This is a genomic window from Methyloferula stellata AR4, assembly GCF_000385335.1.
GTDB lineage: Bacteria > Pseudomonadota > Alphaproteobacteria > Rhizobiales > Beijerinckiaceae > Methyloferula > Methyloferula stellata.
Genome location: NZ_ARWA01000001.1, coordinates 1 through 112208, shown reverse-complemented (window position 1 = coordinate 112208; position 112208 = coordinate 1). Strand labels below are relative to the sequence as shown.

The window sequence follows — 112208 nt, the reverse complement described above, 5'->3', positions numbered from 1 at the left end:
ATGTCGACTTACAACTGACGTCGATCGCCTGAATCGGGGTCTGTCCGCAAAGCTTTGAGCCTTTGCGCGCGGCAGCCGCATCTTTGCGCGACAGGCCCTGATCCAAGCGGTGAATATATCTTTGGCTGTTTCGCCAGCGCCAACCGTCAGGCGCCTCGACGATTTTGACTCGGCGCGTCATCTATCAAGACAATTCGACGCAACAATTTCTCGCTTTGGAAAGGTATTATCTCCGGCCAACACCGGAGGTTCGATGTCTGACAATAATGGCAATGCCGACGTGCTCAAGGGTCTGCTTGCGCAGGTGATGGCGCTGGACGAGATCGTTTGCCTGCTCCTTGCAGAACATGTGCAGCGCACCGTCGATCCCATGGATAGCTTGCGTATGCTTTCGGACCGCCTGACCCGGAAGCTCGCCGATGCCGCCGGCGCGTCCATCGACGATCGTCTACTTGTCGACATTCAGCGCGAGTTCGACCGGATCATCGCGACAGCGCGGGATATTTTGGGTTAGGCGGCCTGATGAAAAAGCCGGTTACAGGACCCACAGTTCGGATTACGCCCGCGCGAGGTTCGGATCGGCGTCATTCGGAAGGCGTATATGGAGCTTAGCAGGGCGATCAGCCGCTCCGCATCACTAATGCGCTATAAGCTAACCCGCCAGGGATTTGAGGATTATATACGAGGCCTCAAATGGTCCCACGGCAGAAAAGAACCCATGAACGACGAATCAAACCGCCTTTCGGCCCGCGCCGTCCGCTATGCGCGGGTCGGCGCTAATGTCGGCGGGATCGCCGCGCGCATCGCGGCGGCGCGGCTTCTCGGTACCGGCGGCAATGACGCGTCGAGCGCCGCCGCGCTGACGAAGGCGCTCGGCTCGCTCAAAGGCCCGATGATGAAAGTCGCGCAAATGCTCGCGACGATTCCAGACGCCTTGCCACCGGAATATGCCGAAGAGCTGGCAAAGCTCCAAAGTGATGCGCCGCCGATGGGCGCGGCTTTCGTCAAGCGCCGGATGCAGGCCGAACTCGGCCCAAATTGGCAGGCGCGTTTCAAATCCTTCGACTTGAAGCCTTCCGCGGCGGCTTCGCTCGGCCAAGTGCATCGCGCGGTCAGCCTCGAGGGCAGGCAGCTCGCCTGCAAGCTGCAATATCCCGACATGACGTCTGCCGTCGAAGCCGATCTGCAGCAGCTCGATGTGATCTTCGCTTTGCACCGCAGGTTTCGCCCGGCGATCGACACGCGCGAAATGACGAAAGAGATCGCGGAGCGCATCCGTGAAGAATTGGATTATGGCCGCGAGGCCAAACACGCGCGGCTTTATAGCGACATTCTGGCGCCGCTCGCCGATGTCCGTGTGCCTGCGGTCGATGGCGCGCTCTCGACTCATCGCCTTCTCACCATGGATTGGCTCGAGGGCGAACGCATGCTGACCTTCAAGGAAGCAGATCAAGACTCGCGCAATCGCATCGGCGCCGCGCTTTATGCCGCCTGGTGGAAGCCGTTCAATCAATATGGCGTCATTCACGGCGACCCGCATCTCGGCAATTATTCCGTCTTCCGCGACGCGGCGACAGGCGAGGCGCAAGGCATCAATCTTCTCGATTATGGCTGCGTCCGGATCTTTCCGCCGTCTTTCGTCGGCGGCGTTGTCGATCTCTATGAGGGCCTGCTGCACAATGAGCCAGCCCGCGTCGTACATGCTTACGAGACCTGGGGCTTTCGCGGCCTCACCAAGGATCTGATCGAGACCTTGAACATCTGGGCGCGGTTCATTTATGGGCCGCTGCTGGAGGACCGGGCGCGGACCATCGCCGACGGCATCGCGCCCGGAAAATACGGCCGCAAGGAAGCCTTTCACATGCATGAGGCTTTGAAGAAATATGGCCCGCTGACGGTTCCGCGCGAATTCGTCTTCATGGACCGCGCGGCGATTGGGCTCGGCAGTGTGTTTCTGCATCTCGATGTGAAATTGAATTTTTACCGTCTGTTCAATGAGGCCATCGCCGGCTTCGATCAGGCGGTCTTGGGCCGGCGCCAGGCCGCGGCACTCGACAAGGCGGGCCTCGCCGGGGCGGTTTCTTGAGACCCATGCTGGAATTTTAAGCTGTCTGACAGGCCATCTCGCGGAATTTTTGCGGATTTTGCTTAGAAACCCTCTTGCATCCCAACAAAATCGTTGCGATGCCTATGGCATAAAATGACCAGGCACTGTTTGGAGGGCACTCATGGATGAAGTTCATGCCGCGGCGGGAGACCATCCCGATATGGATTACGCCGAACACGACCGCACCTATCACCTCTTTCTGAAGCTTCTCAAATACGGCGGCGCCGGTGTGATCCTGATCGTGATCCTGCTGGCTGTTCTCTGGGGCTGATCCTGCCCGACAGATAATTTCCGACGCTTTCGTCTACGTCTCTGACACGCCGCCATTGCGGCGTGCTGAAACGACTGAAGTTATTGTGGCATCTCAGCTCTTCGGAGACATCATGCGTATCGCTGTTCCAGCCGAGTCAGATTCCTCCGAAGCGCGGGTTGCCGCGACCCCCGAAACCGTCAAAAAATTCATAGGCCTCGGCGCCGAGGTCGCGGTTCAGGCTGGCGCCGGCCTGAAATCCGGCTTCCTCGATGCCGATTATGCGGCGGCGGGGGCGAGCGTGGTTCCCGATGCCGGCGCGGCCGTGGCGAATGCCGACATTATATTGCGCGTCCGCCGCCCAAGCCTGGCGGAATTGGCCGGCGTCAAAGCCGGCGCGGCGGTCATCGCCGTCATGGACCCCTATGGCCATATCGATGCCCTGAATTCGTTGGCCTCCGGCGGCGTCTCGACTTTCGCCATGGAACTCATGCCGCGCATCACGCGCGCGCAGGTCATGGACGTCCTGTCGAGCCAGGCCAATCTCGCGGGCTATCGCGCCGTTGTTGATGCCGCCGCCGAATATGGCCGGGCGATGCCGATGATGATGACCGCGGCAGGCACGGTTCCGGCCGCGAAGGTCTTCGTCATGGGCGTCGGCGTCGCGGGTCTGCAGGCGATTGCCACGGCGCGCCGCATGGGCGCGATCGTGACGGCGACCGATGTGCGCCCGGCGACCAAAGAGCAGGTCGAATCGCTCGGCGCCAAATTCATTGCCGTCGAAGACGAGGAATTCAAACAGGCCGAAACGGCCGGCGGCTATGCCAAGGAGATGTCGGCCGACTATAAAGCCAAACAGGCGGCGCTGACGGCCTCGCATATTGCGAAGCAGGATATCGTCATCACGACGGCCTTGATCCCCGGCCGTCCGGCACCTGTACTGATCACGGCCGAGATGGTGCATTCGATGAAGCCCGGCTCGGTCATCATCGATCTGGCGGTCGAGCGCGGCGGCAATTGCGAATTGGCAAAGCCTGGTGAAACCGTCGTCACTGCCAATGGCGTGAAGATCGTCGGAAATCTCAATGTCGCGGGGCGGCTGCCTGCCACCGCGTCCGCGCTCTATGCGAAAAACCTTCTCGCCTTCGTGGAAACCTTGATCAACAAGGAGACCAAGGCGCTTGCGATCCAATGGGACGACGAACTCGTCAAGGCGACCTTGCTCACCAAAGATGGTGCGCTGGTGCATCCGAATTTCCAATTGGCGGCCTGATCCTGCTGCATTCGCAAGGATCGACAAAAATAAAATCTTATTGGCTGGAAACCTGGAGGGACTGTCCAAATGGCGACGGGCACCGAACAGCAATTACTTGATAAGGCCCAGGCCGCGGCCGACGTCGCACGTCAGGCGGCGGATGCGGCACAATCCTATGCCGATCAAATCGCGCATATGGCCGGCACCGGCGCTCATATAGCGACGGGCGGGGCCATCGATCCTTTCGTCTTCCGGCTGGCGATTTTCGCTCTCGCCGTTTTCGTCGGCTATTATGTCGTCTGGTCGGTGACGCCGGCTCTGCACACGCCTTTGATGTCGGTGACCAACGCGATCTCATCGGTGATCGTCGTCGGCGCATTGCTCTCCGTCGGCGTCAGCGCCACGCAGATCGGCGACGACGGCCCGATCTGGGCCCGCATCTTCGGCTTCATCGCGCTCATATTGGCATCGGTCAACATATTCGGCGGCTTCCTCGTCACCGAGCGCATGCTCTCCATGTATAAGAAGAAGGGCTGAGCCGATGAACGCCAATCTCGCGGCCCTTCTTTATCTCGTCTCGGGCATTCTCTTCATCCTCGCGCTGCGTGGATTGTCTTCGCCGGCAAGTTCGCGCAAGGGCAATCTCTTCGGCATGATCGGCATGGCGATCGCCATCGTGACGACGCTCGCCTATCAGATCCCATCCGGCATAGGCGCCTGGGTGCTTGTGGTTGTCGGCATCGCGATCGGCGGCGGCATCGGCGCCTGGCGCGCCCGCACCGTCCAGATGACGGCCATGCCGCAGCTCGTCGCCTTCTTTCACGCGCTCGTCGGCCTTGCCGCCGTGCTCGTCGCGGCCGGCGCGCTCGAAGCGCCGCAGGCTTTCGGCATTGGTGTGCCCGGTGCGATCCATGGTGCGAGCCTGATCGAAATGTCGATCGGCGCGGCCATTGGCGCCGTGACCTTCACAGGTTCGGTCATCGCCTTCTTGAAGCTCGACGGACGCATGTCCGGCAAGCCGATCCTTCTGCCGCAGCGCCACGCCATCAATATCGGGCTCGGCATCCTGCTGGTCCTGCTGATCGCGCTCTTCTGCACGTCGGCGAGCCATTTGCTCTTCGGCTTGATCGTCCTCGTCTCGTTCGGGCTTGGGCTTCTGCTCATCATCCCGATCGGCGGCGCCGACATGCCGGTCGTCGTGTCGATGCTGAATTCCTATTCGGGCTGGGCGGCGGCCGGCATCGGCTTCACCCTCGGCAATCTCGCACTGATCATCACCGGCGCGCTCGTCGGCTCGTCCGGCGCGATCCTGTCCTATATCATGTGCAAGGCGATGAACCGCTCGTTCATCTCCGTCATTCTCGGCGGCTTTGGCGGCGAGACGGCTGTTGCTGCGGGCCATGTCGAGACGCGGCCGGTCAAGCAGGGCTCGGCCGAGGACGCCGCCTATATCATGGAGAATGCCGAGAAGATCATCATCGTGCCGGGATACGGCATGGCGGTGGCTCAGGCCCAGCATTCGCTGCGCGAGATGGCGGACGCGCTTAAAAAGAAGGGCGTCGACGTCAAATATGCGATCCATCCGGTTGCCGGCCGCATGCCCGGCCATATGAATGTGCTGCTCGCCGAAGCCAATGTGCCTTACGACGAAGTGTTCGAGTTGGAAGACATCAATTCCGAATTCGGCCAGGCGGACGTCGCCTTCGTCATCGGTGCGAACGATGTGACCAATCCGGCGGCGAAGACCGACAAGACATCGGCGATCTATGGCATGCCGATCCTCGACGTCGAAAAGGCGAAGACCGTCCTCTTCGTCAAACGCGGCATGGGCTCGGGCTATGCCGGCGTCGAGAACGAGCTTTTCTTCCGTGACAATACGATGATGCTGTTTGGCGATGCCAAGAAGGTCGTCGATAATATTTTGAAGGCGCTCTAAGGTTAGAATCCCAATTAGAGCCGAACGCGCAAACCCTCTCCCAGAGGGAGAGGGTGGTTTGCGAAGCAAACCGGGTGAGGGGTTACGATCCTTGTAAGTTCTGAAGGATCATAACCCCTCATCCGTCATGCTTTGCATGACACCTTCTCCCACAGGGAGAAGGAGACGCGCCGACCTCCGAAGATCCGCTGCTCTAAGCCCGGAAACTCGCGGCATTTATTCGTCTTCGTCGAATTTGTTCGCAACGAGCTTTTCAAGTGCGTCGAGCACGTCTTGCGCCTGGGGTCCCTTGGCGCCGACATAGATCGATGTTCCTATCCCGGCGCCGAGCGTCAAGATCCCCATGATGGAGAGGCCGCCGACCGTCTCGCCGCAGCGGCTGACGGTGACTTCGGCCTCGAACATCTCGACGCATTGCACGAATTTCACCGTCGCGCGCGCGTGCAGGCCTTTCTTATTGATGATCTTGATCTCGCGCAGAAAGCCGCCTTCGGGCGCGGGCGGCGCCGGGCAATCCTCTTCGTCCGGCGCAGAATGCCCGTCGGAGCTCATTTGCCGGCGAGCACCCGGCTCGCGACATAAATATATTTGCGCCCGGCATCCTGGGCTTGAATGACAGCTTGTTCGAGAAGCGCCGTATCGCGCACCGAAACGAGCTTGATCAGCATTGGCAGATTGATGCCGGCGACGACTTCGACATTCGCGCCATTCATCACCGAGATGGCGAGGTTCGACGGCGTGCCGCCGAACATATCCGTCAGAATAACGACGCCCGATCCGGTGTCGACAGAGCCGATCGCCTCGAGGATTTCCTGGCGCCTTTGTTCCATGTCATCTTCGGGCCCGACCGAAATGGTCGCGATCTGCGGCTGCGGACCGACCACGTGTTCGAGCGCCGCGCGAAACTCGTCGGCGAGATGACCGTGGGTCACCAAGACCAATCCAATCATCTGCGGCGTCCGTTCATTCGGGAACTCCGTACGTGATCTCGGCTCATATGATGGGGTGGGTCATAATAGGGAGGTCAGTTGTGAACCAGACGTTGACCAGCCCGCGAGGCTGGGCTGCTAGAAACACGCATTTTTGGCGCCGGGCTCGTTTCGACGCGCCATTTTGTGCGTTGCGGCGAACTTGGCAAGCGAAATAAGGCCCGGTTCCAAAGGGTTTTTCGGGTGTGTGGCGGAATCGAAGAAGAATCATCTCGACGTTAACTTTTCCGCGTAAATGGCCGAACCGGCGTAGGACGTCTCATTACTCGCTAAAATGATATCAAAACAATACCTTATATATTCTTTAAAGCTTTTTGCATTGCAACGGTTCCGCATATGACGGTGCTGCGTCAACTTGGACGCGGCGAGGCCATCTCTCCTGCCTCGGTTTGGGAAAGGACGGCCATGACCAGGGCGGCGCGTTCGGCGGCGTCGAGATTCGGCGGCAGCGTCAAGACCGGCAGCTCCACGTCTTCGATGCGGGTGGTGGCCGCAGATGTTGAAGCGGCTCCGGGGGCCCCGAGATCGATCACATAGCGCGCGACGGCCGATGGCTCGAAGGCGACGTCGAGAATGCCTTTGCCGCGCTGTTCGATCTTTCCTTGAATCGCGGGATGGCCGCGCAACACAAGTGTTTTGCCCTGACTCTCGACGCTGACTCTATCATCTCCGACGAGCCGGCCGAATAGAGAGAGCCGCGCCGCCTCCGCGAGCAAGGCAAGCGCGAGGCTGCTTTTGCCGGCGCGGGAAGGCCCTCGGATCAGAATGCCGGCACGGCCGATCACTACGGCCGTCGCGTGAATATAGATGGGCTTTGCTTCTGCTAGGAGAGCTGCGCTCATTTCGGCGCGGCCGGCAGCCAGACACTGAAACGCGCGCCGAGCACGACGGGCGCGCGGCTGCCGTCGGACATAGCCGGCGCGAGGCGGTTGGTTGCCGTGATGCGGCCGCCATGCGCTTCGATGATCTGCCGCGAAATCGACAGGCCGAGCCCGGAATTCTGACCGAACCCCTGATTGGGACGGTCGGTATAAAAGCGCTCGAAGATCCGCTCGAAGGCATCGTCCGGAATGCCCGGCCCGTCATCGTCGATGATGACTTCGAAACCATCCCGCATCGGACCCGCCCGCGGCGCGCCACGCGCCTGCCGCAAGGCAACGCGGACATTGCCGTGCTGGACCGAAAAAGACCGGGCATTGTCGAGCAGATTGTTGAAGACTTGCCCGAGACGGGAATCAAAACCCATCACCTTGAAATTGCGGTTGCGGCCGTCCTCGTCACGGGCGCGTGGCGCAATATCGAGACTGATGTGGACGCCGTCTTCGCTTTTCACTTCGTTCGCCACCGCGACGACGGCGCCGAGCAGACGCGCCAGATCGACGACATCCATATCGGCGCGGGCCAATTCCGCATCGAGCCGCGAGGCGTCCGAAATGTCGCTGATCAGACGGTCGAGCCGGCGGATGTCGTGCTGGATGATCGCGAGCAGCCGCTGATGCGCTTCCGGCGTGCGGGCGATGGGAAGCGTCTCGACGGCGCTGCGCAGCGAGGTCAGGGGATTCTTCAATTCATGCGCGACATCTGCGGCGAAACTTTCGATGGCCTCGATGCGATTATAAAGCGCCGTGGTCATATCGCGCAGCGCGCCCGAGAGATGTCCGATCTCGTCGTAACGGTCGGTGAAATCGGGAATCTGCTGCCGCGATTTAATGCCCCGCCGCACGCGCTCGGCTGCTTCCGCCAGACGCCGCATCGGTTCGGCGATCGTGCCCGCGAGGAAGAGCGACAGGATCAGCATGACGGCGGCGGAGGCGAGAAAGATCCGCAAAATCGCCCAGCGTTCGGAGGCGATGATCGAGTCTATATCGCCGCCTTGCGTCGAAAGCAGAAGCGCGCCATGCACGGCCCGCAGCCTTTGGATCGGCACTGCGACGGAGACGATGGTCTCGCCTTTGGCATTGACCCTGACGATCGATTGCGCCGCGCCGGTCAAAGCATGAGCCACTTCCGGATAGAACTTGCCATTGCCCGAGTCGCGATCCTCATAGAGCGGCATGTCGCTTTGGCCGAAACGGCCCTTCACCGCGTTCCATGTGCGTTCGATCAGAGGCAGCGACTCTTCATGTGGCTCCGCCGGCAGGTCATAGCGTAAAATATTGGAGCGGCTCGTCAGCGAGCGCGAGTCGAGCAGCATATAGCCGTCGCGATCATAGATCCGCGCTCTTGTGCGGGTCGGCGAAACAAGCCGGCGCAGCACCGGGCCGATGCGTTCCGGGTTGATCGAGAATTCGAGCGACGGCTGGCTTTCATCCGCGACGCCATAGCTTTCCCCGGGCGCGAGCTGCAACAGCTTTTCGGGATCGATGGTGATCGCATCGGTCTCGACGGTGGCGGAAGCCGCGATCGCCGCGGCGATGATCTCGCCCTGCGTCTGCAAGCTTTGCACGCGCGCGTCGATCAGGCCTTCACGAAACTGATTGAGGTAGAGAAAGCCGAAGGCGAGCGCGACGAGGCCGCCCAGATTGAGAACGACGATGCGCCGCGTCAGCGAGGACGAAAAGCGAGACCCGATCGCGCGCCAGATCTTGCGCAGCCGCAAAGCCGCCGTGATCTGCATGCGCTTGAGGCGCCGCAGACCGTCGAAGTTGACAACCTTGTCTTCGCGTACGTCGAGGCTCATCTCGGTTTAGCCACTTCCTCCGCCTTGAGCTTCATGAGGCAACAAGAGCGGAAAGCCCGATGTGAGTCCAGCGGGACCGACTATTCCTTGAAACGATAGCCGACGCCGTAAAGCGTCTCGATCATTTCAAAATCGTCGTCGACCGATTTGAACTTCTTGCGCAGCCGCTTGATGTGGCTGTCGATCGTGCGGTCGTCGACATAAACCTGATCGTCATAGGCCGCATCCATCAAGGCGTTGCGGCTTTTGACGACGCCCGGCCGCGTCGCCAAGGCCTGGAGGATGAGGAACTCGGTGACCGTGAGCGTCACGGCCTCGTTCTTCCAGGTGCAGGTATGGCGCTCGGGGTCCATCTTGAGGAGACCGCGCTCGAGGAGCTTCGCCTCGGATTCCTTTTGCGCCGCGGCTTCCTTGGGATTGGCCCGGCGCAGGATGGCGCGGACGCGCTCGACCAGCAGACGCTGCGAAAAGGGTTTGCGGATGAAATCGTCGGCGCCCATCTTGAGGCCGAACAATTCGTCGATTTCCTCGTCTTTCGACGTCAGGAAAATCACCGGCAGATCGGATTTCTGGCGCAGGCGGCGCAGAAGCTCCATGCCGTCCATGCGCGGCATCTTAATATCGAAGATGGCGAGATCGGGAGGATTGGTCTTCAATCCGTCGAGTGCTGTCGATCCGTCGGTATAGGTCTGAACGCGATAGCCTTCCCCCTCAAGGGCAATCGACACCGACGCGAGTATATTGCGGTCGTCGTCGACGAGAGCGATCATTGGCATGAAGAATCCTAACCTTGATGGAGCTCCGAGGATCTGGCCCCGTGACTCGGATGATCCGCTGCCGGTTGGTTATAGTCCCGGCTTGCTGTCTCAAGCTTACGGCGCCGGAACGCTCGGTGCCCGAGTAAATGCCCAAGATCAGCCACGCGACCTTAGGGGCTTTGAAGGCCGAAATGTGACGCTTGAGGCCGGAAACTGCCCGGAAATCAAGAATCAGGCTCTAGAGCGCTGACTATAGACGAGTTTTCCGGGAGCGCCACCCTATTAGCATTGATCCGGTGCCGCTACCGGACGCAATGAGCTTTATTTCGCGTCTTTCGGGGGTTCGACGTGATCATAGTCGAAGCGAACCGACGAATGGGTCTTGCCCTTATCCTTGAGGTCAAGGTCGATTTCCTCGCGCAAAGGCAGGCCGTTAACCTTTGAAATCCAGATCTGGACTGCCGATTTGCCCGCGGGCGTCTCGCTATGGGCGTCATAGACGGAAGCTTCGCCTTCGCTGCTATCGTCACGCAGGAAATGGCAGATTTCATTGGAATTCTGCCGGCTTTCTTCCTCGTGTTTCATCAGATCTTGCGGCGTGTACGGCACTTTCCGCCATTGGTCGTTGAGCTTGACGTAGGATGTATCGCTCGTCGAAATGCTCTCGCTTGTCCGCATTTTCCCGCCGTTCTGCAAGGCGTAAGTGGCAGAGCTCTGGCTCATATATTGATGATTGGGCGTCTGTAGCAATTTCGTGATCGCCGTGAACATGGGCTCGCAGGCCGGATCCGGCGCAGCTTCCGCGGCGAAGGGCAGAACGAGCACCAAGCCGAAACCGGCGGCGAAAATCGGCCAGGATCTGAGACGTAAGCAGCGGTTGGGCAGAGAACTCTTGTTCATGGACAGATTTCCTCCTTTCGTGGTTTCGCTTTCTCGTTAAATGCAGCTTCTGTAAATGCTTTGTCCAATCAGGCAAGTTTATTCGCGTTCATCCGACAGAGGCTTTTATGACCAAAGCTGTGCAGGAAAGCACCCCGGCTCCCTATGATGCGCTTGCCGAGGCCAAGGCCTTGCTGCGCCGTATCCGCGCCGCCGCTTTGGCGACGCTCGCGCCGCCCGATGGCGAGCCTTTCGCGACGCTCGTCAATGTGGCGACAGAACCCGACGGCAGCCCCATTCTCCTCATGTCGCAATTGGCTGCGCATACGCGCCATCTTGCCAATGATCCGAGATTGTCTCTGCTTTTGGCCCAAAGCGGGGCAGGCGATCCGCTTGCGCATCCGCGCCTCACCCTGACCGGCAAGGCTGAGAAAGTCACCGAGCCCAAGCGGCGCGCGGCTTTGAAGGCGCGCTTTCTCGCGCGGCACCCGAAATCCGCGCTTTATGCGGATTTTGGCGATTTCGCTTTTTTTCATGTCGAGATCGCGCAAGCGCATTTGAACGGGGGGTTCGGCAAGACCGGCCGTTTCGACGCGGCGACATTGCTGACGGATGTTCAGGGCGCGGACGCCCTTCTTTCCGGGGAGGCCGATGCGCTCGCGCATATGAACGCCGATCATAAAGATGCGCTGGCGCTTTATGCGACTGTCTTGGCGGGCGCGCAGCACGGGGCATGGCAGGTGACGGGGATTGATCCCGATGGGCTCGATCTGGCCGACGGCGATCTCACCGCGCGATTGGTGTTTCCGCAGCGCGTGATAGATGGTGAGGGGTTGCGGAAAATGCTCGTCGAGCTTGCGAAGGCGGCGCGGAGTTAACTGCGCTACTGCTATTTCAGCCCCCGCGCGGCGAGCGCCGTCTTAACGGATGCGGCCAAAGCCTCGGCAGGTTGCGTGCCGTCGAGGATCAAATCGGCTGTCGATGCCATCTTCTCGTTCATGCTCAGATATAACTGACGGAGCAGGGGATAATCCTGCATATAGCGCGTCATCCAGGCGATGAAATCACGCGCGGTCTCAGGCGTCCGATCGCGTTGCGCGGCGAGAAAAACCAGACTCGCGCGCGACAGAGCGATTTCCAGCGGCGTGTCGATCCAGACGAGGAAATCGATGAAGGCGCCGGTCGTCTTATGAACGCGTCCGAAGGCGGTTTCGAAAAAGACGAGCGGCCTTTGCGCCGCCACGGCTTGAACTTGCGTTTGGCGCGTGAGTTCATGAACGAGGCCCGCGAAAACGAGTTCGTTCGGATCGCCCTTGCGCGCAACCCAATCGCAAATCTGCGCGTCGGTCATGCCGGGATCGAACCGGTCGTAATAGACGGCCTGCGCGGTGCCGAAGTCGTGCAACAGCAGATTGAGCAGCGTCGACTTGCCGGAGCCGGGCACGCCCGATAGGCCGATAACGAAAGCTTTATCCGGCATGGCCAATGTCGCTAGCGCTTGCGCGCGACGATCTTGCGCAGGTCCGCATCGATGCGTGATTGCCACTTCTCGCCCTGGCCCTTGTAATAGGCAAGAACGTCCTGGCTCAGGCGGATCGAGACGGCGACCTTGGTCGGCTCCTTCTGCGGACCACGACTACGACGGATGCTCTCGGCGAGTTCCGGGAAGACTTCCGCAAATGGCTTTGCATTGCGAAGCTCTTCGTCCGTAAGTTCAGGACTGTCGATCGCATCCCAGTCCTCTTTGCTGTACCCATGGCCCGGTCGGAATTCTTTCTTTTTCATAGAAGTTTTCTTTCCTTTGCGGACGCAGGGCGCATGCTGATGATTGATATGGCACTCGTCCCCAGGATAGCAAAGACGACAGTTATGGCACCGTTAAGATGCCCGATTGCCATGAGGCGTCCGTTTTTGGCCTCAACGATGGTGGAAGACTCGAAGAACAAAATATTCAGGTCAGCGAAATCCATCCCGTGCTTGTCGAGATTAGCCAGCCGCTTTCGCTCGTCCCAAACCAATTTCAATATAGGTGCTCAAAACGTATATACAATATAATATGAAGCGCTGCTAGGAAAATATAGTCCGATCCTTAATGCGCCTCGTCCCAATTCTGCGCGGCCTTGGCATCGACCTGTAGCGGGACGGAGAGATCGAGCGCCGGATGCGGCGCATCGACCATCACGCGACGCACGAGATCGATCGTCGCATCGACCTCGGCATCCGGCACTTCAAAGACCAATTCGTCATGCACTTGCAGCAGCATTTGCGCGGAGAGATTGGCCTTCACCAAAGCTTCGTCCATGCGCACCATGGCGCGGCGGATGATGTCGGCGGCCGAGCCTTGGATCGGCGCGTTGATCGCGGCGCGTTCGTTAAACGCGCGCTCGGATGGGTTCGAGGCTGTGATGCGCGGGTAATGGCATTTGCGCCCGAAGATCGTGGCGACATAGCCGTTCTCGCGGCAGAATTTCTTGGTCTGGTCGATATAGTCGCGAATGCCGGGAAAGCGCTCGAAATATTTCTTGATATAGGCGCCAGCTTCCTCGCGCGGAATGCCGAGCTGATTGGCGAGGCCGAAAGCCGAAATGCCATAGACGATGCCGAAATTGATCGCCTTGGCGCGCCGCCGCACGTCGGACGGCATGCCTTCGATCGGCACGCCGAACATTTCCGATGCCGTCATCGCGTGGATGTCGTGACCTTGCGCGAAAGCCGATTTCAATTGCGGAATATCGGCGATATGCGCGAGCAGCCTGAGCTCGATCTGCGAATAGTCGGCCGAGATCAACTTATGGCCCTCGCTTGCAATGAAGGCTTTGCGGATCTTGCGGCCAGCTTCGTTGCGCACGGGGATATTCTGCAAATTCGGCTCGGAGGACGACAGCCGTCCCGTCGTCGTCGCGGCAAGCGCATAGGATGTATGCACGCGATGCGTCGACGGATTGACGTACGTGGGCAGCGCATCCGTATAGGTCGATTTCAACTTGGAGAGCTGCCGCCAATCCAGGATCAATCTTGCAAAAGGATTGCCCTGTTCGGCCAGATCTTCAAGCACGCCGGCCGCTGTCGACCAAGCGCCGGTCGCGGTTTTCTTGGCGCCGGGCAGGCCCATTTTGCCGAAGAGAATATCGCCCAATTGTTTCGGCGAGCCGAGATTGAAGGCCTCGCCCGCGAGCTCGAAGATCTCGGCTTCGAGCCGCGCCATATCTTGCGCGAATTCGCCCGACAGTCGCGAGAGGATGGTGCGATCGATCGAGACGCCGCGCCGCTCCATGCGCGCCAAAGTGTCGATCATCGGCCGCTCGAGCCCTTCATAGACGCGCGACATGGATTCGGCCGGCAATCGTGGTTTGAGTACCTCCCAAAGCCGCAAGGCAACGTCGGCATCCTCGGCCGCATATTCCGTCGCCTTGTCGATTGGAACGCGGGCGAAGCCGATGAAGCTGCGGCCGGAACCAGCGACCTGCGCGAAGGAAATCGGCTTATGGCCGAAATATTTTTCAGCTAGCACATCCATGCCGTGATCGGTGCGGCCGGCGTCGAGCACATAGGATAAAAGCAATGTGTCTTCGAGCGGCGAAACCTCGATGCCGTGCTGTTTGAAGATCAGCCAATCATATTTCATATTATGCGCGATCTTCAGCACGCTTTGATCTTCGAGGATCGGCTTCAAATGCGCGAAGACGGCATCGGCCGGAAGCTGGCCGGGCACAAGATTGCCGCCGCCGAACAAATCCGTCGCGCCTTCTCCGACATGACCAAGCGGGATGTAGCAGGCACGTCCTGGCGCCGAGCAGAGCGAAATGCCGACGAGATCGGCTGTCATCGGATCGAGAGAGGTCGTCTCGGTATCGACCGCGATCAGGCCCCGATTGCGCGCCGTCGCAAGATAGGAGTCGAGCTGCACGAGATCGGTGATCGTCTCATAGGCTTTATGGTCGAAAGGCAGGGTACGAAAGGCCTCCGCCCGCGCGGCCGCGAGATGGCCGGGGCCTGAGGCGACCGCCGTCGGTTCCACAGGCTCGCCATAACGCGCATTGCGCTTTGGCCCTTTGGTGGTGACTGGATCTTTCTGCGAAGCAGAAGCTGAAATTGGCGACGTCAGCTCCAGTGCCGGCGGCTCTTGGGCCTCACCATTGCGACCGCGCCAGCCGGCTTGGCCCACGAAGGCAGGGTCCGGTTCGATCAGATTGGCATCGACGCCGAAGGTTTCCGCGGCGCGCTTGGTGATGGTCGTGAACTCCATCGCCTTGCAGAAGGCAACAAGCGTCTTGCCTTCCGGCATGGCGAGACCGAGATCGTCGAGCGGCACTTCGAGCTGCACATCGCGCACAAGCCTCACGAGTTCGCGCGAGACTCGGATGAGCTCGACGGCTTCCGGATTTGTGAGGCATTCGCGCCGCTTTGGCTGCTTGATTTCGCCGGCGCGGGCCAACAATGTATCGAGGTCGCCATATTCGTTGATGAGCTGCGCGGCGGTCTTGATGCCGATGCCGCGCGCGCCCGGCACATTATCGGTCGAGTCGCCCGCGAGCGCCTGCACATCGACGACCTTATCCGGCGCCACGCCGAAATAATCAAAGACTTCGGCCTCGGCGATCTTGCGCTCTTCGCGCGAGCCTTTGGCGCCGGCTTCGCCGGAGGCCGGGTCATACATGGCGACGCCCGGCTCGATCAGCTGCATCAAATCCTTGTCGGCGGAGATGATGAGCACGTCCGCACCGCGGTCGCGTGCCTGCCGCGCATAGGTGGCAATCAGATCGTCCGCTTCATAGCGGTCCTGCTCGATCGGCAGCAGGTTGAAGGCGCGCACGGCGGCGCGCATCAGCGGAAATTGGGGGATCAGATCTTCCGGCGGCTCGGAGCGATTGCCTTTGTAGGCCGGATAGATTTCCTTGCGGAAGGAATTCTCGGATTTGTCGAAGATGATACCCAAATGCGTCGGCTTGAATCCGGCCGCGCCGTCCTTCACGAATTGAAAGAGCTTGGTGCAAAACAGCCGCACGGCGCCCGTCGGCAGACGGTCGGAGCGGTAATTATATTTGGCGTCCTGCCGAATCGACTGGAAATAGGCGCGAAAGACGAAGGACGAGCCATCGACCAGAAAGACATGGTCTCCCGGCTGGACGGGGCGATGGATGAGCGCGGACACGGGTGACGGAACTCCTCGTGCATGATCCCAAAAACCTGACTTTCGTCAGAGGTCATGCGTCAAATGAAACTGAGGGCTGGACGGCGCGGCGGCGCAGGTTTTCGTATAAGATGTAATCGCCATTGAATTCAAAGCAATCGCTCTTCCTATTCGCGCCGCAGCATAGAGAATTCCTCAGCCCCAAGCGCGCCCTTATTGCCTTCAAGGCCGGCAAAACAGTGATTTGCCTCTAGTTTACCGCGCAATCCCCGTGCTAGCCTACAATATACCACCGACTGGCAAACCGGCGGGAGGGATCACGCCGCGGCAAGCCGGCGAACAGGGGATGGAAACATGGCAGAGGTCGTCTGGGCCCGCGACGCGGTCGCGCGTCCGCATACCAAGCTCAATCGCCAGCAAATCATCGGCTTCTGGTCCGCCTGGACGGGCTGGATGCTCGATGGCATGGATTCCTTCATCTATGCCATCGTTCTTGCGCCGGCGCTGACGGAGCTCCTGCCGAAATCCGGCTATGCGGTCACGCCGGCCAATATAGGCTTTGGCGGTTCGATCCTCTTCGCCGTCTTTCTCATTGGCTGGGGCTGTTCCTTCATCTGGGGTCCGATCGCGGATCGGTTCGGACGGACCAAGACGATGGCCGCCACCATCATCATGTATTCGATCTTTACCGGCGCCGCCGTCTTTGCCGATCAGGTGTGGCAGCTTGCCTTATTCCGCTTTTTGGCGGGCATTGGCATCGGCGGCGAATGGGCGATGGCCGGAACCTATGTCGCCGAAGCCTGGCCGGAAGACCGGCGTAAGATGGGCGCGGGCTATTTGCAGACGGGCTATTATTGCGGCTTCTTCGTCGCCGCGGCGTTGAATTTCACGGTTGGCGCGGCCTTTGGCTGGCGCGCCATGTTTCTTTGCGGCATAGCGCCGATCGTCGTCGCCCTGTTCACGCTCGCGAAAGTGAAGGAGCCAGAGCGCTGGAAAGCCCAGGTCGACGATGCGAAACGCGTTCAGCCTTTGGCCGAAATCTTCGGCTCCAAATATCTGAAGCGCACGATCGTCAACGCGGCGCTTCTGTCGATTGCGATCATCGGACTCTGGGCAGGCGCCGTCTACGAGCCGGCGGCTTTGACGCAGCTTGCCAAAAAGGCCGGCTTCGAGGGACAGGATGTCGTGCGTCTTGTCTCGTCGGGCACGGCGGTCTTGTCGATCGGCACGATTTTGGGTTGCCTCGCCTTTCCGGTGTTGGCGGAAAAGATCGGCCGCAAATCAGCGCTGGCCTGCTATTTCGCGATCATGATGGTGACCATCGTTGCGGCTTTCGGCTGGGCTTTCTATCTCGAAAAAGGGCTTGTGCCATTCATTATCGTGCTCTTCTTTCTGGGCTTTGGCGGCGGCAATTTCGCTGCCTTCAGCCTCTGGCTGCCGGAGCAATATGAGACGTCCGTGCGTGCGACGGCTTTTGCTTTCGCGACATCCTTCGGACGGTTCATCGGCGCCGGGGTGAACTTTTTGCTTGGCGCGATGGTGCTGCAATGGGGGACGCTCGGCTATCCCGTGGCACTCACGGCGATCGCCTTCGGCATTGGGATTCTCATCGTGCCTTTTGCACTTGAAACGAAAGGTCAGGTGCTTCCGGATTGACGCCGGGCCTCAGCTCGACTTATGCCAAGACAGCAAATGTCTTGGCATTCGAATAGAGCGGGCAATGATCGGCGATACAATGAGCACGTCTTATAGCGGCACGTCCAAAACCAAACCGGCGCAGCCGCAACAGCCCGTGCCGCCAAAGCCGGCGGCTCCGCCGTCTTTCATGCTCAGAAAGCCGAGCTGATATCACGGACACAGAGGAGCCCTCATCCTGAGGAGGGTCCGTTAGGACCCGTCTCGAAGGATTGAGGGCGTCAGGCGTTCCTCTACGCCGCATCCATCAAGAGCGCTCCTCGTCCTTCGAGACGCAAGCAATCCAATAGGAATTGGATTGCTTGCTCCTCAGGATGAGGAGCTTGGGTCCTATTGCTTCGGATTGCCCATCTTATCGATGAGATGCAGATAGTCGTAGACGTCGCTCAGCATGAAATGGCGGTTCTCGACCACTTTCATATGCGCGATCGTCGCCTCGTCGCCTGCAAGATAGCGATAGGCCGTGGTTCGAAACGGCTCGGGGAGCGTCAGATTGAACGCGGATGGCTGGGCGAGCAGCCGTAAAATCTGGTCGAAGAGAAACCGGAAGCGTTCATCTTCGGGTTCGAGATAGGCATCGCCGAAATCTTTTCCGTAGCGGCGGAAAAGATCCATATAGTCGTCGAGTTCGGGCTTGGACACGGGTTGGGGCCTGCGAAGGTTGATGGTCGTTTGCCGTCTTCTAAAGCAAGAATCGGCGCGATACGACCACTTCGCTTCACGTCATATGCGGATTTCGTCGGCGCCCCATTGATAGACGCCGTCCTCGGTCGCCTCGAAATCCTTGAAGTGGATATATTCCTCAAGCGCCATGACGATATGATCGCATTCGGTCCCGGTCGGGGCCTGAAACAGCACGCGCGCCGGGCGGCGCTCGCTCGCGACCGCGTTGATCGCCGCGATCACAGCCGGATGCGTCTGGAGCTTGCCTGCTTCGGACAGAGGGATATCGCCCGGCGTGGTGATTTTCGGATCGCGATAGTTACGAATCTTGTCCATGAACAGAAGTCCCGATGATTTGCCTTTTGAGGTTTGGATGGGCTTTCCACGATCGAATGGAGGCGCGGCCGGGAGGCACGCAAGGATGGGACCATGTCTCGCGGGGCAGGCGCTCCTGTCGGCCGCTTATGTCATTTTAGCCGCCGGGAGCGCAAAAATGAAATTGCCGCGGCCCAATATAAAGCGGCCGATGCAAAAAGCCGCCCGGCTGGTTCGCCGGACGGCTCTCAATAGAGCTTTGTTCCTAAATCGCTTCGTGCTCGAAAGGTAGAATTTACTGCCTCGCTCAAGCTGGGGGCAAAGTCATCGAGCGAGGCGCAGGATGATCCCGCGCGCCGCGCGCCCGGTAAATTGGGCTTTAAGGCTTAGTTCGGCTTAGGCCTCCGGCGCCGCGGTCCCGGCCTTGCCGAATCCCTTCGCGGCGGGCGATACAGGGACGTGATGAAAATCTTGATTGTCGACGATCATGGCGTTGTGCGCGAAGGCTTGGCGGCTTTGCTGCGCCAGTCCTCCGATGACATGTCGGTGCTTCAGGCAAAGGATGGCGCCGAGGCGCTCGACATCGCGCAGAGCCATACGGACCTCGATGCGGTTCTGCTCGATCTGTCCATGGCCGGCCTTGCCGGCATGCCGGCCCTCGTCGAATTCGGCAAGCGCCATCCCGTGCTGCCGGTCATCGTTCTCTCCTCTTCGGAGGATCCGGAAGATGTGAGGCAGGCGCTGGCCGCGGGCGCTCTCGGCTATGTGCCGAAATCGGCAAGCCCGAAAACCCTTCTCTCGGCATTGCAGCTTGTGCTCCAAGGCAATGTCTATGTGCCGCCGTTGATGCTCGACGGCGCAGGTTCGGCCATGAACAGGGCCAAAAGCGAGCGTGCGCCCGGCGGCAATCCGCGCCTGACGGAACGCCAGATCGACGTGTTGAAGCTTCTCGGCAGCGGCCTCTCGAATAAGGAGATCGCGCTCGAACTCGGCCTCTCCGAAAAGACCGTGAAAGTCCATGTGACCGGCATTTTCAAGGCCTTAAACGTCGTCAACCGCATGCAGGCCGCGAGTGCCGCGCGTCAGGCAAACTTGATCTGACGGTTCTAATCTGACTCGTGCGAAGGCTCGTCGTGGTGCGGGCTCATCAGATGGCTGATCGTGGCACGCAATTTCACATTGGCCACGGGCTTGTGCAAAAGCAGAAAGCCGCTGGCTTTGGCCTCCGAGAGGCGATCGGGTGCCGTGTCGCCGGTGATCAAGACGGCAGGGATATCGTCGTTATATTCCGATTGAAGCCGCCTTATGACATCGATCCCGTTTTCGCCGGCGCGCAATCTGTAATCGCAGATGATGAGATCGGGACGCTTCGGGCAATCGGCGAGCTGCTCCAGCATTTCGGCACCGGAGCCCGCGAGGATCACTTCATGGCCCCAGCCGGACAGAAGACTGTGCATGGCTTCCCGAATGGTGATTTCATCATCGACCACGAGGATCAAGCCGCGCCGCAACAGGCCTGGCGATACATCCGCCAGCTGTTCGGCGAGTGAGGCGGCATTGGTAATCGGAACCGATATCGTAAAGACGGTGCCTTTGCCCGGCTGCGAGCGAAGCTCGTAGGGGCAATCGAGAATGACCGTCAACCGCTTGACGATCGCGAGCCCAAGCCCGAGCCCCTTGGTGCGATCGCGTTCCGGATTGCCGAGCTGATAGAATTCCTCGAAGACGCGATCATGCTGGTTTTGCGGAATGCCTCGGCCCGAGTCCCAGACTTCGATCTTGAGACGCGTGCCGCGCGGCCTGCAGCCGACGAGCACGCGGCCCTTGTCCGTATAGCGCACGGCATTCGAAATGATATTGCGCAAAATCCGTTCGAGCAGAATGGGATCGGTGAAGACGGTGAGCGAGCTTCGGCAATAGATGAGCCGTATATTTTTCTCTTCCGCCTCGCTCCGATTGTCGCGGCAGATCCGTTCCAGCAGCGAATCGATGCGGAATGTCTGCGGATGCGATTGAACGACGCCCGCGTCGAGCCTCGAAATGTCGAGGAGCGAGCTGAACAGACTGTCCATAGCCTCGACCGAGCCTTCCATATGCCCGACGAGGCGGCGCATTTCATTGCTCATCTCATGCTGGGACAAGGCGCCGAGAAACATGCCGAGCGCGTGAATGGGCTGGCGCAGATCATGGCTGGCGGAAGCAAGAAAGCGCGACTTGGCGAGATTGGCTTCCTCGGCGCGCTCTTTTTCAAGGCGCAGCTTTTCGGCCAAGACATCCTTATCGAAGCGCAAGCGAAGCGATTCGATAAAATTCTCATTGGTCCGGTGCGCCAGTCCGAGCATGGCAACGATGTAGACGACGGCGAGAATTGCCGAGGCCTCGTGGATCGGATCGCCTCTTACGAGGCACATCGCGAGGAACGGCAGCGTAATGGGAAAGAAAATCGCGTAGAGGGCCGGCATATAGCTCCCCAAGGCGCTGATTGATCCGGCTGCGACCGATAAAGCGACGACGAGGACGAGATATTGTTCCGTCTCATGCCCTGGCGTGACCAGAAAGATGACGGCCCAGCCCCACATGACGCCGTCGGCCAAACTCGCCGCGACGAACCAGCCTGCCCAGATGCGCCAGTCTTCATTGCGCCTCGGGCTCTTCCAATAGAAGTGCCGGAGCGCCAAATGCAAAAACGTGCAGGCGGAGGCAAACGCCGCAAAGAAAAGCGCGTTACCTAGTGAAACAGCGCCTATGAGATGAAGCGATATGGCGAGAATGATGGCGGCGCAACCCGCGCCAAGAACGCCGACGAGAATATAGCCGTAAAGCGCAGCCACCTGTTCGACGCTTATGCGTTCGGCATGGATGCTTGGCTGCGGCCCGTCTCTCTCGAATGCACTCATCTGCGGAACTTGAAGGACGATTTAAAAAATAAGCCAAGTTTCCGGCTTCGTTCTGTGCGTTAAGTAGCATAAAGCGTCAGCGCGGCGCGAACTCAAGCGCTCACGAGCGTGTCAATCGGGCCCGTCCACCGCCCTAATGCACCAGCCGCTCGAGAAGGTCGCGGACATGAACCTGGTCGGCTTTATAATTGCCGGTCAGAGTATACATGACCAGATTGACCCCGCCGCGCAAGGCGAGCTCATGCTGGCGCATGCCGCCGGGCACGAGGGAATAAAGGCTCTCGCCGCTGCGGTCGCTCGCCCATCCGGCGGCAAGATCGTTCGACGTGATGATGATCGGCGAGACGCCGTCGCCGGAGCGGGCCGGCCGGGCGCTGCCGTCGCTCGGCGCCGGCGGAAGCGCTTCGATCCAGGTCTGCCCATTGGCGTAGCGGCCGATGAAACCGTCGAGCAGATAGAAGGTCTTGGTCACGACATGATCGGCCGGCACGGGCTCCAATTCCGGAACGTCGAGACCTTCGAGCATTTGCTTCAGCCAGCGGCCTTCGGGAGTAGGTGGACCTTCGGGGCGCGCCGTCAGCGCATCGCGCGTGTCGAAAATAATGGTGCCACCCTGCTTCATATAGGCGGCGACCTTGGCGAGCACGGCGGGTGTCGGCTGGCCATGGCCGGGAACGATGGGCCAATACAACAAGGGATAGAAGGCGAGCTCGTCTTGCGCGAGATTGAGCCCGATCGGATCGCCCGGCGTTAGCGACGTGCGCGCGGCAAGCACGCGTGACAGGCTGAGCAGACCTTCCTGGCTGATCTCGTCGACATGCGAATCGCCGGTGAGCACATAGGCGAGCCTTGTCTCCAAGACCGATTCAAGCGCGTTGGGCGACAGCGGTTCCGTGATCGCTTGTGCCGGTTGCGCATGGGCTTGAGACCATAAGCCGATGCCGCCGAAACCGCAGCAGGCGAGAATCACCATGGTCGCCGCCGCATGGCGGCCCGGCCGCCGCAAACCGCCGACAAGCCAAAGAGAGGCCAGCGCGTCGATCAGGAAAAGCACGAAGGCGAGGGTAATCAGCCAAGGCCGGAGATCGACAGGCTCCGTCGTGTGCAAAGCTTCGGTCTGGATTTGCAGGCCAGTATAATCCGCAGTCTGGATCATATCGTCCGGTGCGAGCGCATTCACGGCGAGAAGCGCATCGGGCGGCCCGTAAAAGCCAGGAGGGTGTTCGGCATCGCCGATACCGTCGAATGTCGTCGGAATCGATTTCGCCGTCGCGGGCGGCGCGCCGAGCACGCCGAAGCCATCCAGCGTCCGGCGCGGAGAGGCGAGAACCGTTTTGTCGCCGGCCGCGGCATTGGCGGCCGTCGCCGTCTTGTCCGTTTGATCTTTCGCGGTCTGGGTCGAAAGCGCGATGATCTTGCGCAGCATGTCGACGAAGAGGCCGGACAGCGGCAGGTTCGACCATGTCGTATCCGCCGTGACATGAAACAGAACGATCATGCCTTTGCCGCGCTGTTCGGCGGTGACGAGCGGTGTTCCGTCCGAAAGCTGCGCCCAGGTTTTGTCCGGAAGGCCGGACTCGGGTTCGGCCAGGACCTGACGCGAAATTTTCACCTCGTCCGGCGTCTTCAACCCGTAGAACGGACTCTGCCGATCGAAGGGCGCCAGCGTTTTCGGCGTTTCCCAAGACAGCGAGCCGCCAAGAACGCGGCCGCCGCGGCGCAGTTGAACAGGAACGAGATCGTCGGATGCGCTTGCGAGATGGGTGCCGGCGAAGCGCAGCAACAGGCCTCCGTCTTCGACGAATCGCGTCAGCTTTTCATGCACGGCACCAGAGACGGTGCCGATGTCGGCGAGGATGATGACCGCCGGATGATCGTCGAGCGCCGCGGCAATGGGATCGGCTGTGCCTTGGTTGATCTCATGCACATCGGCATAGGGGTTCAGCGCGCGGGTGAGATAATAGGTGGGCGAGAGCAAAGGCAGCGAGAGATCGGCGGTTTCGCCGCTGACGATGTCGACGCGCCGTCTTTTCCAGCGCTCGTCGAGAAGCGTGACGGCGCCGGTCGAATGTTCGCCGGCGATTTCAAGCCGCGCGATTTCATTGCGCAATTCCACCGGCAGATCGAATTGCGCTTTGGCTTCCGTCGTCGAGCCGAAATCGAAAGCGGCTTCGCCCATCCGGGCGCCTTTGAGATCGAAAGCCTGGACCTGACCTTGCTCGGCGCCGCGCGCGGCCGAGCGCGAGACGCGGACGTTGAGGGAGCTGCCTTCGTTGCGCGGCGCGGTCAATATGCGCACCGGACGGTGATCGGCGATCAATGTCAGCGGAACGCCGAGGCCCGCGAGCTTTTGCGCGAAGGCGCGGCCATTGCCGCGTTCGACACTGTCTGCCACAAAAACCAGCGCCGCCTTCGGTTTGGATGCGATGAATTTCTCGATTGCCGGAAAGCTTGCAAGCCGATCCGGAATATAAGGCACCGGCTTGATGGCGCGCAGCCGCTCGAGCGCCTTGCTGGCATTGGCCGCGACGATCTCGCGCCCGGCGTCAGAGGTCGGAACCACGGCAGCGAGACGGCCATAGCGCCCGGCTGCCTCGATCCGCTGTGCCGCCGCGGTGACGCGATCGTCCCAGGTCGGCGCTGCCGGCCAGCCATCGTCGAGCACGATGACGAGCGGCCCTTCGCCGGCTTCACCGGCGGGCAGTGGATTGAGAATGGGGCCCGCCATGGCGAAAATGACGAGCGCCGCGATCGCGAGGCGCAAGAGCAAAATCCACCACGGCGTGCGAACAGGCGTTTCTTCCTTCGGCCGCAGATCGAGGATGAGGCGCAGGGGCGGGAAGGGGATGCGCCTTGGCCGTGGCGGGACGATCCGCAACAGAAAGTAAAGTGCAGGCAGCCCTGCCAGGGCAACGAGCACGAAGGGAACGGTGAAAACCAGCGGCAAACCGAACATCAATTGGCTCTACCAGTTTCGGCGCCGCTTTCAAGGCGGGTGCGCAGGGCGAGCAAGGCTTCGGACGCTGGCCGGTCTGTCCGGTGCAAAGCAAAGGTCCAGCCGCGTTTGCGCGCCACCTCGGCGACCGCGTCGCGATGCGCCGCGAGGCGGCGGATATAATCTTCGGAAAAGCTTTCGGCCTGCCCCACGCGCAAGGTCGCCGTGGAATCGACATCCATGAATTCGGTATGGCCGCGAAACGGAAAGGTTTCTTCCACCGGGTCGGCGATCATCACGAGATGTCCTTTGGCGCCGCGCGCCGACATGGCATTGACCGTGCGCGCGATGTCGTCTGGATCGCTCAGGAAATCGCTGAGGAGAACGGCGCGGGTGCGCGGCGCGAGCGGCGCGGCCTGCGGCAGTTCCTCCGGCGCGTCGGTTCGCGTGCGGTCGGAGACGAGGATCGCTTCGGCGAAGCGTTCGATGATGGTGCGGGTCGCAAGCGGCGGCGTCAGGCCGAGCGCGCCCACGCGCTCGCCGCCGCGCACGAGAAGATCGGCGGCGGCGAAGCCGAGCACGATGGCGCGTTCCAATTTGGATTGCAGCGCGAGCGTCGAGGTGAATGCCATCGAGACCGAGCGGTCCATCCAGATCCAGACCGAATGCGCCGCCTCCCACTCGCGTTCGCGCACATAGATATGCTCGTCGCGCGCCGAGCGGCGCCAATCGATCTGGCTTGTGCTCTCGCCCGAAACGAAGGGACGGAATTGCCAGAAGGTCTCGCCGAGACCGGCGCGACGGCGTCCGTGCATGCCGTGCATCAGGCTCGATGCCACTTCCCGCGCCGCGACGACGAGGGCCGGCAGGCGGCGTGCGAGATCGATCGCAGCCTGCTGTTCGCCATGGCCTATCTGTTGCTCGGCGGAATCGAGGAGCCGGACCTCCGCCATGCCTATCTGAACCTTTTGAGAAGATCGGCGACGACGCCTTCGATCGTCTCGCCGTCGGCTCTGGCGCTGAAGGTCAACGCCATGCGGTGTTTCAGAATCGGCGTCGCCAAAGCGACGACATCATCGATCGAGGGTGCGATGCGGCCATCGATCAGGGCGCGGGCGCGGGTCGCGAGCATCAGAGCCTGCGCCGCGCGCGGGCCGGGCCCCCAGGAGACATGGCGCGTGGCGATGGGATCGCCTTCGCCGGGGCGCGCAGATCGCACGATATCGAGAATGGCTTCCAGCACAGCCTCGCTGACCGGGAGACGCCGCACGAGCCTTTGCGTCGCGATCAGCTCCTCGGCCGTCATCACCGGTTTGGCTTTGACCTCGGTGTCGCCTGTCGTCTCGATCAGGATGCGGCGTTCGGTGGCGCGATCGGGATAGGTGACATCGATCTGCATCAAGAAGCGGTCGAGCTGCGCTTCCGGCAAAGGATAAGTGCCTTCCTGCTCCAGCGGGTTTTGCGTCGCGAGCACATGGAAGGGGGCAGGCAGATCGTGCCGTTCGCCCGCGACCGAGATATGATATTCCTGCATGGCTTGCAGGAGCGCCGATTGGGTGCGCGGGCTTGCGCGGTTGATTTCATCGGCCATCAGAAGCTGGGCGAAGATCGGGCCGCGCTCGAAGCGGAAGCTGCGGCGATGGTCTGCCGTCTCTTCCATGATCTCGGAGCCGAGAATATCGGCGGGCATGAGGTCCGGTGTGAATTGCACGCGGCGCGCGTTCAGCCCCAAAACCGTGCCGAGCGTTTCGACCAGTTTTGTCTTGGCAAGGCCCGGCACGCCGACGAGCAATCCATGACCGCCAGCGAGCAGCGTGACAAGCACCTCCTCGACGACTTGCGGCTGGCCGAAAATCACGGTGCCGATCGCAGCGCGCACCGCGGCGATCCGGTCGAGCGCCTGCTCGGCCGTATGGGCGACCGCGGTTTCGAGCGCCATTGCTTCAGACATTGATCGCCACTCCTTCAAAGATTTCCAAATTCGAAGATTTCCAAGAGTCCCGCCGGTCCAGGGGAAAACCGGCAACAGCATCCGTCACGTGTCAAATTAGTCCCTTGCGCGCCTTTGTCGATGCGGCGGCTGCGGGCACCGGTCTATGTCATAGACAATATAGCAGATGCCCTGTTCGAATGGCCGATTTTGCCAAACATAGCTAAGCTTCAAAAGAGAAGCGCCAGTCATATTTGAATAATCACGTGCTTTCACAGGAAAGCACCTTAATTCTCTTCCACAATGCTGGTGCGATGGCGAGATTATGGCTGAGAACACGCCGCCGGATAACGAATATGCGAGCCAGGGTGACGGTGGCGTCCGGTTCGAGGCTCTGGCGAACCTCGCGGAGGTATCGCGCGGCTTTGGCGAAGCCCTGCCGGTGGACACCTGGAATCCGCCTTTTTGCGGCGACATCGACATGAAGATCGCGAAGGACGGCGCCTGGTTCTACCACGGCTCGCCGATCGAACGCCCGGCGATGGTCAGGCTGTTTTCCCGCCTCCTGCGCAAGGACGAGGACCGCTATGTGCTCGTCACGCCGGTCGAATGCGTGGGCATCACGGTCGAGGACGTGCCGTTCATCGCGGCGGAAGTCGAGACGGCCGAGAGCGCCGCCGGCCGGGCCCTGAAATTCCGCACCAATGTCGGCGATGAGGTTTTGGCCGATGCCGATCATCCTTTGCGCTTCGAGACCGGCGCGGCGGATGGGATCATTCCATATGTACGCGTGCGCGGCGGCCTTTGGGCACGTTTGACGCGATCTCTGACCTTGGACCTCATCGCGCGCGGCAGTGCCTTGGACATGGACGGGCGGCGCATGTTCGGCGTGGTGTCGGGCGGGGCGTTTTTTCCGATCGCGCCGGCCGATGATTTTGAGTGAGGTCCAGGACGCTATTTAGCGAAAGTGACCGCGCGCTCTGGTCTTCATCTTCTCGCCACAACTTTCTAGATTGTCTTAGTTGCTGCCAAATCATCGAGTGGAGAATCCGTGGACACCGTCAAATATAGACTCTGCCATCCAGGCCTCAGGCCGCGCCGAACCAAACTCGAAGTTCCAGGATGGGCGGGCAGCACTGAACCGCGTGCGAATGGGTCACATGAACATCCGTGGCATTGCTTGCCCTTCGCTGAGAGCGCCCGCTACGGGATCGAAGTGTTCTATCCTTTTGAAAACGAATTGCAGGTGAGCACACGTGAAGGCAAACTCATTCTCGATGGCGATTTTGGACCTGATCCAGGCACAGGATTACAATGGCCACCGTTTCGGACTTTCGGTGAGACTTATTACACCTACCAAATTCTTCTCGACTTGAAAGTTGACGAAGGGTGGGCGATCCGCACCGAGCCGCATCCGCGATTCTACACTGACCCCACCGACAGCGTGCCCATCGCGGTACCCGCTTTGTTACGCCATTGGTGGCCGATGATGTCTTTCATCGTCTTTAAATCTCCGGCAGAAGGTCGGACGCATATTTTCAGACCGGGAGAGCCGTTCGCTCAAATCATCGTTGTCCCTGCCGAAGCGAATTATGAATTGCTCGATATGAACGAAGAAGAAGCCGCTGAACGTGAGCTGCAGTCGCGCCGAATCCATCAGAGCCGCACAACGCTTGGTGCGGATACGGAATGGATTTCTTCGACGAAAATAGTGTTTGACGGTACCTACCGCCATATCCTGGGCGTTGCGAAAACGCGTGCCGGTAAGGATTCAGAATAAATTTCTCCAATGGAAACGATCTGTTTCCATTGGAGAGTTAAATCGTTTTCTTTCTTTTTCGCCGATGTCAGGCACTCAGTGCTGACAGATATCTTGCGCGCATAGTACGCGCCACCACCACTCTCAATAGCGGTAATAGGGATAGGGGTAAGGATACGGATATGGATATGGATATGGGTACCGATAATAATAGCCGTGATGATGGTGGTGGTGGTGATGGTGATAATAGGGTCCACCGTATCCATAGTGATGGTGATGGTGATGATGGTAATAATATTGAACCTGCTGCACCGAATTAGGCTCGGCGGCTGGCTCTGCATCAACTGCGCGTAACAGCGTTAGGGCGTTTGGGATCGGGTCCAGCAACTCTTCATAGGACTGAACGCGGAGGATGTCCTTCACATCTGGCCCAGCAGCTGGCATAGCCTGAAGGACCTCTGGCGCGACGAGTGTAGACATCGCACCAACAAGGCCCACGATTTTCTTATCCATATTACCTCCGACAGAACCAAACCAAGGTAGGTAAGTACCGAGATTATTTCAAATGAGGGCCGCAGCGACTCAGCAAATGCCCTTCTATAAAGAACCCTCAATAATGTCGTCTTCGCGGCGAAACCATTCGTAAGCGGACAGCGAAGCTCCTTGCGAATGAACTCTCCAAGCACCCGAGAATGCCAGACATCACAATCTAGATGTCGCCTTAGATTGACATCAAATATCTAAACCGCAGTTGAACGGACTTACAAAGCCAGTTCGCTTCGTCAGAAATGGCCGCATTCGGCTGTGACGGCCGCGCGAATCTCGTCTTGAAGTTTTGTGACGGCCGGATGCGTGGCGGAGCCAAAACTTTTTCTATCGAGCGCGCTACAAGGCGCAAGCAGCCGCAAACTATTGGTCACGAAAATCGCGTCGGCCTTGAGCCATTCGGTCAGAGGCAAGCTCTCTTCGGCGGGCTGAAGCCCACTGGCCTTCGCCTGTGCCAACACAAAGGCGCGGACCGTTCCGGCAAGCACGCCGTCGGACAGCGGCGGCGTCACGAGCCTCGACCCAAACACGGCAAAAAGATTGCCCGTCGCGGCGCAGGCGACATGGCCGGCGCTATTCTCGAACAAAGTTTCGTCTGCGCCCCTGGTCTGCGCTTCTTTATTCGCCAGAATCGCGTCGAGATAGGAAAGCGTCTTGATCCGCGAGGAGGGTGATGTCTCGTTGCGGCGGATCGGTGTCGTCGCCAGCGCGAGGGTCGAGAAGACGAACGCGCTGCGCCCTGGTGTCGCCGCACCAAAAAGAACGGGCTTCGGAGCGTCGGGGATGCGCAAGCCGCGCGCGCCGCCGCCGCGCGTCAAGGTGAGACGCAGAGCGCCATCGCCGATTGATCCGGCTAGCGCGTCGAGCGCCTGCGCCGCCGCTTCGACCTTCAAGGGAATGCCAAGCGCCGCGGCGCCCTCAGTGAATCGCCGAAGATGCGCCTCGCGCAGAAACACTTTGCCGTTACGAGCCAGCGACGTATCGAACAGCCCGTCGCCCAGCGTCAGGCCGCGATCCGTCAGATCGAACGGCTGCAGCGGCTTTTCATGCAGGCATCCGTCAAGCCAGAACACGTGTCGACTGTCTCGCTTCGGCGAGCCGCAGGAAATTGGCGAAGAGCCTGTGACCGTGATCGGTCAGGATCGACTCGGGGTGAAATTGCACGCCATAGGTTGGCGCGATCTTATGCGACAAGGCCATGATCTCGCCTTCCTCGGACACCGCATCGATATCGAGCGCGGCCTTGAGCGCGGGCGTTTCCTCGACGATCAGTGAATGATAGCGCCCGACTTTGAGCGGGGCCTCGAGGCCTTCGAAAAGATTGCGGCCATTGTGGGCGATCGGCGTCGCTATGCCATGCAGCGGCCTCTTCGCGCGTGCGACAGGCGCGCCATACATGGCGCCGATACATTGATGGCCGAGACAGACGCCGAGGATCGGCATTTCGCCATTGAGCGCGCGGACGGCTTCGAGCGAAATGCCGGCGTCCTGCGGCGTGCCGGGACCGGGCGAAATCACGAGCGCGGCAGGATCGAGCCGCCTTATGCCTTCGATATCGATCGCATCATTGCGCACGACCTTCACCTCGCGCCCGAGCTCTTCGAAATAGCGGGCGACATTGAAGACGAAGGAATCGTAATTGTCGATGACGAGGATCGGCCGAGTCATTTCACGTGTCATTTCGTTTGGCTTTCCGAGAAAGCGGCGAAGAGGCGCTTCACCTTGGCGAAGGTCTCGTCATATTCGGCTTGCGGTTCCGATAGGCGGGTGATGCCGCCGCCCGCCTGGATCTGAACCTCGCCATCTTTCATGACGGCGGTACGGATCGCGATATTCAAATCCATCGCGCCGTCGAAGCCGAGATAGCCGATCGCACCGCAATAATAGCCGCGCGGGATCTGCTCGATCGCCGCGATGATCTGCATCGCACGGCGTTTCGGCGCCCCGGTGATCGATCCGCCCGGAAAGCAGGTCGCGATCAGATCGACCGCATCCTTGCCGGGGCTGAGATGTCCTGTCACGACCGAGACGAGATGGTGCACGCCCGCATAGGATTCGAGTCCGCACAGGATCGGCACTTGGACGGAGAAGGGCTCGCTCACGCGCGACAGATCGTTGCGCAACAAATCGACGATCATGATGTTTTCGGCGCGATCCTTCTCCGAAGCGAGAAGGCTCTCGCGGCGCAAGGCATCCTCCGCCTCGTCCGGCGAACGGGCGATCGTGCCCTTGATCGGACGCGTCTCGATGTCGCCGCCGCGCTTGCGCAGCAAAAGCTCCGGCGAGGACGAGGCGATGACGATATCGCCGCAGGTCAGATAGGCCGCGAAAGGCGCGGGATTGGCGGCGCGCAGCGCGGCATAAAAGGCGAAGGCTGAGAAGCCGTCCGGCAGTTTCGTCGTAAAACGCTGCGAGATATTCGCCTGATAAATATCGCCGTCGAGAATATGGGTGCGGACCTGCTCGACCGCCGCATGATAGGCGGCCTGCGTGAAATTCGAGATCCAGCCGGAGATCGGCGGCAGGCCGCGGGCGGAAGCCGGCGCTTTTTCCAAAGCCGCCAGTATCTCGTCGAGCCGTTGCACCGCGCGGGCCTGGCGCTTCAAGAGATCGGTTTCGGGAAAGCCCGAGGAGAAGATAAAAGCCCGCCGCTCCGCATGATCGAAGGCGAGCACCAGATCGTAGAAGCTGAAATGAAGCGGGTCGCGGCCTTCCGGATGCGGACGGTCGCGCAATTCGAGCCCGTCGAGCCGCCAGCCGAAATCATAAGGGATCGCGCCAATGGCGCCGCCGCGAAACGGCGGGACGCCTGCGACAGGCTCGAAAGCAAATTGCGTCAGCAGGCGGCGCAATGCCTCAAGCGGCGGCTCGGCGAGCCGTGTACCATTCCAGGTTGTCTGGCCCGCGATGGAGGAGAAAACCCCGAAAGGCTCTATGCCTATATAGGAATAGCGCCCGAGCGATTCGTGCGGCAGCGCGCTGTCGAGAAAGGCAAAGCCCGGCCGTTCGGCGAGGCGTTGCGCCGCGTCGAAAGGATCGCGCCAAGCGATTTCATGGCAAAGAACCGTGCCGCCAGTGCCCTGGGCGGCCAGAAACTCCATGCCCATGCGTTTTGCCTTCCTTTGCAGGAATTGGTCGAAGATCAAACCCGTGGGTTTGAGAATCGGTCTAGCCATGATCGGGCAGATCACCTGCCGATCAAGGACATAGAGCATTTCGACCGAAGCGGCACCCCCGCTATCCAAAGCGGAAATCGCCGGAAAACCCCATCTTCGAAAATGAGATAAGATGTGACATTGATCTTCGCTACCTTGATCTTAAGGCTGCGACAGCGTGGCGTCGGCCAGGGATGGAGTATAAATCGTGCCTGAGCCGTCTGAAGGAGGGCTGGCCCACGGCCGAGCCCCATTCGCCCCGGAGAAGGTTTTTGCGCTCGCCAAGGCGAAACTGAGCCTCGATCCGGTCGAAGATGGCTTCGACGAGCATGGCTTGCCGCGCCAGGGCGATCACCGCCTGCCGGCGCTACACACCCCGCCGCCACGGAGCGCGGGGTATCGGCCGGCCGCCGTTCTCGTCGGGCTTGTTGCCCATGTGGCCGAAGTCAGCGTCATCCTGACGACCCGCGCGAGCGCGCTCAAGGCCCATCCCGGGCAGATTGCCTTTCCGGGCGGCAAGATCGAGGCGATTGACGCCGACCCCATCGCCGCGGCGCTGCGCGAGACGCATGAGGAAATCGGCCTCAATCCAGGCCACATCGAGCCGATCGGCTATCTCGATCCCTATCTGACCGGTTCGGGCTTTCTGATTCAACCTGTCGTCGCCAGGATCGCGCCGGGCTTCGAGCTTCGGATCGATCCTCGGGAAGTCGAGGATGCTTTCGAAGTCCCGCTGTCTTTTCTCATGAATGCCGATCATCATGAGCTTCACACGCGGGAGGCCGAGGGTGTGTTCCGGCGGTTTTATGCCATGCCTTACGGCGAGCGCCTGATCTGGGGCGCGACGGCAGGCATTCTGCGCAATTTATATGAGAGGCTTTATCTCTAAATGCTGCGCGTGATCCTCGAACCAGCGCTTCTCTTTCTCTCGCCTTTCCTGGCCTATGCGGCCTATCTTTATCTGCGCAACCGCTATCCTTTCGCGGTCGATCATTGGACCCGCAGCGCCGTGTCGTCGTTGGCCTTGGCCGGGCTTGCCATGGCCGTCGCAGGGCTTTTCGTGCTGGGCTTTTTTTCCGAGCGGCGCGGCGGCACCTATGTGCCGGCCCATATCGAAAATGGCCGGCTTGTCCCCGGGCATACCGAATGACGGGCGTGATGGTTCCGGCGCCCGCCGCAGCACTGGCCCTGCTGCAGGATAAAGCGCTCGCGCGGCTTCTCGATATTCTCTGCGAAGGCGAAGGGCAGGCGCGTATTGTCGGCGGCGCTTTGCGCAATGCGCTCCTTGGCCGTTTCGTGCATGAGATCGATGTCGCGACGACCTTGCTTCCCGAGACCGTCGCCGAACGCGCCGCGGCCGCGGGCTTGCGCAACATTCCGACCGGCATCGCGCATGGGACCGTGACGGTGCTTGTCGATGGCAAGTCCTTCGAGGTCACGACGCTGCGCGAAGATATCGAAACGGACGGACGCCATGCCGTGGTGCGTTTTGGCGCCGATTTCGCGCTTGATGCCTTGCGCCGCGACTTCACGGTCAATGCGCTCTCGATGGATCGCCAAGGCCAGCTTTATGATTATACCGGCGGCATCGAGGATCTTGCGGCCAAGCGCATTCGCTTCATCGGCGATGCGCGAACCCGCATCCGCGAGGATTATCTGCGCATCCTGCGCTTCTTCCGCTTCTCCGCGGATTATGCCGAAGGCGCTCTAGATGCCGGGGGGCTTTCCGCTTCGATCAATGAGCGCGGCGGTCTCGCACATCTGTCGAAAGAGCGGGTGCGAGCCGAGCTTTTGAAGCTGCTGATGGCGCGGCGTGCCGGTGCCGTGACGCAGGACATGTCGGAAGCTGGCCTGCTCGATCCGCTGCTGACTTTGGCGCCCAATCCGGGGCGGCTGCAAAGGCTGATCGCGTTTCAACCCGGCGCGGATGTGATGCTGCGGCTCGCTGCGCTTTGCATCTATCTGCCGGAGGATGCGGACAGGCTGCGCGACAATCTGCGGCTGTCGAACGAGGAGCATCGGCGGCTCGGCGAAGCGGCGCGGGCTCTCCTCACGCTGCATGGGCGCGACGTGCCGCCGCCGGCAGGAGATTTGCGTATTCTTCTTTTCGAGCATGGCCGTCAGGTGGCGCTCGACGCGCTTTTCCTGGCGCAGGCGGATGCAAGATATCGCGGCGGTGAAGTCTGGGCCGCGGCGGAAGCCTTTTTGCGCGACACGCCCGAGCCACGCCTGCCTTTTTCAGGGGCCGATCTTCAAGCCCGCGGATTCATCGAAGGACGGGCGCTCGGCGCGGCGTTGAAAGATCTTCAAGCCCGCTGGATCAAGGCGGGCTTTCCGCAAGATCCGCATAGCTTGGCGCTATTGCTGGATGAGGTGGCCAAGCAAAAATAACAGGTGCCGCATAGCCAATCGCCCGGACGTTTCCATCCGGGCGATTGAATGCAATTCTTTTGAGCAGCTATGCGCAGCACTTTAGTTGAGCGCACCATTTAATCCGAAAAGTCGAGCCAACTTTTCGGGAATGATGCTTAGCGCATGATGCCCGGCTGCTTCGGCGGTGCGTCGAGGTAATTCGGCTCGATGCCCTCGATGTCGACATAAAGCACGCCGTCCTCGACCTTCGACGGATATTCGGCCAGCGCGCAGGGCTTGCCCTTCACGCATTTGCCCGTCGTGCCGTCGAACTGCCAATCATGATGGTGGCATTCGAGGATCTTGCCGTCGAAGCGAGCATCGGCGAGCGGCTCCTTCTGATGGGGGCACATGCCTTGGAACAGCTTGGGTTGGCCGCCTTCCGGCCAAATGACGAGCATGAGCGTCTTTTTGACGACCGCGACATCATATTTTCCCTCGATCAGCTCTGACATATCGACGGCTTTTTCGAACATGGATGCGAACTCCTCTAGCGCTATTTTGGATAAGCAAACTTCGCACCATTAAGGCGAGCCGGGGGCCACGCGGCGGAGCGGATTTGCATATCAGTTTGGATTTCTTACAATCTTGGCGGCCTCTATGTCGGTCTTGAGAGGTCCGGTCAAGCGTTCATGTGCAGTGCAGCGAGCTTTTCAGCTCAAGCTTTGCTGGCGGAAATCAGACAGTCGGAGGTGCGTTGTGGCCCCGGAACGTCAAAAACCCGCGGATATCGCGCGAAGGCTCAGCCAGCGCAGCGCGAAAAACCGCAGCGGCGATAGCTGGCGGCGTGAAACCTATACTTTGCCGCGCGGTGAGGCGCGCGACAAAGCACGCGAATGGTTCGTGAAATATCCCAAAGCCGCCTATATGACCGAAATCGAGTTCTGGCGGGAGCTGTCGGACGGCCAAATCGAATTCACGATCCGGCGGCTGCCGAGCGCGGATTGAGGCTCATTTGCTCTGAGCATCGAGCAGACCCTTGAAGTCTGCGATGCCCAATGTCACGACCGAGTTCAAGTCGTTGTCCAGAAACTCGTAAATGGCATCTTCCACATTCCGGTTGCTGAAGAAGACGATCGTGTCCTGGTCGCCGCCGCCTTCCCGGTGCGGTTCGCCATTCGCCTCGGTGGACACATAGCTGCCGATAGGACGGATTTCCTTGAGCTCGCCATCCGCCCGGTAAATGCGAAGCTCGCCTTGGATGACGAGCGTCCGGTAAGGACACTTATGGCGGTGAAGCATGACCTGCTGATTCGCCGCCAGCTTGAAGACGACATCAACGATTCTGTTCTTTTCGTCGACATCATAGACATGATAGGCGGCGTGCTCGAAGCCATCGAGCGTCTTCCATTCGATATTGCGCTCATCAAATTCATGAAGCGGCATGATTTCCTCGGTTCATTTAGCGCGGCGGCGGGCTGGACTGCCATTTGATGAGGTGGATATTGCGCGCATCGAATTCATAAAGCGTGTGATTGTCTCCCGTTCATTACGGGCTTTTTGCCCGTTTTGACTCTGCTGGATCTGATGTGCTGCGGCTCGCCTCGAAACGCCGCCGGATTGACGGCGGCTTTCGGTGGCGTACTCACGGATGTGAGGAAAAGTGGGCACGGGTTTTCCGCCTGCATCCCGATCTCGTCTATCGTGATCTATGGTCCTGGTTGCCAGGCACATTTTGCGCCGCTGCCGTCCTTCTGCTTCACCTCATTGGGATTGATCGAACAGTCGAGGTGCGAGAGCGCCTCGTAGATCGAACCGGCAGCACCATCTGACGGGATGCCGTTCTCGACGAGCGTCGCATAAAGTTCATGCGCCTCGCGGCCTTTGAGCAATCGCGTCACGGCTCCGAATTTCAGCGTGCAATCATGCTCGGAAATATCGACGTTGCTTGCCCGGCAAGAGACGGAGTCGGCGACGACGGCAATTTTTGTATTCCCGGAGATAGCGAAAGTGAGATTGCCGTCGAGGAGATACGACAAAGCCTGCTTGTCGCCGCTCGATACATATGGCGATTGGGCTCCCGCGAGCGCTGCCAATGCAAGAGCGGCGCTGCCGGTTGAAGAGCCGCCTGCGTGAGCGCTCACCGGGCCGAGCATGAGCGCCGAAGCGAAGACAAATATTCTTTTCATAATTCCCTCCACACAATGCCTTGGATTATTCCCGCAACAGAGCTTCCAGCGTCTCGATCCGGTCCGCCTCGCGCGCGGGCTTGTCCCAGCGGATGCGCGCGATGCGCGGAAACCGCATGGCTACGCCCGATTTATGACGGGTCGAGCGGTTCAGGCCTTCAAAAGCGATTTCGAGCACAAGACCTTCATTCTTGCTGTGCACGACTTCCCGCACGGGTCCGAAACGATTGATCGTATTGTTGCGGACATAGCGGTCGAGCTCGGCGAGTTCTTCGTCGGTGAAGCCGAAATAGGCTTTGCCGACAGGGATCAGATCCTCGCTGCCATTATCGCCGCGCCAGACGCCGAACGTATAATCCGAATAGAAAGACGAACGCTTGCCGTGCCCGCGCTGCGCATACATGAGCACCGCATCGACCGTGAATGGGTCGCGTTTCCACTTATACCAAAGACCTTTCGGGCGTCCGGGAACATAGATCGAATCTGCGCGCTTCAGCATGAGGCCTTCGATCGCCAGGGCGTCGTCTCCGGCGCCCGCCGACCCCGGATCGAGCCGCGCGGCTGCCAGCTCCGTCCAGCTTTTGAAAAGCACGAGGGCTGAGAGATCGAGGCGCGGATGCGCGCAGGTGGCAACGAAGGCTTCGAGCTTTTTGCGGCGTTCTGTGAAGGGCAGGGGACGCAGATCTTCGCCGGCTTCGCCCAGAAGATCATAGGCGCGGATATGCGCCGGATAATCGAGCAGCAGTTTGGCGGTGACGCTCTTGCGGTTCAATCTTTGCTGCAAAACCGAAAAGGGCTGCACGAGGCCCTCGCGCAAAATCAGCAATTCCCCGTCGAGTGAAAAGCCGTTGGGCGCGGCAACCTCCAGAGCATCGACGAGGTCCGGAAAGGCCGGTGAAATCTCTTCGCCGGTGCGCGAATAAAGCCGCGTCACGCGGCTTCCGTCCGGTTTCAACCCCGATACCGCCTGCACGCGGATGCCGTCCCATTTCCATTCGGCACGGAAGGCCGCGGGATCGAGCGTCTCGAAATCCTTGTCCTCGATCGCGTGCGCCAGCATGGCCGGATGAAAGGGCGCGGGGTCCGTGAGATCGGGCTTGTCTTCGCGCCCTTCGAGCCAGGCGAAGAGATCGAGATAGGGCGGCTTCAATCCGTGCCAGACCTCCTCGATCTCATTTGCCGTCTTGCCGCCGAGGTCGGCGACCGCGGTTTTGGCGAGCCGTGCCGAGACGCCGATGCGCATCGCGCCGGTGATCAGTTTCAACAAAGCCCAACGCCCTGTCTCATCGAGCTCGTCGAGCCATAGGGCGAGCTTCGCCGGCAAAGCGAGCTTGCCGGTCGTGGCGAGGCCTTCGACGACATCGCTCAGCAAAAGCGGCGGATGGTTGGAGCCTGGCGCTTCCGCAGTTTGCGGCGCGGGCCAAAGCAAAGCGACCGTTTCCGACAGATCGCCGACATAATCATAGGAGAGGTCGAAGAGGAGAGGATCGACGCGCGTTGCGATCAAGGCGCGGATGAGGCCCGGCTTTGCATGCTGAAACGACAGAACGCCGGCGAGCGCCGCCAGCCCGTAGCCGCGCTCGGGATCGGGCGCGGTGCGGAAATAATCCGTCATCAGCCGCAATTTATTATTGCGCGAAGCCTCGAAGCCGAGACGGTCGAGAAGCGCGGCGAAACGGTTCACGCGTCCTCCGCTTCCACGGGAGGCTCAACCTCTTCTTCGCCATAGCCCATCAGATGCAAAGGCTCGGCCTCGATCCCCTGCGACTTCGCCCAATGGACAAGTGCGTCGGCCTCGCCATGCGTGACGAGAAGGCGGGAGCAGCCCGTGTCGCGCACCGTCTGGCAGAGCCCGTCCCAATCGGCGTGGTCGGAAATGACGAGAGGCAGTTCGACGCCGCGCTGGCGGGCTCTTGCCCGTACACGCATCCAGCCTGAAGCGAAAGCCGCGACGGGGTCTGGAAATTTGCGCGACCACAGATCCTGCAAGGCGGTTGGCGGGCAGATCACGATCTCGCCGCCGAGATGCGGCCGGTCGGCCGCCGTCACCTTGCGGGTCTCGCCGAGATCGATGCCCTCGCTCCTATAGAAGGTGGTGATTTTTTCCATCGCGCCATGGAGATAGATGGGGCGGTCGTAGCCCGCTTGCCGCAGCAGCGCGATCACCCGCTGCGCCTTGCCGAGCGCATAGGCGCCGACGAGATGGGCGCGCTCCGGAAACAGGGCGCGGGAGGCAAGCAGCTTGTCGATCTCGGCCATGCTTTGAGAATGGCGGAAGACCGGCAGACCGAAAGTGGCCTCGCTGATGAAAGTGTCGCAAGCGAGCGGTTCGAAGGGCGCGCAGGTCGGATCGAACTCGCGCTTATAATCGCCCGAGACGACAATCACTTGGCCGGGGGCGGCGAGCCGGATCTGCGCCGAGCCCAACACATGGCCGGCCGGATGGAAGCTCACGTCGATATTGCCGAGTTTCAGCTTTTCGCCATAGGCGACGGCTTGTGTCGATCCGGCAAATCCCTCGCCGCAGCGCAAAGCCATGATCGCCAGCGTTTCGCGCGTTGCCAGAACCGCGCCATGGCCGGCGCGGGCATGATCGGAATGGCCATGGGTGATGAGCGCGCGGGGAACCGCGCGCAGCGGATCGATATAAAAATCGCCCGCCGTGCAATAAAGCCCGGCAGGCGTGATGGTAAGAACGTCGGCGGCCCGCATATCTTAGGAAAGATAGGGGCCGCCGGATCGAATATCAAAGAGGGTTTTTAGCGGGCGCAGACAGTTCCGCGTGTGGCGTAGACCGTCCCGTCCGGGCCGGTGACGCGGGTTACGCGGACGCAATCTTCTTCCGCGCCGCCGCTGGCTTTGCCGAGCTGCATGGACGGGCCAGCCGCCAAGGGCGCCAGAGCCGTACGCTCTTGACCGGCCTGAAGCTGCGCGTAAATCTTGCTTTTCGGGGTGATCGAGAGAGGAGCCGCTACGACAGCAGCGCCGAGGCAAGAGATGGCAATACCGGCCATCACAACCTTGAAAGTCAGCTTCCCGATGCTTTCGCTCGTCTTGATCATCAACCCCTCCTCTGTCTGGACGTTTACGTCATCGACTTGAGGACCATGACAGCAGGCGTGGCTGTCGCCGGTGCGTTATCGCACGGGAGAGAAACGAACGAAGGCCGGAAAAGTTTCCGGCCTTCCTTAGAAAGCTTAATAAAAAGTAAATATTCCGCCTAAAAAGCGGGATATTTATTCTGAGGTCGAGCTAACCCTTGGCGTAATTAACAAACGGCTACCGGGCGGTAGCCCCGGAAATTGCCATAGGCATCGTAGACCGGCTGCTGCTGCCAGCAGCCACCGTAGCCGTAATAGGGGTAGCCATAGCCATAGTAGGGATAGCCATAGGCCGCGCCTGCCGCAACGGCACCTAAAGCGAGGCCCGCGCCGACGCCACCCCAGCCCCAGCCGCGACCACCCCAACCACGGCCACCCCAGCCGCGACCGCCCCAGCCGCCGTGAAATCCGCCGCCGCCCCAGCCACCGCGGCCCCATGCCATGGCGGGCGTCGAGGTTTCAGCTACGGCCAGCCCAAAGGTCAAAGCGGCAAGACCGCCGATAAGAGCCTTTTTTATAATGCTGCTCATATTACGCTCCTCTGCTGTCGCGTTCGGGGGAATTGGACGCGAGCTTCTAATACCTAAGCTTGTCAGGCCTGAATTCCATATGAATGGCTAGGCTTTACGTCATTCATGGGCCCGCGGATTGACGCAAAGGTGAACGCTTAACTTCTTCTGGCCAAAATCGGACACCGCCTTGATGCAAAATAATGTTCCAGCCTTCCGCTCGTCCGGCGATCTCCTCGCCGACCGGCGTTACGCCTATGCCAAGGCGGCTGTGGAGGCGGGAGATCATGCCGAAGCGGTCGAGATCTTGGGGCAGGTGCTCGAACTCGTGCCGCATTGGGCTCCCGCTTTGTTCATGCTGGGGATCGCCGAAGACAAGCTCTCTCATCGGCGGGAGGCGATAAGCGCCTTCGAACAGGCCGCCGAACTCGATGTTCGCGACGAATTGGGCGCAGGCCTCCAACTCGCGAGATTGGGCGCGCGGCCGGCACCCCCTGCCGCCGCCGAGGCCTATGTCCGGCGCCTCTTCGATCAATATGCCGTGCATTTCGAGCGGCATCTTGTCGGCACGCTCGCCTATCGCGCTCCCGCGCTTTTGCTGGAAGCCGTGTCGGTAATAAGGCCTGGGGTTTTTTCGTCCGTCTTAGACCTTGGATGCGGCACCGGCCTTTGCGGCATGGCCTTCCGGGCGAAAGCGAAGATGCTTTGCGGTGTCGATCTTTCGCCTGGGATGATCGAAGAGGCGCGGGCCAAGGCAGTCTATGACCGGCTCGAGGTTGCGAATATCGAAACCTTTCTCGCCGCGGAGCCTGCGGAGAGCGCCGATCTTCTGCTCGCCGCCGACGTGCTCGTCTATATCGGCGATCTCTCGGGCGTTTTCGCTATGGCGGGGCGCGTGCTCATCCCGGGCGGGCTTTTTGCCTTCACCGTCCAAGCCGGAGAGGAGGGTTTCAGGCTTGGGCCGGATCTGCGCTTTGCGCATGCGCCCGCCTATATAGAGAAAGAGACGGCCAAAAGCGGTTTGAGGATCGTCGCAATGGAATCCGCCGTGACCCGGCAAGACGCAGGGCATGATGTCCAAGGCCTCGTCATTATCGCCCAAAAGGCCTGAGCGCTTGCCGGCTCGCAAAGCTCCGAAGCGGCCTGACGGCCTGCTTCCGCCGCGGTTCCAGGATTGGTTCACTGCGCGCGGCTGGGCACCACGCCAGCATCAGCTCGATCTCCTGGCCCATGCTCAGGCCGGCAAGAATACGCTCTTGATCGCGCCGACGGGCGCCGGCAAGACGCTCGCCGGATTTCTGCCGACGCTTGTCGAACTCGAGCGTCCGGTCAACCGCTCGGCGCTCCATACCCTCTATATATCGCCGCTGAAGGCGTTGGCCGTCGACGTTCATCGCAATCTGCAAATCCCCATTGCCGAAATGGGCCTCGACATTCGCGTCGAGACGCGGACCGGCGATACCTCGGCCTCGAAGCGCCAGCGCCAGAGGCGCGATCCGCCCGCGATTTTGCTGACGACGCCGGAACAATTGGCGCTGCTGCTGGCGACGCCCGACGCGAAGCCGCTGTTTTCGACTGTGCGGCGCGTGATCTTCGACGAGCTTCATGCGATCGCGGCCTCGAAACGCGGCGATCTTTTGAATCTAGATCTCGCGCGGCTACGCAGCCTTGCGCCCGCCATGACGACCATCGGCCTGTCGGCAACGGTGCGCGATCCGGATGAATTGCGGCGCTGGCTGGTCGGCCGCGATGATAAAAAGGCGCTTGCCGAACTCGTCGTCGCGCCGCCGGGGGCTCCGGCGGATCTCTCGATCCTCGATACGAGCGAACATCTGCCCTGGGCCGGCCATATGAACCGCCACGCGATGGCGGAGATTTATGAGCGCATCAAAGCCGCGCATATGACGCTCGTTTTCGTCAACACCCGCGCGCAGGCCGAATTCGTCTTTCAGGAGCTTTGGCGCCTGAACGAAGATGCTTTGCCGATCGCGCTGCATCACGGCTCGCTTGATGTCGCGCAGCGCCGCCGCGTCGAAGATGCAATGTCGCTCGGCCGGCTGAAAGCTGTGGTCTGCACCTCGACGCTCGATCTCGGCATCGATTGGGGCGATGTCGATCTCGTCATCAATGTCGGCGCGCCGAAAGGTGCGAGCCGGTTGATGCAGCGGATCGGCCGGGCCAATCATAGGCTCGATGAGCCCTCGCGTGCGATCCTGGTGCCGTCGAACCGGTTCGAAGTGCTCGAATGCGTCGCCGCCGTCGACGCGGCGCGCGCGGGCACGCAGGACACGGCATTGCAACGCGCGGGCAGTCTCGATGTTTTGTGCCAGCATATTCTCGGCATGGCTTGCGCCGAGCCCTTCGATGCCGAGCTTCTCTATCGCGAAGTGATCTCGGCCGAGCCTTATGCTGGCGTGTCGCTGCAGACATTCGACGATGCGTTGCGTTTCGTCGCCAATGGCGGCTATGCGCTCGCGACCTACGATCGTTTCGCCAAGATCAAACCCACGAAAGAAGGCTTGTGGCGCGTCGCAAATGGCCGCGTCGCGCAAGCCTATCGCATGAATGTCGGCACGATCGTCGAAGCCGATATGCTGAAAGTGCGCCTCGTACGCGGTGGCGGAAAACCGGCTTCCGGAAAAACCTATACCGGGCCTTTGCGCCGCAGCGGACGCATGCTCGGCGAGATCGAGGAATATTTCATCGAAATGCTGGCGCCGAAAGATACGTTTCTCTTCGGCGGCGAGATTTTGCAGCTTGAAGGCATTGTCGAGAACGAGGCGCTTGTCTCGCGCACTTTCGCCGAGCAGCCGAAAATCCCGTCTTACATGGGCGGCAAATTTCCCCTCTCGACCCATCTTGCCGCGCGGGTGCGCCAGATTCTGTCGGACCCCGGCCAATGGAAGGACCTGCCGCCGCAGGTTTCCGAATGGCTCAATTTGCAGCAGATCCATTCGGCGCTGCCGCCGCCGGGCGATCTTCTGGTCGAGACCTTTCCGCGCGGCGGACGGTTTTATCTGGCCTGCTATCCGTTCGAAGGCCGCCTCGCGCATCAGACGCTCGGCATGCTGCTGACGCGGCGGATGGAGCGCGCGGGCCTCAAGCCTCTCGGATTTGTCGCCAATGATTATGCCTTGGCCGTCTGGGGGCTCGCCGACATAGGCGAGCGGATCGATCACGGGCTTGTCTCGCTGCAGGAGCTTTTCAGCGAGGATATGCTCGGCGACGATCTCGAAGCCTGGCTACAGGAATCCTCGCTGATGAAGCGCACCTTCCGCAATTGCGCGATCATCTCGGGCCTGATCGAGCGTAATTTTCCGGGCAAGGAAAAATCGGCGCGGCAGGTGACGATCTCGACCGATCTCATCTACGACGTTCTGCGCCGGCATGAACCCGATCACATCCTTTTGCGGGCTGCCCGCGCTGATGCCGCGACGGGCCTCCTTGATATTGCTAGGCTTGCAGGAATGCTCTCGCGTATCCGGGGCCGAATCATGCATAAGGACCTGGATCGCGTCTCGCCTCTGGCCGTGCCGATCATGCTCGAAATCGGCCGCGAGCCGGTCTATGGCGAAGCACGCGAGGATATTTTGGCGCAGGCGGAACAATTATGGGCGGAAGCAAGCGCGCCTCCGGAAGGGACGCTGCATTGAAGGGGGCTTCCGCGGTCATGACTCAAATGGAAGGGTGCGACCTTCTCCCTGTGGGAGAAGGTGGCATGCGGAGCATGCCGGATGAGGGGTTACCATCTCAAACGTCTGAAACCGCAACCCCTCACCCGCCGCCATCCGGCGGCACCCTCTCCCTCTGGGAGAGGGTTTGCGCATGGGAAGTGGAGCAAAAATTTGTCTCCTAGTCCCAAGGCCGCTAAAACCGCGGCACGCTTGCATCTGGCCGGTGCGAGCTTCGTGATGGACCCGTCCGGCGCGCTCTATTGGCCGGATGAACATCTTCTCGCCGTCGCCGACCTGCATTTCGAAAAAGGCTCGTCCTATGCGGCGCGGCGGGTGTTTCTGCCGCCTTACGATACGGCGGCGACGCTCATGCGGCTTTTGGAGCTTGTCTGCCTCTATGAGCCAAAGCGCATCGTTGCGCTCGGCGATTCCTTTCACGATGCCGCGGCGAGCACCCGATTGATGGCGCAGGATCGCGCCCGCATCCGCGCCTTGCAGGCTGGCCGTGATTGGATCTGGATCACCGGCAATCATGACCCGCAAGCACCGTCCGGTCTCGACGGCGATGTCGTCGCGGAATTGGCGATCGGCGCCATTCGCTTCCGGCATGAGCCGCAAGGAGATGGCGCAGAAGGCGAGATCGCCGGCCATTTGCATCCGATGGCGCGCATCGGCGGGCTCGGGGGCACGGTGCGGCGGCGCTGTTTCGTGAGCGATGGCAGCCGCTGCGTTCTGCCGGCCTTTGGCGCCTATGCGGGCGGTCTCAATTTGAGGGATAAGGCCTTCGGCTTTCTGTTTCGTGAGGCGGACCGCTTCGCGCATATTCTGGGGCGCAGCCAAGTCTATCGTGTGCCCCACCATTTTTGTTTGCCGGATTGAGCGAACCCTCTCCCCTTGCGGGAGAGGGTGGCTTGCGAAGCAAACCGGGTGAGGGGTCATGCCGGTCTATAAGTTGTGGACTTGGTCACCACGGTCCACGTGAAAGGGTTCATACGACCCCTCATCCGCCTCGCATTCGCTCGGCACCTTCTCCCGCAAGGGGAGAAGGAGCGCTAATCCCGCCTAAAGATCACGCTCGCGATAAAGCCGACGGAAAGCGCCATGGCGATGACGGCAAGGCCGTAAAGCACGCCATGTTGGCGCGCCGCCGTTGCCAACACATGTTCGAACCCGCTGCGGTTCACCCAGAAGCCGGTTTCCGTCATGGCGACCTGTTCGCCTTCGGCGAAAGCCCGCACCTCGACATCGTAATGTCCGAGCGGCGCTGCGCCCGGAAGCCTTATCATGGTGCGAAACAAGGTCGAACTTAGAAAGAGGATCGCGTCCGAATCGTCGCCGAAGAGCCCTTGCGCGCGGCGGATGCGGATCAAGGCCGCGGCAAAATTTCCGCTCTCCGGCCCCGTTGCTTCATGCGCCGCGAATTGGGCTTCGACGCTTGCAGGGAGCTGTGCGTGCCCCTTTTGGTCGATGACCTCTTCGAGCGGCCGGTCGGTGAGAATCGAGAGAAAGCTCGGAACGGATTGAAACGCATGCTGGGCGCGATTGAGCCAGAATGGCCCGACGGGCATTTTTTCCCGCACCATGACCGAGCCCTGCGGCCCGCGCACGATCATGACCGCGTCATAAGGCCCGTTTCGCTTCGGGTCTTCGGCCCCGCGTTCAATGCCGCCGAAGACCGTCAGCTCCGCGCCGCTGAAATCCGAGCCGATGGCAATATGGTCGGAAGAAAAAGCGACGATGAGTTTTTCCGCCCATGCGATTTGCGCATGGCAAAAGAAAAGCAGGAACGCCAGCGCAAGGGCCGTCAATTGCGCTTTCATCGCGCCACATCCGTCCGCGTCGCCGAATAGGTATCGCGCGGCGGGATCAAGACATCGGCGGCGAAGCGCAAAGCCACGCCGAAGACGAGAAGACCAAGCAGCAGCCGGAAATAGTCGGGCCGGATGCTGATATGGGCGCGCGCGCCGAATTGCGCGCCGAAGGTCGCGCCGAGCATCAGGATCAGGCTCAACAAAATATCGACGGAATGATTGGTCGCGGCATGCAGGAATGTCGCGATCACCATGGTGATCAATTGCTGGACGAGCGAGGTGCCGACGACGACGGCCGTGGGCACGCGAAAAATATAGATAAGCGCCGGCACGAGAATGAAGCCGCCGCCGACGCCGAGCAGCGCGCCGAAGAAACCGATGAACACGGCCAGAAGAAACAGCGGGATGGTGCTGATCTCGAGGCCGGAATGATGGAATTGCATTTTAAAGGGCAGATTTGCGGCCCAGCCGTGGCGCGCGGCAAGCGGTTGCGCAGCGTCGCCTATGCGCGGAAATAAAATCGCCTTGAGGCTTTCAAACAGCATCAACCCGCCGATGCTGCCGAGAAGCGCGATATAGGAAAAGACGATCACCGCATCGAGATGGCCTTGTCGCCGCATCGCGTTGAAAAAGACGACGCCGAGCACGGCGCCGACGATGCCGCCGAGCGTGAGGATGGTGCCGAGTTTGAAATCCACAGCGCGGCGGCGCCAATAGGCGAGCGCTCCGGTCACGGACGAGGCGGCGATCTGGCTCGACACGCTGGCAACGGCGACTGCCGGCGGAATGCCGAGAAAGATCAGAAGCGGCGTCATCAGGAATCCGCCGCCGACGCCGAAAAGCCCGGAAATGAAACCGACCGCGACGCTCAATCCCAAGACGGTGAAAACATCGACCGGCAGGCCGGCTATCGGCAAATAAATCTGCACGTCTGGGGCGGTCTCATCGGTTAGCGCGAGCGAAGCCAACACACGCGTCGTGCAAACCCTCTCCCTGTGGGAGAGGGTGCCGCCGAAGGCGGCAGGTGAGGGGTTACGATGCTGCAAATTGGCAAGGATTGTAACCCCTCATCCGGCCTCGCATTCGCTCGGCCCCTTCTCTCACAGGGAGAAGGGGGGTCGCGCCATAATATGCGTAAGTTACAGGCGCGAGATTTTCGGCTTGGCGAGTTTCGGCAGGGTCTGCACCGGAGCCGGGGCCTCCCAGCCGCCAGGTGGCGTTTGAACCTCGTTTGCCGCATGGTCGGCTTCACGAGGCTGGAAGGAATCGACGGCTGCCTTCGCCTCGGCAAGCGCCTTGGCATCGAGCTTTGCCGCGACGTCTTCGCGCTTCTTGCCCGCGTCTTCGTCGCCCTGCGCCGCCGCCACCGCGAACCACTTATAGGATTGAACCAGATCCTGCTGCACGCCTAGCCCACGGGCGTAGAGAATCGCGAGATTATATTGGCTGTCGCGAATGCCGAGTTCGGCCGCCTTGCGGAACCAGATCGCGGCGGTCGCATAATCCGGCTTGCCGTCGCCGCCTTCGGCGATGAGAACCGCGAGATTATGCATGGCGTGAGAATGGCCCTGATTGGCGGCCTTTTCATACCATTCTCTGGCACGCGCCAGATCGCGGGTGACGCCAATCCCTTTCTCATAGAGCGAGCCCAGACGATATTGGGCTGGACCCAATCCACGGGCGGCGGCCTTCTCGTACCAATCGGCCGCGAGTTTGAAATCGCGCGGGATCAGCCGTCCTTCGGCATAGCGGGTCGCCAATTCATATTGGGCTGCCGCGTTGCCTGCATCCGCCAGGTCGCGCAACGCCCGCGCGGCGGCAGGTGACTCGGGCGCCGGTGCAACGGTTTTAGACGCGGTAATCGCGCCGGTGACGATCGGATCGCTACCGGCGATCGATCTCTGCGGTTGCGGCTGAGCGCCTCCGCCGATCGCCATCAGCGGGAGACCGCTCGGCGGGGCCTCCGGGTTCGGTGCCGGCGGGTTTGGCTTCGGACCCGGGCTTGAGTCGCCGGGTGGCGCCGGAGTGACGTCGCGCGGCATCTGCCGCTGCGGTATGTTGAGCGCGATATCGTTGGTTTGGCCACGCGGACCGGCCTTACGGTCGGCATGCGTGTCCAATCGAGACTCCGTCATGCTGTGAACGGCGGCATTGGCCGTGTTCGAGGACACATCGGTGGACGAGTGGCTCATGGTTCTGATCACGGCATAGGCGCCGACCGCCAGAAACAGAGCCGCGATGCTCAAGGTGAGCTGACGTTTGTGGTTTGTGAGAAAATCACGGGCTTGCGTGATGATGCCGGCGGAGGGAGTCGTGTCTTTCGGTCCGCCGATCGGTATGCGCGGCCGCGCCATCTCGTGATCGGCCTGCGCGGCCTGTGCCGCGCGGCGCGCCGCTGCGATGAAATCGGCACGGCTTCGTGCCGGATCGGAGACCGTGCCATCGGCGGAGTGGATTTCCGCCGAAGCCTCCTTGGCATTCGGGAATAGAGTGCCGGGCTCGATCAGAAAATCGGTGGTGGGACTCGGAGCCGGCCGTTTATCATCGGCGGGCCGGGGCTCGCGGTTGCCCGGCTGCACCGAGGCCGATTGGCTCGAAGCCATCTCATTGCCGCGATAGCGCGCGAAAATGGCGTTTTGTTCGGAAAGCCGCTGCTCCTGCGCGGCAACTTCCCGCGCGTCGCCCATCTCTTCTTCGAGCATGGCAAGGCGGTCGACGATTTTTTCTAGCGTCTCGTGAACGGCATTCAAGGTCGAATGGGTCCGCCTGCCGGCTTCGTCCTGAACGGCGCGCAGATCCGCGATTTCGCGCGTGATCGCCGGTTCCTCCGAGGCGTTGCCGGCGATCAGGTCCTTGTGCTCCATCACCTCGCGCACGGCTTCATGCGCGGCATTTCGCGCGGCGCTCTGCGCGGCCTCATGGGCTGCGAAGCGCGTTTCGTCGAGATGCGTGAAAAGCTCGTTCACCGAGCGTTGCAGGGCCGGGAGCGCCGAAAAGCCCGAATCGGTTTGCTCCAGCCGCCGGGCCAATTCGGCGATCTGGCCTTGCAGGGATTCGAAGGCGGCTTGTCCGGCACGCGGGTCTTGCGCGGCGGTGAATTTATCGGCCAGCACCTTGACCACCGCCTCGAGCGACTCCGCGTCCATCTTGGAGCCTGCGGCGGGACGTCCGACGACCGCCGTCTCGATCTTGCGCGAAAGATCGTCGAGCCGGTCTTCGATCTTGGCCAGGGAGTCGACTTGCGTTTGCTGCAGCCTTGGCGACAGAAACTCCTCATCGGACGGCATGGGTCCGAGACCCTTTTGCCGCTCCATCTGCTCGCTGAGCGCCGCGACTTTTCTTTCGATCTCTTCGAAGGAAAAAGGATGCGAGGCCGCAGCCGTCAGCAGGCCGTGAATCTCCTGAATTTGCGCCTGGACGCGACCGAGCTGGGCCGGCTCATGCGGCTGGCCGGCCATGGCTTCGAGCCTGTCGCTGATCGTCTTGATTTCGCGTCCGAGCCCATCGATCGAGGGATGCGGATCGATCGACCCGAGCGAATTGCGCAGACCATCGACGAGTTCTGTGATGGGCTTCAGCAAAGTCTCGCGCATTCCGTCTTCGCGCGAGGTTTCGATGCGGGTCGTCAGATTGCGGATGGCCGATTCGATCGCCGTCACAGAGTCGCGCGGCGCGAGATCGGCCATGCCGGCCGACATGGTGCCGATATCGGTTCGCATCCGTGTCAGATCTTTTGCGAGATCCTGCAGCTGCATCTCTTCGAGCTTCACGCCAAGCGCCGCGATGTCGCGCTGCAGGGCCTGTAGATCGGCTGCATGGGTTGATGCCGGCTGCCTGTCGAAGGCGGCGCGCCGCGCCAGAGGCCTGCGATCCGATGCTTCGCCGTTCAAAAGCTGTTGTTTGCGGCCGATCTCGGCGACGGCCGATTGAAGCGAGTTTCGCCACTCTTGTTTTGCAACCGGTCTTTGCGTCGAAAGCGCCGAGCCGCTGAGGAGCGCATCGAGCTTGCTTTCAAGTCTTTTCAGTCCGGCATCGTCGCGCGGCGGGGCCGGCGGCGGCGTTTGCGCGAATGAGTCGAGCCGTTCCTCGAGCCGCGCCAGGGCGCTCCTGATCGGCTTGGTGCCGTCATCCTGGGGGCGCTGCGTCAGATGCTGTTCGATATTCGTCAATCGCTGGGCGACAGCCTCGAAGGATCGCGCCGTCTGCTTCTGGCTTTTAGCGATACTATGTTCGAAAGCGCCGATGGCGGCCTCGAGCAGAGCTTCGGCCTCCTGGGCGCGCAGACGCTCCATCAAGGACCGCTCATTTTTGGCCCGTTCTTGCGTGGGGCGTTCTTGCATGAGCTGCTCGCGAATCGGCCGCTCGCGGGCGGGCTCCGACGAGACCGGCTCGTAGCCCTCATCAGCGTGACCGCGCCATCTGTCGTCGCGCGGAGCGCGGGAGTGCGTGCGCGTGGATGGGGTTTGGCGCTCGTCGCGCTCATCGAGCTGATGAAGACGCGCGGCGACAGCCTCCAGCCGCTCGTCGGAATCCATCTCGTCGGCGTCGATCCCGAGTTCGGCAGCTTGGGTGATGATGATGTCGTTCAGCCAGGCGCTGAGGCTTAACCCCTGACGGCGGGCGGCTTCCCTGGCGGCTTCGCGAATATCAGGCTTGATGCCGTCAATACTCCAGGGTGCAGCTTTTCTCATGATCTCGTCCATGGCGGGATCGTGAGATCCCGAAGCAGCCTGCGTCAAAACCTCTTCCGGCTAAGTGGAACGGGTCCACTTGGTCTGAAGGCGCTCTGATGAGCCGCCGGCTCGCGAATCAACGCCGAAGATTGTCCCTCGGCTTGCTGATCCCGAACTTTCGGGGGAGACGGTAAACAACGGGTTAAGTCTGACCGGTTTTGGGACAGATCTTCTACTGACAAGCTTGAGCTGGGAGGTACAACTTTTGCGTGAGTGGTATCGAATTAGGTTTGAATCTCTTAAGATATCCGTCTAGATTCAATCTTAGGTTGTAGGCGTCGTCGCGCAGGGGATGCGCTTTATCGAGCGGCAACGACGATTGAAGGAGGTTCGGATGAGCCGGTTGGGGCTGAATCGCGATCAGAAATCAGACAATTCGGGGGGAAGGGGAATAGGCAGTCGCGCTTCGGCGCCGCATGACGAGCTTCTTTTTACCATAGGGGCGATGGCCCGGGACTTCAGTATCAGCCTGCGCGCGCTTCGATTTTACGAAGATCGCGGGCTTCTCCATCCGATCCGGCGCGGCTCGACGCGCCTCTATACCGCAGCCGATCGGCAGCACCTTGAACTGATCCTCCGAGGCAAACGATTGGGATTCACCTTGGCGGAAATCCACGAGATCATCGATGCGCGCCGGGACAAGATGGGGGATTTGGAGTCGACGCTGCAACCCGAGCAGATCATCGCGCAAATCCATCATCTCGAACGCCAGCGCGAAGAAATCGACGAAGCCATCAGCGCTTTGCGCAATGCGCAGCAAAGATTGACCGAAGGGTGGCCATTGCCACCTCTCGAAAATGGCTCTTCCTCCGGCGCGTCGGTTTTCGAGGCGTAAGGTTTTCAAGCTTTCAATCGATTTTTTATTTGGTTTGAACTCAGCAAATTCATTTTAAACCCGCTATCGCATATGAATCATGATCATCCTGGCCGGCGCTCGAAGCAGCGCGGACGATGCACGCGTGGGAAGCGCGCCTTGACGTCGGGCGCCGCTCCTCAAGGTGAAGCTTGCGCTGTTCCCTGAGCGTGCATCCGGCCTGCGGCTTTATCTCGGCCAAGCTCTTCACACAGCCTTAAACCGCGCAATATCTCATGGAAATAAAGGCTCCCATGTCTTGATTCGGGAGCATGATGCGCGCGGTCGGCCGCCGCGATGGAGACGTCCAAATGCCAAGCTATAGGGCACCCGTCGAGGACGTTCTGTTTCTCCTGACCGATGTCTTGTGCATCGAGCGTTTCAACAATCTGCCGGGTTTCAGCGAGGTGACGGAAGATCTGGCGGCGGCCATCGTTTCCGAAGCCGGGCGCTTTTGCGCGGATGTTCTCAATCCTTTGAATCAGATCGGCGACCGCGAAGGATGCGTGCGCCATCAAAATGGCGATGTGACGAGCCCAATGGGCTTCAAGGACGCCTATCGTGCCTTCGTCGAGGCCGGCTGGCTTGGGCTTTCCGCCGATCAGATGTACGGCGGCCAAGGGCTGCCTTATCTCTTCACCGTGATCGTCAATGAATTCGCCTCCGCCGCGAATATCGCATTCGCGATGTATTCGGGCCTCACCCAAGGCGCCTTCGCGGCCATTCTCACGCATGGTTCGGACGAGCAGAAGAAAACCTATCTGCCGAAAATGGTCAGCGGCGCCTGGTCCGGCACGATGAACCTCACCGAACCGCATTGCGGCACGGATCTTGGTCTGCTGAAGACGAAAGCCATTCCAAATGACGACGGGTCCTATGCCATTCACGGCCAAAAGATTTTTATCTCCGCCGGCGAGCATGACCTGACTGAAAATATCATCCATCTGGTGCTCGCCCGCATCCAGGGCGCGCCGGCTGGTGTCAAAGGCATTTCTCTGTTCATCGTACCGAAGTTGCTGGTCGGGCCGGATCAGACGCTCGGCTCCCGCAATGCCGTCTCTTGCGGCTCGATCGAACATAAGATGGGCATTCACGGCAATGCGACATGCGTCATGAATTATGACGGTGCGAAAGCCTTTCTGATCGGCGAGGCGAACAAGGGATTGAACGCCATGTTCGTCATGATGAACGAGGCGCGCCTCGGCGTCGCGGTCCAAGGGCTCGGCCAATCCGAAATCGCCTATCAGAACGCCGCAGCCTATGCCAAGGACCGCAAGCAGGGGCGATCGTTTTCAGCGCCGAAAGATCAGACCGAGCCCGAACCGATCATCGTTCACCCGGACATTCGCCGCATTCTTCTGACGATCCGCGGCTTCAACGAAGCCGCGCGGGCCTTGCTTCTCTCGGTCGCGCTCGACGCCGACGTGGCGCATCGCTCCGAAGATGCGGCTGCGCGGCAGGCGGCGTCCGATCGTCTTGGCCTGCTCACGCCGGTTTTGAAAGGCGTGCTCACCGACATCGGCTTTGACAATACGGTTTTGGCGCAGCAGGTCTTCGGCGGTCACGGCTATATCGGCGAATGGGGCATGGAGCAATTCGTGCGCGATGCGCGGATCGCTATGATCTATGAAGGCGCCAACGGCATTCAGGCGCTCGATCTCGTCGGCCGCAAATTGGCAAAGGACAACGGCCGCGCGACCACGGCTTTCTTCGCCGAGGTTAGCGGTTTCATCAAGGAGAACGCGGCGGAGCCGGATCTCAAGCCTTTCCTCACGCTGCTTGAACGCGCAGCCGAACATTTGCGCGACGCTACTCTATGGTTCATGAACAACGCCCTCGCAAAGCCCGAACAGGCGGCGGCGGGCGCTTATGATTACATGCACCTCTTCGGTCTTGTCGCGCTGGGTTACATGTGGGTGCGGATCGCCAAGGCGGCACTCGCGCGAAAGGCGCGTAACGATGCGGTGCAGGCCATGGATTTCAAATTGCTCACCGGCAGATTTTTCATGGAGCGCATGATCCCCGATTCCGCCACGCGTCTCGCGCGCATTCGCGCCGGGGCCGAAACCATGATGGCGCCATCCGCCGACATGTTCTGAGAGCAGATCAATGACGGCCCTCGGATTGCGCAAGTTCTGACCCTAAAAGCCTAAACGCCCTTATCCGGATGCAGCCATTCGCCGCTCTCTTGGAGAATGGCTCGCGTAAATGTGCTGCCGTCGCTCGTAGTCCGGCGCCGTATCGAACTTGTCAGGATGCCGGCCAAAAGGCCGGCGACGCTGGCCAGAAGAGCGCTGATCGCGTAGCGATCGAGGCCGGAGGCCAGAGGCTTCGGTCCGATCAGGATCTCGGCGCTGACAAGCCCAACCAGCAAAGTGACCGTCGCATCGACGCTTGTCGCACGCGGCCAGAGCGTCAGCATCAGCAAAGGTGCGATCCCTGACGCCGACAGGAGAATCGCAAGGGCAATCAATGTCTGCGGATAGATCGAGACAAGATTGACGCCCACGGCGCAGAGCACAATGATCGTGATGGCGAAGGCGCGTGTGACGGCGAGCCTGCGGCTCGTCAAAGCCGAATGGTCGCGCACCCGGTAAAACATGTCGTTGCCGAGCACGGTCGCGCTGGATTGGACGCCTATTGCTGCGAGCGTCAGGCCGATGACCATGATGGCAGCCGACACGAGCCCCGAAAACGCGCTTCCGAACCCGCCCAATTCGGCAAAGCCCGTCAGGAGATAAGTGCCTTTCGCTTTAATATCCTGGAGCCGCAGAGCGCTCGATAATCCCGTGCGCCCCGCGCAAACGCGCCGCGCCGCGAGGCGATCTGCGACAGAGGCGCCGCAGATCGATAGATCGCCTTGGGCGCTGGCCTGGTAAAGGCTCTGCGGCAGATCATCGGCCGCCTGTCCGACCATCAAGCGGTCGAGCGACAGGCTCGCTTGCGCCAAAGTCGCGGTCGCAAGCAGAATCAGAATGCCGCCCCAGCCCAAAGCGGACACGCCCGCGCGCTGCGCCGAGCGCCGGTTGCGGCAGGCGATCGAGGGTCCGAGCAATGGCGCAAGCACGCCGATGCCGAGCGCGATGGCGGCGATCAGAACGGGATCCATGTGATCCTTGGCCTGCGCCGCGCCGGTCCAGGCTTCGATGCGCACGAGCGCGTCGGTCCAGAGACTGGAATGGCCGATCAGCGGAAACGCGATCGGTGTGCCATGCAGCGCCATGATCGACAGAGGCAGACCGAAGACCGTCAAGGCAATGATGGTGGCCGCCGTCGCAATCCAAAGCGTGCTGGCAAGACCGCCAGGCAGAATGAAGAAGACGAGAAGGCTTGCGATGATGACTGAGGCCAATGGCTTGCTGAAACCGCTGAAGGCCACGAGAGAAGACAGCGATTCTTGAAGGCCTGCCAGCGCAATGAGGATTGTGACGGCGGCTGTCAGCAGAATGGCGCCGAGCCGCGCCACGAGGTTGGGAAAACGCGCGGCGATCAGGTCCGGTATCGAAAAGGCGCCCGTCTTGCGCAGGAGAGGACCGGTGATGAGGGCGGCGCAGCCCATGCCGCAGGCAAAGCCCGCGAATAGCTCAGTGAGCGAGGTCCCCTGCGGCACCGGCGGGATGAAAGGCAGAAAAAGCGCCGCTCCGAGGCTCGCCATGGCCAAGCCGGCATAGGGTGCCGGAACCGCGCGACCCGCCGCGTAAAACCACGAGACGCGCATGGTGCGCAAAAGCGCTGCGATGGTCACGAGACCGCTGAGTATAAAGATCGAGGCGAGCGCCCGCACGAGGCCTTCGGGGACGCCGATGCGGTCCATCAGCGCGAGAAGGCCGATCCCGCACAACAAAACCGCGAGGCCGAAGGCGACGCGCCCGTCGATCGCGATGCGATGGAGATGATCTTCCGTCGTCGCCTGCGGCGCCACTTTAATCCTCCACTATTGGTCCGGTTCGGATGGCCCCTCTCGGTTTGGACCGATTTCGCCTATATATAAAGTCTGTTTCGGCTGTGCCGGGGTGATTTGCCGGATTTTGCTCCGCTTTCGAGGTTTCCATGACGAACGAACAGGATCTTTATTCACGCGCGACGCCCAGATGGCTCGAAAATGGCGCCCAGCCGGAGGCCAAAATGCCGCAATGGACGCCGCCTTCGCCGATCGACCGTTTTCTCGGCGGTTCGCCGGGAGCGGTCGTTTTGAAGCTCATTTTCGTGTCATTGGTCGTCGGCGCCCTGATGATGTGGCTCGACCTCCATCCGGTCGATCTTTGGCGCGGCCTCGTGCGCTTCGCCAACCGCATTTGGTCGCTTGGTTTCGATGCCGTTCGCGAAGTCGGCGATTATATCCTGGCCGGTGCCATGGTCGTCTTGCCGGTCTGGCTCATCTTGCGGCTGCTGAATATGCGCCACGCGCGGTAAAAACCGCCCTCGTCGAAGTACGGGGGCTGCGAAGAGTTCCTTCAAGAACATGTCCGAACATAACAGGTCCGACACGCCGCCCATCGATCACGCGGCAGTGGTGCGTCTCGCTTTGCCGATGGTGCTTGCGCATCTGTCGACGCCGCTTTTGGGTTTTGTCGATGCGGCGGTGATCGGGCGGCTGGGCGAAGCCTATCTCCTTGGCGCCATCGCTGCCGCGGCGGTCGTCTTCGATTTCACCTTCTGGGGTTTCGGCTTTCTCCGAATGGGGACAGCGAGCCTCGCCGCGCAAGCGCTTGGCCGCGGCGACACCATGGAAGGCCATGCCGTTCTTATGCGCGCCATGATCATGGCTGTCGGGCTTGGCCTTTTGCTGATCGTTCTGCAAAGGCCCATCGCCTGGATCGGCTTTTCTCTGCTCTCTGCGAGCCCGGCCGTCACCGAGGCGGCACGATCCTATTTCGACATCAGGATCTGGTCGGCGCCCATCGCGCTCGCCAATTACGTGCTGCTTGGCGTCTTCATCGGCCGCGGCAAGACCGGCGTCGCGCTCGGCTTGCAGGTTCTCATCAACCTTTCCAACATCGTCTTCAATATCGTGCTGGTCTATGGACTGTCGCTTGGAGTGCGCGGCTCCGCGATCGGCACATTGCTCGCCGAAATTCTCGGCGTTTGCGGAGGCTTCTTCACGCTCACCTTCTTCGACCGTCACTGGTTCGTGGTCGAAGCTAAAATCCTCAAGGACCGCGCCCGCCTCGTCCAGATGATGGCGATCAACCGCGACCTGATGATCCGCACGGCGGCGCTTTTGTTCAGCTATGCCTTTTTCACCGCGCAAGGCGCGCGCGGCGGCGATGTCGTGCTGGCGGCCAATGCCGTTTTGATGAACCTTTATTTGATCGGCGCCTTTTTCCTCGACGGATTCGCCACTGCCGCGCAGCAGCTTTGCGGGCAGGCCTTTGGTGCGGGCGACGGCGCGCGCTTTCGCACCGCGGTGCGGCTCACGATGCTCTGGTGCCTTGGTTTTTCAGCTTGCCTGTCGGTGGCCGAGTTTTTGGGCGGCCATGCCTTCATCGGTTTCGTCACGACGAACGAGGCCGTCCGGGAAGCGGCCTGGAACTACATTCCCTATGCCGCGGCCGCGACCTTTGTCGGGGCTGCCTGCTTTGATTTCGACGGGGTTTTCATAGGCGCCGCCTGGACGCGCGATATGCGCAACATGATGCTCGTCTCGATGGCGCTCTATCTCTTGAGTTTCGTTCTGCTGAAGCCACTCGGCAATGCCGGCCTTTGGCTCGCGATTCTCGTCTTTCTCAGCACACGCGGCGCGACGCTCTATTGGCGCTATCGGCACCTGGTGAGAGAGGCCTTTCCGGCAGCCCAGTCCGCCGCGCCCGTGCCGATCGCCTCGGCGAGCAGCGGATAGTTTTTTTCGTCGAGGATGCGCAAAAGCCCGCGCTTGATGTCGCCGATCAGCGCCGGTCCGTGAAAGACCATCGCCGTATAAAGCTGCACCAGCGTCGCCCCAGCCTCGATCTTGGCGAAGGCTGTTTCCGCGCTGTCGATCCCGCCGACGCCGATCAGCGGAAATTGGTCTTCGACTCTCAGATAGGTCTCGGCGAGCATGCGCGTCGAGAGGTCGAACAGAGGCTTGCCGGAGAGGCCGCCGGTCTCGCTCTGCGCCGCGCCGCGAAGTGAAGGCGGGCGTGTCACCGTCGTGTTCGAGACGATCAGCCCATCGATCTTTTTTTGCCGCGCGGTCGAAACAATCGCATCCAATTCATTCAAGGTCAGATCGGGCGCGATCTTCAAAAGCACGGGCTTACGGCCATGATGTTCGCTCGCAACGTCTCGCGCGGCCAGCACGCGGGCCAAAAGATCGTCGAGCGCTTGCGCGCCCTGGAGATCGCGCAGGCCCGGCGTATTCGGCGACGAGACATTGATCGTGAAATAGGATGCGACATCGGCAAAGCGCCCGATGCCTTGCACATAGTCGCCGGCGCGATCTTCCGTATCTTTATTGGCGCCAAGATTGATGCCGAGCGGCACGGCGGTGCAAGGATGTGCGAGAAGCCGCTGATGGACGCTCGCGTGGCCCTCGTTGTTGAAGCCGAAACGATTGATCGCCGCTTCATCTTGGGCGAGGCGAAACAGACGCGGACGCGGATTGCCGGCTTGCGGGCGCGGCGTCACCGTGCCCACTTCGACGAAGCCGAAGCCGAGACGCGCCATGCGGTCCGGCACCTGCGCATTCTTATCGAAGCCCGCCGCGAGCCCGAGCGGATTGCTGAAGGAAAGGCCGAATGCCTCCACGCTAAGGCGCGGATCCTCGGGTACTGACTTGGGTAAGGGCGCGATCTGGAGCGCCGCGATCGTCAGATGATGCGCCGTCTCGGGATCGAGCCGGAAGAGCAGGGGCCTCGCCCATTTGGCTAAGCGGCTGATCATGAGCCCCTGTTCGCACCGCTAAATGAGCGCCCTCGTCCTTCGAGACGCGAGCTTCGCTCGCTCCTCAGGATGAGGGCTAATTGAGGCCAAGTCTTCAAACCCCTCATCCTGAGGAGCCGCGTTAGCGGCGTCTCGAAGGACGAGGGATCGAAGAAACTCCGTCTATTCCTCTGCCGCAGACTCTCGCGAAACGAACCAATCATAAATCGATGCCGGAAAAATCATGGCTGCCGTCGGCATTCATCGGCAATGGCTTGACCCAGATGACGGCCTTGATCGGCAAAGCGCCATAGAGATGCGGAAACAAAGAGCCGCCACGCGACGGCTCCCATTTCAGATTGTCTTTGAGCTTTTCCGCGTCGATGGCGGCGATGACGAGATCGTCCTGGCCTTTGAAATGCAGCGCCACGGTCTCGGGCGCTTGTTCGGCCGTCGAAAAATGGATGTAGCCATCTTTGAGATCGATCGGTGCGCCGTCAAAGCGGCCCTGGCTTTCGGCCTCGCGCCAGAGTTTCGCCGAGGCGATTTTATAGATGAGGGGCATGAAGTTTAAGCAATCTGCCAAGATGAACACAATTCCAAACGCGTGAACCTTCTCCCTGTGGGAGAAGGTGCCGAGCGAATGCGAGGCGGATGAGGGGTTACGATCTGAAATGTCGCGATTGTACCCCCTCACCCGGTCAGCTCCGCTGACCACCCTCTCCCTGTGGGAGAGGGTTGGCGATCCCTTAAGCCGCCGCGGCCGTCGTCAGCGCATCGCAAATATCATCGACGACCCGTTCGATGAGATCGGCATCGTCGCCTTCCGCCATGACGCGCACGACAGGCTCCGTCCCCGACAGCCGGATCACGAGGCGGCCGGCATTGGCGAGCCTTTGCTTGCCGTCTTCGATCACGCGCAAGACGCGTTCCTCGGAAAGCGGCTGCCCGGCCTTGAACCGGACATTCTTCAAAATCTGCGGCAGCGGCTCAAAGCGGTGGCAGACCTGGCTCACCGGTTTCATCTTGCGCTTGACCACGGCGAGAACCTGCAGAGCTGCGACGAGTCCGTCTCCGGTCGTGCCGTAATCGGACAGGATGATATGGCCCGATTGCTCGCCGCCGACATTATAGCCGTGCTCGCGCATATGTTCGAGCACGTAGCGGTCGCCGACAGCCGTCCGCGCCAAAGACAAATGGATGCTCGACAGGAAGCGTTCGAGGCCGAGATTCGACATGAGCGTCGCGACGATGCCCGGCTGGGAGAGACGTCCGTCTTCCTGCCAGCTTTCGGCGATTGCTGCCATCAACTGATCGCCATCGACGATCTTGCCGGTCTCGTCGACGATGAGCACGCGATCGGCATCACCGTCGAGCGCGATGCCGATATCGGCGCGCATCTCGCGGACTTTTTTGGCGAGCGCTTCGGGCGCTGTCGAGCCGACGCCGAGATTGATGTTCAAACCGTCGGGCTGAACGCCAATCGAAAATACCTCGGCGCCAAGCTCCCATAGAGCTTCGGGCGCGAGCTTATAGGCGGCGCCGTTGGCGCAATCGATGACGATGCGGAGGCCTTCGAGCGAAAGGTTGCGCGGCAAAGTATGTTTGGCGAATTCGATATAGCGGGCGCGGACGTCATCGACGCGCTTGGCGCGGCCGAGATCGGGGGCCTTCGACAATTTGCGGCTGAGATCCTCGTCCATCAAGGCTTCGATCTTGGCTTCGACCGCGTCGGAGAGCTTATAGCCGTCCGGCCCGAAGAGCTTGATCCCATTGTCCTCGAAAAGATTGTGCGAGGCCGAAATCATGACGCCGACATCGGCGCGCATCGAGCGCGTCAGCATGGCGACGGCCGGCGTCGGCATCGGCCCCAGCAACAGCACGTCCATGCCGACGGAGGTAAAACCCGCGACCATCGCATATTCGATCATATAGCCGGAGAGGCGGGTGTCCTTGCCGATCACTGCTCTGTGGCGGTGGTCGCCGTGCTGGAAGACGACGCCGGTCGCCTGCGCGACTTTCATCGCGAGTTCGGCGGTGATCGTGCCATTGGCGCGGCCCCTGATGCCGTCGGTTCCGAAATATTTGCGGCTCATGCGGTGAAACATTCTCCGGTAAGTTCGAAACGGGCTCGGCTCATGTTTACACGGTCGAGGTGAAGGAAACCACCCTGCCGGCAGGTCGGGCCGGGTCGCCGTTCCAAACGGTAAATGCGATGCGAATCGTCATTTATTGGCATAATAGAGCCAAAGACGATAAGAATTCGCTACGCCATACCTTCGGAAATGCCGCAGGCTTTTGGATAGATCGCATGTTGAAACAACTGCTTAGAATAGGCTACAGGAAAGCCCTGCGCTAGACCTGAGCAGGTGATCATCGCCTGGAATTCACGCTGCATTAAGGCAGTTTGTGACAGCGAACGAAATGCGCCGGGCAACCTAAATTTGGTCGAACTACGCGTCTAGATTCGAATCTCCCGCCGGCACAATAGGACCTTGCCGCATGTTCTTTCCCATTAAAGTCTTTTTGCCCGTGATCGGCGCGCCGCTCGCCGGTTTAGCCTTGCTTGGCACGGTGGCCGCAGCCGAAGACCCCCTGCCTACCTCGGGTCGCCTCGATCAGCTTCAAAGCCAGATCGAGGGATTGAAATCGAAACTCCAGAACCAATTCGCGCAGGGCTATGGTTATGGGCGTCCGCCCGGCAATGTCGGCGGCGGAGACGATTATGGCGGCCCATCTTATAACAGCCCTAACAGCCCGCCGGCCCAAGATGCCGCCGGCCTCGACGTGCGAGTGACCCATCTCGAAAACGAGATCCGGCAGATCAACGGGCAGATCGAGCAAATGCAATTCGCTGAGCGTAAGCTTGAGGATGCGCTGAAGAAATTCCAGCAGGATGTCGATTTCCGCTTTCAGGATATCGGCGGCCATGGCGGCGCGTCGCACCTGCAGAAACGGACCGATGCTTCGGACAGCGACGCCGTTTTGCCGCCGAGCTCGAGCCCAAGTGCTACGGCAAGCGCGGATCTCTCGCCTAATTCTTCGCCCAGTCCTCTGCGGGGCCATCGCGGCGATGCTTTCGATCCGGCCTCCGATCCCAATGCGCCGGGCGCACCGCGCCAGCTCGGCAGCATTGCCTCGACCGCAACGGCTTTGCCGCCTCCCGAACCGCAGCGAAGCGCCTCCCGCAGTGGGACACCGAGCATCATCGCCGAGGATGAAGGTGATCCGAATGCGCCGCTCGATCTTTCCTCAGGCCGGCGGTCGTCCATGTCCTCGTCTACGCCGGCCAGTACCACTCCGGGCGCCGGAACAGCCGCGGCGCCGCGGCAAATTCCCTTGACGCCTCAGGCGCCGAGCGCGACGCCGGGGACGCAAGTGGCGACCATCCCGGCCGCCGCCTCGCCGAAAGACGAGTTCGATTCGGCGCTCGGCTATTTCAAGCAGAAGGAATATGAAAACGCCGAAAAGAGCTTTTCGGCTTTCCTGCAGAAAAATCCGAAAAGCCGGATGACGCCCGATGCGATCTATTATCTCGGTGAGACCTATTATCAGCGTGGCCGTCAGCGCGAAGCTGCCGAGCAATATCTGAAGATCTCGACCGATTATTCGACGTCCGGCCATGCGCCCGAGGCCATGCTGCGCCTTGGCCAATCCTTGAAGGCGCTCGGCGCCAAGGAGCAGGCCTGCGCGACCTTCATCGAAGTGACGAAGAAATATCCAAACGCCGCGAGCTGGGTGAAAAACAGCGCCGAGAAGGGCGCCCAAGAAGCCAAATGCTAGAGCCTCTCCTTACGCCGGGCGAAGAGCGCCGGCAGGCTCCCGAACGGGAGGCCTTGCGGCAAAGTCCGGCGGTGGAGACGATCTTCTCAAGCTTGCGGCCGGCCAAAGCGGTTGTGCTCGCGGTGTCCGGCGGACCGGATTCCGTCGCCTTGATGCTCATGGCGGCGGACTGGGCAAAATCGGGCGATACGCCGCCCGTCCTCGTGGCGACGGTCGATCATGGATTGCGGCCCGAATCGCGTCATGAAGCAGAGCAGGTCGGCCTTTGGGCGAAGGCGCTCGGCTTGCCGCATCGTGTTCTTTCATGGGACGGCGAGAAGCCGAAAACCCGCGTTCAGGAACGTGCCCGCGACGCCCGCTATGGGCTCTTATGCGCCTATGCCGCCGAGATCGGCGCCGATTGTCTCGTCACCGCGCATCACGCCGATGATCAGGCGGAGACGATTTTGTTTCGCCTGTTGCGTGGCAGCGGACTTAAAGGTCTTGCCGGAATGGCCTTTGCGACGCCGCGCGGCGGCCTCACCCATGTGCGGCCTCTGCTCGATTGGACGAAGGACGATCTTGTCGCTTTATGCGGCGACCGTGGACATACATTCTTCGACGATCCGTCGAACCGCAATCAGGCCTATGCGCGCGCGCGATTGCGGCGCCTTTCCGGCGTTCTCGCCGAAAATGGGCTCGATCGCGACGCCTTGCTGAGGCTCGGTGCCCGCGCTGCGCGCGCTGATGTTGCATTGCAAGCCCGGGCCGTGGCTTTGGCCGCCGGATTGCAGAATCTCGCCGCCGAACCCGGCTTCGAAGCCGATATTTCGCCGCTTCGCGCGGAATCGGAAGAGATTCTGGGGCGGATTTTGGAGATTGTCATTCGGGCGGTGGCCGGCAAAGACGTCCTTTTGCGGCTCGACCGGCTCGAATCCGCGAGCGCCGCTCTGCAAGCCGCTCTCGACCGGCGCGAGTGCTTCTCAGCAACTCTTGGCGGTACGTCTTTACATCTCGATTTAAAGACCTACCTCTCCATTCGTCCGGAAGGCCCGCGCCGGCGCGGCCGGACAAAGAGCCTGTGAGCTTTCGAAGCAACCGAGAAATGGCATAAATCGTTCACGCTGATCCGCGATTTGTGCATCTCCCCCTTGGCGTGGAACCAGGTCCCTTGGCAAGGCGGCTTGTGAAGCTTACATTGGATTAAATGCGCGGATTTAAGCGCTTCTTTCATCAAGCCTCGATAATCCTTGGATCGGTCCGGCTTGTTATGGGATCAAGATGAATCCGAATTTCAGGAATTTCGCCCTCTGGGTCATCGTTTTTCTGCTGGTCGTCGCCTTGGTGATGCTGTTCCAGAATCCTGGCCAGCGCGTCGCCTCGACTGACATCACCTTCAGCCAGCTCCTGAACGAAGTTGATCAAGGCAGGGTGCGCGAGGTCACGATCTCTGGAAATGAGATCAATGGCCATTACACCGACAATCGCGCCTTTGCCACTTATGCGCCGAACGATCCGACGCTGGTGCAGACCCTCTACAAGAAAAACGTCGCGATCTCGGCGAAGCCGCCGTCCGACGGCAATAGCTGGCTCGTCACGCTTCTCGTCAACGGCCTTCCGCTGATCGCCTTCCTCGGCGTTTGGATCTTCCTGTCCCGGCAAATGCAGGGGGCCGGCGGGAAAGCCATGGGCTTCGGCAAATCGAAGGCCAAGCTTTTGACGGAGGCACATGGCCGCGTGACATTCGAGGATGTCGCGGGTGTCGACGAGGCCAAGGAAGATCTGCAGGAGATCGTCGAATTTCTGCGCGATCCGCAAAAATTCCAAAGGCTCGGCGGCCGCATACCGCGCGGCGTTCTGCTGGTCGGACCACCCGGTACGGGTAAGACATTACTCGCCCGCGCGATCGCTGGCGAAGCCAATGTGCCCTTCTTCACGATTTCGGGTTCGGATTTCGTCGAAATGTTCGTCGGCGTCGGTGCAAGCCGCGTGCGCGACATGTTCGAGCAGGCCAAGAAGAATGCGCCGTGCATCATCTTCATCGATGAAATCGATGCCGTCGGCCGGCATCGTGGCGCAGGCCTCGGCGGCGGCAATGACGAACGCGAGCAGACCTTGAACCAGTTGCTCGTCGAGATGGACGGCTTCGAAGCGAACGAGGGGATCATCCTGATCGCCGCGACGAACAGGCCGGACGTGCTCGATCCCGCGTTGCTGCGTCCCGGCCGTTTCGACCGGCAGATCGTTGTGCCGAATCCCGATATCGTCGGCCGCGAACGCATCCTGAAGGTCCATGTCCGCAAGGTGCCTCTCGCGCCGGACGTCGACCTGCGCACCGTTGCGCGCGGCACGCCGGGCTTCTCGGGCGCCGACTTGATGAACCTCGTCAATGAAGCGGCCTTGATGGCGGCGCGGCGCGGCAAGCGCATCGTGACCATGGTCGAGTTCGAAGACGCCAAGGACAAGATCATGATGGGCGCCGAACGGCGCACACTCGTCATGACCGAAAAGGAAAAGGAACTGACGGCCTATCACGAAGGCGGTCATGCCATCGTCGCGCTCAATGTGATCGCGACGGACCCGGTGCATAAGGCGACGATCATTCCGCGCGGCCGCGCGATGGGCATGGTCATGCAGCTCCCCGAACGCGACAAGCTTTCGATGAGCTACGAACAGATGACCTCGCGGCTCGCCGTCTTGATGGCAGGCCGTGTCTCGGAAGAGATCGTGTTCGGCTGGGAGAAGGTGACGTCCGGGGCGCAATCCGACATCGAGCAGGCGACGAAATTGGCCCGCGCGATGGTGACGCGCTGGGGCTTTTCGGAAGAGCTCGGCACCGTGATGTATGGCGAGAACCAGGAAGAGGTTTTCCTCGGCTATTCCATGGGCCGCCAGCAAAATATCTCGGAAGCCACCTCGCAGAAGATCGACGCCGAAGTGCGCCGTCTCGTCGAGGCCGGTCACGCCGAGGCGACGCGCATCATCACCGAAAAGCGCGCCGATCTCGAAGTGCTCGCCAAGGGCCTCCTCGAATATGAGACCTTGTCCGGCGACGAAATCATCGGACTTCTGCAAGGCCGCCGACCGGTTCGCGAAGTCGCGGAAGAACCCGCGCCTGTACGTGCGCCGACCTCGCCGGTTCCGACAACCGGGACGAGCCGGCCGCGGCCCGGTCCCGAGCCCGGCTTGGAGCCGCAGCCGCAGGTGTGAAAGCGCCCTGATCAATCAAAAGCCCGGCTCGCTGCCGGGCTTTTTTATGCCTGAGAATTGAAATGGACCAATCAATGGTCTAAATTCCATTTATGCGTATTTCCGTAACAGACGCCAAAGGCCAATTGACCGAATTGGTGCGGCGCGCCGAAGCTGGCGATGAGATCGTCCTTACGCGCCACGGCCAACCGGCTGTGCGGCTCGTGCCGGTCAATTCCGAGCAGATCCGTGCATCGCGCCGAGCGATTATCGCAGAGGTTCAAGCCGCCGCCGCGAAAAAGGCGACGCCGGGGCCAGATGCGGCGCAAAGCCAGGATTTTCTTTATGGCGAGGACGGCCTGCCCGAATGATCGCGGTCGATACGTCGGCGCTTGTGTCCATCGTCTTGAGGGAAGCTGCCTCCTCGGCCTGTGCGGAGGCTCTGGAAGCGGAAACGGAGGTGATCGTCTCGGCCGCGACAGTTGCCGAAGCGCTTATCGTCGCTGGATTCCGAAACGTGGCCGATGAGATGGCAAGCCTGATCGAGAGGCTCAATCTCGTTATTGTTCCCGTCACCCCAGAAGCAGCCCATCGCGTCGCACAAGTCTACGCGACATGGGGCAAAGGCATACATCCAGCACGTCTGAATTTTGGCGACTGTTTCTCATATGCGGTGGCCAAGGAATATGCTTGCCCGCTTCTTTTCGTGGGCGATGACTTCGCGAAGACCGATGTCGAGCGTGTTCTTTAAACGCGCTCAAACAGCATCAGCGCACCATCGACCGGGCGATTGGCTTCAAGGCGGATCATGGTCGGTTCCTGGCGCAGCAGTCCGAAACTGCCGCGTCCCAGATCCTCGATATAGGCGGGGCGATGTGCGAAACGGCCGGAGGGCAGCAGCCTGTAGGTCCCGTCGGTCGTGGTTTCGATGGTAAGCGCAAGCAGGCCGCCCGGCGCCAGCAATCGTGCGGCGTGACGCAACAAAGGCGCAAGATCGCCGACATAAACCAGAAAATCGGCCGCGAAGATGAGATCGAATCCATGCTCTTGCTGCGCAAGATAGGCTATGGCCTCGGATGCGATGAGATGGTCATAGGCCTGCCGGGCGGCGGCCTTTTCGAGCATGCGCGGCGAGAGATCGACGCCCGTCAAAACCCGGCCGGGTGCCTTCAGCAGCGGCCCTGCGAGGCCGGTCCCGCATCCGAGATCGAGCATGCGTGCGAGCGGCCTGCCTTGCGACGCCACGAGCGCATGAAGCTTTTCGGGCCCATGATAGTCGAGCACCTCGACGAGCTGCTGATCGAATGTCTCCGCGAATTTATCGAAATAGGTGGTCACATATTCATCGGGCGCGCGATCCATCGGCTTTTGCTTTAAGGCCGCGAGAAGATAGGCCTGAATGGGATCGCCGGGCTTTCGGGCCTGCAGCGCTTCGCCGAGGCGGATCGCGGCCTCCAGATGGCCGTAACCGCTTAAAATATGAAAGCTGTCGCGGGTCAGCTTGTCGAAGTCTTCGGGAGCGCCGCCCGCGGCCTCTTGATAGGCTGCGAGCCCGTCTTCAAGGGTGCAGTCAAGTATGGTTTCGAGAAAGCGTGCCTGTCCGAATTTCTGCCGCAGTGGCGGATCGTCGGGCTGCCGCCGCACAGCCTCGCCGAAGGACCGTGCCGCGCCCGGAAAATCGCCGAGATTGAACAAAGTCTGCGCCAGACATGTGTGAACGGCTGGACTTTCGGCGCCGGCCGCGACCGCATCTTTTAGACAGCGTGCGGCCTCGGCGTAGCGTTTGGTCCGTGTATAGAGCAAACCGAGGCTGATCACCGCGTCGGGCGAATTCGGATCGCATTGCAAGGCGTTCAGAAACGCTTCTTCCGCAACGCTCGTGTCGGGCTCCGTGCTGTGGATCGTGCCGAGCATCAGCCAATCGGTGGCCTGTGTCGGGTCGCGGCTGAGCGCGCTTTTGATGCAGCTCGCTGCCTCCGCCCGGTGACCGGCGGCAAAGAGAACGCCGCCGAGGCCGCTCCATAAAGGCGCTTCCGCCGGCGAAAGGCTGACGGCGCCCGCCAGCATTTGCGTCGCCGGGCCGAGATCGCCTTGCTGCCAGAGTAGAAGCCCCATATGGCGCAGGGCTTTGACCGGCTCGCCATAGCGCTCGAGCATGGCATCTAGCCGTGGGTGCTCGGCGCGCCATTTGGGCAAAATCGCCGCGACCTGCTCGGGTGACGGCAGCTCCATGTCCATGCTGATCCCCCTCGTCAGCGAGGTGCAATGCGCATCCTCTCAAAACGGTTTCGCGCCGAACGGGATAAATGTTTCGTGCCGATTCGAAATCTACCAGAAAGCACCAGAGTCGCGGTAGAAATGCAAATCGGCAAACTGCGGAATCTAGCGTGCGGCCTGCGTCAGGCCTATGACCCCGTTGAGAAAGTCAAAGCGCGAACTCTTTACCGCCTCGGATCGGTAATGGATCGTATCGGCGAAGAGCGAGACGCCTTCGCCGTCGATCGTCGCGCAGCGGCGGGCATCGCAGAGATAAGGCAGCGGATCCACGAAGGTCGCCCCCACCGCCTCGGCCATCGTTTTCAAGAGGCTCTTCATCACCCCGATTCGAACCTCGAACGCGCTTCGGTCGACGAATTCCACATCATCGGTTTTGCGCCCGAAAAACCGCCGCTTTGCGAGTTCGATCGGCACGTCGAAACGGCCGAAAGGCGTCGAGCTGATGATGACCAAATCCAGGCCGCGTTTTTTCAAGGCGGCCAGACGGCTGGTCGTGCGCGCAAAGGCCGCCGCGAGATGCTCCGAATTCGCGGATGGAGTTAAATTCATCACGCAGCTTCCATCTGCGGTGAAGCAAAAGGGGCTGTCGAAGGGATAAAAATATTCGGACCAGTTCGATATCAGCACGACGCGGCGATAGCCGCCGCTTTCAGCGAGCTCGAAGGCCTTTTCCACAAACGGAGCGCAATTGAAGGGTCCGTCATTGCGCTCGACGCCGAGGAGCGCGGGACAGCCGGCGGCCGTCAGGAACGTAAATGACCGGCCGTCGTGAAGAGCCGCCGCGTCCTTGAAGCGCGGGTATAATTGCATGGCGAAGGAATCGCCGATGAATAAAACATCAGGTTTGTCCGCGCCGGCGTGGCAAGGTCTTAGCGCCCCGTCCGGTCCCGCTCCCGCGCAACGCGCCGGATAAGTCCAATCGGATATGGCCTTGTTATAGGCTTCGAACGCGTGCAGGCCGTCAGGGAGCCGTTGGGCAAGACCATGGCTGACGGTAATGACGGCGGCGAACAGAAGAGTGAGTGCGAATGCGCCGATAGCGCTGCCGGTTTCAAGCCTGCGCCGGAGGCTCGCGGATAATTTCGGGTAGAGTGTCCAAAGATAATATCCAAGACCGATCAGCGCGGCCACGATTGAAGCCTCGCCAATGATTTTGAAAACGGGAAGGGCTCCGAAATCGATAAGCGGAGTTCCATCGAAGCCGAGGTAATGCCAGGCGACGATGAGAGGCCAATGCCAGAGATAGATCGAATAGGACCACGCGCCTAGAAACGAGGACACTGGATTTGCAAATAAGACCGTCTCGGTCTGCCGCGCGACGATGACGAGGCAGGTGCCCGTCACGGGAATGATGGCCCAATAATAGGGCCACGGCCTATGCGCATCGAGGGTCAAACATGCAATGACAATGAGGGCGAGCCCCACGATCAAAAGAACGAGGCCCAGTCTTTTATCGTTTGGGGCCTTGTCGAATTGCAGGGCGACGAGGCCGCCGGCCAGCATCTCCCATGCCCGGAACGGCAACAGATAAAATGTCGATGCCGGGTGCGCCGTCGAACAGGCGATGCATGCGGCAAGCGACAAAATCGTAAGCGACCATAGGATGATCAAGCGCCATCGTTGCGCGGTCACGAAGCGATTGAGCGCCATGAGTATGATTGGATAGATCAGATAGAATTGCCATTCGACGGAAAGGCTCCAAGTGTGCAGAAGCCATTTGGTGGCGCTCGTCGTGTCGAAATAGCCGGTCGCTTCCCAGAAGCGGAAATTTGAAAAAAACAAAAGCGCCGAAATGCCTGTCGAGCCGAGCTTTTGATAGTCGTAAAGATCGATGAAAAAATAGCCGAAGACGAACAGGCCGAAGATCATCCCGTAGAGCGGCGGCACGATGCGCCTGGCGCGGTCGCGGTAGAAACCGATGAGGCTGAAGCTGCCCTTCGCCATTCTGCGGGTGATGATGAGAGTCATCAAATAGCCGGAGATGACGAAGAAAACATCGACTCCGGCGAACCCGCCGTGAACGAAGCCCAGCTTCAAATGGAAGAGAACGACGGCCGTTACCGCAAGGGCGCGGAGCCCGTTGATGTCGGATCTAAATCGGACTTCAGCCATTGCGCGGGGCCTGCTGCGGCAAGTTCATTGCGGTCTCTGGCATGACTTTATGGTGTCTCGCTCGCATGCCGCTGCGCGGTCTCTTCCAGGCCTGCGACACCGTCGAGAAATTTAAAGAGCGGCCCCTTTACCGATCGGCCCCGGTAATGCGATTGGTCCGAATAGAGCGACTCCTGGTTTGCATCGAGCAACGGGCAGTGATGTTCGTCGCAAAGATAGTCGAATGGGTCGACGAGGTCGGCGCCGGTCGTCTCAGCCAGCCATTTCAGCCGGGGTTTGATTCTGAGGAGTTCCTTTTCGAAGGTGGCGCGATCTTCATATTCGATATCCCCGGTCGAATACCCGAAAAACTTCCGGCGCAGAAGCTCTTGAGGCAGGTCAAGTTCAGGCACAGGCGTCGACGAAAGGATGACGACCTTCACGCCGCGCTTCGTCAAGGCAATCAGGCGGCCGCTTAAAGAAGCGAGAGTCGAATCGAGATTTGAAACGTTCTGGATATAGCTCCAGCGCGAGACCAGCACGATGCGGCTATAATTGCCGGCCTCGGCGAAGTTGAACGCTTTCGTCATGAAGTCCCCGCAGGGCAATTCGCTGGCGAAAGTTTGTCCGATGCCCGGCACTGGCGCGCATCCATGCGCGGCGAGGAATGTGAAGGAGGTCTTGTATTTCTGCGCCATCGCTGCGGTGAAATGCGCGTAGATCTGCATGGTTTGCGAGTCGCCGATGAATAGAACACCGCCGTCGCCATTGCCTTGACCGACGCGGCACGGTCTCACCGTTCCGTCACCACCCGGCCCATCGCAATTGCCGGGAAAGACGAAATCGGTTGTAGCCTGCGTAAAGGCATTGATGGAACGGCTTCCTCCCGCCATCCGGTTGACCAATCCGTCATCCGCGGAAACCGTGATATTGGCTCCAAGCGCGAGCAAGAAGACGCCGACAGCTGTGAGCGCCCGTGCCGGGGCGGGCCAACCTGCTGCCCAGCTTTTCCAAAGATTTTGAAGCATCGTCACGAGATAGCCGCCGAACCCGATGAGCCCCGCGAGTATGACAAGTTCGCAAATGACCTTGAGCGGCGTCGTATGGATGTAGCCGGAATAATAGGCGGCGACCGCGATCGGCCAATGCCAGAGATAGATCGAGTAGGACCATTCTCCCAAGAGGTTGCAGGCCGGATTCTTGAAGAGCCTTATTTCGGTTTGCCGCGCGGCGATGACGAGGCATGTTCCCAGAACCGGAATCGCGGCCCAGTAATAGGGCCAAGGCGTGGCCTCGTTGAAGCTGAAGATCGCATAAAGGATCATCGCCAGGCCGACGGCCAAGAGCGCGTAGGACAGCCTCTTGTCGCGGGTGCCTTCGTCGTTGAATTGCAAGGCGACAATGCCGCCGGCCAGCAGTTCCCAGCCTCTAAAGGGCAGCAGATAGAATGTCGATGTCGGGAAGCTTTTCGAAAAGCAGACCGAGGCCGCGAATGATGCGAGCGTGAGACCCCACAGCATAAGCACCATCCACCGCCGCGCCGTCACGACGCGATACAAGGCGAGCATGATGATGGGGTAGATGATGTAAAACTGCCATTCGACGGAAAGGCTCCATGTGTGCAGAAGCCATTTCGTGTAGGCCGAGGGCAAGAAATATCCCGTGCCTTGCCAGAACTGGATATTCGAATAGAAGAGAAGCGCCGAGACCCCCGAAGACGCGAGCTTTTCGTAATTATAGGGGTCGATGAAAAAATAACCGAAAACCAGCAGAGCCAAAATCAGGCCGACGAGCGGTGGAACGATGCGTCTCGCGCGGTCTCCGTAGAAGCCGAAGACGCTGAAGGCGCCTTTCTCCAATCTGCGGGTGATGATCGCGGTCATCAGATAGCCGGAGATGACGAAGAAAATATCGACGCCGACAAAACCGCCGCGGAAAATACCGACCTTGTAGTGAAACAGAACGACCGCGAGAACGGCAACAGCGCGAAGCGCATTGATGTCGTGTCGAAATTGAAGTGAACGCATAAAGGACGATCCAGACGAATAGGCCGCGGCGGGCCACCGCTATTCTAAACGGCTTTATGGCGCAACCGGGCCCGCCAAGGCGCGGCCATTCAAATGAATCGGCGCCGGAGTTATTTCTGCTTGCTGCTTTTCGAGGATTTCGCTGCGGGCAGGATGTCTTCGACGCGTTCCGGCGGGCGGCCCAGCACGGCCTTGCCGTCGGTCTCCACGATCGGCCGCTCGATCAGAACCGGATGGGCGAGCATCGCCTCGATTGCTTGCGCATCGGTGACATCCGGCGCATCGAGGCCGAGTTCCTTGTAGAGCTTTTCCTTTTTGCGCAGCAGCGCGCGGGGTTTGAGGCCGGCCAACCGCGCGAGCTCGGTGAGCTTCGTCTTGGACGGCGGGTCCTTCAGATATTCGATGATCTTCGGCTCGATCCCGGCATCGCGGAGAAGGCCCAAGGCCTTGCGCGAGGTGACGCATTTCGGATTGTGATAGATCGTGACGCTCATGCGTGGATGTTAGCGCATCATCCCAAAAAGTTGCAGACTTTTTGGATAAAGATGATGCGCAGGCCGAGAGCCATCCCAAAAAGTTGCAGACTTTTTGGATAAAGATGGCGCGCAAAGGGAGCGCTAGCGAAAAGAGCGCCGCTTTGGGGCGGCGCTCAAATCAAAGGGGGAGCATGTCGGAAAAAGGCGAATAGCTTTCCGGGACATGCTCCAGGTCTATCCTGGCCTGGGAGGAAAGCGGGACGTTACCCGCTTGTGTCAGGATTGGTTGCCGCCGAGCACCGTCACGGCGCGGCGGTTTTGCGACCAGCAGGAAATATCGTTGCAGACCGCGACCGGGCGTTCTTTTCCGTAGCTGATCGTGCGGATGCGCGAGGCCGGGATGCCGCGTGCGATCAGATAGCTCTTGGTGGCCTCGGCGCGGCGGGCGCCCAGCGCGAAATTATATTCGCGCGTGCCGCGTTCGTCGGCATGGCCTTCGATCGTGAAGCTATAACGGGCATATTGCGTCAGCCAGCGGGCCTGCTTGTCGAGCGTGGCCTGAGCCGTGGAGCTCAGCTCGGTGGAATCGCTCTCGAAGAAGACGCGGTCACCGACATTGGTGGCGAAATCCTGCGGGCTGCCGGGGGAGGCCGCGCCATAGGCGGCATTGGGATCTTCGGCATTCTTGGCGCAAGCGCCCATCGCCAGAGCAATAACCAATGCGGCGACAAGCTTGAAGCCACCTGTCTGGCTGGAAAGCCTCATACCCTTACTCCTTCACACATGACAGCGGACGTGTCCTAGTCCTAAGGGACCGATGGTTAAGCGAGGGTTCCGTCAACCTTGATCGAAACTTCACAACAAGCGTTGTATTTGAGGCAATCGCTCTCATGGTTAACCGTTGCTTGATGGCGGGAATGCGGCGAGTCCCCGTTTTACCCTCATGTTCAAGCTTTATCTGACCCATAATGCGACACTGCTGCAAGACGTCCTATTTTACGTCGCTATTCTGTTAAATAGCCGGCAGCTTTCGGTCCCGACCCAAGTGCGGTGCATGTTAGCCGGGTTAGGCAATAATCGTATCACGGCGAAGCGGGCTCCAGGAACGTGCCTAAGTCGAAGAGTCCACTTCTGGCGCGTTTTTCTGGGTCCCTGTGGCTGAGATGTTTCGCGCGCCTGGATTGCCTGGATTCGGCAGGATGTGTCCGCCGGCGTCCCGCGCAGAATGCAATCTCGAGACGTAGCTTATTTGCGCGATCGTCGATCGCACGACATTTGTTTCGTGTGGCGCCATTTTGCAGGCTGCCAATGCGAAGCTGCCGAAGTCATGCGCAACGGTCTTTGAGTTCGGCTTATTCCTGCACGGGCTTTAGGCGATCCCATGCCTTTTTCGTGGAGGCTGGCGCGGCTTCGGGCACGATTGAATCGGTTTGCATGAAAGAGGCGACGCGCGCCGCGTTCGAAATGCGCGCCATGCTGCCGCGCCGGTTGAGCTTAGGGTTGCGCACGAAAATGTCATATGTTAGGGGACCCTCGCCTTTGGGAGGATGTGTTTGGATACGTCTCTCCCGTTTTCACGACAGCCTGGGCTTCGAGGTTTTGCGGCAAAAGCCGTAGGAATTTGGATCCTTTGAGCCGGGCGTGAAGGCGCAAGGTCGGGGGTTCACGCGTTGGCACAAGAACAAACACTCGTTTCGGGCATGACAGGACGTTATGCGCAGGCGCTCTTTGAGCTGGCGCAGGAGTCCTCGCTCACCGATCAAGTCGCAGCCGACCTCCATAATTTCACCTATCTGGTCAATACCAGCGAAGATCTGCAGCGCTTCATCAAAAGCCCGGCTTTTACGGCCGACGAACAGGTCAAGGCGCTGGGTGCCATCGCGCTTCAGGCGGGCATCGCAGGGGTTGCCGCGAATTTCTTGAAGCTTGTCGCCGCAAAGCGCAGGCTCTTCGCCGTCCAGGATATGATCCGCGACTTCAACATCCTCGCCGACGCCAAGAAAGGCGTGATCCGTGCCGAGGTGACGGTCGCTGAGCCCTTGAAGGACGAGTATGTCGCCGCGCTCAAGGAAGCCTTGGGCCAGGCCTCCGGCGGCAAGACCGTTGAAATCGAAGTCAAAGTCGATCCTGCGATCCTCGGCGGCATTGTCGTCAAACTGGGCTCGCGGATGGTCGATGGCTCGCTCAAAACCAAACTCAATTCGATCCGCACACGTATGAAAGAGGTCGGCTGATGGATATCCGCGCCGCTGAAATTTCCGCGATTCTCAAAAACGAGATCGCGAGCTTCGGCAACGAAGCCCAAGTAACAGAAGTAGGGCAGGTCTTGTCCGTCGGCGACGGCATTGCCCGCGTCTACGGTCTCGACAATGTTCAGGCCGGCGAAATGGTCGAATTCGAAAGCGGCGTGCGCGGCATGGCGCTCAACCTCGAAAGCGACAATGTCGGTATCGTTATTTTCGGCACCGACCGCGAAATTAAAGAAGGCCAGACCGTCAAGCGTACCGGCTCCATCGTCGACGTGCCGGTCGGCAAGGAACTTCTGGGCCGCGTCGTCGACGCGCTTGGCAATCCGATCGACGGCAAAGGCCCGATCAATGCCACGCAGCGTGCCCGCGTCGACGTCAAGGCGCCCGGCATCATCCCGCGCAAATCGGTGCATGAGCCGATGGCGACCGGCATCAAATCGATCGATGCTCTGATCCCGATCGGTCGCGGCCAGCGCGAGCTGATCATCGGCGACCGCCAGACCGGCAAGACGGCCATTGCGCTCGACGCCATCTTGAACCAGAAGGCGATCAACAAAGGCACAGACGAATTCGCCAAGCTCTATTGCATCTATGTCGCCATTGGCCAGAAGCGCTCTACTGTTGCGCAATTCGTGAAGACGCTCGAAGAGCACGGCGCGATGGAATATTCGATCGTGGTCGCCGCGACGGCGTCGGATCCCGCGCCCATGCAGTTCCTGGCGCCCTTCGCCGGCTGCGCCATGGGCGAATATTTCCGTGACAATGCCATGCACGGCCTGATGATTTATGACGATCTTTCGAAGCAGGCTGTCGCTTATCGTCAGATGTCGCTTCTGTTGCGCCGCCCGCCGGGCCGCGAAGCCTACCCGGGCGACGTTTTCTATCTGCATTCGCGTCTGCTGGAGCGCGCTGCGAAGCTCTCCGACGCCAAGGGCGCCGGTTCGCTGACCGCTCTGCCGATCATCGAAACGCAGGCCAACGACGTTTCGGCCTATATTCCGACCAACGTGATTTCGATCACCGACGGCCAGATCTTCCTCGAGACCGATCTTTTCTATCAAGGCATCCGTCCGGCGGTGAACGTCGGTCTGTCGGTGTCGCGCGTCGGTTCCTCGGCGCAGACGAAGTCGATGAAGAAGGTCGCCGGCAAGATCAAGGGCGAGCTCGCGCAATATCGCGAAATGGCCGCCTTCGCGCAGTTTGGTTCCGACCTCGATGCGACGACGCAACGCCTTCTCGCTCGCGGTGCGCGTTTGACCGAGCTTCTGAAACAGCCGCAATTCGCGCCGCTCAAGATCGAAGAACAGGTTTGCGTGATCTATGCCGGCGTCAACGGCTATCTCGATGCGCTGCCGGTCGGCAAGATCCGGGCTTTCGAGGATGGGCTCTTGAGCCTGCTGCGCACCACGCATGCCGATCTCCTTGAGACGATCCGGACCTCCAAGGATCTGTCCGACGATTCGGCTGCGAAGCTGAAAGCGATCGTCGAAGCCCACCTGAAGACATTTGCATGAGCCATTCAACCGCAGCGACGATCGATCCGATTGGATAAGCCATGCCCTCGCTAAAGGACCTGCGAAACCGCATCGCCTCCGTCAAGGCGACGCAGAAAATCACCAAGGCCATGCAAATGGTCGCGGCGGCAAAACTGCGCCGCGCGCAGCTCGCGGCCGAGGCCGCGCGGCCCTATGCGGAGCGCATGGAAAAGGTTTTGGCGAGCCTTTCCTCCGGACTCAGCGGCAGCAAGCCGTTGCTGCTCGGTGGCACTGGCCGCGACAATGTTCAATTGCTCGTGGTCTGCACGGCCGAACGTGGTCTGTGCGGCGCCTTCAATTCCTCCATCGTGCGGCTTGCGCGCGACAAAGCTCTCGCTTTGATGGCGCAGGGCAAGACGGTCAAGATCCTGTGCGTCGGTAAGAAGGGTCACGATCAGCTCAAGCGTCAATTCGAAAAGCAGATCATCGACCTGATCGACTTGCGCGGCGTCCGCTATCTCGGCTTTAGCGACGCGGACGTGATCGGGCGCAAGATTATCGCCATGTTCAATGAGGGCGAATTCGACGTCTGCACGCTGTTCTTCTCACGCTTCCGTTCGGTGATATTGCAGATCCCGACGGCGTTGCAGCTCATTCCGGCGGAATTCGAGACGGCCAAGGGCACGCATGGACCACATGCCGTCTATGAATATGAGCCCGACGAAGAAGCGATCCTGTCGACGCTTCTGCCGCGCAATATTTCGGTGCAGGTGTTTCGCGCCTTGCTTGAAAATGCCGCGTCTGAGCAAGGTGCCCGCATGGCCGCGATGGACAATGCGACGCGCAATGCCGGCGAAATGATCAAGAAGCAGACATTGAAATATAACCGCTCCCGTCAGGCGATGATTACCAAGGAACTGATCGAAATCATCTCCGGCGCGGAAGCGCTGTAATTAAAGTCCCCTCACCCTGAGCAGCCGCCGAAGGCGGCGTCTCGAAGGGCGAGGGATCGTGATGCAGGAATGACGCGGCGTGCCGCCTTCGTCCTTCGAGACGCTTGCTTTCGCAAGCTCCTCAGGATGCGGGCTCCGGTGGGCCACTAACCGAGTTGTAAGAGGAGCCGAATCCATGGCTGATGCCGCTGCCGCAACCAACAAGCCCGTAGGCCACATCACCCAGGTGATCGGTCCGGTCATCGACGTGAAATTCGAAGGCCACCTGCCGCAAATCCTGAATGCGCTCGAAACCAAGAATTCGGGCAATCGCCTGGTTCTCGAAGTGGCGCAGCATCTCGGCGAACATTCGGTTCGCTGCATTGCCATGGACGTCTCGGAAGGCCTTATGCGCGGCCAGGAAGTCATCGACACCGGGGCGCCGATCATGGTGCCTGTCGGCGAGGAATGCCTTGGCCGCATTCTGAACGTCATCGGCGAGCCGGTCGACGAACTGGGCCCGGTCGATACGACCGCGCGCCGTGCCATCCATCAGCCGGCACCTGCCTATGCGGACCAATCGACAGAGGGCGCGATCCTCGTCACCGGCATCAAGGTCGTCGATCTTCTGGCGCCTTACGCCAAGGGCGGTAAAGTCGGTCTCTTCGGCGGCGCCGGCGTCGGCAAGACCGTGCTCATCATGGAGCTCATCAACAACATCGCCAAGGCGCACGGCGGCTATTCCGTCTTCGCAGGCGTCGGCGAGCGCACGCGCGAAGGCAACGATCTCTATCACGAGATGATCGAGTCCAAAGTGAACGTCGATCCGCATGAACATGGCGGCTCGGCCAAGGGCTCGAAATGCGCGCTGGTCTATGGCCAGATGAACGAGTCGCCCGGCGCCCGCGCCCGGGTTGCTCTGTCCGGCCTCACCATCGCCGAGGATTTCCGCGACAAGGGGCAGGACGTGCTCTTCTTCGTCGACAACATCTTCCGCTTCACGCAGGCGGGTTCGGAAGTGTCGGCGCTCTTGGGTCGTATTCCTTCGGCGGTCGGCTATCAGCCGACGCTCGCAACCGACATGGGCGCGCTGCAAGAGCGCATCACCACCACGACCAAGGGTTCGATCACCTCGGTGCAGGCGATCTATGTGCCGGCCGACGACTTGACCGATCCGGCGCCGGCCACCTCCTTCACCCACTTGGACGCGACGACTGTGTTGTCGCGCTCGATCGCGGAAAAGGGCATTTATCCGGCGGTCGATCCGCTCGACTCGACCTCGCGCATGCTGTCGCCGCTGATCCTCGGCGAGGAGCATTATAATGTCGCGCGTCAGGTGCAGCAGACCTTGCAGCGCTATAAGTCCTTGCAGGACATCATCGCGATCTTGGGCATGGACGAGCTTTCCGAAGAAGATAAGCTTACGGTCGCGCGCGCGCGGAAAATCGAGCGCTTCCTGTCGCAGCCCTTCCATGTCGCGGAAATCTTCACCGGTTCGCCGGGGAAGCTCGTCGCGCTCGCCGATACGATCAAAGGCTTCAAGGGCCTGATCGAGGGCAAATATGATCACCTGCCGGAGGCGGCTTTCTACATGGTCGGTTCGATCGAAGAAGCGATCGCGAAGGCCGAGAAGCTTGCCGCCGAAGTGAAGTAATCGCGGTTAACCTTCTCCCTGTGGGAGAAGGTGGCCCAACGTAGTTGGGCCGGATGAGGGGTTACGATCTCTCATTGGCCGAGTAACCCCTCACCCGGCTGGCTTTGCCAGCCACCCTCTCCCTATGGGAGAGGGTTGTTCCAGAGAGCGCATTATGCCGGCATTTCATTTCGAACTCGTCTCGCCTGAAAAATTGATTTTTGCGGGCGACGTCGAAGCCGTCACCGTGCCCGGCCTCGAAGGCGAGTTCACGGTCTTGAAGAGCCATGCGCCTTTGATGTCGACCTTGAAGCCCGGCGTCGTTTCGGTTGAAGGCGTGCCGGGGTCGAAGACGAAGCTTTTCGTGCGCGGCGGCTTCGCCGACGTCGCTCCGCATGGTCTCACGATTCTTGCCGAATATGCAGTGCCGCTCGAAGAACTCGACGCTGCGGAGTTCAGCGCCGATATCAAGGCGGCGGAAGGCGAAGTCGCCGCGGCCCAAACCGATGAGACGCGCCGGCTCGCGGTCGAGAAGCGCGATCATCTGCTCGAATTGAAGGCTGCGCTCGGCATCTAAGCGCCGCGCTTTCCGCCTCTTCTATTCCGAGGCTCTAGTTCGTCGTTCCCGCTGAGACCAATTTGGCTTTCGGCGTGTAAAGTGCCGGAAACAGCCGGCTCAAATTATCGACCTTCGGCAGATCATTAAAGGCGATATAGGGATTCTCGGGATGCCGCGTGGCGTAATCCTGATGATAATCCTCGGCCGGATAGAAGGCTGTGAGCGGACTGATCTTCGTCACGATCGGATGCGCGAAGACTCCTGCCTTATCGAGCTGCGCGACATAGGCTTCGGCGACCTCTTTCTGCGCGTCATTCGCCGCGAAGACTGCCGAGCGATATTGGGTTCCGGTATCCGGCCCCTGTCGATTGAGTTCGGTCGGATTATGCGCCACCGAAAAATAAACCTGCAGGATCGTGCCATAGCTGACGAGGCGCGGGTCGAAGGTGACTTCGACCGATTCCGCATGACCGGTGCGGCCCGTGCTGACCTGCTGATAGGACGCCGTATCCTTCGCGCCGCCCGAATAGCCGGAGACGACGCGGTGGACACCCTTCACGTGTTGGAATACGGCCTGGACGCCCCAGAAACATCCGCCGGACAAGACAGCCGTCTCAGAGGTCGCGCCGGATGGCGCGGGCTCATCCATGGCGGGGGCAGGGATCGCAACCGCCGTCTCGGCGGTGCCATGCGCCACCAGCGCGAAGGTTGCGCCGAGCGCAAGCAAGCTTCCGCTCACCCAACCGGCAAGACGATGAGTGGATATGATCTGACGAAGGCTCATGGGGATCTCCTTTGCGACAGCCGTTGAAGAGGATTCATCCAAACGTAAATGCGAATGCCTGCACGCCCGGATCGAGAAACTCGATCTTGAAGACGTGATCCGCGATTGGCCCGCTCTGTCTGACCAATTGGTAGAGACGCTGCCCGGTCACCGTGCCATTACCCTCTGCATCGACATCGACGCCTTGCGCGCCGTCGGGTGCATGGCCATCGATCGAGATGCGAAACCGTACGGGCTTGCCATCGGCGGCCGGGCCCAGCACGAGATGAAGATCGCGGGCGTGGAAATCATAGGCGATCGATCCCGGCGCTGCGTTGAGAACGGCGCGCTCGCCTTCGATCGTCCAGTCGCCCGCGAGGCCCCAATGGTTCAATGCGAGCTTTTCGGGCAGAGCATAGACATGCGACGCGTCTCGCACGTCGCCGCCGGGCGATGCGAAATTCTCGGCGCGCTCGTAGCCGACATAGGTTTCGGGCGATTTCACATCGGCCATATCGGCGGCGGCTTCGGCGCCGCTTGCATGCACCGTTACAATGCCGCTCGGCACCGCGGCGCTGCCCGCCTCGGCGAGAAGCTGCTGAATGATCTTCTCCGACTCGTCATAGTCGCCTTCGCCAAAATGATGATGGCGGATGCGGCCTTGCGCATCGATGAAATAATGCGCCGGCCAATATTGGTTATGGAAGGCGCGCCAGATCGCATAATCATTGTCGATTGCGACCGGATAGGTGATCTTCAGGTCCTGCACGGCGTGCCGGACATTGTCGATATTCTTCTCGAAGGCGAATTCCGGCGCATGAACGCCGATGACGACGAGACCTTGATCCTTATATTTTTCGGCCCAGGCCTCGACGTAAGGAATCGCGCGCAGGCAATTGATGCAGGAATAAGTCCAGAAATCGATCAGCACGACCTTGCCGCGCAAGCCTTCCACCGTGAGCGGCGGCGAATTCAGCCATTCGACTGCGCCCGCGAGCGAAGGGAATTGCCCTTCGACGGGAAGGCTCGATGCGGCCGTCATTTCGGGCTTCGCGGCCATCATCATGCCGGGGCCGCCGGTCATGACATTGCCGCCGGTCATCTTGCCATCGTGATCGCCGCTCATCACGACAGACGAGGATGGTGCATCAGGTGTCTTCGGCTGTGCTTTATCGACCAAAGCCTGTTCGAGCGACGCTGTTTGCGTCTGCGAAATCCGGGTCAGCAGGCCGGTGTCGAAGCCGAGCGCTATGGCCGCGACGCCGATAAGAACGGCGGCCCCGAGACCGCGCCTGATCCATTCGCCGGCGCCAAGCGATCGCTTCATCGCGGCGAAGACCCGTCCGCCGATGAGAAGCGCGAGGCCGAGGGAGGTCGCCGCTCCGGCGGCATAAGCAAGAAGCAGAAGCGACGTCTGCACGCTCGCGCCCTGGAGCGCCGCGCCGGTCAGAACGAGGCCGAGAATAGGTCCGGCGCAAGGCGCCCAAAGCAGGCCCGTCGCAATGCCGAGCAAAAACGACGAGGCGAAGGACGAACCCGTCTGCGCCTGGTCATCGGCGGATTGAGAGAGCTTTGCGCCGATCGCGACCAGCGGGCGCGTCAGCCGGTCTGCAAGTTCGGGAAAGAGCAGCGTGATGCCGAAAAAAGCCAGAAGCGCGAGTGCTGCGAAGCGTCCGTATTGATTGGCTTGCACCGCCCATCCGCCGCCGATGGCGGCGAGCGTTGCGACACCCGCGAAAGTGATGGCCATTCCGATGAGGAGCGGCAGACCATTCTTCACGAATGGCTGATCGGCGCGCGCGAAAATGAAGGGCAGCACCGGCAGGATGCAGGGGCTGAGGATGGTCAGCACCCCGCCGAGATAGGAGATGATAAACAGGATCATCGTGTGCCCCTCATCCCCGCGCTAGGCGGCCTCGGGGACGAATTTCATGGCGACGCCATTCATGCAGTAGCGAAGCCCGGTCGGCTTCGGTCCGTCGTTGAAAACATGGCCAAGATGGCCGCCGCAACGCCGGCATGAGACGGCGGTCCGTGCCATGCCGTAGGAATTGTCCTGCGTCTCGTCTACCGCCTTATCGAGAGGCGTCCAAAAGCTCGGCCAGCCGGTGCCGCTGTCATATTTCGTCTTCGACGAAAAGAGCGGCAGGTCGCAGCCGGCGCAGGCGAAGTTCCCGGCGCGTTTTTCATGCAGAAGCGGGCTTGTGAAGGGCCGTTCGGTCCCCTCGTGCCGGAGAACCGTATATTGATCGGGCGAGAGCAACGTCTGCCACTCCGCATCGGTGTGCGTGACCTCATAGGTCTTAGCCGCCTCGGCGGCACGGGCAAGGCCTAGCCGGCCGATTATAATCGTGGCAAATCCGCCAATAAGGCCGGCATGAAGAAGATGTCTGCGATTTAGCATATGTCGTCTCCTTAGGGTCGGCCCGGTCCTTGGGATTGATCCGGCTCGACGTCACTCCCGCATGAAGACATACGCAGGCCTGTGCCGTTTCGTTACCGCCATTACGAAGATTACATGAAGTTGACCTGCTTCTGCGGGAAAGCCCCAGGCCAAGTTCAGGGCGCGACATCGCGGCGTGAGGGGCGCCGCCGGAAATGCTATGAATTTGCCCGATTATGACCCATATCGAAGGCCATGGCCCCACCGCTTCTTTCCCTTCAAGGCATTACGCTCACGCTCGGCGGAAAGCCTTTGCTCGAAGGCGCCGATCTTTCGGTCGGCCCGGGCGAGCGCCTGTGCCTTGTCGGGCGCAACGGCTCCGGCAAATCGACACTTTTGAAGATCGCGGCCGGTCAAATCGAGGCCGATGGCGGCGTGCGTTTTTTGCAGCCCGATGCGCATTTGCGGTATCTGCCGCAGGAGCCGGATTTTTCGGGCTTTTCCACGGCGCTCGCCTATGTCGAAGCCGGCCTTGGGCCCAATGACGATCATTATCGCGCGCTGCGTCTTCTGAACGATTTGGGTCTTTCAGGCGATGAGGATCCGGCGCGTCTGTCGGGCGGCGAAGGGCGGCGCATCGCGCTCGCGCGGGTTCTTGCACCGGAACCGGACATCTTGCTGCTCGACGAGCCGACCAACCATCTCGATCTGCCGGCGATCGAATGGCTCGAAGGCGAGCTGAAGGGCCTGCGTTCGGCGCTTGTCATCATCAGCCATGACCGGCGTTTTTTACAAAATCTGTCGCGCAAGACCGTGTGGCTCGATCGCGGGCAGACGCGCCAGCTCGATCGCGGCTTTGCCGAATTCGAGGCTTGGCGCGATATGCTTCTCGAAGAAGAAGAGGCGCAACAGCATAAGCTTGAACGCCGCATCGCCATGGAAGAGGATTGGCTGCGCTATGGCGTTACGGCAAGGCGCAAGCGCAATCAAAAACGCCTCGCGCGGCTGCACACCTTGCGCAAGGAACATCGCGAGCATCTGGGTCCGGCGGGCGATGTGAAACTCGTCGCAGTCGAGGGCAAGCAGTCGGGCACGCTCGTCATCGAAGCCAAGGGCTTGAGCAAGAGTTTTGGCGAGCGTGCCATCGTCAAGGATTTTTCGACGCGCGTGCTGCGCGGCGACCGCCTCGCCGTTGTCGGCGCCAATGGCACCGGCAAGACGACCTTGATCTCGCTTTTGACCGGAAGCCTCGCGCCCGATTCGGGATCTCTGCGGCTTGGCGCTAATCTCGAAATGGCGACGCTCGATCAAAAGCGCACGTCTCTTTCGCCGCAGACCACCTTGAAGGATGCGCTGACCGGCGGCGGCAGCGATTATGTCGAGGTCAATGGCGAGCGTAAGCACGTCATCGGCTATATGAAGGATTTTCTGTTCGGGCCGGAGCAGGCGCGCACGCCGATCGAGCGCCTGTCCGGCGGCGAACGCGGACGGTTGATGCTCGCGCGGGCCTTGTCGCGCACCTCCAATCTTCTGGTGCTCGACGAACCGACGAATGATCTCGATCTCGAGACGCTGGATCTCTTGCAGGAAATGCTGTCGGATTATCCCGGCACTTTGATCCTCGTCAGTCACGATCGCGATTTTCTCGACCGCGTGGCGTCGTCCGTTCTTGTCTCGGAAGGGCAGGGACGCTGGGTCGAATATGCCGGCGGCTATTCGGATATGGTGCGCCAGCGCGGCGCCGGGGTTGAGGCGGCAGGTTCATCCGCGCCCACTGAGAAGAAAAAGCGCGAGGTCGCGGCGGTGCCGGCTGGCGCGCCAGAAGCCAAGAAGAAATTGTCGTTCAAGGAAAAGCACGCGCTCGAAACCTTGCCGAAGCGTATGGAGGAATTGCGCGTATTGCAGGCACGGCTGCAAACAGTTCTCGCAGATCATGAGCTTTATAATCGCGATCCGGCGAAGTTTGCGGCAGCTTCCGCCGCTTTTGCCAAAGCCGAAGCCGATCTCGCGCAAGCTGAAGAGGAATGGCTTGCGCTTGAAATCTTGCGGGAAGAAATCGAAGGCTGAAAATTTGCGCAGCGCGTGGCTAAGGTTCATGCGCTCATCTTGGCATTTACATTGCTCTTCTTTCGTATGAGTGCGATCATAAGCACTCTGGCGAATGCGGAGAAGCATCATGGGATCGGCTGAAGCCTTTCGAACGGCGCTTGCTATCGACGATGACGCGCTGCGGGCAACCGATAAAGTCGCCGACGATCTGATGGCGCAGGGCAGCGGCGGCTCGCTCGGTTTCGTCTATGTGACCGACCGGCTGAAGTCCGATCTCGCCAGCGTCGTCGATAAGTTGCGTGCCAAAACCGGAGTCGAACATTGGGTCGGCACCGTCGGCTTCGGCGTGATCGCCGGACGCAGCGCCACCTATAACGAGCCGGCTGTCGCGGCGATGATCTCCACGTGGCCGGAAACCGCCTATCAGCTTTACAGCGGCGTGCCGTCGAAGCCTTTTGCTGAGGATGTGTTCGGGATGGCGACGGCGATCGTACATGTCGATCCGCGCAACCGCCAATTCGACGAGCTCTTGAAATCCTTAGGCTCCGCCTCGCAGGCCTATCTGCTTGGTGGCCTCACGGCCTCGCGCACGAAGCTCTACGATCAGGTCGCGGACCAGATTACGACCGGCGGTATTTCCGGGCTTCTCTTGAGCCCGGCGATTCCCGTGTCGATCGGCATTTCGCAAGGCTGCAGCGCGATCGGACCAATCCGCACAATCACCGAGACTTACGAAGGCCTGGTCGCGACGATCGACGGCGAACCGGCCTTGCAGGCGCTGCTCAACGATCTTTCCGCCGCGCAGGACGCCGATTTGCGCGTGCTTTTGCAGGCCTTACATGTCGGGCTTCCGGTGCCGCAAAGCGACACCGGCGATTATGTCGTGCGCAATATCGCGGGCATCGATACGGAGCGCGGCTATGTCGCCGTCGCCGATAATGTCGAAGTCGGGCAGAAGCTCTTCTTCTGCCGCCGCAATCGCGATGCGGCAACGAAAGATCTGACGGCCATGGTGCAGAAGCTTCATGCACGAACAAGCACGCCGCGCGGCGCGCTTTACGTTTCCTGCTGCGCGCGCGGGCCGAACATGTTCGAGTCGGCGGCCGAGGAAGTCGAACTCGTGCAGTCTATCCTGGGCGATATTCCGATGATCGGCTTTTATGCCAATGGCGAGATCGCCGGCGATCGCATCTATGGCTATACCGGCGTGCTCGCGCTGTTTTAGGGTACGGCCTCAATTATTTAATCGTCATTGCGAGCGTAGCGAAGCAATCCAGAGACATAGTTTCAGCCTCGCCTGGATTGCTTCGTCACTCTGTTTCTCGCAATGACGGCTTATTGATTGAGCGCTGGTCTCAGCGATCGTAATAGGGATAGTGAAACGGGTAGGGCCCGAAGGAATCCGCCAAAAGTCCGCGCGACATGCAGACGATGGTCGGTCTGAAGCGCGCCGTATTGCCGTAGAAATCCAACTCCGGCTGTGGAATGACCCGGCAGCGCGGATCGAGCACGAAGGGCCGTCCGGCCAGGCGCGGCGGCGGGGCGGCATAGGTTTGGTCGTAATCGGCCGCCTGCACAGGCCATGCGGCGAGCAGAAAACCGATGGCCGCAAGGCTCAAACCGCTTTTCCTGGTCAGGCTCATCGTCATCTCCAAACCGCAGGCGGGACAGCCTGATTCGGCAAAGACTAGGCGATGAGCCTTGAGCGAAGATTTACACGCAGATAAGCCTGCGCAATCTGCGTAAACTTGATTGCGCGAGCTTACTCGTCCGACTCATGCACCTTGAGGTCTTTCAGCTTGGCAAAGACCGAATCGACGGTGAGATCGGCACCTTCCTCGGGTTCATGTGCCGGCGACGGGCTGAACACATCGGCGTCGTTGATCGGCGCATCGGGATGCCGGGTCGTGACATCGGCGGGCAGAAGCGTCTGGCCGTGGTCTTCCGGCACATGCGTCCGGTCTTTGGCGGCGCGGTTCACTTCGAAATCGAGATCGATCTGCGAACAGAGGCCGAGCGTGACAGGATCCATCGGCGTCAGCGCCACCGAATTCCAATGGGTGCGGTTGCGGATGGACTGCAGCGTCGTTTTCGTCGTCCCGACGAGGCGCATGATCTGCGCATCCTTCAGCTCCGGATGATTGCGCACCAGCCATAAAATGGCGTTTGGCCGGTCCTGGCGGCGCGACAGCGGCGTATAGCGCGGGCCCCGCTTGCGGGCGAGCTCCGGCAATTTCACCTTGGTCGGCGCAAGGTGAAGCTCGTGCTCGGGGTCTTTCTCCGCCGCCGCGATTTCCTCGCGGGTGAGCTGGCCGGACGTGATCGGATCATGACCCTTGATCCCTGCCGCGACTTCGCCGTCGGCGATGCCTTTAACTTCGAGCGGATGAAGTTTGCAGAAATTCGCGATCTGATCGAAGGTCAAGGAGGTGTTTTCGACGAGCCAAACGGCCGTTGCTTTCGGCATCAGCGGTGCGTTGCTCATGATCTTCTCCTTCGGTTCGATGAAAGGCTGTGAAACATCAACCGTCGCCGCCCAGCGCGGCGTGCCCCGCTGGGAATAGGGCTCAAATCAACATTCATGACGGGAATAGCCTAAGATATAGGCATGAAGGGGTTGGATGCAATGATATTCTGACCCAATTCACCATTGAAAAGAGACGAGATCGTGTCTTGTCGCTCGATGCTGTCTCTTGATCTTGGCGCGTGGCAATCTCGGATCTGATCTTTCGGGAGGGATTTCATGATTGAGGATGACGAAAAAACCTTCGGGGCGCCGCCCAAACGGCCCATGACCCACGAAATCGGCCAGGTCCTCGATACATTATCCGTGGCCGAACTCGACGAGCGCATTTTGCTGCTTAAGGCCGAGATCACCCGCCTCGAAGAGACGAAGCGTTTCAAGCAGGACTCGCAGGCCGCCGCGGCCGCCCTCTTCAAATTGTGAGATGGCTTCTTCCGGCACTGTCGCGGTCGTTTCGGGACGCGGCCTGTGCCGCAATGGACGAAGCGCTGCCGAATCGAAGCCGCTTCGAGCCCGCAGAATATGATAAAGAATTCTTAATCTTTGCAGGTTACTTCTGAAAACTCATCGAGATTTTGGATTGGTTTTTTCCTCTGTCTCACACCTCCCAGACATAGACTTCAGGAGCCGCTCTCGCGGCTCCTTTTTTAGGCCTGCCACGCTCGCGCCTCCGAGGCGTTCATAGCTGTGGGCCTATCAGGCGCTTCGCTAAAAATTCACAATTTAGACAATGCCCCGACGCATAAGTGCGACCCCATCCGGTTGCATTTTCCGGCGCGCGCACCGGGCCGAAATCGTGCCTATTTTATTAAAAAAGTTAACCCTAATAGAAACTGAACAAGCAGGGTTACTCACTTGGCGCTACTATTGCTGCGGTTGAAGGGCGCCCTCGTCCGGGTGTTGATGAAGGTAGAGCGTATCATGGTGAGAGAATTGAATTCCGTCGGAGACGGCACGGTGTCATTCGCCGCGAAACTCGCGTCGTCGGATTCATTCAAGGCTCTGTTTCGGGAAGGCATGGTCCTTGTCGAAGATGCCGCATCCTACCTCGACGGCGAAGGCCGCGAGGAGGCTAAGCGCCTGCCGCGCATGGCAGCTCTTGCCTATGCCGCCGAAAGCATGCGCCTGACGACGCGGCTCATGCAGCTTGCCTCCTGGCTCCTCCTGCAGCGCGCGGTCAATGAAGGCGAGCTGACGACAAACGAGGCCATGACCGAAAAGCGCAAGGTCCGCCTCGTCGAGCAGGACATAGCCTCGGGCTCCGATGTTTTGGCGAGATTGCCCGCCCGTCTCCTCGAGCTCGTCGAATTGTCCATCCGCCTGCAAGCCCGGATCATTCACATCGACCGTTTGCTCTATCAGCCGCAGGACAAGAAAGAGCCGGTCGTGGCCGCCCCGCGCCACCTCGAAACGCAGCTCCAACTGCTTCGGACAGTCTTCGAGACGGCATAATCCGCCAGGCAGCTCCCTGCCGCCGGCCGGTTGAAAAGAAGCGCCTTCCTGCCCATCTCATGCACCCGTCCCCGGCGCAGCCGGGCGGCGGCCAAGCCACGTTGAGCTTGTCACAACAAAAATGTAGGAAGGGCAGGTCTCACCTGGACCCGAGAGTATGAACGAAACACACAAGGCAAGCCCGCAGGAAACCGCCGAGATCCTGATGCAGGCTTTGCCGCATATGCTGCGCTATGACGAGGCGATCGTCGTGGTGAAATATGGCGGTCATGCCATGGGCGATAATGGCGCCGAACGGGATTTCGCCCGCGATGTGGTTTTGCTCGAACAATCGGGCGTCAATCCGGTGGTCGTCCACGGCGGCGGTCCACAAATCGGCCTTATGCTCGAAAAGCTTGGCATCAAGACCGAATTCGCCGGCGGCCTGCGCATCACCGACCGCGCGACGATCGAAATCGTCGAAATGGTGCTGGCGGGATCGATCAACAAGCAGATCGTCGGCGCCATCAATGCCGAAGGCGGCCATGCGATCGGATTGTGCGGCAAGGACGGCAATATGGTCATCGCCAGCAAAATGCCGCCGGCCATGGTGATGACATCACCGGGCCATGAAGAAAAGATCGACTTCGGCTTTGTCGGCGAACCGGCGAAAGTCGATACGACGGTGCTCGATCAGGTGCTGGGGCGCGATCTGATCCCGGTGCTTGCGCCGGTCGCGCAAGGCTTCGACGGCGAGACCTATAATGTGAATGCGGATACGTTCGCTGGCGCGATAGCCGGCGCTTTGAAAGCCAAGCGGCTTTTGCTTTTGACCGATGTGCCGGGTGTGCTCGACAAGGATAAGAACCTGATCAAGGCCTTGCGCGTCGAGGAAATTCGCGGCCTCATCGCCGACGGTACGATCACCGGCGGCATGATTCCGAAGGTCGAGACCTGCATCTACGCGCTGGAGCAGGGGGTAGAAGGCGTCGTCATCCTCGACGGCAAGATACCGCATGCGGTGCTCGTCGAGCTTTTGACGGATCATGGCGCGGGTACGCTGATCACACGTTGAACGATAAAGGTTGGAGCGGCAAAAATCGGAGTGACGAAGACCGCATGCTGGATTTTTCGGACTCGAATCCAAACGATGAAATGCCCGACAGCGATGCTGTGCTGATCCGGGAGAGTTTTGCGCGGACCGACACGTGGATCTTCGACCTCGACAATACGCTTTACCCGCCGGACTGCGATCTTTGGCCGAAGATCGATCAGCGCATCACTCTTTTCCTCGGCCATCTCTTCGGGCTCGACGGCATCTCGGCCCGCGCGCTGCAAAAATATTATTATCTGCGCTATGGCACGACTTTGCGCGGACTGATGGTCGATCACGATGTGAGCGCCGAGCAGTTCCTCGCCTTCGTGCATGATATCGACCGTTCATCGCTCGAGCCGAACCACTCGCTTGCCGCGGCCATCCAGGCTCTGCCGGGCCGCAAATTGATTTTGACCAATGGGTCGCGCGATCATGCCATGCGGACGACGGTGGCGCTCGGCCTCGACTTCATGCTGGATGATATATTCGACATTGCCGCTGCCGATTTTCTGCCGAAGCCGGCGGCTGCGACCTATGAGCGGTTTTTCGACAAACATGCGGTCGATCCGGCGTCCGCCTGCATGTTTGAGGATCTCCCGCAAAATCTGCTCGTGCCGCATGCCCATGGCATGAAAACCGTGCTCGTGATGCCGAAGCCGGGCCTTATGGATCATCGCGAGGCCTGCGAGATCACCAGCGAAGCCGTGCCGGATCATGTCGATTTCGCTACGACCGACCTCGTTGAGTTTCTTGTCAAGACCATCCTCAAAGGCGCCTGAGCGTCGCCTATCGGTCATCCTCATCCTGAGGGCCCTTTTGCCCAATAGCCTTGTTTGGCGTCAAAATTCATTGACAGATGGACCGCCTGCGACGAAACCTCCGGTCGAATATCAGACCAGAGAGCTTTCCATCATGTCGCTCGATCTTGAAAAGATCATCGAGGCCGCCTTCGAAGACCGCGCCAATATTAACGCATCGACCCAGGGCGATATTCGCGAGGCTGTGAATGCGGCGCTTCTGGCGCTCGATTCCGGCAAGCTGCGCGTCGCCGAAAAAATTGCGGGCGCAGTCGGGCCGCAGTCCTGGAAGGTCAATCAATGGCTGAAGAAGGCCGTGCTTTTGTCCTTCCGGCTGAATGATATGGCGCCGATCGCGGGCGGTCCCGGCGGTGCCACATGGTGGGACAAGGTGCCGTCCAAATTCGATGGCTGGACCGCGACTGAGCATGCGGCGGCCGGCTTCCGCTCGGTACCCAATTGCGTGGTGCGGCGCTCGGCCTTTATCGCGCCGGGCGTGGTCTTGATGCCCTCCTTCGTCAATCTCGGCGCCTATGTCGATACGGGCACCATGGTCGATACCTGGGCGACCGTCGGCTCCTGCGCGCAGATCGGCAAGAATGTGCATTTGTCTGGCGGCGTCGGCATAGGCGGCGTGCTCGAACCTTTGCAGGCCAATCCGACGATCATTGAGGATGATTGCTTCATCGGCGCGCGCTCCGAGATCGTCGAAGGCGTGGTTGTGGGACAAGGCGCTGTCGTATCCATGGGCACGTTCATCTCAGCCTCGACCAAGATTATCGACAGGGCGACGGGCCAGATCCACATCGGCCACGTGCCGCCTTACTCCGTGGTCGTTTCCGGCAATCTGCCCGGCAAGCCTTTGCCCGACGGTACGCCCGGCCCGTCGCTTTATTGCGCGGTAATCGTCAAGACCGTGGATGCGCAAACGCGCTCTAAGACGGCGATCAACGACCTGCTGCGGGATTAGGCGCGTGGCAGACTCTATGCCCGCCTCGACAAGCTTTCTCTTTCGCACCGATCAGGGACGGATCGATCGGAAGACGTGGTTGCATGGCGGCCTCCGGCTCGGAGCGATTCTGGCGGTCTTGACGGCGGTCGGCCTTTTGCTCGTGCCTTATATGCGCCACGACCTCGCAAAAACGCCGCTTCTCGATTGGCATGTCATCGCGGCCTATGTCTATTTGACGCTCTATATTTTCGCGCTCATCCTTATCGCCATCTCCTTTTATAATCTCAGCGCCAAGCGCTGGCGCGACCGGGCAAAGCCCGCCGCTTTTGCCGGCCTCGTGCCGTTTTTCGCGCTTCTGGCCGGCGCCGCGCATTGGCTCTATCCGCAGATGGATGGCGAGGTTCCCGGCTGGTCGGTTGCCGCCATCGACATTGCCTTTGTTGGGCTTCTGATCTGGACCATTATCGAATTGGGTGTCTTGCCATCGAAGCCAGCGCGAGATTGATGCCTCATGAGCCCTGACATGCCGTCGCCCGCGACATCTCCCGATCTTTGCCAGGCTCTCATCCGCTGTCCTTCGGTGACGCCACAGGATGGCGGTTCGCTGGCTTTGCTCGAAAGCGTCTTGAAAGGCGCGGGCTTTACGGCCGAGCGCATCACCTTTAGCGAGCCCGGTCAGCCTGACATTGAAAATCTCTACGCCCGCATCGGCACGGCCGCGCCTTATCTGATTTTTGCCGGCCATACGGATGTCGTGCCGATCGGCGATCGGACGCAATGGCGCTTCGATCCCTTTTCCGGCGAGATCACGGAAGGTGCGATTTGGGGCCGCGGCGCCAGCGACATGAAGGGCGCGGTCGCGGCCTTCGCGATGGCGGCCTCTGCCTATGTCGCCAAGCACGGTGTCCCCAAAGGATCGATCGGCTTTTTGATCACCGGCGATGAAGAAGGCCCAGCGATCAACGGCACCGTGAAATTGCTCGATTGGGCCACAAGCAAAGGCGAACATTTCGATCATTGTATCGTCGGCGAGCCGACCAATCCCGATGCGCTCGGCGATATGATCAAGATCGGCCGGCGCGGATCGCTCAACGGGACTTTGAGCGTGTATGGCAAGCAAGGCCATGTCGCCTATCCGCACCGCGCCGAAAATCCGATCCCCTGGCTCGCCCGCTTTATCGAAGTTTTGAACGGCATGCCGCTTGATGACGGGACGCCGCATTTCGATGCGTCCAATCTCGAGATCGTCAATGTCGACGTTGGCAATCCGGCCTGGAATGTGATTCCGGCCGAGGCCAAGGCGCGCTTCAATATCCGCTTCAACGATCTTTGGACGCCCGAGACCTTGGCGGAAGAGTTGCAGCGCCGATGCGGCCTCCTGCAGGCGCCTCTGCGCTTCGATCTGCACTTCGAGCCCTGCAATGCGCTGGCCTTCGTCACGATGCCCGATCGCTTCACAGAGCTTGTCGCGCAGGCCATCGAAACGCATACAGGCCGCAAGCCGGCACTGTCCACGACGGGCGGCACGTCGGACGCGCGTTTCATTCGCGCCTTTTGCCCCGTGCTCGAATTTGGCCTGGTGGGAGCGACCATGCATGCCGTCAACGAGCATGTCGCCGTGGCCGATGTCGAGATGCTGACGAAGATCTACGAATCCATCCTTGAAGCCTATTTCGGCTGAGGGGTTATGGCCTGCGCGGACAAGGGCTCGAAGCCGAAATAATGACGAGACTTTGACGTGAGCCACACAACAAATGTCGCGCATTTCGATCTGTTCGTGATTCTTCTCGCGACCGTCGTCGGTCTGGAGCTCGCGGCGCGCCGGTTGAAGATGCCGCCTGCGGCGGCTTTGATTTTGGGAGGCATCGGGTTTGCCTTCATTCCGGGACTGCCGGATTTCGAACTCGATCCCGACCTTGTTCTCGTCCTTTTCCTTCCGCCATTGCTTCTTTCGAGTTCCTATTTCACGCCATGGCGGGAGTTTCGCAAAAATCTTTGGATCATCCTTCAACTCGCCGTGGGCGCCGTCGGCTTCACCACCTTGATTGTTGGCCTGGTTGCCCATTGGGTTGAGCCGTCCCTGCCGTGGGCTGCCTGTTTCGCGCTTGGCGCCATTGTTTCGCCGCCCGACGCGGTCGCTGCGAAGGCCGTCCTTCAGCGGCTATCATTGCCGCCGCGCATGGTCTTGCTTTTGGAAGGCGAGAGCCTGGTCAATGATGCGTCCGGACTCGTTCTTTTTCGGCTGGCGGTCGCTGCCGCGCTGACCGGGACGTTCAGCGTGGGTCAGGCTGCCGTAAGTTTCGGCCTGCTGTCCGTCGGCGGCATCGTAGCCGGACTTTTCTTCGCATTCGTCACCGACTTCATGCTGCGGCGTTTGACCGATGCGCATATGGCAATCATCGGGACGTTTCTGGCCGCGTGGATTTCCTATATCGGCGCGGAGGCCGCGGGCTTCTCGGGGGTCCTGTCCACGGTCGCCTGCGGACTTGTTCTGGGATGGCGTCAGCACGAGGTTTTCTCCGCGAATATTCGCCGGGAGGCCGTCGCGGTCTGGGGCTTTGTCGTCTTTATTCTCGAGTCATTGATTTTCATTCTCATCGGTCTGTCGTTGCGAAGCATTGTCGCCCGCTTCGGCTGGCATGCCATGCTCGAGCTTCTTCCAGCCGCGGCGGCGATTGTCGTCACCGTGATCATCGCGCGTTTCGTTTGGATTTTTGCGTCGATCTATATACCGCGGGCGCTTATCCCGCCGCTGCGCCGGCTCAGTCCCTATCCGCCTTTCGCAGCGCCTATCATCATGAGCTGGGCTGGAATGCGCGGCGTTGTCAGCTTGGCGGCGGCGCTTTCATTGCCGGTCGGTTTTGCCGGCCGCGATTTCATCATGGCGATGACCTTTGTCGTCATACTCGTGACCATCTTGCTCCAGGGATCTACACTTGGTGTTTTGATCCGCCGCCTGGGCGTGATCAAGCTCAAGCCAAATTCGGCGAACGGCGCTTTGACGATTGAACAGGCACGCGCCCAGATGGCGACTGTGCAGTTGCAGGCGGTCAAAAAAATATCTTCACAAAAAGACGGCTCGGAGCTGCATCCGCGTCTCGTTGAACAATATGGCTATCGTGCCAAGGCCTCTTTGCATTTCAGCAAGGCGGAAGACGAATTGCGTCCGCGTCGGGACGAACATTTTTCGACTGTCTTGGCGGCCATCGCCGCAGGCCGCGTCGAGATCATCAGAATGCATCGTGCGCAAGAAATTGACGATGCGGCTTTGCACGCGCTTGAACGCCAGCTCGACCTTGAAGAGATGAATGCTGCCGAGTTTCTGGAAGGACCCTGAGATGGTCCTGAACCGAAGCTTATTACCCGTGAAGTGCCAGGCTAACGGTCGGCAATGAAATCGATGTTCAGCTCACGCATTGATGGAATTCAATCTTAAAAATTTCGCAGCCTTTGCAACGGGCCTGCAACAGTTTGGTTGAAACATGTTCGGCCGGTGAACGCGGCCGCAAAATTCGCCATTGAAATGCCGTTTGAAAATCGAAATGTGCAAACATGTTCCGGAAGAGGGAGCGTCGTGTCATGGCGCCAGTTTTTCTTCTTCAACGGCAGGATGACGGCCGCCGCCAGCTTCGCGCTCTGCGCCCTTTGCTATCGGTTGGTTCCCCAATCAGCGCTGTCGCGAAAAAGGCCCGCCAGAGCCCGGGAGAACGGACCATGGCGGGAGGATCACTGATGCCTTTTGGAGATGGTGCTGCATGGTGAGATGTCAAATATAAAATAGACGTAATACTTATAGATTTAAATCAAGCGACGACGCTATAGCGTTTTCGCTACGCATGTTGTTTGCTGTATTTTGTAATACACATTTATTTTTCCAAAAAATACTTGAAATATACCTCTCCAACTCCAACTAACGCCTAGCGCTTACAGGCAGAAATCTGCCATGCGCAAGACGTTCTAAAGGGAGGAGTTGATGAGTAGACACTTGCTATTCTCCTGTGTCGGCGTAGCTGCGCTCATGGCGGCCAGTCCGGTCTTCGCCAATGACGAGCTCGTAAAGATGTCGCAAAACCCGAAGGACTGGGTGATTCCCGCGGGCAATTATGCGTCGCAGCGCTATAGCGCGCTGAAGCAGATCAATGCGGAAAACGTCAAAAACCTCACGCCGGCCTGGACATTCTCGACCGGTGTATTGCGCGGACATGAAGGTGGCCCGCTCATCATCGGCGACATCATGTATGTCCACACGCCTTTTCCAAACATTGTCTATGCCCTCGATCTCAATCATGAAGGCAAGATCATCTGGAAATATGAGCCGAAGCAGGATCCGAATGTCATTCCGGTGATGTGTTGCGATACGGTCAATCGCGGCGTGGCTTATGGCAATGGCATGATCTTCTTGCATCAGGCCGATACGACACTTGTCGCGCTCGACGCCAAGACGGGCGCGGTCAAGTGGCAGACGAAGGATGGCGATCCTTCCAAGGGTGCGACCGGGACCTCGGCGCCGCTCGTCGTGAAGAACGAAGTTCTGGTCGGCGTCTCGGGCGGCGAGTTCGGCGTGCGCGGCTATGTGACGGCTTATGATATCGCCACGGGCAAACAGAAATGGCGCGGTTATTCGATGGGCCCGGACAGCGACACGCTGATCGATCCCGAGAAAACCACTGCGCTGGGCAAGCCGGTCGGCAAGGACTCAAGCCTTGCGACTTGGCAAGGCGATCAATGGAAGATCGGCGGCGGCGACACCTGGGGTTGGTTCTCCTATGATCCGGAATTGAATCTCATCTATTACGGATCGGGCAATCCCTCGACCTGGAATCCGGTGCAACGGCCTGGCGACAATAAATGGTCCATGACCATTTGGGCGCGCGACGCCGATACCGGCATGGCCAAGTGGGTCTATCAGATGACGCCGCACGACCAATGGGACTATGACGGCGTCAATGAAATGATCCTCTCGGATCAGAAGTTCGACGGCAAGGACCGCAAGCTCCTCACCCACTTCGACCGTAACGGCTTCGGCTACACTCTCGATCGGACCAATGGCGAGCTTTTGGTTGCACAGAAATACGATCCGGCGGTGAATTGGGCGACCAAGGTAGATATGGACAAGTCGTCCAAGACCTACGGCCGGCCGGAAGTCGTCGCCAAATACGCACCTGGATCCGCCGGCGAAGACGTAAACTACAAGGGCGTTTGCCCGGCGGCCCTTGGCTCGAAGGACGAGCAGCCGGCGGCCTATTCGCCGCTGACACAGCTCTTCTATGTGCCGACGAACCATGTCTGCATGGATTACGAACCGTTCCGCGTAACCTACACCGCCGGCCAGCCTTATGTCGGTGCGACATTGTCTATGTTCCCGCCGGCGGGCCAATCCAACATGGGCAATTTCATCGCCTGGAACAATGAGAAGGGCAAGATCGTCTGGTCCGATCCGGAGCAGTTCTCGGTCTGGTCCGGTGCGCTTGCGACGGCCGGAGATGTCGTCTTTTACGGCACGCTTGAGGGCTATCTCAAAGCTGTCGACGCGAAGACGGGCAAGGAACTTTACAAGTTCAAAACTCCGTCGGGTATCATCGGCAATGTCACGGCTTACGAGCATGACGGCAAAGAATATATCGCCGTGCTCTCTGGTGTCGGCGGCTGGGCCGGCATCGGCCTCGCGGCCGGTCTGACGAAGCCGACCGACGGCCTTGGCGCGGTCGGCGGCTATGCGGCCTTGTCGAGCTATACCTCGCTCGGCGGCACGCTCACGGTGTTCGCTCTGCCGCATTGATGAGCCGAAGCAACACGAAATGATCTGAAGCGAAAATACGATCCCGGAAAGCCAGCTTTCCGGGATCTGTTTTTTCGATATCGGCCTGCGTTCTTATTGCCGTGCGTTCGCTTCGGCGACCGTGTGGTCCTTGTCGCGCAGGATGGCGACCACGGCCACGGCTCTCGCGGCATCGCCGAGGCCCGAGCCGAAGTCCTGATTGGAACCGGGCGTGCCGAGTTCATGCGCCGTGTCCTTCAACACCCGGCGGATCGTGTCGGCTCCGAGGTCGGGTTTCTCGGCGAGGAGAAGCGCGATCATGCCGCTGACGTGAGCGGCCGCGATCGAAGTCCCCGAGCTGAATTGATAGCTGTTAGACGGAGCGACCGAGATAATATCCACACCCGGGGCGGCGACCGAGATGTAGGAGCCATGGTTCGCGGCGCTGAGCAATTTGTCGTCGCGATCCGTCGCCGTCACTGCGATGACATTCGGGTCGGCCGCGGGATAGGCCGGCGCAGCCGTCGGACCTTCATTGCCGGCCGCGGCCACGAGGATCATGTCCTTGCGATGCGCCGAGCTGATCGCCAGCGCAAGCAGCGGATCGTAAGCGCCCGCGAAGCTCATATTGACGATTCGCGCATGATGCTCATAGGCCCAGTTCAGGCCATTGATGATATTTACGGTCGTGCCGCCAGGGCTGCTATTGCCGCTGAAAGCGCGGATGGCGAGAATTTTGGCCTGAGGGGCCGCCCCGACGAGCGCGCCATGGGCGCTGATCGCGCCTGCCATCGCGGTTCCATGCGCACTGGCTTGCATGTCGCCGCCGATCGCGTCGTATTGATCGACAACTGAGCCTGCAAGGTCGGGGTGATTTTCGTCGATGCCGGTGTCGATGACGGCGACAAGCGCCTGATCGCCTTCGGTCACGTGATGCGCTTCCGTCAGATGCATCTTCGTCAGCGCATATTGTGCGCTGGCAAGGCCCTGCGAACCTGTCTCCATGCCATCCAGCTTGAAGACGTAGTTCGGCTGAGCCCAGGTGATCTGCTGTTCGGTTTCAAGATCGTGGATCACGTCTGCGACCGGGCGATGATCGGAAATCCGATAACAGTTCATGGTACCGCCGCCGATCAAGGCGGTCGGTTTCGAGAATAGCGGAACGAGATTGTGCCGCCGCCCGATCGCTTCCGCGAGTTCGGGAGATCCGCTGACGGTGAACATGACCTCATCCCGCACGAAGCGCTTTTCGCTCGCGTTCGGAACGCCGCTTCGCGCCCGCAGGATGGTGGGTTGCGGCTGATTTTGTGGCTGCTGCTGACCGCCGTTTTGGCGCGGCAGATTCACCGTTTGCGCATCGGCGTAAGTGGTTGGATGCGACGGCGTATAAATCGGCGTCTGCGGCTGGCTATAGATGGGCGCATCATTACCGCCGCCGTAGACCGGGTGGTGCCACGGTGGGCGATGTGTGCCACGGCCCGGATCTTCGCCGCGTGGAGGATGACCGCCCCAGGTCACGGGCTGCGATGGCCGCTGGTGAACCGGCGCGCGTTCTGCCGGACGGTAGGATGAAGATGGGTGGTCCCATCCCGAAGAATGACCTGAATAGTTGGCGTTGCGGCTGGAATTGCCATAGCCACCGTGGCCAAAACCACCACCATGACTATAGTAGCTGCCGCCATGACCAAAACCTCCGCCATGACCGTACCCGCCGCCGCCACCGAAACCGCCGCCGCCGAAGCCGCGCGCAGAAGCATCGGAAAAAGGCGCGGCGGTCATCAGAGCCGCGCAGACCAGGGCCAAGGCGGTACGGGCTGATGCGTGGCGCTTGCCGGTTCGGCCATCTCCCGGCCGGACACTTGGCAGAATTGGGTCTTGGCTCATAACGCGCTCCCCATCGATCATAGGGCCTGTCTCGCCCGTCTCCCGATAGGAGGATCATGCGGCGCCGGCAGGTCTGACGATGTGTCGAACGGCACAAGCGGAAGGTTTCAACGGCCCGAAAAAATCTCAAATGCGATTGAACCGGATCAAGCGAAGCCGCGACCCATGGATGTCCGGGCCGCGATCATGCCGACCCGATTAATCCACGGAGATTTACCATGTTCAATCGTTCGTTTCGCAATGTCGCGGCTGCTGTCCTTCTCAGCGCCACGGCCGCCGGTGCTGCTCTCGCGCCGACATCGGCCTCGGCCCATATGGGCGGGTTCGGCGGAGGCCATTTCGGTGGCGGCCACTTCGGCGGTGGCCATTGGGGTGGAGGCTTCGGCCACTGGGGCCACTGGGGTGGCGGCTGGGGCCATGGTTGGGGTCGCGGCTATTACGGCGCCGGCTATGGCGGCTGCTGGAAGCACTTCAATTCCTACGGCGAACTCGTCATTTCCTGCTACTGACATGACGTGACGCCCGGGAGAGGCGGGCGAAGCCATCAGACCCCCAGGCTTCGCCCGTCCTTGCTCCGCGCCGAGTCGCCAAAACCTTGCTTCGGCATCATGATGGCCTTGGCCGGTGGACATGCTGACGGAAGGGGTTTGGGAAGACGATGGCTGAAGGCAGCGACGATGCTTCGGATGAAGGGCTCATCAGGCGGATAGCCTCTGGCGACCGCCGCGCGATGCAAGTCCTGTATACGCGGCACAGCACAAGGGTTTTTCGGTTTCTCCAAAGGCTCGTCCACAACGAGACCAAGGCTGAGGATCTCATGAGCGACGTCTTCTTCGATGTCTGGCAGCAAGCCGGCCGTTTTGAAGGACGCTCGTCGGTCTCGACCTGGCTCTTATCGATCGCACGCTTCAAAGCTTTGTCGAGCTTTCGTCAAAAGCAGCATGAAGCGCTCGAACCCGAGACAGAGGACGCGCTTGAGGATGCAGCAGATAATCCGGAAGTCGTGCTGCAAAAAGCTTCAAAGGCCGATGCCTTGAAACTTTGCATCACGGCGCTTTCCGCGGCGCATCGTGAGGTGATCGATCTTGTCTATTACCACGAGCGCACCGTTGAAGAAGCAAGCGTGATTTTAGGAATTCCGGAAAACACCGTGAAGACCCGAATGTTTCACGCCCGCAAACGCCTTTCCGAACTTTTGAAACAAGCTGGCATTGATAGAGGTTGGCCATGAATGACGCGAAAAACGGGCAGCCGGACGATGCCGAGCTCTCGCCGCCCGAAGCTCTCCTGCCCTGGTATGCGACCGGGCGTCTTTCGGCGGAAGATCAAGCGCAGGTCGAAAGCGCGCTTGCGGCTGATGGTGAGTTGCGCCGGCGTCTTGCGCTTGTCCGCGACGAAGAAGCCGATACGATTGCCGTGAACGAAAGCCTCGGGCTGCCGTCGGGCGCCACGATGGACCGGCTCATGGCACGGATCGACGCCTACGAGGCCGAGCACCCGCGCCATGTGTCCATCGGTGAACGGGCGCTTAGCTGGGTGTCACGCATTCTATCGGGGCTGTCGCCGCGCGTTCTCGCCATGTCGGCCATGGCGGCCGCCGTCGTGATCTGCTTGCAAGCTGGTTTGCTCACGGGTCTTGTCGTCGACCGGCATGCCGGTGCGCATTACACGACCGCCTCTCTCGAAGAGAAGACCGAGAGCAACGGCACTTATGCCTTGATCTCTTTTGCAGGCTCCGTCTCGATGCAGGATGCGACGGCCTTTCTGGAGGCGCACCATGCGAGTCTGGTCGAAGGCCCAAAGCCCGGCGGCATTTATCGAATCAAGATCGCCGATGAAAAGCTCTCGGGCGACGCGTTGAATGCGAGGCTCGCTGCATTCCGGGCGGAGACCAAAGTGGTCGGCTTTATCCTGCCGGAGGCGGCAGCGCGGTAAAACAAAATCGGCGCGCTCGAATGCGCGCCGATAGCTCTTGCGAAACCACACTGGCCTCGTCTTATGGGCTTATTTCCAACCGCCGCCGGGCAGACGGCCGTGATAAGTGGTGTGGCGGCAATGGCCCCAAGGACCGCGCCACCAGCCGGGCGGGCAGCCCCAATGCGATCCCCAGCCCCAGCGTCCGCCTGGAGCGTAATTGCAGCCGCCATAGGGGCCGCGCCATCCGCCAGGACCGCAGCCCTGCGCGACATGCTCGATGTCGCTTGGCAGACCGAGGCCCGGATCAAAAGGAAGCGCATTGGCGGATATGGGCGCCACCAGCGCCGAAGCCAGAAAGACCGCGGCAATCGCGGTCCGTGATATAGACATTTGAAATCTCCCCAATCACCGATGGCGCTTTGCAACGCTATTGAAACCGGAGAACCGCCATTCTCGTCGGACCCGGGACGCCACGCCAATTTTTTTAAGTCTCGCTCCCATTCTTTGCCAGAGCGTTGTCGCAGCAGTACGGACATTCCGTTGAAAATGGTGCATCAAAACTAAAGGCTTTGAATATGAATCTCTGCTCTCATGTCATGATGCATCAAGCACAGGAGAAACAGCATGACGTTCGACGCTGAATCGGAAAAGCCAAAGAGCGCGATCAGTCGCCGCGCGGCAATGGCAGGTCTTGCGGCTGTTGCCGCCTCGGCCGCTTCGGAGGCCGATGCTGAAGCGGTCCAGACGCCCGTGATGCCCGACGACGAAAGGCTCATGCGCGAGGCGATCGCGCTCGCGGCGAAGGCCGATTTTCCTTTCGGTGCGGTGATTACGCGCGACGGTGTGGTCCTGGCGCGTGGAGAGAATATGGGCAAGCGGACGCATGATCCGACGGCGCATGGCGAGATGGTGGCGATCCGACGCTTTCTCGCCGAGCGCGGGCCCGAGGCGCTGAAAGGCACCACGCTTTACACATCGGGCGAGCCTTGCGTGATGTGCATGGGCGCGATCGTCTGGTGCGGGATTGGGCGCGTGGTTTACGCGGCCTCAGTGCCGCAGATCGGAAAATATCTGGGGCAGATCGACATTTCCTGCACGGAGATCGCGCAGCAGACGCCGTTTGAAAAGGTCGAGATCACCGGCGGCGTGCTCGCCGAGGAGGCGTTGAAGCTGTTCAAGTCGTAGTGTGCATCCCTTCTCCCTGTGGGAGAAGGTGGCCGGCCATAGGGCGCTGCGAAGCGACGCCCGTTGCAAGCAACGGGCTATGGCCGGCCGGATGGGGGGTACGATTTCCCTTACGTTTTGGCACATTGTAACCCCTTATCCGCCGCCTCCGGCGGCACCCTCTCCCACAGGGAGAGGATTGGCTCGCACCGTTGAAACCTTATGCTCATCCGCCTTTGCAAAATTGCTCTCGTCGCTACGGTCGCCGTCTTCTTCTGTCTCGTTGCGATCGAGAACGTCACCGATTACGGGGCCAACTGGGTCTTCGTGCAGCATGTGCTCGCGATGGACACCGTCTTTCCCGGCAACACGCTCAAATGGCGCGCGATCACGGATGAGCGGATCGCCGCTGCGGCCTATTGGCTGATCATCGGCTGGGAGATTTTGACGGCTGTGACTCTTACGCTGGCGAGCGTGGTTCTGCTCGCCGCCTGCCGCGACGCTGGGCGTTTCGCGCAAGCCAAGCCCTTGGCCGTCCTTGGCCTCACCTTCGGGCTTTTGCTCTACGGCCTCGGCTTCACCACGATCGGCGGCGAATGGTTCATGATGTGGCAGTCGACGACCTGGAATAGTCTCGACAGCAGTGCCCGCTTCACGCTGCTCAACGGCCTCGTGCTCTTGGTGCTGCTGCTGCCGGAGGGATAAATAGATGGGTGAAGTGGAGCCCAGTGAGGCGGAACAAGCGGGATCCTTGGATGATCCCGCATTTCAAAAGGCCGTTTTCGAGCAGGCCTATCGTCAAACATGCCTGCAGTTGGACGGCGGCGGAGGCATCGCAACGCTCAGCCAAATCACCAAAGGCAGGAGCGAAGCGATCGACGAAGTCGTGGCGGATTTCGCATCGGAGAAGGGGGCCGAATGCGCATCCGGATGCAGCTTTTGCTGCCACCAAATGGTTCTCTCTACGCCATTGGAGATTTTCGGCATCGCGCGCTACATTCTCGATGCGAAGTCAGAGACCGAGATCGCGAGACTTAAAGAGCGGCTTGCGACGCGCGCAATGCTCCCTCTCGACGTGCAAAGCCGCCATGGAGCCGACAAGCCTTGCCCGCTGCTCGAAGACAATCGCTGTTCGGTTTACGAGCACCGCCCTTCGCTCTGCCGCACGATGCTTTCGACCTCGCGCAGCGCTTGCGAAACAAGCCTGACCTCCCAGGAGCAAAGAGTACCCTTTATCGCCGAGCCCGTCGTCATCTCATTCCTGATGCAATTGGGAATCGATTACGCCCTGATCAAACTGAAAGGCCTTTCGACAGAGAAGGTCGAACTGAGCCGCGCCTTGCTCATCGCGCTTGCGGATTTCGAGCCCGCGTTTCAAACCTGGATCGATGGAAGGGAAGCCTTCCCGGACTGTCATGTCGAAACGGGCAGCGGACCCTCCAACAGCGATTTGGCCGAGAGCGCGGCGGCGCAATGCGGCGTCACCTAGAGCGGGATAGGCACAATCACGTTACGCAATCTGCGTAATGTGATTGTGCTTGATGGAATCGGATTAAGCGCCATTCACCGAACGATCTTGCGGTAGAGATGCCATGTGGCATGGCCAAGCACGGGCATGACCACGATAAGCCCAACCAAGGCCGGAATCGTTCCCAGCACCAAAGCGCTCATGACGATGAGTCCCCAGATGAGCATGGGCACCGGATTGATGAGCACCGCGCGAATCGAGGTCTCGATCGCGGTCGATATGCTCACATGCCGATCAAGCAGCAGAGGAAAGGACACGGCGCCGATCGCGAGCACGACCAAGGCAAACACGGCGCCGATCCCAACGCCTATGCCGATGAATGTCCATCCAGCGCTTGTCGTAAAGACCTCCGTCGCAAAGGCCGGGATCGAGGTCGGTATGGCCGGACCGAGAGTCGCCTGGTAGATCACCAATGCCGCTGCCAGCCAGAGAACGAAGATGCCGCTCAGGAGCAGACCGAGTTTGATGATCGAGGCGATGGACGGGGAACTGAACACGCCAAACGCGTCCGTCCACGAGACGGGTTTCCCTTGCTCCTGGCCCCGGCTCATCTCATAGAGGCCGGCCGCCGCGAATGGACCGACGAGCGCGAAGCCGAATATGAGCGGCAGCAACAGGGGCAACGCGCCGAAGCTCAACGTCAGGTTTGCGAGAACGAGGCCGATCAAGGGAAAGATCAGGCAAATGAAAATGACGTCGGTCCGATAACTCGCAAAGTCGTGGAAACCGCTGAGCAAGGCGTCTTTGACATCGGATATCGCTATGCGCCGGACTTGCGGTTGCGCGCGGTCGAAGCTCTCGTCTGTGGGATGAAGCGCATAGCCGACCGATTTCAAGGCATGAGCCGTCAGCTCAATGTGATCAACGCTCCATTCGATAGGATTTCGGATCGTCATGTCGATTCCTCCGAAGCTCTGAATTAAAAGAGGTCGCCGTCACCACGGGACAACGCATTATCGCCGACCGAAAGCGTGACGCGACCAGCATCATAATAATGTAGGCTCATTACCCGTCGTGTCATCTGTCATGTGATGCTTGCCGGCTGTTTTGATCTCACATCCAAAGCTTCACCGCTGCTCATGTTCAAGGAAGTGCAGGCGGAATTCATCGGGCACATATTCGGCACCATCACCGTCGGTGATCGTCACGACAGTCGCGTCGGTCATGAGCAAGGCTGAAGCTTGCTCGAAAGCAGCTTCTGACGTGTCGCATGTTTTAACGACGTCTCCATTTTCGCCCGTGGCTGTTACGATGAACTTCATGATGTTCGCTCCACTGTCACACGAAAGAGCCCTTGATAGATGTGTGCGTGCGAACCAGATGATTCAATTGGGGCGGTGAAGTTCAGGAGTAGCATTTGCGTTGCATCGCACCCAGCCGGAGGCGGGCTGTTCTTTTGCTAGCTTTTGGAGTGTCTTCAAATGACAACCGTAAAGCAGTTGCTCGATCACAAGGGACGTGACGTTTTCTCGATATCTCCCGATGCCACCGTCTATGACGCGATCAAGAAGATGGCCGAAAAAAATGTCGGATCCTTGGTTGTGATCGACAATGGCGAGCTGGTCGGCATCGTAACCGAGCGGCATTATGCCCGAAACGTCGTGCTCAAGGGCCGGGCATCTCCGGCCACTCCAGTTCAAGCCATTATGGAAACGGATCTCGTCTATGCCGGGCCTGAGCAATCCGTCGAAGACTGCATGGCCATCATGACCGATAAAAAAGTGAGACATCTTCCGGTCATCGAAAACGATAGCTTGATCGGAATCATATCAATTGGGGATCTCGTTCAAGCGATCATCAGCCAGCAGAAATTCACGATCGAACAGCTTGAATATTATATCCATCGCTAAAACCCAGGAGGTTCCAGTGCATTTTATGGTTGGACTTAAGCTAGAAGGAAAGGCGGACCACATCGTCGTGGACGCCGAGGATGCACTTGTCGCCGCGCTCAAGGTGAAGACGGACCATCCGAAAGTTGTCATCATGTACGTCCGTCCGGAAAACCGGCGCGGCGATGCGCGGCATCCGCCGCATGCGCTCGCGGGAGCAATTCTTTAGACGCAGGAGTGCGGGACATCTTTTAGCGTCTTTGAACGTCCGAGAGCAAAGACCGCGCGGAATGCTGGCCTAACCGGATCGGTCAAACCGTTGCCAAGCGCCAAAGCAACAGAGGAGACTGAAATGGGTGCATTGAAGATCGATCGCGTTCTCATCGGGGAAGCACTCGTAGGCGACGGAAACGAGGTGGCCCATATCGACCTGATCATGGGTCCCAGAGGCAGCGCCGCCGAGACCGCGTTTTGCAACACGCTCACCAATCAAAAGCGGGGCGATAACGCGCTTCTTGCGCTGGTCGCGCCCAACTTGATGGCCAAACCGAATACGGTGATGTTCAACAAAGTCGAGATCAAGAATGCAAAGCAGGCGACGCAGATGTTCGGTCCTGCGCAGCGCGGCGTGGCAAAGGCGGTGGTGGACTCCGTCAAAGACGGAATTATTCCTTCCAAGGAAGCCGCGAATATATTCGTTTGTGTCGGGGTCTTCATCCATTGGGACGCCACGGACGATGCGAAAATCCAGGATTGGAATTACGCGGCCACTAAATTGGCAATTGTTCGCGCCGTGGCGGATGAGCCTAAAGTGGCGGATGTCATGAAGCAAGAGGATGTGATGCAGCATCCCTTGGCAGCCCACGTTTAAACGCATATTACACGGCGGGACGGCAGATAAGCTGACGTTGCCCGCGCATCGTCGCCATGCAGCGCCAACGAAACTTTGCAGCGCCAACAAAACTTTCTCAAATCCGACATGAATTGCAAAGGCGATTGGAAGGCTGTGGGGCAATACTCCCGCGCGATATTTTCCCATCCTCAGGAGCCAAGCCATGATGCCGCATGTATCGAAGCTCACCGCCTTGCTCCTCTCCACCGCATTGATCGCAGTTCCGGTGGCCGATACGGCCATCGCCTGCACGCGCACGCTGTTCGTCGGCGCCGACAATCTCGTTCTCACCGGACGCAACATGGATTGGGAAGAGGATATGTCTTCCAATCTCTGGGCCTTTCCGGCCGGCATGAAACGCGATGGCGCGGCCGGCGCCAAATCCATTCATTGGACGTCGAAATATGGAAGCATCACCACATCGAGCTATGAGATCGGTACCGGCGACGGCATGAACGAAAAGGGTCTCGTCGCCAATCTGCTTTATCTTGCGGAATCGGATTATGGAAAACCCGACCAGAGCAAACCCTTCCTCTCCATCGCCGCCTGGGGCCAATATGCCTTGGACAATTACGCCAATGTGAACGAGGCGGTCGAGGCGCTTGCGAAAGAGCCCTTCAACATATTGGCGCCGAGCATGCCCAATGGCGCGCAAGCCGTGTTGCATCTCGCTCTATCGGATTCCTCCGGCGATTCCGCCATTTTCGAATATGTGAAGGGCAAGCTGGTCATCCATCACGGCAAGGAATTTACCGTGATGACGAATTCGCCGGTCTATGATCAGCAATTGGCGCTGAACGCCTATTGGAAAGATATTGGCGGCGAGGTCTTCCTGCCGGGCACCAGCCGCGCCGCCGACCGCTTTGTGCGTGCCTCGTACTTTCTGGGCGCCATCCCCAAACAGGCCGATCCGCATTTCATCAAAAGCGTGCCGGACCGATCCTTCACTTATCAAGCCGTGGCGGAAGTCATGAGCCTGCAACGCGCCGTCAGCGTGCCGCTCGGCACGACCACGCCCGGCCATCCGAACATTGCGTCGACGCTGTGGCGCACAGTGTCGGATCAGAAGAACCTGATCTATTATTTCGACTCGGCGACACGGCCGAACACGTTTTGGGTCGAGATGGCGAAGCTCGATCTGAAACAAGGCGCGCCGGTGAAGAAACTCACTTTGGCGAACGGCGAGGTTTTTTCGGGCGAGGTCTCGGCCGACTTCAAACCCGCCGAGCCGTTCAAGTTTCTGCCAGCGTCAGAGAAGGGGAGTTATTGAAAATACGGAGCCCGGTCGATGCTAAGCCTCTACCCGCCGTTGGTTTCGCGTTCGGTCCAATCTCGGTTCGTTCGCACGCTAGAACCTAACTGGTTTAGCTGCGAATGGACTCCACTTCAGGACGATCCCTCGGCATTTCGCTTGAGATCTTCGACGGCAATGGCCTCCTGATAGATGTTCATGATATCCGACTCTGTGGCCCCGAAGAGTAGCAGGAAAGCTGACGATTCTTCACCGTCCTCAAGTGCGTATTGAATGTATGCACGCAGCGCTTGAAGTACGTTTTGACAAACGTACATAAATTGATTGATATGCGTGGCACAGTCGTGGTCTCTTATCCGGAAGGTCAAGGGGTTGGCATTTTCTTCCTCAAGATAGTGAAAGAGCAGGCTCGACCAAGTTCCATGAACATGATGAGATCCGATTTTTTGTGAGACGACATAGTGAATTCGATCTAGATTGAGTTCGCGCATTATAGCATCTACGGGAGGCATCTTTTTGGATTGACGAATCTGCTCTTCGGAAAGCTCTGACGAGACAATTTTGCCCTCTATTGAGTGGATCATTCGCCTTTCGATCGGTAGAATCTCGCCGCGGGTTTTGATATTGCTCTCGATCTGGTCACGGAACTCAATGTCAACCTTCAAAGAAGTCGCAAAATATTGTTTGAATTTCTCATCACGGGAATTCGTGCATAGCCACGACACGTTGAGAGCCGATTCAAATATGCACCTATCAATGATAGCGGTAGTCTCTCCAAAACGGCCCTCATGAGACAGCGCAATATTCGCGAGCATCAGGCGCGCGCACCGACTCAAAAGTCCTATCAATACATGATATTGGTTCGGCGCTATGGGGCGTAGGGCGGGTGAGTTGCGCTGGATGTTGGCGCAAAGAACGACAAGCAAGCCGACAAATTTATACCATTCGAAAAGAATGGGCATAAAATCCCCACTCCTGCGTGCTTCACTCCATTCTTCATCGGTAAACTTTGGCGCTTCCGGTATTATTGCAGGGGCCGTTTCGATAGGCTCAATCATTTTGTGGTCACCAACAAACATTGCGCATCTAACTATGCCATAGGGTATCGCCCTAACGCCATAGCAACGGTGACAGCCGCGCTGGGCGGAGCGCCAACGAAACCTCCTAAATCCGTATCAAAATTATCGAGCGAGCTAAATCCTCGCCAGCGCCTCATAAAGCGTCTCGCGGCCATAGCGGTGTTTGAGATCCGCCGTCGATCCCTGTTCGATGATTGCGCCGAAGCGCATCACGACGACAAGATCGCAGAGCCGTTCCACCTCCGCCATGTTGTGCGAGGTCATGAGGATCGTCGCATTGTGTTTCTTGCGATGCGCTTCCAGCTTTTGATGGATGAAACCGGCGCGCTCGGGATCGAGCGAGGCCGTCGGCTCGTCGAGCAGCAGAATGTCCGGCTCGTTCAACAGAGCCTTGGCGAGCGACACGCGGGTTTTCTGGCCGGCCGACAGGCTGCCGGTGACGCGGTCCATGATGTCGCAGAGATCGAATTCATGCGCGAGCTGCGCCAGCTTGGCTTTGACGTTCGGCACGCCATAGAGCTTGGCGAAGATCAGAAGGTTTTGCTTCACGCTGAGGCGTGCCGGCATATTCATATAAGGGCTCGCGAAATTCATCCGGCTCAGGACGCTATAGGGGTCGCGCGTCATGTCATGGCCGAAGACCATGACGCGGCCGGACGTGGGCGCGATCAGTCCCATGATGGTGAAGATCGTCGTCGTCTTGCCGGCGCCGTTGCAGCCGACGAAGCCGACCGTCGCGCCTTGCGGAATTTCGAGGCTGATGTCATCGAGCGCGCGGCAGGCCTTGTAATCCTTCACGACATGTTCGAGCACGACGGCCGGTTCGCGCGATGTGATATGTTCGGACGCGGTGCCCTCCGCGACGCGCCAGAAGGCGCCTCTCATTTCGAGGATCGTGGCTGTATTCACCGTGGTTTGCATTGTCGTGTACCTCCGACGTTTGACTTTTCATCACCCTCGCCCTTCGAGACATGCGCTGCGCGCATTCCTCAGGGTGAGGGTTCTCGGGTCTTGACCCCTCATCCTGAGGAGGCTGCGAAGCAGCCGTCTCGAAGGACGAGGGGTTCATTCGCTTATTCTCCGATCGAGACGAGCGCGCCTCTGCGGCGGGCACTGCGCAAGATCAAGATAAAAGTCGCGAGGCCGGCGCCGAGATAGATGATGTTCAGAGCGAAGGCCTTCAGCATCAGATCGCCACGAAAAGTCTGATCGATGATCGCGGCGCGCAGCCCTTCGAACACATAGGTCGGCGAAAGTGCCCAAGAGATCGGCTGCAGCCAATCCGGCAGAATCCATACCGGGTAATAGACGCAGCAGAAAGGCAGGAGCAGCATGACGAGCGACCAGGCGAGGCTTTCGGCGCCCATGCCGTAGCGCAGGACGAAACCGCAGACCGCGAGCCCGATCGCCCAGGCCGTCAGCACGAGATTGACGAAGAAGATCAGGAGCGCCAGACCGAGGCTGTAAATATTGAAATGGAAGAGCACGAGCGCAAAGAGCGAGACGGGCACCATGCCGATCAACAGACGCAGCACCGAGACGAGCATCAAGGAAGCGGCGAGTTCGATCGGGCGCAGTGGGCTCATCATGAGGTTTGCGATATTGCGCGACCAGATCTCTTCCATGAAGGAGACCGAGAAGCCGAGCTGGCCGCGAAACAGCACGTCCCAGAGAAGCACCGCGCCGACGAATGTGCCGGAGATCATCGCGAGCGAGGAATGATCTTCGCTGAGAAAAAGCTGGAGAAAGCCCCAGACCAGCATTTGCATCGCCGGCCAATAGACGAGTTCGAGAAGCCGCGGCCATGACGAGCGCAAGAGATAGCAATAGCGCAAGGTCATGGCGCCGATACGATTGAGCGAGCCGCTCATTTTCCTTCTCCCGTTGTACCAAACAGGGCGATGAATTCTTCCGCCGCCTTTGAATCATTGCTCTTTGAGTGTCTCATTCTTGGCCGTCATGGCCGGGCATAGCCCGTCGAAGGACGGGCGTTCTTCCGAACACCCTATGTCCCGGCCATCCAGGCACCGCCGATTGTTGTGCCTGGATGCGCGGATCAAGTCCGCGCATGACGGCGCCGCTTTATATCTCGCGGCGGATCGGGCGGCGCTTGCCGGTCTTGGCCGGGAAAGAGGCCATGACCTTGGCTTGCACTTTCACCTTGTGTTCGAGGCAGAGGCCGAGCAGATCTTCGAGATGCCCGACTGAGCCAACGATGACGTTTTCATCGACGCCTGCGCCCGGAATGAAGCGGGCTTCGACCACATCATGCGCCTTCTGGATGATTTCGAATTGCGCCAGGTTGATGCCGCAATCGAACATCCAGCGATAGGTGATGTCGAGCACGCTGCCCGCCGGGATCATGCGCCCATAGGCATTGATAAAGGCGTCGTTCATGCGCCCGTCGATGCTTTCAAGCTGCTTCCAGCTAATGCCGCAGGCATCGGGCCGTGCCGGCTCCGTGATGCAATCGCCCTGCATATAGCGGATGAAGGGCATGGCCTCGTTGAGGAGATTGGTGATCACCGCAAGTCCGGACTGGCCTTTGACCTGCGGGGCAAGCGTCACCGGATCGACGATGTCGAGCCGGACCGAATCCTCGCAGACATGATAATGGCCGCAGGGCAATTCGAGCGCGATGCGCGTCGCTTCTTCCGAGCTATATTCGTCGAGCACCGGGACGCCGAGCTTTTTCGCGGCTGCCTTGCGGGCGGCCGGCGCCGAATATTCCGAATGCGTTACCGCCAGCATGAGCGACGATTTGAATTCGTCGGCATAAGGCAAAAGCGACTCGAGGTTCGACGGATAGCAGGACAGAATCTTGGGCGCGAGATCCTTCAGATGTTTGGCCACGCGCTCCGGCGGAATGACGCTGGAGATGAAGGCGCCGGGATAGGCGCCGCCGATCGACGGGAACCACCAGGGGACCGTATAGACATGCGTCAGCAGGTCGGCCGGCCCGTATTTGAGTCCGCTCTGCAAAGCGAATTGGCGCACGCCCTGGATCGTGTCGGTGACGATCGCATCGGGATCGACGCGGATGAGAAGCGTCTGTCCCGAGGAACCCGACGAACGGGTGGGGAAGAGATCTTCCATCGCATAGCGCGGATTGATGCAGCGTCCCGGGAAAGCCGCGACGAGTTCGGGTTTGGTGATGATCGGGATGAGGTCGATGTCCGCCTCGCATGTGAGGTCGGACGGATGAAAGCCGGCGGCGATATATTTGTCGCGATAGACGGGAATATCCGCATAGGCCATCTCGACCAGATATTTGATGCGGGCGAATTGCTTGGCCTTAATGTCTGCCTGCGGCAGAAACGGATGCTGCATGCAAGGCCCGATGTAATGATCGAACGAATCCGAAAGGCTCGTCGTCATCTCGCCGGAGACGGAGAAATAGGCCGGGCGTGTCTGCTCGGACTCCCAGATTTCCAAGGGGTCGGCAAAACTCATCGCGGCATCATTGGATACGACGTCGGCGTGTTCGAAAGAGGTTCCGGCGGTTTGGATCTCTTCGAACATCGCGATGTCGGAGTCGGAAGAGAATTTATCCATCATGGTCATTGTCGTTCTCCCAAAAAACTGCGGCTCCGGCATCAGCACGAAAGAGCCTTCAATTCTTGGTCGTCGCTCATGCGTTCAAGGTTCACCCGCTGTATTCTTTCGGTTGGGCTATGCGTGCGAATTCACACACGCAGACATGACAAAGGCGGGCATCACGCCCGTCTTTATCTTTACGTCTCGTCTTATTCAGTGCCTGCGATCAGTATCCTTGTGCAACCGGCCTTTGCACAGGCACGGCGGCAGCTTCATTCGTGCATATGTCCTTGAACACGACATTGCCATCTTGGGTATATTCTTTCGTCAGGCAGTTGCAGTTGGGCGCAGCAGATGCGACCGCTTGTGTCGCAACGGCTTGTGTCGCGATCGCCGGTGCCGGCGCGCTGGCAACAACGGCCGCGGGAGCTGGCTGCTCGACGACCACCTGCTGCCGCGGAACATAGACCGGTGCCGGAGGCTGCTCGACAACCACTTGCTGTCGCGGGACATAGACAGGCGGGGGCGGAGCGACGACCACCTGCTGCCGCGGAACGTAAACCGGCGGCGGAGGAGTGACGACCACCTGCGGGCGTGGAATATAGACCGGCGTCTGCTGCACGACCGGCGGATAGGGCCGAATATAGGGGCGGCAGACATAGGCTGGGCAATTGCCGTTTGCGTAATGACCGCCATAGCCGCCCATTCCGTAATGGCCGCCATAGCCGCCGCTCCAACCGTGACCGCCCATTCCGATCATG

At 60.0% G+C, this 112208-nt stretch carries 107 protein-coding genes and 1 pseudogene (1 of these 108 running past the window's edge); 54 read left to right on the top strand and 54 right to left on the bottom strand.

The annotated features are described in order from the left end of the window. The 7 genes from A3OQ_RS0100560 to A3OQ_RS0100530 all read left to right on the top strand — a co-directional run. Nucleotides 1-18, top strand: partial view of a hypothetical protein gene (locus A3OQ_RS0100560; RefSeq protein WP_244427069.1) — the final stretch only. Its footprint begins 264 nt before the window's first position; the window shows 18 of its 282 coding nt (coding positions 265-282); the start codon falls outside the window, past its left edge; its stop codon occupies nt 16-18. 235 nt (nt 19-253) lie between these two features. Beyond that, on the top strand, nt 254-514 hold the full coding sequence (locus A3OQ_RS0100555) for a hypothetical protein (RefSeq protein ID WP_020173398.1): 261 nt from the start codon (nt 254-256) through the stop codon (nt 512-514). 204 nt (nt 515-718) lie between these two features. Next, nucleotides 719-2086 carry an ABC1 kinase family protein gene (locus tag A3OQ_RS0100550; protein WP_020173397.1) on the top strand — a complete coding sequence of 456 codons (1368 nt, stop codon included), beginning with the start codon at nt 719-721 and terminating at the stop codon, nt 2084-2086. A gap of 142 nt (nt 2087-2228) precedes the next feature. After that, a complete protein-coding gene (locus A3OQ_RS23855) occupies nt 2229-2378 on the top strand; it encodes an aa3-type cytochrome c oxidase subunit IV (RefSeq protein ID WP_020173396.1) in 150 nt (49 codons plus the stop codon). Nucleotides 2379-2490: 112 nt separating this feature from the next. Next, nucleotides 2491-3630, top strand: a complete 1140-nt coding sequence (locus tag A3OQ_RS0100540) for a Re/Si-specific NAD(P)(+) transhydrogenase subunit alpha (RefSeq protein ID WP_026595338.1) — start codon at nt 2491-2493, stop codon at nt 3628-3630. A 69-nt stretch (nt 3631-3699) separates the two neighbouring features. Continuing rightward, nucleotides 3700-4149, top strand: a complete 450-nt coding sequence (locus tag A3OQ_RS0100535; protein WP_020173394.1) for a proton-translocating transhydrogenase family protein — start codon at nt 3700-3702, stop codon at nt 4147-4149. Nucleotides 4150-4153: 4 nt separating this feature from the next. Further along, the gene (locus A3OQ_RS0100530) at nt 4154-5548 is read left to right on the top strand and encodes an NAD(P)(+) transhydrogenase (Re/Si-specific) subunit beta (RefSeq protein WP_020173393.1); all 1395 of its coding nucleotides are present in this window, start codon (nt 4154-4156) and stop codon (nt 5546-5548) included. 216 nt (nt 5549-5764) lie between these two features. On the opposite strand, the gene A3OQ_RS0100525 is transcribed toward A3OQ_RS0100530, so the two are convergent. From A3OQ_RS0100525 to A3OQ_RS0100500, 6 genes are all read right to left on the bottom strand, one after another. Next, the gene (locus A3OQ_RS0100525) at nt 5765-6100 is read right to left on the bottom strand and encodes an HPr family phosphocarrier protein (RefSeq protein WP_020173392.1); all 336 of its coding nucleotides are present in this window, start codon (nt 6098-6100) and stop codon (nt 5765-5767) included. After that, nucleotides 6097-6498 carry a PTS sugar transporter subunit IIA gene (locus tag A3OQ_RS0100520; RefSeq protein WP_020173391.1) on the bottom strand — a complete coding sequence of 134 codons (402 nt, stop codon included), beginning with the start codon at nt 6496-6498 and terminating at the stop codon, nt 6097-6099. The genes A3OQ_RS0100525 and A3OQ_RS0100520 overlap by 4 nt, the downstream gene beginning before the upstream one ends. A gap of 389 nt (nt 6499-6887) precedes the next feature. Further along, entirely contained in the window at nt 6888-7379 is a 492-nt protein-coding gene (locus A3OQ_RS20975) for an HPr kinase/phosphorylase (protein WP_083931429.1), read from the bottom strand. Next, nucleotides 7376-9217, bottom strand: a complete 1842-nt coding sequence (locus A3OQ_RS0100510) for a sensor histidine kinase (RefSeq protein WP_020173389.1) — start codon at nt 9215-9217, stop codon at nt 7376-7378. The genes A3OQ_RS20975 and A3OQ_RS0100510 overlap by 4 nt, the downstream gene beginning before the upstream one ends. An 80-nt stretch (nt 9218-9297) precedes the next feature. Continuing rightward, nucleotides 9298-9993, bottom strand: a complete 696-nt coding sequence (locus A3OQ_RS0100505) for a response regulator transcription factor (RefSeq protein WP_026595337.1) — start codon at nt 9991-9993, stop codon at nt 9298-9300. 303 nt (nt 9994-10296) lie between these two features. Continuing rightward, entirely contained in the window at nt 10297-10875 is a 579-nt protein-coding gene (locus tag A3OQ_RS0100500) for a hypothetical protein (protein ID WP_020173387.1), read from the bottom strand. A gap of 107 nt (nt 10876-10982) precedes the next feature. Here A3OQ_RS0100500 and A3OQ_RS0100495 point away from each other — a divergent pair, with 107 nt between their 5' ends. Further along, complete coding sequence (locus tag A3OQ_RS0100495; RefSeq protein WP_020173386.1) at nt 10983-11732, top strand: HugZ family pyridoxamine 5'-phosphate oxidase; 750 nt, start codon at nt 10983-10985, stop codon at nt 11730-11732. Between the two features lie 11 nt (nt 11733-11743). Here the strand turns inward: A3OQ_RS0100495 and A3OQ_RS0100490 are convergent, their stop codons facing one another. The 4 genes from A3OQ_RS0100490 to polA form a co-directional block, all read right to left on the bottom strand. After that, nucleotides 11744-12334, bottom strand: a complete 591-nt coding sequence (locus tag A3OQ_RS0100490; RefSeq protein WP_020173385.1) for a P-loop NTPase fold protein — start codon at nt 12332-12334, stop codon at nt 11744-11746. Between the two features lie 11 nt (nt 12335-12345). After that, a complete protein-coding gene (locus A3OQ_RS0100485) occupies nt 12346-12639 on the bottom strand; it encodes a BrnA antitoxin family protein (protein ID WP_020173384.1) in 294 nt (97 codons plus the stop codon). Next, nucleotides 12636-12824 carry a BrnT family toxin gene (locus tag A3OQ_RS0100480; RefSeq protein WP_341872089.1) on the bottom strand — a complete coding sequence of 63 codons (189 nt, stop codon included), beginning with the start codon at nt 12822-12824 and terminating at the stop codon, nt 12636-12638. Before A3OQ_RS0100480 ends, A3OQ_RS0100485 begins: the two co-directional genes overlap by 4 nt. A 119-nt stretch (nt 12825-12943) precedes the next feature. Then, nucleotides 12944-16006, bottom strand: a complete 3063-nt coding sequence (polA, locus tag A3OQ_RS0100475; protein ID WP_020173382.1) for a DNA polymerase I — start codon at nt 16004-16006, stop codon at nt 12944-12946. A gap of 333 nt (nt 16007-16339) precedes the next feature. Between polA and A3OQ_RS0100470 the strand changes: the two genes are divergently transcribed. Then, complete coding sequence (locus A3OQ_RS0100470) at nt 16340-17641, top strand: MFS transporter (protein ID WP_020173381.1); 1302 nt, start codon at nt 16340-16342, stop codon at nt 17639-17641. Between the two features lie 369 nt (nt 17642-18010). Here the strand turns inward: A3OQ_RS0100470 and A3OQ_RS0100460 are convergent, their stop codons facing one another. Both A3OQ_RS0100460 and A3OQ_RS0100455 read right to left on the bottom strand, forming a co-directional pair. Continuing rightward, a complete protein-coding gene (locus tag A3OQ_RS0100460) occupies nt 18011-18322 on the bottom strand; it encodes a hypothetical protein (protein WP_020173379.1) in 312 nt (103 codons plus the stop codon). Nucleotides 18323-18403: 81 nt separating this feature from the next. Continuing rightward, complete coding sequence (locus tag A3OQ_RS0100455; RefSeq protein WP_020173378.1) at nt 18404-18679, bottom strand: hypothetical protein; 276 nt, start codon at nt 18677-18679, stop codon at nt 18404-18406. 441 nt (nt 18680-19120) lie between these two features. Here A3OQ_RS0100455 and A3OQ_RS0100445 point away from each other — a divergent pair, with 441 nt between their 5' ends. Next, nucleotides 19121-19759 (top strand): response regulator, encoded by a 639-nt coding sequence (locus A3OQ_RS0100445; RefSeq protein WP_020173376.1) that lies wholly within the window; start codon nt 19121-19123, stop codon nt 19757-19759. A gap of 5 nt (nt 19760-19764) precedes the next feature. On the opposite strand, the gene A3OQ_RS20970 is transcribed toward A3OQ_RS0100445, so the two are convergent. The 4 genes from A3OQ_RS20970 to A3OQ_RS0100425 all read right to left on the bottom strand — a co-directional run bounded on the left by A3OQ_RS20970 (nt 19765) and on the right by A3OQ_RS0100425 (nt 26441). Next, nucleotides 19765-21555: an ATP-binding response regulator gene (locus tag A3OQ_RS20970; protein ID WP_020173375.1), complete on the bottom strand. Its 1791-nt coding sequence runs from the start codon at nt 21553-21555 to the stop codon at nt 19765-19767. Between the two features lie 133 nt (nt 21556-21688). After that, nucleotides 21689-24511 carry a DUF4159 domain-containing protein gene (locus A3OQ_RS0100435; RefSeq protein ID WP_020173374.1) on the bottom strand — a complete coding sequence of 941 codons (2823 nt, stop codon included), beginning with the start codon at nt 24509-24511 and terminating at the stop codon, nt 21689-21691. Continuing rightward, complete coding sequence (locus A3OQ_RS0100430) at nt 24511-25443, bottom strand: DUF58 domain-containing protein (RefSeq protein WP_020173373.1); 933 nt, start codon at nt 25441-25443, stop codon at nt 24511-24513. The genes A3OQ_RS0100435 and A3OQ_RS0100430 overlap by 1 nt, the downstream gene beginning before the upstream one ends. Nucleotides 25444-25445: 2 nt before the next feature. Continuing rightward, nucleotides 25446-26441 (bottom strand): AAA family ATPase, encoded by a 996-nt coding sequence (locus A3OQ_RS0100425; protein WP_026595336.1) that lies wholly within the window; start codon nt 26439-26441, stop codon nt 25446-25448. Nucleotides 26442-26745: 304 nt separating this feature from the next. Between A3OQ_RS0100425 and A3OQ_RS0100420 the strand changes: the two genes are divergently transcribed. Both A3OQ_RS0100420 and A3OQ_RS0100415 read left to right on the top strand, forming a co-directional pair. After that, on the top strand, nt 26746-27363 hold the full coding sequence (locus A3OQ_RS0100420) for a DUF1285 domain-containing protein (protein ID WP_020173371.1): 618 nt from the start codon (nt 26746-26748) through the stop codon (nt 27361-27363). A 108-nt stretch (nt 27364-27471) separates the two neighbouring features. Continuing rightward, the gene (locus tag A3OQ_RS0100415; protein WP_026595335.1) at nt 27472-28200 is read left to right on the top strand and encodes a hypothetical protein; all 729 of its coding nucleotides are present in this window, start codon (nt 27472-27474) and stop codon (nt 28198-28200) included. A 123-nt stretch (nt 28201-28323) separates the two neighbouring features. Here A3OQ_RS0100415 and A3OQ_RS23850 read toward each other — a convergent pair whose 3' ends face one another. The 4 genes from A3OQ_RS23850 to pabB form a co-directional block, all read right to left on the bottom strand. Beyond that, complete coding sequence (locus A3OQ_RS23850) at nt 28324-28692, bottom strand: hypothetical protein (protein WP_083931427.1); 369 nt, start codon at nt 28690-28692, stop codon at nt 28324-28326. 269 nt (nt 28693-28961) lie between these two features. Beyond that, complete coding sequence (locus tag A3OQ_RS0100405) at nt 28962-29798, bottom strand: aminotransferase class IV (protein ID WP_020173368.1); 837 nt, start codon at nt 29796-29798, stop codon at nt 28962-28964. After that, a complete protein-coding gene (locus tag A3OQ_RS0100400; RefSeq protein ID WP_040580301.1) occupies nt 29785-30393 on the bottom strand; it encodes an anthranilate synthase component II in 609 nt (202 codons plus the stop codon). Before A3OQ_RS0100400 ends, A3OQ_RS0100405 begins: the two co-directional genes overlap by 14 nt. A gap of 8 nt (nt 30394-30401) precedes the next feature. Further along, nucleotides 30402-31826, bottom strand: a complete 1425-nt coding sequence (pabB, locus tag A3OQ_RS0100395) for an aminodeoxychorismate synthase component I (protein ID WP_152428557.1) — start codon at nt 31824-31826, stop codon at nt 30402-30404. Between the two features lie 262 nt (nt 31827-32088). Here pabB and A3OQ_RS0100390 point away from each other — a divergent pair, with 262 nt between their 5' ends. Genes A3OQ_RS0100390 through A3OQ_RS0100380 form a run of 3 tightly spaced genes read left to right on the top strand, consistent with a single transcriptional unit; the run spans nt 32089 to nt 34271 of the window. Next, nucleotides 32089-32769, top strand: coding sequence for an NUDIX hydrolase (locus A3OQ_RS0100390; protein ID WP_020173365.1), 681 nt, complete (start codon nt 32089-32091; stop codon nt 32767-32769). Next, entirely contained in the window at nt 32770-33030 is a 261-nt protein-coding gene (locus A3OQ_RS0100385; RefSeq protein ID WP_020173364.1) for a DUF6111 family protein, read from the top strand. After that, a complete protein-coding gene (locus tag A3OQ_RS0100380; RefSeq protein WP_020173363.1) occupies nt 33027-34271 on the top strand; it encodes a CCA tRNA nucleotidyltransferase in 1245 nt (414 codons plus the stop codon). The genes A3OQ_RS0100385 and A3OQ_RS0100380 overlap by 4 nt, the downstream gene beginning before the upstream one ends. Before the next feature lie 137 nt (nt 34272-34408). Here the strand turns inward: A3OQ_RS0100380 and A3OQ_RS0100375 are convergent, their stop codons facing one another. Further along, complete coding sequence (locus A3OQ_RS0100375) at nt 34409-34768, bottom strand: Rieske 2Fe-2S domain-containing protein (protein ID WP_020173362.1); 360 nt, start codon at nt 34766-34768, stop codon at nt 34409-34411. Between the two features lie 223 nt (nt 34769-34991). Between A3OQ_RS0100375 and A3OQ_RS0100370 the strand changes: the two genes are divergently transcribed. Further along, nucleotides 34992-35240 (top strand): hypothetical protein, encoded by a 249-nt coding sequence (locus A3OQ_RS0100370; protein WP_020173361.1) that lies wholly within the window; start codon nt 34992-34994, stop codon nt 35238-35240. Between the two features lie 3 nt (nt 35241-35243). Here A3OQ_RS0100370 and A3OQ_RS0100365 read toward each other — a convergent pair whose 3' ends face one another. The 6 genes from A3OQ_RS0100365 to A3OQ_RS20965 all read right to left on the bottom strand — a co-directional run bounded on the left by A3OQ_RS0100365 (nt 35244) and on the right by A3OQ_RS20965 (nt 40052). Continuing rightward, the gene (locus A3OQ_RS0100365) at nt 35244-35678 is read right to left on the bottom strand and encodes a cupin domain-containing protein (protein WP_020173360.1); all 435 of its coding nucleotides are present in this window, start codon (nt 35676-35678) and stop codon (nt 35244-35246) included. Between the two features lie 263 nt (nt 35679-35941). Beyond that, complete coding sequence (locus A3OQ_RS0100360) at nt 35942-36421, bottom strand: hypothetical protein (RefSeq protein ID WP_020173359.1); 480 nt, start codon at nt 36419-36421, stop codon at nt 35942-35944. 25 nt (nt 36422-36446) lie between these two features. Then, nucleotides 36447-38105, bottom strand: a complete 1659-nt coding sequence (locus A3OQ_RS0100355; RefSeq protein ID WP_020173358.1) for a cisplatin damage response ATP-dependent DNA ligase — start codon at nt 38103-38105, stop codon at nt 36447-36449. Beyond that, the gene (locus tag A3OQ_RS0100350; RefSeq protein WP_020173357.1) at nt 38102-39133 is read right to left on the bottom strand and encodes a ligase-associated DNA damage response exonuclease; all 1032 of its coding nucleotides are present in this window, start codon (nt 39131-39133) and stop codon (nt 38102-38104) included. Before A3OQ_RS0100350 ends, A3OQ_RS0100355 begins: the two co-directional genes overlap by 4 nt. A 47-nt stretch (nt 39134-39180) precedes the next feature. Then, nucleotides 39181-39483: a hypothetical protein gene (locus tag A3OQ_RS0100345; protein WP_020173356.1), complete on the bottom strand. Its 303-nt coding sequence runs from the start codon at nt 39481-39483 to the stop codon at nt 39181-39183. Between the two features lie 206 nt (nt 39484-39689). Further along, the gene (locus tag A3OQ_RS20965) at nt 39690-40052 is read right to left on the bottom strand and encodes a hypothetical protein (RefSeq protein ID WP_020173355.1); all 363 of its coding nucleotides are present in this window, start codon (nt 40050-40052) and stop codon (nt 39690-39692) included. A 172-nt stretch (nt 40053-40224) separates the two neighbouring features. On the opposite strand from A3OQ_RS20965, the gene A3OQ_RS0100335 reads away from it, so the two are divergent. The 3 genes from A3OQ_RS0100335 to pdeM all read left to right on the top strand — a co-directional run bounded on the left by A3OQ_RS0100335 (nt 40225) and on the right by pdeM (nt 44584). Beyond that, nucleotides 40225-41142, top strand: coding sequence for a class I SAM-dependent methyltransferase (locus tag A3OQ_RS0100335; RefSeq protein WP_020173354.1), 918 nt, complete (start codon nt 40225-40227; stop codon nt 41140-41142). Between the two features lie 4 nt (nt 41143-41146). Further along, the gene (locus tag A3OQ_RS0100330; protein WP_020173353.1) at nt 41147-43684 is read left to right on the top strand and encodes a ligase-associated DNA damage response DEXH box helicase; all 2538 of its coding nucleotides are present in this window, start codon (nt 41147-41149) and stop codon (nt 43682-43684) included. 192 nt (nt 43685-43876) lie between these two features. Next, entirely contained in the window at nt 43877-44584 is a 708-nt protein-coding gene (gene pdeM / locus A3OQ_RS0100325) for a ligase-associated DNA damage response endonuclease PdeM (protein WP_026595333.1), read from the top strand. A gap of 173 nt (nt 44585-44757) precedes the next feature. Here the strand turns inward: pdeM and A3OQ_RS0100320 are convergent, their stop codons facing one another. From A3OQ_RS0100320 to A3OQ_RS0100310, 3 genes are all read right to left on the bottom strand, one after another. Next, nucleotides 44758-45525, bottom strand: a complete 768-nt coding sequence (locus tag A3OQ_RS0100320) for a TIGR02186 family protein (RefSeq protein ID WP_020173351.1) — start codon at nt 45523-45525, stop codon at nt 44758-44760. Beyond that, nucleotides 45522-46445 (bottom strand): sulfite exporter TauE/SafE family protein, encoded by a 924-nt coding sequence (locus A3OQ_RS0100315; protein ID WP_040580294.1) that lies wholly within the window; start codon nt 46443-46445, stop codon nt 45522-45524. The genes A3OQ_RS0100320 and A3OQ_RS0100315 overlap by 4 nt, the downstream gene beginning before the upstream one ends. A gap of 210 nt (nt 46446-46655) precedes the next feature. Further along, the gene (locus A3OQ_RS0100310) at nt 46656-50207 is read right to left on the bottom strand and encodes an SEL1-like repeat protein (RefSeq protein WP_161607282.1); all 3552 of its coding nucleotides are present in this window, start codon (nt 50205-50207) and stop codon (nt 46656-46658) included. Between the two features lie 334 nt (nt 50208-50541). On the opposite strand from A3OQ_RS0100310, the gene A3OQ_RS20960 reads away from it, so the two are divergent. After that, nucleotides 50542-51084: a MerR family transcriptional regulator gene (locus tag A3OQ_RS20960; RefSeq protein WP_244427068.1), complete on the top strand. Its 543-nt coding sequence runs from the start codon at nt 50542-50544 to the stop codon at nt 51082-51084. Nucleotides 51085-51413: 329 nt separating this feature from the next. Continuing rightward, entirely contained in the window at nt 51414-53201 is a 1788-nt protein-coding gene (locus A3OQ_RS0100300) for an acyl-CoA dehydrogenase C-terminal domain-containing protein (protein ID WP_026595331.1), read from the top strand. A 50-nt stretch (nt 53202-53251) separates the two neighbouring features. Here A3OQ_RS0100300 and A3OQ_RS0100295 read toward each other — a convergent pair whose 3' ends face one another. Further along, nucleotides 53252-55024 (bottom strand): SLC5/6 family protein, encoded by a 1773-nt coding sequence (locus A3OQ_RS0100295; protein ID WP_020173346.1) that lies wholly within the window; start codon nt 55022-55024, stop codon nt 53252-53254. Nucleotides 55025-55152: 128 nt separating this feature from the next. Here A3OQ_RS0100295 and A3OQ_RS20955 point away from each other — a divergent pair, with 128 nt between their 5' ends. Both A3OQ_RS20955 and A3OQ_RS0100285 read left to right on the top strand, forming a co-directional pair. Beyond that, entirely contained in the window at nt 55153-55515 is a 363-nt protein-coding gene (locus A3OQ_RS20955; protein ID WP_020173345.1) for a DUF6460 domain-containing protein, read from the top strand. 49 nt (nt 55516-55564) lie between these two features. Continuing rightward, nucleotides 55565-56941 (top strand): MATE family efflux transporter, encoded by a 1377-nt coding sequence (locus tag A3OQ_RS0100285; protein WP_020173344.1) that lies wholly within the window; start codon nt 55565-55567, stop codon nt 56939-56941. On the opposite strand, the gene A3OQ_RS0100280 is transcribed toward A3OQ_RS0100285, so the two are convergent. From A3OQ_RS0100280 to glmM, 3 genes are all read right to left on the bottom strand, one after another. Further along, a complete protein-coding gene (locus tag A3OQ_RS0100280) occupies nt 56860-57963 on the bottom strand; it encodes a quinone-dependent dihydroorotate dehydrogenase (RefSeq protein ID WP_020173343.1) in 1104 nt (367 codons plus the stop codon). The two genes, A3OQ_RS0100285 and A3OQ_RS0100280, sit on opposite strands and share 82 nt — an antisense overlap. A gap of 199 nt (nt 57964-58162) precedes the next feature. Then, nucleotides 58163-58507, bottom strand: coding sequence for a DUF952 domain-containing protein (locus A3OQ_RS0100275; RefSeq protein ID WP_026595330.1), 345 nt, complete (start codon nt 58505-58507; stop codon nt 58163-58165). Nucleotides 58508-58691: 184 nt separating this feature from the next. Further along, nucleotides 58692-60038, bottom strand: a complete 1347-nt coding sequence (gene glmM, locus A3OQ_RS0100270; protein WP_020173341.1) for a phosphoglucosamine mutase — start codon at nt 60036-60038, stop codon at nt 58692-58694. Between the two features lie 406 nt (nt 60039-60444). On the opposite strand from glmM, the gene ybgF reads away from it, so the two are divergent. From ybgF to A3OQ_RS0100245, 5 genes are all read left to right on the top strand, one after another. Continuing rightward, nucleotides 60445-61725 (top strand): tol-pal system protein YbgF, encoded by a 1281-nt coding sequence (gene ybgF, locus A3OQ_RS20950; protein WP_020173340.1) that lies wholly within the window; start codon nt 60445-60447, stop codon nt 61723-61725. Continuing rightward, nucleotides 61719-62789 carry a tRNA lysidine(34) synthetase TilS gene (tilS, locus tag A3OQ_RS0100260; protein WP_020173339.1) on the top strand — a complete coding sequence of 357 codons (1071 nt, stop codon included), beginning with the start codon at nt 61719-61721 and terminating at the stop codon, nt 62787-62789. The genes ybgF and tilS overlap by 7 nt, the downstream gene beginning before the upstream one ends. A 196-nt stretch (nt 62790-62985) precedes the next feature. Next, complete coding sequence (ftsH, locus tag A3OQ_RS0100255) at nt 62986-64914, top strand: ATP-dependent zinc metalloprotease FtsH (protein ID WP_020173338.1); 1929 nt, start codon at nt 62986-62988, stop codon at nt 64912-64914. Nucleotides 64915-65006: 92 nt separating this feature from the next. Beyond that, nucleotides 65007-65264: a type II toxin-antitoxin system Phd/YefM family antitoxin gene (locus tag A3OQ_RS0100250; protein WP_020173337.1), complete on the top strand. Its 258-nt coding sequence runs from the start codon at nt 65007-65009 to the stop codon at nt 65262-65264. Then, complete coding sequence (locus A3OQ_RS0100245; protein ID WP_020173336.1) at nt 65261-65644, top strand: type II toxin-antitoxin system VapC family toxin; 384 nt, start codon at nt 65261-65263, stop codon at nt 65642-65644. Before A3OQ_RS0100250 ends, A3OQ_RS0100245 begins: the two co-directional genes overlap by 4 nt. Here the strand turns inward: A3OQ_RS0100245 and A3OQ_RS0100240 are convergent. From A3OQ_RS0100240 to A3OQ_RS24585, 6 genes are all read right to left on the bottom strand, one after another. After that, nucleotides 65641-67131: a tetratricopeptide repeat protein gene (locus tag A3OQ_RS0100240; protein WP_020173335.1), complete on the bottom strand. Its 1491-nt coding sequence runs from the start codon at nt 67129-67131 to the stop codon at nt 65641-65643. The genes A3OQ_RS0100245 and A3OQ_RS0100240 overlap by 4 nt on opposite strands. A gap of 144 nt (nt 67132-67275) precedes the next feature. Beyond that, nucleotides 67276-69282, bottom strand: coding sequence for an acyltransferase family protein (locus A3OQ_RS20945; protein ID WP_020173334.1), 2007 nt, complete (start codon nt 69280-69282; stop codon nt 67276-67278). 47 nt (nt 69283-69329) lie between these two features. Continuing rightward, entirely contained in the window at nt 69330-71288 is a 1959-nt protein-coding gene (locus tag A3OQ_RS23290) for an acyltransferase family protein (RefSeq protein ID WP_020173333.1), read from the bottom strand. 110 nt (nt 71289-71398) lie between these two features. Beyond that, nucleotides 71399-71782 carry an arsenate reductase (glutaredoxin) gene (gene arsC / locus A3OQ_RS20935; protein ID WP_020173332.1) on the bottom strand — a complete coding sequence of 128 codons (384 nt, stop codon included), beginning with the start codon at nt 71780-71782 and terminating at the stop codon, nt 71399-71401. A 258-nt stretch (nt 71783-72040) separates the two neighbouring features. Then, nucleotides 72041-72529 (bottom strand): peptidoglycan-associated lipoprotein Pal, encoded by a 489-nt coding sequence (gene pal, locus A3OQ_RS0100215; RefSeq protein WP_020173330.1) that lies wholly within the window; start codon nt 72527-72529, stop codon nt 72041-72043. A 587-nt stretch (nt 72530-73116) separates the two neighbouring features. Further along, the gene (locus tag A3OQ_RS24585) at nt 73117-73272 is read right to left on the bottom strand and encodes a hypothetical protein (protein ID WP_161607281.1); all 156 of its coding nucleotides are present in this window, start codon (nt 73270-73272) and stop codon (nt 73117-73119) included. A gap of 162 nt (nt 73273-73434) precedes the next feature. Between A3OQ_RS24585 and A3OQ_RS0100205 the strand changes: the two genes are divergently transcribed. From A3OQ_RS0100205 to A3OQ_RS0100185, 5 genes are all read left to right on the top strand, one after another. Continuing rightward, complete coding sequence (locus A3OQ_RS0100205) at nt 73435-73998, top strand: F0F1 ATP synthase subunit delta (protein ID WP_020173328.1); 564 nt, start codon at nt 73435-73437, stop codon at nt 73996-73998. Beyond that, nucleotides 73998-75527 carry a F0F1 ATP synthase subunit alpha gene (atpA, locus tag A3OQ_RS0100200; protein ID WP_020173327.1) on the top strand — a complete coding sequence of 510 codons (1530 nt, stop codon included), beginning with the start codon at nt 73998-74000 and terminating at the stop codon, nt 75525-75527. Before A3OQ_RS0100205 ends, atpA begins: the two co-directional genes overlap by 1 nt. Before the next feature lie 41 nt (nt 75528-75568). Next, nucleotides 75569-76441, top strand: a complete 873-nt coding sequence (locus tag A3OQ_RS0100195) for a F0F1 ATP synthase subunit gamma (protein ID WP_020173326.1) — start codon at nt 75569-75571, stop codon at nt 76439-76441. A 175-nt stretch (nt 76442-76616) separates the two neighbouring features. Next, nucleotides 76617-78074, top strand: a complete 1458-nt coding sequence (gene atpD / locus A3OQ_RS0100190; protein ID WP_020173325.1) for a F0F1 ATP synthase subunit beta — start codon at nt 76617-76619, stop codon at nt 78072-78074. A gap of 154 nt (nt 78075-78228) precedes the next feature. Continuing rightward, nucleotides 78229-78630, top strand: a complete 402-nt coding sequence (locus tag A3OQ_RS0100185) for a F0F1 ATP synthase subunit epsilon (RefSeq protein WP_020173324.1) — start codon at nt 78229-78231, stop codon at nt 78628-78630. Nucleotides 78631-78664: 34 nt separating this feature from the next. On the opposite strand, the gene msrA is transcribed toward A3OQ_RS0100185, so the two are convergent. Genes msrA through msrB form a run of 3 tightly spaced genes read right to left on the bottom strand, consistent with a single transcriptional unit; the run spans nt 78665 to nt 81779 of the window. After that, nucleotides 78665-79396, bottom strand: coding sequence for a peptide-methionine (S)-S-oxide reductase MsrA (msrA, locus tag A3OQ_RS0100180; protein WP_020173323.1), 732 nt, complete (start codon nt 79394-79396; stop codon nt 78665-78667). A gap of 34 nt (nt 79397-79430) precedes the next feature. Continuing rightward, nucleotides 79431-81260, bottom strand: coding sequence for a cytochrome c biogenesis protein DipZ (locus A3OQ_RS0100175; RefSeq protein ID WP_020173322.1), 1830 nt, complete (start codon nt 81258-81260; stop codon nt 79431-79433). A gap of 21 nt (nt 81261-81281) precedes the next feature. Continuing rightward, nucleotides 81282-81779, bottom strand: coding sequence for a peptide-methionine (R)-S-oxide reductase MsrB (gene msrB / locus A3OQ_RS0100170; RefSeq protein WP_020173321.1), 498 nt, complete (start codon nt 81777-81779; stop codon nt 81282-81284). Between the two features lie 234 nt (nt 81780-82013). On the opposite strand from msrB, the gene A3OQ_RS0100165 reads away from it, so the two are divergent. Beyond that, nucleotides 82014-83825: an ABC-F family ATP-binding cassette domain-containing protein gene (locus tag A3OQ_RS0100165; protein WP_020173320.1), complete on the top strand. Its 1812-nt coding sequence runs from the start codon at nt 82014-82016 to the stop codon at nt 83823-83825. Nucleotides 83826-83934: 109 nt separating this feature from the next. Continuing rightward, nucleotides 83935-85032 (top strand): FIST signal transduction protein, encoded by a 1098-nt coding sequence (locus A3OQ_RS20930; RefSeq protein WP_020173318.1) that lies wholly within the window; start codon nt 83935-83937, stop codon nt 85030-85032. A gap of 130 nt (nt 85033-85162) precedes the next feature. Here the strand turns inward: A3OQ_RS20930 and A3OQ_RS0100155 are convergent, their stop codons facing one another. Both A3OQ_RS0100155 and A3OQ_RS0100150 read right to left on the bottom strand, forming a co-directional pair. Next, nucleotides 85163-85450, bottom strand: a complete 288-nt coding sequence (locus A3OQ_RS0100155; protein WP_026595329.1) for a hypothetical protein — start codon at nt 85448-85450, stop codon at nt 85163-85165. 119 nt (nt 85451-85569) lie between these two features. After that, nucleotides 85570-86292 (bottom strand): DUF1013 domain-containing protein, encoded by a 723-nt coding sequence (locus A3OQ_RS0100150; RefSeq protein ID WP_020173316.1) that lies wholly within the window; start codon nt 86290-86292, stop codon nt 85570-85572. Between the two features lie 258 nt (nt 86293-86550). Between A3OQ_RS0100150 and A3OQ_RS0100145 the strand changes: the two genes are divergently transcribed. The 9 genes from A3OQ_RS0100145 (at nt 86551) to xoxF5 (ending at nt 96386) form a co-directional block, all read left to right on the top strand. After that, nucleotides 86551-86754, top strand: coding sequence for a DUF1192 domain-containing protein (locus A3OQ_RS0100145; protein WP_020173315.1), 204 nt, complete (start codon nt 86551-86553; stop codon nt 86752-86754). Nucleotides 86755-87252: 498 nt separating this feature from the next. Beyond that, nucleotides 87253-87783 (top strand): protease adaptor protein RcdA, encoded by a 531-nt coding sequence (rcdA, locus tag A3OQ_RS0100140; protein WP_020173314.1) that lies wholly within the window; start codon nt 87253-87255, stop codon nt 87781-87783. Between the two features lie 157 nt (nt 87784-87940). After that, a complete protein-coding gene (argB, locus tag A3OQ_RS0100135; protein ID WP_020173313.1) occupies nt 87941-88837 on the top strand; it encodes an acetylglutamate kinase in 897 nt (298 codons plus the stop codon). A gap of 44 nt (nt 88838-88881) precedes the next feature. Next, the gene (locus A3OQ_RS0100130) at nt 88882-89637 is read left to right on the top strand and encodes a pyrimidine 5'-nucleotidase (protein ID WP_341872071.1); all 756 of its coding nucleotides are present in this window, start codon (nt 88882-88884) and stop codon (nt 89635-89637) included. A gap of 133 nt (nt 89638-89770) precedes the next feature. Continuing rightward, complete coding sequence (gene dapD / locus A3OQ_RS0100125) at nt 89771-90625, top strand: 2,3,4,5-tetrahydropyridine-2,6-dicarboxylate N-succinyltransferase (protein ID WP_026595327.1); 855 nt, start codon at nt 89771-89773, stop codon at nt 90623-90625. Between the two features lie 4 nt (nt 90626-90629). Continuing rightward, the gene (locus A3OQ_RS0100120; protein ID WP_244427067.1) at nt 90630-91112 is read left to right on the top strand and encodes a hypothetical protein; all 483 of its coding nucleotides are present in this window, start codon (nt 90630-90632) and stop codon (nt 91110-91112) included. 6 nt (nt 91113-91118) lie between these two features. Beyond that, nucleotides 91119-92288: a succinyl-diaminopimelate desuccinylase gene (gene dapE / locus A3OQ_RS0100115; protein ID WP_244427066.1), complete on the top strand. Its 1170-nt coding sequence runs from the start codon at nt 91119-91121 to the stop codon at nt 92286-92288. Nucleotides 92289-92345: 57 nt separating this feature from the next. Further along, entirely contained in the window at nt 92346-93944 is a 1599-nt protein-coding gene (locus tag A3OQ_RS0100110; protein WP_020173308.1) for a Na+/H+ antiporter, read from the top strand. A gap of 681 nt (nt 93945-94625) precedes the next feature. Beyond that, on the top strand, nt 94626-96386 hold the full coding sequence (xoxF5, locus tag A3OQ_RS0100100; protein WP_425280299.1) for a lanthanide-dependent methanol dehydrogenase XoxF5: 1761 nt from the start codon (nt 94626-94628) through the stop codon (nt 96384-96386). A gap of 93 nt (nt 96387-96479) precedes the next feature. On the opposite strand, the gene A3OQ_RS20925 is transcribed toward xoxF5, so the two are convergent. Then, entirely contained in the window at nt 96480-98249 is a 1770-nt protein-coding gene (locus tag A3OQ_RS20925; protein WP_161607280.1) for a S8 family peptidase, read from the bottom strand. A 218-nt stretch (nt 98250-98467) separates the two neighbouring features. Here A3OQ_RS20925 and A3OQ_RS24765 point away from each other — a divergent pair, with 218 nt between their 5' ends. The 3 genes from A3OQ_RS24765 (at nt 98468) to A3OQ_RS23285 (ending at nt 100184) form a co-directional block, all read left to right on the top strand. Beyond that, nucleotides 98468-98758 (top strand): hypothetical protein, encoded by a 291-nt coding sequence (locus A3OQ_RS24765; RefSeq protein ID WP_020173304.1) that lies wholly within the window; start codon nt 98468-98470, stop codon nt 98756-98758. 149 nt (nt 98759-98907) lie between these two features. Beyond that, nucleotides 98908-99480, top strand: coding sequence for a sigma-70 family RNA polymerase sigma factor (locus A3OQ_RS0100085; RefSeq protein ID WP_020173303.1), 573 nt, complete (start codon nt 98908-98910; stop codon nt 99478-99480). Continuing rightward, the gene (locus A3OQ_RS23285) at nt 99477-100184 is read left to right on the top strand and encodes a hypothetical protein (RefSeq protein ID WP_020173302.1); all 708 of its coding nucleotides are present in this window, start codon (nt 99477-99479) and stop codon (nt 100182-100184) included. The genes A3OQ_RS0100085 and A3OQ_RS23285 overlap by 4 nt, the downstream gene beginning before the upstream one ends. Before the next feature lie 69 nt (nt 100185-100253). On the opposite strand, the gene A3OQ_RS20915 is transcribed toward A3OQ_RS23285, so the two are convergent. Then, a complete protein-coding gene (locus tag A3OQ_RS20915; RefSeq protein ID WP_020173301.1) occupies nt 100254-100556 on the bottom strand; it encodes a GCG_CRPN prefix-to-repeats domain-containing protein in 303 nt (100 codons plus the stop codon). A 234-nt stretch (nt 100557-100790) separates the two neighbouring features. On the opposite strand from A3OQ_RS20915, the gene A3OQ_RS0100070 reads away from it, so the two are divergent. From A3OQ_RS0100070 to A3OQ_RS0100060, 3 genes are all read left to right on the top strand, one after another. Next, the gene (locus A3OQ_RS0100070; protein WP_020173300.1) at nt 100791-101351 is read left to right on the top strand and encodes a nucleoside deaminase; all 561 of its coding nucleotides are present in this window, start codon (nt 100791-100793) and stop codon (nt 101349-101351) included. Between the two features lie 201 nt (nt 101352-101552). Then, complete coding sequence (locus A3OQ_RS0100065; RefSeq protein WP_020173299.1) at nt 101553-102035, top strand: DUF2165 family protein; 483 nt, start codon at nt 101553-101555, stop codon at nt 102033-102035. Nucleotides 102036-102039: 4 nt separating this feature from the next. After that, a complete protein-coding gene (locus A3OQ_RS0100060) occupies nt 102040-102819 on the top strand; it encodes a YkgJ family cysteine cluster protein (protein ID WP_020173298.1) in 780 nt (259 codons plus the stop codon). Between the two features lie 74 nt (nt 102820-102893). Here A3OQ_RS0100060 and A3OQ_RS0100055 read toward each other — a convergent pair whose 3' ends face one another. Together A3OQ_RS0100055 and A3OQ_RS0100050 are read right to left on the bottom strand one after the other, a co-directional pair. Continuing rightward, nucleotides 102894-103754, bottom strand: a complete 861-nt coding sequence (locus tag A3OQ_RS0100055) for a DUF2189 domain-containing protein (protein ID WP_020173297.1) — start codon at nt 103752-103754, stop codon at nt 102894-102896. A 171-nt stretch (nt 103755-103925) separates the two neighbouring features. Further along, nucleotides 103926-104120 carry a hypothetical protein gene (locus A3OQ_RS0100050; RefSeq protein ID WP_020173296.1) on the bottom strand — a complete coding sequence of 65 codons (195 nt, stop codon included), beginning with the start codon at nt 104118-104120 and terminating at the stop codon, nt 103926-103928. 159 nt (nt 104121-104279) lie between these two features. Between A3OQ_RS0100050 and A3OQ_RS0100045 the strand changes: the two genes are divergently transcribed. The 4 genes from A3OQ_RS0100045 (at nt 104280) to A3OQ_RS0100030 (ending at nt 106849) form a co-directional block, all read left to right on the top strand. Next, on the top strand, nt 104280-104708 hold the full coding sequence (locus tag A3OQ_RS0100045) for a CBS domain-containing protein (protein WP_026595323.1): 429 nt from the start codon (nt 104280-104282) through the stop codon (nt 104706-104708). A gap of 25 nt (nt 104709-104733) precedes the next feature. Next, nucleotides 104734-104916: a hypothetical protein gene (locus A3OQ_RS0100040; RefSeq protein ID WP_020173294.1), complete on the top strand. Its 183-nt coding sequence runs from the start codon at nt 104734-104736 to the stop codon at nt 104914-104916. 123 nt (nt 104917-105039) lie between these two features. After that, entirely contained in the window at nt 105040-105558 is a 519-nt protein-coding gene (gene fae, locus A3OQ_RS0100035) for a formaldehyde-activating enzyme (RefSeq protein ID WP_020173293.1), read from the top strand. A gap of 184 nt (nt 105559-105742) precedes the next feature. Then, nucleotides 105743-106849, top strand: a complete 1107-nt coding sequence (locus A3OQ_RS0100030; protein ID WP_020173292.1) for a linear amide C-N hydrolase — start codon at nt 105743-105745, stop codon at nt 106847-106849. Between the two features lie 116 nt (nt 106850-106965). On the opposite strand, the gene A3OQ_RS0100025 is transcribed toward A3OQ_RS0100030, so the two are convergent. From A3OQ_RS0100025 to A3OQ_RS24580, 5 genes and pseudogenes are all read right to left on the bottom strand, one after another. Next, complete coding sequence (locus A3OQ_RS0100025) at nt 106966-107910, bottom strand: DUF5677 domain-containing protein (protein ID WP_020173291.1); 945 nt, start codon at nt 107908-107910, stop codon at nt 106966-106968. Nucleotides 107911-108024: 114 nt separating this feature from the next. Next, entirely contained in the window at nt 108025-108831 is an 807-nt protein-coding gene (locus tag A3OQ_RS0100020) for an ABC transporter ATP-binding protein (RefSeq protein ID WP_020173290.1), read from the bottom strand. 152 nt (nt 108832-108983) lie between these two features. Continuing rightward, nucleotides 108984-109781, bottom strand: coding sequence for an ABC transporter permease (locus A3OQ_RS0100015; RefSeq protein ID WP_020173289.1), 798 nt, complete (start codon nt 109779-109781; stop codon nt 108984-108986). Nucleotides 109782-109992: 211 nt separating this feature from the next. Next, entirely contained in the window at nt 109993-111474 is a 1482-nt protein-coding gene (locus A3OQ_RS0100010) for a phenylacetate--CoA ligase family protein (RefSeq protein WP_020173288.1), read from the bottom strand. A 199-nt stretch (nt 111475-111673) separates the two neighbouring features. Continuing rightward, a pseudogene (locus A3OQ_RS24580) lies at nt 111674-112208 on the bottom strand (hypothetical protein); the annotation flags it as partial.

Excerpts from the sequence above, each read along its gene's own strand:
- A3OQ_RS0100285 (WP_020173344.1), top strand. The coding sequence starts at position 55,565 with ATGTCCGAACATAACAGGTCCGACACGCCGCCCATCGATCACGCGGCA.
- glmM (WP_020173341.1), bottom strand. The coding sequence starts at position 60,038 with ATGAGCCGCAAATATTTCGGAACCGACGGCATCAGGGGCCGCGCCAAT.
- A3OQ_RS0100310 (WP_161607282.1), bottom strand. The coding sequence starts at position 50,207 with ATGAGAAAAGCTGCACCCTGGAGTATTGACGGCATCAAGCCTGATATT.
- A3OQ_RS0100280 (WP_020173343.1), bottom strand. The coding sequence starts at position 57,963 with ATGATCAGCCGCTTAGCCAAATGGGCGAGGCCCCTGCTCTTCCGGCTC.
- pal (WP_020173330.1), bottom strand. The coding sequence starts at position 72,529 with ATGAGGCTTTCCAGCCAGACAGGTGGCTTCAAGCTTGTCGCCGCATTG.
- A3OQ_RS0100275 (WP_026595330.1), bottom strand. The coding sequence starts at position 58,507 with ATGCCCCTCATCTATAAAATCGCCTCGGCGAAACTCTGGCGCGAGGCC.
- A3OQ_RS0100445 (WP_020173376.1), top strand. The coding sequence starts at position 19,121 with ATGAAAATCTTGATTGTCGACGATCATGGCGTTGTGCGCGAAGGCTTG.
- A3OQ_RS0100010 (WP_020173288.1), bottom strand. The coding sequence starts at position 111,474 with ATGACCATGATGGATAAATTCTCTTCCGACTCCGACATCGCGATGTTC.
- A3OQ_RS0100245 (WP_020173336.1), top strand. The coding sequence starts at position 65,261 with ATGATCGCGGTCGATACGTCGGCGCTTGTGTCCATCGTCTTGAGGGAA.
- tilS (WP_020173339.1), top strand. The coding sequence starts at position 61,719 with ATGCTAGAGCCTCTCCTTACGCCGGGCGAAGAGCGCCGGCAGGCTCCC.
- A3OQ_RS0100505 (WP_026595337.1), bottom strand. The coding sequence starts at position 9,993 with ATGCCAATGATCGCTCTCGTCGACGACGACCGCAATATACTCGCGTCG.
- A3OQ_RS0100510 (WP_020173389.1), bottom strand. The coding sequence starts at position 9,217 with ATGAGCCTCGACGTACGCGAAGACAAGGTTGTCAACTTCGACGGTCTG.
- A3OQ_RS23850 (WP_083931427.1), bottom strand. The coding sequence starts at position 28,692 with ATGGATAAGAAAATCGTGGGCCTTGTTGGTGCGATGTCTACACTCGTC.
- A3OQ_RS0100495 (WP_020173386.1), top strand. The coding sequence starts at position 10,983 with ATGACCAAAGCTGTGCAGGAAAGCACCCCGGCTCCCTATGATGCGCTT.
- dapD (WP_026595327.1), top strand. The coding sequence starts at position 89,771 with ATGTCGCTCGATCTTGAAAAGATCATCGAGGCCGCCTTCGAAGACCGC.
- A3OQ_RS0100525 (WP_020173392.1), bottom strand. The coding sequence starts at position 6,100 with ATGAGCTCCGACGGGCATTCTGCGCCGGACGAAGAGGATTGCCCGGCG.
- A3OQ_RS0100130 (WP_341872071.1), top strand. The coding sequence starts at position 88,882 with ATGCTGGATTTTTCGGACTCGAATCCAAACGATGAAATGCCCGACAGC.
- A3OQ_RS24765 (WP_020173304.1), top strand. The coding sequence starts at position 98,468 with ATGTTCAATCGTTCGTTTCGCAATGTCGCGGCTGCTGTCCTTCTCAGC.
- A3OQ_RS0100485 (WP_020173384.1), bottom strand. The coding sequence starts at position 12,639 with ATGAAAAAGAAAGAATTCCGACCGGGCCATGGGTACAGCAAAGAGGAC.
- A3OQ_RS0100040 (WP_020173294.1), top strand. The coding sequence starts at position 104,734 with ATGGTTGGACTTAAGCTAGAAGGAAAGGCGGACCACATCGTCGTGGAC.
- A3OQ_RS0100065 (WP_020173299.1), top strand. The coding sequence starts at position 101,553 with ATGCTCATCCGCCTTTGCAAAATTGCTCTCGTCGCTACGGTCGCCGTC.
- fae (WP_020173293.1), top strand. The coding sequence starts at position 105,040 with ATGGGTGCATTGAAGATCGATCGCGTTCTCATCGGGGAAGCACTCGTA.
- A3OQ_RS0100165 (WP_020173320.1), top strand. The coding sequence starts at position 82,014 with ATGGCCCCACCGCTTCTTTCCCTTCAAGGCATTACGCTCACGCTCGGC.
- A3OQ_RS0100400 (WP_040580301.1), bottom strand. The coding sequence starts at position 30,393 with ATGACTCGGCCGATCCTCGTCATCGACAATTACGATTCCTTCGTCTTC.
- A3OQ_RS0100550 (WP_020173397.1), top strand. The coding sequence starts at position 719 with ATGAACGACGAATCAAACCGCCTTTCGGCCCGCGCCGTCCGCTATGCG.
- A3OQ_RS0100070 (WP_020173300.1), top strand. The coding sequence starts at position 100,791 with ATGACGTTCGACGCTGAATCGGAAAAGCCAAAGAGCGCGATCAGTCGC.
- A3OQ_RS0100380 (WP_020173363.1), top strand. The coding sequence starts at position 33,027 with ATGACGGGCGTGATGGTTCCGGCGCCCGCCGCAGCACTGGCCCTGCTG.
- A3OQ_RS0100540 (WP_026595338.1), top strand. The coding sequence starts at position 2,491 with ATGCGTATCGCTGTTCCAGCCGAGTCAGATTCCTCCGAAGCGCGGGTT.
- A3OQ_RS0100430 (WP_020173373.1), bottom strand. The coding sequence starts at position 25,443 with ATGGCGGAGGTCCGGCTCCTCGATTCCGCCGAGCAACAGATAGGCCAT.
- A3OQ_RS23285 (WP_020173302.1), top strand. The coding sequence starts at position 99,477 with ATGAATGACGCGAAAAACGGGCAGCCGGACGATGCCGAGCTCTCGCCG.
- xoxF5 (WP_425280299.1), top strand. The coding sequence starts at position 94,626 with ATGGCGGCCAGTCCGGTCTTCGCCAATGACGAGCTCGTAAAGATGTCG.
- A3OQ_RS0100195 (WP_020173326.1), top strand. The coding sequence starts at position 75,569 with ATGCCCTCGCTAAAGGACCTGCGAAACCGCATCGCCTCCGTCAAGGCG.
- A3OQ_RS0100085 (WP_020173303.1), top strand. The coding sequence starts at position 98,908 with ATGGCTGAAGGCAGCGACGATGCTTCGGATGAAGGGCTCATCAGGCGG.
- A3OQ_RS0100060 (WP_020173298.1), top strand. The coding sequence starts at position 102,040 with ATGGGTGAAGTGGAGCCCAGTGAGGCGGAACAAGCGGGATCCTTGGAT.
- A3OQ_RS20925 (WP_161607280.1), bottom strand. The coding sequence starts at position 98,249 with ATGAGCCAAGACCCAATTCTGCCAAGTGTCCGGCCGGGAGATGGCCGA.
- A3OQ_RS0100365 (WP_020173360.1), bottom strand. The coding sequence starts at position 35,678 with ATGCCGCTTCATGAATTTGATGAGCGCAATATCGAATGGAAGACGCTC.
- A3OQ_RS0100535 (WP_020173394.1), top strand. The coding sequence starts at position 3,700 with ATGGCGACGGGCACCGAACAGCAATTACTTGATAAGGCCCAGGCCGCG.
- A3OQ_RS0100480 (WP_341872089.1), bottom strand. The coding sequence starts at position 12,824 with ATGGATTTCGCTGACCTGAATATTTTGTTCTTCGAGTCTTCCACCATC.
- msrA (WP_020173323.1), bottom strand. The coding sequence starts at position 79,396 with ATGAGCCTTCGTCAGATCATATCCACTCATCGTCTTGCCGGTTGGGTG.
- A3OQ_RS0100420 (WP_020173371.1), top strand. The coding sequence starts at position 26,746 with ATGGCTGAGAACACGCCGCCGGATAACGAATATGCGAGCCAGGGTGAC.
- A3OQ_RS0100375 (WP_020173362.1), bottom strand. The coding sequence starts at position 34,768 with ATGTTCGAAAAAGCCGTCGATATGTCAGAGCTGATCGAGGGAAAATAT.
- A3OQ_RS0100300 (WP_026595331.1), top strand. The coding sequence starts at position 51,414 with ATGCCAAGCTATAGGGCACCCGTCGAGGACGTTCTGTTTCTCCTGACC.
- A3OQ_RS0100385 (WP_020173364.1), top strand. The coding sequence starts at position 32,770 with ATGCTGCGCGTGATCCTCGAACCAGCGCTTCTCTTTCTCTCGCCTTTC.
- rcdA (WP_020173314.1), top strand. The coding sequence starts at position 87,253 with ATGGTGAGAGAATTGAATTCCGTCGGAGACGGCACGGTGTCATTCGCC.
- A3OQ_RS0100530 (WP_020173393.1), top strand. The coding sequence starts at position 4,154 with ATGAACGCCAATCTCGCGGCCCTTCTTTATCTCGTCTCGGGCATTCTC.
- A3OQ_RS20945 (WP_020173334.1), bottom strand. The coding sequence starts at position 69,282 with ATGGCTGAAGTCCGATTTAGATCCGACATCAACGGGCTCCGCGCCCTT.
- arsC (WP_020173332.1), bottom strand. The coding sequence starts at position 71,782 with ATGAGCGTCACGATCTATCACAATCCGAAATGCGTCACCTCGCGCAAG.
- A3OQ_RS0100435 (WP_020173374.1), bottom strand. The coding sequence starts at position 24,511 with ATGTTCGGTTTGCCGCTGGTTTTCACCGTTCCCTTCGTGCTCGTTGCC.
- A3OQ_RS0100425 (WP_026595336.1), bottom strand. The coding sequence starts at position 26,441 with ATGTCTGAAGCAATGGCGCTCGAAACCGCGGTCGCCCATACGGCCGAG.
- A3OQ_RS0100520 (WP_020173391.1), bottom strand. The coding sequence starts at position 6,498 with ATGATTGGATTGGTCTTGGTGACCCACGGTCATCTCGCCGACGAGTTT.
- msrB (WP_020173321.1), bottom strand. The coding sequence starts at position 81,779 with ATGCTAAATCGCAGACATCTTCTTCATGCCGGCCTTATTGGCGGATTT.
- A3OQ_RS20975 (WP_083931429.1), bottom strand. The coding sequence starts at position 7,379 with ATGAGCGCAGCTCTCCTAGCAGAAGCAAAGCCCATCTATATTCACGCG.
- A3OQ_RS0100455 (WP_020173378.1), bottom strand. The coding sequence starts at position 18,679 with ATGGACAAGATTCGTAACTATCGCGATCCGAAAATCACCACGCCGGGC.
- A3OQ_RS0100045 (WP_026595323.1), top strand. The coding sequence starts at position 104,280 with ATGACAACCGTAAAGCAGTTGCTCGATCACAAGGGACGTGACGTTTTC.
- A3OQ_RS0100240 (WP_020173335.1), bottom strand. The coding sequence starts at position 67,131 with ATGGACATGGAGCTGCCGTCACCCGAGCAGGTCGCGGCGATTTTGCCC.
- pabB (WP_152428557.1), bottom strand. The coding sequence starts at position 31,826 with ATGGAGTTTCTGGCCGCCCAGGGCACTGGCGGCACGGTTCTTTGCCAT.
- A3OQ_RS20965 (WP_020173355.1), bottom strand. The coding sequence starts at position 40,052 with ATGAGCAGCATTATAAAAAAGGCTCTTATCGGCGGTCTTGCCGCTTTG.
- A3OQ_RS0100175 (WP_020173322.1), bottom strand. The coding sequence starts at position 81,260 with ATGATCCTGTTTATCATCTCCTATCTCGGCGGGGTGCTGACCATCCTC.
- A3OQ_RS0100490 (WP_020173385.1), bottom strand. The coding sequence starts at position 12,334 with ATGCCGGATAAAGCTTTCGTTATCGGCCTATCGGGCGTGCCCGGCTCC.
- A3OQ_RS0100250 (WP_020173337.1), top strand. The coding sequence starts at position 65,007 with ATGCGTATTTCCGTAACAGACGCCAAAGGCCAATTGACCGAATTGGTG.
- A3OQ_RS0100020 (WP_020173290.1), bottom strand. The coding sequence starts at position 108,831 with ATGCAAACCACGGTGAATACAGCCACGATCCTCGAAATGAGAGGCGCC.
- A3OQ_RS0100360 (WP_020173359.1), bottom strand. The coding sequence starts at position 36,421 with ATGAAAAGAATATTTGTCTTCGCTTCGGCGCTCATGCTCGGCCCGGTG.
- A3OQ_RS0100150 (WP_020173316.1), bottom strand. The coding sequence starts at position 86,292 with ATGAGCAACGCACCGCTGATGCCGAAAGCAACGGCCGTTTGGCTCGTC.
- A3OQ_RS0100555 (WP_020173398.1), top strand. The coding sequence starts at position 254 with ATGTCTGACAATAATGGCAATGCCGACGTGCTCAAGGGTCTGCTTGCG.
- A3OQ_RS20930 (WP_020173318.1), top strand. The coding sequence starts at position 83,935 with ATGGGATCGGCTGAAGCCTTTCGAACGGCGCTTGCTATCGACGATGAC.
- A3OQ_RS0100320 (WP_020173351.1), bottom strand. The coding sequence starts at position 45,525 with ATGAAAGCGCAATTGACGGCCCTTGCGCTGGCGTTCCTGCTTTTCTTT.
- A3OQ_RS0100155 (WP_026595329.1), bottom strand. The coding sequence starts at position 85,450 with ATGAGCCTGACCAGGAAAAGCGGTTTGAGCCTTGCGGCCATCGGTTTT.
- A3OQ_RS20960 (WP_244427068.1), top strand. The coding sequence starts at position 50,542 with ATGCGCTTTATCGAGCGGCAACGACGATTGAAGGAGGTTCGGATGAGC.
- A3OQ_RS0100145 (WP_020173315.1), top strand. The coding sequence starts at position 86,551 with ATGATTGAGGATGACGAAAAAACCTTCGGGGCGCCGCCCAAACGGCCC.
- ftsH (WP_020173338.1), top strand. The coding sequence starts at position 62,986 with ATGAATCCGAATTTCAGGAATTTCGCCCTCTGGGTCATCGTTTTTCTG.
- A3OQ_RS23855 (WP_020173396.1), top strand. The coding sequence starts at position 2,229 with ATGGATGAAGTTCATGCCGCGGCGGGAGACCATCCCGATATGGATTAC.
- ybgF (WP_020173340.1), top strand. The coding sequence starts at position 60,445 with ATGTTCTTTCCCATTAAAGTCTTTTTGCCCGTGATCGGCGCGCCGCTC.
- dapE (WP_244427066.1), top strand. The coding sequence starts at position 91,119 with ATGAGCCCTGACATGCCGTCGCCCGCGACATCTCCCGATCTTTGCCAG.
- atpA (WP_020173327.1), top strand. The coding sequence starts at position 73,998 with ATGGATATCCGCGCCGCTGAAATTTCCGCGATTCTCAAAAACGAGATC.
- A3OQ_RS0100185 (WP_020173324.1), top strand. The coding sequence starts at position 78,229 with ATGCCGGCATTTCATTTCGAACTCGTCTCGCCTGAAAAATTGATTTTT.
- A3OQ_RS0100500 (WP_020173387.1), bottom strand. The coding sequence starts at position 10,875 with ATGAACAAGAGTTCTCTGCCCAACCGCTGCTTACGTCTCAGATCCTGG.
- A3OQ_RS0100345 (WP_020173356.1), bottom strand. The coding sequence starts at position 39,483 with ATGATCAAGACGAGCGAAAGCATCGGGAAGCTGACTTTCAAGGTTGTG.
- A3OQ_RS0100025 (WP_020173291.1), bottom strand. The coding sequence starts at position 107,910 with ATGTTTGTTGGTGACCACAAAATGATTGAGCCTATCGAAACGGCCCCT.
- A3OQ_RS0100055 (WP_020173297.1), bottom strand. The coding sequence starts at position 103,754 with ATGACGATCCGAAATCCTATCGAATGGAGCGTTGATCACATTGAGCTG.
- A3OQ_RS0100015 (WP_020173289.1), bottom strand. The coding sequence starts at position 109,781 with ATGAGCGGCTCGCTCAATCGTATCGGCGCCATGACCTTGCGCTATTGC.
- atpD (WP_020173325.1), top strand. The coding sequence starts at position 76,617 with ATGGCTGATGCCGCTGCCGCAACCAACAAGCCCGTAGGCCACATCACC.
- argB (WP_020173313.1), top strand. The coding sequence starts at position 87,941 with ATGAACGAAACACACAAGGCAAGCCCGCAGGAAACCGCCGAGATCCTG.
- A3OQ_RS20915 (WP_020173301.1), bottom strand. The coding sequence starts at position 100,556 with ATGTCTATATCACGGACCGCGATTGCCGCGGTCTTTCTGGCTTCGGCG.
- A3OQ_RS0100470 (WP_020173381.1), top strand. The coding sequence starts at position 16,340 with ATGGCAGAGGTCGTCTGGGCCCGCGACGCGGTCGCGCGTCCGCATACC.
- A3OQ_RS0100030 (WP_020173292.1), top strand. The coding sequence starts at position 105,743 with ATGATGCCGCATGTATCGAAGCTCACCGCCTTGCTCCTCTCCACCGCA.
- A3OQ_RS23290 (WP_020173333.1), bottom strand. The coding sequence starts at position 71,288 with ATGCGTTCACTTCAATTTCGACACGACATCAATGCGCTTCGCGCTGTT.
- A3OQ_RS0100050 (WP_020173296.1), bottom strand. The coding sequence starts at position 104,120 with ATGAAGTTCATCGTAACAGCCACGGGCGAAAATGGAGACGTCGTTAAA.
- A3OQ_RS20970 (WP_020173375.1), bottom strand. The coding sequence starts at position 21,555 with ATGAGTGCATTCGAGAGAGACGGGCCGCAGCCAAGCATCCATGCCGAA.
- A3OQ_RS0100335 (WP_020173354.1), top strand. The coding sequence starts at position 40,225 with ATGCAAAATAATGTTCCAGCCTTCCGCTCGTCCGGCGATCTCCTCGCC.
- A3OQ_RS0100350 (WP_020173357.1), bottom strand. The coding sequence starts at position 39,133 with ATGCGGGCCGCCGACGTTCTTACCATCACGCCTGCCGGGCTTTATTGC.
- A3OQ_RS20955 (WP_020173345.1), top strand. The coding sequence starts at position 55,153 with ATGACGAACGAACAGGATCTTTATTCACGCGCGACGCCCAGATGGCTC.